Source organism: Lysinibacillus sp. FSL K6-0102 (genome assembly GCF_038003545.1).
Taxonomy (GTDB): Bacteria; Bacillota; Bacilli; order Bacillales_A; family Planococcaceae; genus Lysinibacillus; species Lysinibacillus capsici.
Window position 1 is genome coordinate 2,765,359 of sequence record NZ_JBBOPH010000001.1, and the last position, 115,343, is coordinate 2,880,701.

The window sequence follows — 115,343 nt, forward strand, 5'->3', positions numbered from 1 at the left end:
GTTGCAAACTACGTTTTAAAAAGACCATTAACGATATAACCAGTACTCATATTATTTTATAAGTGACCTGACTTTACTGAGAAAGTAAATTAATATCTTTATTCCGAATATGAACAACTCCTGTATTACTAACTTTTATATTCACTTCTGTAATGCCTCTTTTTAATATATGTTCTATTGCATATCTAATCTCCCATTCTTTAACCTGACCAAGATCATTTGAAATACTAGCATGGCTGGATTTCTTATTTTCACTATGAATAATGACTGTCCCTTCACATTCATATACCTTTACAACACCACCCATAAAACCAGAAGCAATAGTTACAACATCAACTCTTTCCTTTGTTATATCTCGAAATGCTTTAGTTGGAAAATTATATATTTTCGCCATTTTGACCTCTCCTTCTACGGAACGTTTGTTTGTATTTATATTAGAACAAACATTCGCTCTTTAGCAAGGAGAAATTTATGAAAATATAAAAAGTATGTTATATAGATTTTTTTGAGATTAACGCTTATTCTATGTACAAATTAATCTGCTAATTATTGATAGTTCTTTAACCACTCATAATGCATGTGTAACACCTACTTTTTAATCAATTTCAAAACCAATAGTCACCATTCGTTGCTATAAATACCAATATATGTTTAAATGTAAATTACTAGGGGATTATACTAGAATGGAGGAATAATAATGGTAAAAACAATTAAAGGTCGCATTTTTGGTTTTGCTCTACTTTCAGCTTTACTTGTTTCATTTTTCATCTATCCATCAGGTAATGTTTCAGCAGCCGAAATCAACGTTGTTCAAAACTCTACTAGTATAGACAATGTTAGTCCAGCTGCTGTGTATACTAAATATGTCACAGTTAATACAAGAACTTCAACGTTTCCACCTGGACAAATTTATCATGTTGAATGGGATGGAGATTTTAAATACGCAGGATACCTAACAAGATTTGATTATGCTTACGATCCTGATGCAGGTATTTACTTTGCAACATATAAAGGAAATATTACAATTCAATAAAATCGAATAAACACCTAATCCCCTAGAGTTTTAATAAAGCATAAATAAGCATTTCTGGTCACTTTTAATAGAAGTGACCTTTTTCTTTCGATTAATCCTCGGTTAACTTAATTAATTGTCTATCTTCTCCTCGCTAGTACGCTTTTAATGTCATGTAAAATTTGATTAATTTATCATCAATCTTGAATTGTTTGTCGTTTATCACTTTGTACAATGCATATTCAGCTGCTATTGACTCCCCACTTTCTTTCCAGTAGTCCAAAGAGCAATTTTCGCATTTTTTTAAGTAGTTTCTTTACAAATCATTAGTAAATTGCCATCTAAATCTTTGAACACAAAATAAAAATTATCCTGAATCTCTGTAACTAGTTCAACATTATTTTCTTTCATAAATTGATATGAAGCTTCAATATCATCGGTCAAAAGCTGAATTGATGGAACTTGGTAAGTGGTAATATCACCATCTTCTTTTCTCCACTTTGGCATGGAATCTAAAATTAATCCAGCGGTACCTTTCATGGGTACCACGAATAAATGTCCAAAATATTCTTCTCCCCCTTCCAAACCAAGTATTTTTCTGTACCATTCTTTTGCTTTCTCTAGGTTACGAACTGGAACAAATACACCGCCGATTCTGTTTTTTATTGGTGATTTATAGTCATGGCTAGTCACAAATACATCCTCCTTACTAATTTATTTCTACTTCTATTTCAACGTGATATTCTACTATTCCTTCTTGCACACCTTCTCGATAAGTTGAAGAAACAACACTTTTAGAAATAACTAAATAGAAGAGCTTAAAATATTGTTTCTCACCTACAGACGTTCGTTTCAAACGTTCAATTAGAACGTCAAACAGCTTTAATTATTGGTACATTCTTTTTCTTTATTTTCTAAACACATCGTTAAAACCAGCAATTTTCTTCTTTATTTTTCTCTAAAAGGTGCTTTATTTTATTATCTATATTTAATAAAACCTGTTTAATTTGTTTAAGCTGATGTTCTCTTTGTAACATCTGCTCATACTTTTCTTGGAATATAACTTTTATTTCAAGTAGATTTTGTATTTCTTCTTTTGTCAGTTTTTTATTTTGATCAATATTTCCCGACCAATCAAAAAGCATTTTGATTTCTTGGAGAGAAAATCCCGTTTGTTTAAGTTTAAGAATTGCTTCCACTGTATCAATGTCTTTCTTGTTATAATAGCGGTGCTTATTTTTAATTTCCGGTTGCAATAAATTCATTTTTTCATAATAACGAATAGTATCTTTACTAAGACCAGTACATATTGCAAATTCACCAATTTTCATTAAAATCTCCTTCTACAATATAAATTTATAAACCATTAGGGCAATTATACAATGGAAAATGAAACGAATGATATGATGGCTGAAAGTAATTCGTCCATTTGTTAACCTCCCTTCTATAACTGCTAGTATATGTAACAAGATAAATGCAATTATCAGTAATATAAATAACCAACCTTTGCTTGGTATCCATAATATTAAGAGAATACTAATTGATATGATAACAAATATGAATGTTCGTACTTCAAATCCAACTTCTTTCCATTTTTTTATCCCTGCCACTCCTATTAAAACGGCATATAACACAATTAGTATAGTTGTCAAAATTACCATCCCATCACTCCATTCTTTGATTTCATTCATCTTAAAAGATGGAGCCAACTCCATGTCAACAGATAAGAAATAGTTCCATTAAGCTCAAGTATCATAATCTTCCTCACGAAACGCCCTAGTCTAGCCCTTGACATTTCAAAGTAAAAGAAAAGCCTCCATTTAGGAACCTCTCTAAATGTTTTTTTAATCGCTTAATTAGTACAACCGTGCTAAAATAAATACATGAGTAAAAAAAATAAAACAACTAATCAAAAAGAAATGTCATTTATTGAAAAAGCTCGTAGAACTCAAATTGTGGAATGTGCTATTGAAACCATTGCAGAGGTGGGTTACGCTCAAGCTTCTTTAGGTCAAATTGCAAAACGTGCACAAATCAGTAAGGGGGTTATCTCCTATCACTTTGCAAGTAAGGGGGAATTGTTAGAGCAAGTAATTTATGATTACTATATGGCATGTCAAGCTTATACTGCTCCTCTAATCGAAAATCAAAAATCTCCTATAGATATGCTTAGCATTTATATTGAATCAAACCTTAGATTCATAGATGAAAATCGGCAACATGTATTTGCTGTCATTGAAATTGTTTCTAATGAAAGAACTGCTGATGGCAAACTTCGATTTGCGGCGGATCATGATGATACTATTTTTCTACCCATTGAAAACATACTTACACTAGGAATGCACGCGGGTGTCTTCCGAGAATTCACCAAATTGGCTTCAAGAGTAATGGCGTTAACGATACGAAATTCTATTGACGGATTCACTATTGAATTAATGAGAAATCCCCAGTTAAATGTTGAGGAATATACGAGAGAACTGATTACAATATTCGATAAATCAACTAAAAAGTAATATGTCAGAAAACTTGAGGAGGATAGCTATGCATTACTATGAGGTAATTTGTTCTAGTTGTAGAAATAAATTCAGAGTATACGAGGGGTCACTGAGATTTAGACAGTTAAAGGAAAGAACCGATAAGATTTTTCGTTGCGAAGAATGTTACAGCAAAATTCGTATGGATGCTATTAAAAATTTCTTTAGATAGCTCCTTCAGCCGATTTAGAGAATAATAAAAGGGATTACAAGTTAAATAAGTATAAAGCCCAGGCTCAAAATTAATGAGTATCTGGGCTTTGTGGAATCATTTAGTTCTATCTCTACTTACAACTATGCTATCGTCAGTCGTTTCTCAAAACAAATTCTATCATTTTCTTATGCCTATCCATGTTTGCATTAAGAATTTGCTGCTGACATTCTACTTTGAACACAAAACCTTTGCAAAAATAAAAAGCCATCAAGAATCAGGAACAACTACTACTGCCCAACTCGATTGCACTCAAAGCATTTAAAAAGAACACCTATGTTAGGTGCTCTTCCGATCATTTTTTCTTGTTTAAATCATCTGGATAAACTATCGTGTTAATTACATCTCCATTTGATTCATCTTTAAAAATTACTTTGACTTTATAATCCTTTTCATCCACACCATTAAATAATTGATAGTACATACCTGTTAAAGCTAGTCCGAATGAGGCCATTGTGTCAAGACTATTATCAAATTCTTCTTTGTTTACAGATAAAGTGAATTCTGAAAAAGACTTGTCATAGGTTACATCTTTAATAGATTTGAACTCTTCACTTGCTTTAAGCTCTTCTACACTTGCTAGTATGCCTTCTTTTAAACCTTTCATCATTTCTTTATGTTCTGTTTCAGACATTTTATAAGTTAAAGAACCATCATCATTCTTACTGACTTCCTTCATCCCACTGCTTTTTGCCTTTGAAATAACAGAATCAATGTCCTGACCCTCAAAAAATAGAGCTGGAATAGTTACTTCTACATCTCCACCATCTTTGCTACCTTTTTCCTGACCCTCACTACAACCAGAGATCAAAACACCTAGTAATATAAATAATGGTAGTATCCATTTTCTTGCCATGAAATCTCCTCCTCATACACCAATATACAGAATATGAAGAGATTACACTATACTTTATTAACATAAAGCTCTATTTCTTAATCGCTTCTATACATGAAAAATCATTTCTTTTTTGAGAAACTGATTTTTTATCATTATCTTAATGTGTTTGGTGACGTTCCACATCATAAATAAAATCTATTTCTTACTTAGTGTTCAGTGCTTAATTTTATAAAATTCAACACGTACTTTGATATAATCAATCATGCGTTGTTTTACATTTCTTTTTCTTTACATTTTCTTCAACAAAGGTTGTGATGAATTTTTATGTTTGCAGTACTTTTGGCTATAAGTATTGGAGCTATTCTTGCTGTGCAAACAGCCATTAATGCTCAATTAAGAAAGTTTGTGATTTCTCCTTTTTTAGCTTCAATGATTTCCTTCGCTGTTGGTGTCATCTTCTTAACTATTACATTAGTAAGTAGTGGTTCATCACTGGGGATTCCATTAGATTTATTGTTGAACCAACCTATCTATATATGGTTGGGGGGAATTGGTGGCGCTATTGCGATAACTACTAACATTCTCTTGTTTCCTAAATTGGGAAGTGTGCAAACAACTATCCTACCGATCTTTGGAATGACTCTCATGAGTATGTTCATCGATCATAATGGCTGGTTTAATGCAACACAATATTCCTTTGGATGGAATCGAATCTTTGGCATATTACTAGTCTTACTAGGCGTCCTTTTAGCTACAGCTATACGAAGCAAGAAAAATGAACAGTATTCTCCCCAAACAAATAAGGAGAGTGTGCGGAATCTATGGATTTGGCGCATAGTAGGGATTCTAGCAGGAATGTTACTAGCTATCCAAATCGCTGTTAATGGGCAATTAGGAAAAGTTCTTCACTCTTCTTCTCATGCTGCCCTTGTTTCATTCTTTGTTGGTACTATTACCTTGATTATAATTGTTGGGTTAAAAGATCGATCTTACACAAGTATTAAAGAGCCTTTTAAACAAGCTGCTCCTTGGTGGATATGGATTGGCGGGATCTTAGGAGGATCTTATGTTCTCATCAATGTATTTCTTGTCAATCAAATTGGAAATGGCCAAACTGTAGTTCTTGCTTTATTCGGTCAAATCACTGGTAGCTTGCTGGTACAGCAATTCGGATTGTTTAACTCGCTAAAGAATCGAATTCAACCATTACAAATAATTGGTTTAATGGTGATGATAGCCGGTGTATTTTTAATCAGGATATTTTAAATAATTTTCTTTGCTTTCTTGATCGATGAAACTCTTTTTCAAGAATGGATGCGACAATTCCCCCAAAACATAAAACCAGAGTTCATCTACAAAATGTAGCATAAACTCTGGTGACGATGGTGGCCTAACTTTATTTTATGAATTGCCTCATGATTATTTCTTCGCCGATACGTCCTATTAGCCTCTCATTCGTATCTTCAAAACCTACTTTTGCATATAGTTTCTGTGCTGGTATATTATCTTTGTCTACAACTAAAACAATTTCATCACAATTAGGAAATTCTGCTTTAACAAACTCAACTAGTAATGTCATTCCTTGTTTTGCATAGCCCTTCCCTTGTTCTGTATGATTAATTGATAATGCAGATAATAGCATCGCATTTCTATTCGTAGAATATTTCTTAACTCGTTCATTTGCATTTAGGAGAAAGAAACCAACAGGTGTATTTTCACTTAGAATTACAATGCGATGCTGTCCTTCATTAATTTCCTCAAAATTGCTCGGCAGTGCTGAAAATTGTTTTTGCTCTTCAGTAAGTACAAAAGCGTTCAGTCCTTGCATATATTCACTTGAAAAATGTTTTAATTCAACCTTCTTCAGTTTTTTCATTACATAATTCTCCATTCACTTTTTCTATACTTTACCACTTTATTAGGTTGTGGTCATTCATTTATTTGAAATTTCGAAAAACAACACGTTCGTTAGATAAATAAATCACGTAAAAAATGCCCAGGCTCAACATTAATTTGAGTACCTAGGCTTTGGTGTTACTTAGTATATTCATCCTAATACCGTTTGTGGATTTGCCGCTAACACTCTACTGGCTTCATGTTGTACTTTTGTTAGCAATGTATGTAATCTTTACTTGATTTCGTTCACTAACACTGCCGTATTTGGAGCAACAATCGCTTCAATGCCCGAAGCTTTGTAGCTAACTCGAATTGAGTCGTTGCTTTTATATAAATGGAAAGTATCCGAACTAAAAACAAATTCCCCGTTCTCATCTAAAACCGGTGAATAGGTGATATCATAATGGAACTTTATGTCCTTTGCATCGGCTGGCATATCTGGTTCAGGTTGATAATCCTCAGGAACTTCCGTTGTAACGTATCTAAAAAATAGTTGTATGTCGTTATCATCTATTTTTTCCCAAAGGTCATATGTATTTCCTTGTGTCTTCATACCATCAAAATAAGTTGTTTCCTTTTCTTTATCAGTAAGGGGCAGATAAGGAACGGCTGCTTTTGCTAATTCCGTTATTTTTATTCTTTTCGTTTCTTTCCCTACGGCATTATAAACCAATAGTGTTTTGTCTATACTTCCAAACAAATCATCTCTTTTTCCAACGAGAAGATGATTTTGAAAGGTTAAAAACACCTCATCAGTTTGCAAATTTACATTATATTGATTTACAACTTTATTCATCTCTTTATTCATTAAATGTTCTTCAAGGATATATTTTAAATTTCCAAATCCCAATAAAGGAATTATTGCTGCGATGATCATGCTTAAAAACAACAAACCAAATTTTTTGGATAAACTAATCTTATTTTTAATAAAGATGATTGGAATACCCACTGCAAAAGTAAAACCTAATAAGCCAACATATGCAAAAAATTGCATCAACCCTAATTCATCTATTTCGTACATATTAATATATACACACACACCAAGTAGAGCGATAGCGATTATTCGTATCAATTGATTTTTCATAAAATACTTCCCTTCCTTTTATAAACCCTCTAAAAGCTATGGTCGCACTAAGAAAAGTTCGGATAATTTCTCTACAATAGTTTCTCTATTCTCAATTATCAGCTCTGTTTTTCCTTTCTTTATTACGTAAGGACTGCCATTTCTGCTCCTATATTTTATTTTGACTACTTTTTTAATTGTCCCTAAGTTTAGACCTATGTACCATTTTTTAAAGTTTGTAATGACTAACTAGCTTTCTATTCCAATTCCATCGAATACTTTACCTATCAAATCTTAACAATGTCTCACCTAATTTTATATATGTAATATTTTCCTTTTTCGTAATGAAAGGAGCATTACTTTTAGAAATGTGCAACTAACTAATATCATTATTGTTGGAGGAGACTGGAATAGTTCATAAGACATTTTTCTTACTTTATCGTATATTGTTTATTTTGTAATCGTACTTTTCTTAACTTATTGTATCCAATGGGTGACTGTGCTTTTTATGGGAGGTATTCGATTTACAGCTGCAGAAAGTTAGGCAGGGGATTTGAGTAGTATTTCTTTAGTTATATGGAGCTTCTTATTTTCTTGCATTCATTTTGTTATTTTAACAATGTATTTATTTCTTCATCATTTAGTGTTGTCTCTCTTTAAAATTAGGTTTCAAAGCAAGATAGCATTTTTGTTTAATACTTTTGTGACTGTTTAATTTTCTATTACTTAAAATCATTTTTATAGTACGTATCAGCAAGATAACTCGTTACTTATGAATAATACTACTCTTTAGGATCAATATCACAAGTGTGTCTCTACAATCTCTAGACACCAAGTATTTAAATCTCAATGGATTACTTTCTCTTGGATATTGTTACAGGGAGAGTGGCAACCATTAATATTAACCCTAGATAGAGAGGATATTTTAAACATTCATTCGTTGAATACCCCAATAAATAAGGCATACCTATTAAGGCCATTACTACTCCAACTACAAACAAACCCATTTCAATTTTTCTAATCATATTTTTCTCCCATCCCTTAACATTTCTTATTCATTTCTTCCTACAACCAGAGAGGCTTAATCTAAGGAGCTTCTTTAAAATAAAAGACACCCCTCAGAAATAAGGAATGTCTAACTTTTTATCTATACACATCTAACAGATTTAACAAATATCTTTCTAATTCATTAATCGCAAACAAAACTTCCTTATGAAGTCTATCCTCGACGACGCTATCATCATTAAAGACCTCTAAGTATTTATTCACTTCTACAAAGAATTTTTCATACTCCTGTAAAAACTTATCAATCGTTTGATCACCAGGTGTTACAGATAGATAAATTGTTTTAAATAAATTAAAATCACTATACGCATTACTTAAAAAATAGATTGCCAGTATTCTATCGCTATTAATATACAATTTCACAAAAGATAGATTTTGTTTTAATTTTTTCAACGCATTGATAAGATTGTTCGTTTGCTTCAACATATTTGCCGTATTACTATACATCTGATAATCACCTCCATCTTTATAATAAGCAGAAAACCAACAAATTGGAATAATTTTCTGCAAATTACTAGCTGAAAACTTCCTTTACAATACAATTAAATCGAAATATTAATTAATAATGCTAAATGTATGACAGAAAGGACCCCCAATGGATAAATAATGGATCTTGAAAAGCTATTTTTAAATTCATTTCGAGGATGCCTTTCAAAAAATAAATGCAGGATTGCATGAATGATAAAGAATAGATCAAGGACCCAAAAAATGATGGTTTGATAGTGACTGAAAAGTAAGGAAAGGATTAATACGTATAGAAACAGGTGAATAAAAGTGAATACTTTATAAGCCTTTGAATCTTCCATATCTTTAAGTATTATAAACAATCGCCACTCAGAGCATCTTATTGCATCCATTTCGTGCAAAAGAAATAAAGAAAAGTTAAATAAAAAAAGAACGAGTAATAAATCAGGCATATAAAACCTCCTACAGACTATATACCAAATATTACTATAAAACAACTTTCGAAATACTAAGTAAACATGCCTAAATATGTCGATTTGTAGGCATATGGAGGCTTTCATTCTTTCCCTTATATTAAGCAACATAACCTTTTTACTTCATTCATTTTTGCATAAAGACATTTAAATCCATTTTACATTTAGTTCCAAATGATATTTTATCAAGTGGGCACCATTCTAAAATTGTCCACTTTCCTTGAGTAATCTTCTAGAAGTAAACAAAAGCACACAATCAGAAGGCTTTTCGTTGGTAAATAATATGTGTAATTCCCCAAGAAATAATATAGATTAGCATAATAAAAAGTGTTGCCCCTGTATATAAAACCGTAACGGATGTATTATCTACAAAATCAATAATTGTTGTTAAGTGTTCATTCATATACAATGCAATTGGTCGTGAAATCCAAGTTAAGAGGATAAAGCTAATAAGTATAACCGTTGTAATATACCCCTGTTTAAAAATCTGAAATAATGGGAAGGTAAGCGCACCAAATAGTAAGAATAAGCCACTACCAATGGCAATGTCAGATATCGTAAAATGTTTATTGAAAGCTAGAAGCGCTAGACTTGTAACACCTATGGATAAAATCATATAGACAATCGCTCCAAGATAGCGGGATGCGATAATTTCTGTACGTGTGTATGGCAAGGAGTTTAATAATATGTTCGTCTCAACTTTTTCATCGTATGCATACGTGTTAAAGGGAATAAAAATACTGGCGACCAGAAAAATTAAAACGGGTGGTGCCCCCAACAAAATAAAAACTAAGATAAAAGGAATAAAAAGCAATAGCTGCCTTTTCTGTAGTATGACATCGCGTTTAATTAAATTAAGCATGATGGATGCCTCCTTTAAAGTAATACATGATATCTTCCAGAGAGGCACGTTCAATAATAACTGTGTCTCCAAAAATATTTTTCGCTGCTTTAATATTATCCGTTAATGCTTCAAATCCTGTGGATGCACGATGAACATGGACAAATGCTTTTTCAGTGTCTCTATCAAGTAGATTCAACTCACCTTTAACGAGCGCATAGTTTTCAGCTACATCGTGTATAGATTGATTAAATACTAATTCCCCTTTCTGTATAAAAGCTATGTAATCTGCGATACGATCTAAATCAGTTGTAATGTGCGTAGAAAAGAAAATAGTGCGATTACCATCAACCATTAATTCCTGTAATAGATCTAACAGCTCCCGTCTAAAAATGGGATCTAATCCTGCTGTCGGCTCATCCATAATGATTAGCTCTGCATGATGTGAGAGGGCTATTGCTAATGAAGCCTTCATTTGCATTCCTTTAGAAAATGTTTTTATTGCTTTGTTAAGCGGTAATTCGAATTGTTCTACATATTGATAAAATATTGTATCGTCCCAGCGCTTGTAGGCAGGTGCAACTATACGTTTTATATCTTTTAAGTTCAACCCTTCAAAAAATATATTGCCATCGTATACAAACCCAATGCGCTGCTTAATCTCCTTCTCATGCGTCTTGTAGTCTAATCCGAAAAGCTTTACTTCTCCAGCATCTGGCCTTAATAGATTCATCATCGTTTTTATCGTTGTAGACTTACCAGCTCCATTTGCCCCAATGAAACCCGTTACAAAGCCTCGCTTTACCTGTAAATTTATATGATTTACGGAAAAGCCCTTGAACCTCTTTGTGACATTCTTTAATTCGACTACATTTTCCATCCCTTTCACTCCTCGTATAAAATCTTCAATAATTCCTTTAGTTCATCAAGAGACAGGCCTATTTCTCTGCTATTCGCAATGACCGCACTTAGCTGTTCCTCAATAACCTTCAGCTTCTTTTCTCGTATAACCTCCAAATTTTGCTCTGCTACAAAAGATCCTTTGCCAACAATGGAATAGATAAAGCCCGCCTTCTCCAATTCTTCATAAGCCCGTTTTGTCGTTATTACACTAATTTGTAAATCCTTTGCGAGGTTACGCATGGAGGGTATTGCTGTGCCCTCCTGTAGTTCACCTGCTAAAATAAGTGATTTAATTTGATTCGTAATTTGTTCATAAATTGGCTCCTTTGAACTGTTCGAAATAATTATTTGCATGCCAATCCCTCTTCTTTATTTTTTTGAGAATATCGTTGAAATAATATTCCCTAGTGCTGCAATCAGTATAGCAATAACATGGATTGTGATGAACATATTAAAAAAAGGAAAGGAATAAGGCGTTATCCATTCGGTGAAAAGCCTCGAATCCAAAATCCATCTTCCCATTCTAGCAACTAAATTATTACTATCGTTCATGTTCGGCTCAAGAGCAGTGCCATCGACCGCGCTAAAGATCAATTGAACAATTAAAAATATACCAATAGTGATGATCCATCGTTTTAACCGATTACTTTCATCCGCTTTTTCAGTGCCTATCACTTAAACAATTCCCCCCACAAATTCATTATATTGTATATATACTATATAAACATTATATACACAAATAAAAAATTTGTTCAACCACTTTTTTAAAAAGGAAATTTTATACCATGAAATGATCTATGACATTCAAATACAAAGAAGGAGCCTGTTTTGATAGCTATTATCAAAACAGGCTCCTATTAACAACTTGCCATTCATTGTGTCTTGTCATTCAAATATGTTCATTCTACAGTTGCAATCTGATAATTTATGATATAATGAATCATCTGACTAAATTGGCAAGACAATGGCTGTAGCGTGTGACGACGCTGCGGCTTTTTCTTTGTTTTTTCCTTACGTGGTTAATTTAAATATTTACCCTGCTTGGGTAGTGCGATTTGTTCAAAATCATCGACAAGTTTTTTTAGGTTGCTTGTCAGTTCTTCGCCCTTCATTGGTAATCCGTGCCCTGTGATGGCAACTGAAGGTTTTAGTATTGCTAATTTTTCAATAGATGCTCGAGCAGCCAGCCAATCTGTTGTAAAATATTGAGGGGGACCACTGATTTCTTTTGTCTGCGTAATCACCTTATAAAGAGATTCTTGCTTGACCGTAACAAATGCATCTCCAGCAATAAGCACCTTATCCTTCTCACGGAATAAAGATATATGCCCTGGTGAATGGCCTGGCGTATGAATCCATCGGAAACCTGCCATAAATGGAACACTACCATCAGAAGGTAAAACTTTGAGGTTACCACCTAAATTTATAGCTTCATTTGGAAAAATAGGTGACATTTTAGCAACCAAGCCGTTATTTACCGTTGGATCAGGCTCGGGATAATTTTGTTTTCCAGATAAAAAGGGTATTTCCAATGTATGCGCATAGACAGGAACATCCCACCGCTCTATTAATTCTATGATTCCTCCGACATGATCAAAATGACCGTGAGTCAGTATGATTGCCTTCGGTCGAGACTTAGAACCATAACGTTCTTCAACAACTGAAATGATCTCATCCGCACTTTTGGGCATCCCCGCATCTATTAGCACAAAATCTTTCATCTGCGGTTCACCATAAAGTACAATATTTACAATTTGAATCGTGTATAGATATAAATCAGGTAATATGTCTATACCTACACCGCTTCCAACAGAAGTTGCTGGGATAAATTTATAATCTTCCCCGTAATTCAAATTCTTGTCCATTTTAAATCATCTTCTTTCAATTAAGTCATTGGAGGTTCAAGCATAAATTATATGGAAATGCCACAACCATTGATGATGGCATACTTACCTTCTTACTTCTTTTCTTTTTTATTGAAGGGCTGTTCTTTCTGTTGCTCTTGTTCCTCTTTTACTGCTTCTAATTCTTCAGGATTAAATTCCATTGCTATTTCTTCTTGCTCTACTTCATTCTTTTGCTTTTCTTTTGTCAAAACACTCACCTCCAATATGCTTTAAAGTGGCCTTTCTTAAGAAAATCTATACTTTTCACTTTTTCAAGCTACATTAAACGTATAACTAAACAGAAAACACCCATTCTATAAGTGCGTAGTGTTTCACTACTTAAAGAGCTGCAGAGATTTCTTTCTCTGTGGCTTCTTTTAATTTTTACATTAATAATTTTATTAAAAGTGAATTTTACTTATTTTTTCAGCCATACTAACATGGCTTTAATGGCGAAAAATAAGAAAAGGATGTGTACAGATGGGTATTCTTGGTGGAAATCCAAAAGATGAACCGTTGCATTATGGTGAGGTATTTAGTGTTTGGTCGGGTTTAATTGCAGACTATGGCATGATTTCTGGCTATCAAACGTTTTATAATCATGCTGGTGATGAAGATCTTAAAAAAATTATTGAAGATATCATCGAAACATGCAGGGAAGAAGTAAAGCAATTAGAAAAAATTCTAAAAACAAACGGGATCGCACTACCTCCTGCATCACCTGAGAGACCTGTAGCAAGACTGGAAGATATTCCTCCAGGTGCAAAGTTTAATGATCCAGAAATAAGCGCTGCTCTAAGTGCTGACCTAGCAGCTGGATTAGTTGCATGTAGTCAGGCAATGGGTACTTCTACTCGTGAAGATATCGCATTAATGTTTGGGCAATTCCATATGGCTAAAGCTCAACTTGGTGCAAAGCTTTTACGTTTAAACAAAAATAAAGGCTGGCTTGTACCACCACCATTACATGTTAATTATCCTGAGAAATAAAGACTATTCCCCGAATTGAGGAAAGTAAATGTATTATTATAAAGAAGAATTGATAAACATTATTAAACCTGACAAACCAGATCCTCAAGCAGCACGAGTAATGCAAGAAATACTTGGTGGTCATTATGGTGAAATGAGAACCATGATGCAGTACTTTTTTCAAAGCTCTAATTTTAGAGGCAAAGAGACCCAATATCGTGATTTATTACGGGGCGTTTTCTTAGAAGAAATTGCACACGTTGAACTTGTACAAAATACAATCAACCAATTACTAAATGATTCTGGGGAATCCTCTGCTCCTGGAAATAACGGCATGTACCAAGCACCTTTAGATGAGGCAGTTAAACATGCCAATCCACACCATTATATTGTGGGTGCACAATCATCTTTGCCTGTAGATGCAGCAGGTAATCCCTGGAATGGTTCGTGGGTTTATGCACATGGAAACCTTATTGCAGATTTATTGGATAATTTAGTATTGGAGTCAACGGGTGTACTTCAAAAGACACGTATATATGAGATGAGCTCTAATCAGACATTTAGAGAAACACTTGCTTTTCTAATTGTTCGTGACAATGCTCATCAAAATGCATTTGCCAAAGCATTAGAAACTTTAGGGGTAGATTGGGGAAAATTATTCCCTGTACCGAACTACGATATCAACAAATACCCAGAGTGTAGAAAGTTTGTTGAAATGGGTTATCACAATGCTCAATTTAACTTTAGATTAGATCCAACTCGTATCGGGGAAATCTTCCAAGGACAAACTCCAAGTAGAAATGGTGGAGAATTAAAAGTGACCCCTCCACCAGAAGGATTCCCAGTACCTGTTATGCCAGAGATGCCAAATGAACACAGTCCTGGCCTGAAGGATATGAATAACTAAAATACTTTTAGCTCTAGCGTTTGTCGACGCTGCGGCTTTTTGAATGTAAAAATAGACTGTATTTACACAAACTATTAATAAGTGTATCGCATAGGCTGTGACGTTGGTTGACCGTCATAGTCTTATTTTTATTTTAAAGGCAATAAACTATGCACAATGAGTTAACTTTTCATATAAATAGTAGTGTTAAGCTAATCTAGTCTAACATGTACCTCCCGAATTGTTACTTAGGGTCACTTTCAGCCGAGTGACCCTTAAATATTTATTCATTTATATAAACCTCGTTTTAAAGGAGATTATTTTGCCTGAAGCTTTCTATACTTTACATATTCTAGATTTTCGAAAGGAGGGACTTTCATATGGGATATGAAGTTTACGGTTCAAACTATGGCAAGCATGATAATTTATCATTCGCTCTAATTGTTGTCCTCTTTATTCTTTTAATTATTGCTGGTGCTACTTTCTTATATCATTAATAATTACCTTCTATTATCCTCAAATATTCATGCTATGATCAAAGGGTCGTCTTACACCCTGGTGACCCTTTTTTACTACTTACTTTGTTGCATAGAAGAATGTATGTAGGAAGTTTGTTGCTTAGTGTACTAATCTAACAAACAGTTCATAGAATATATCAAGCATAATTTGGGCTAAAAATAACAAAGGAGAATGCCTATGAGCATTGATTTTATTACACTTGCCCCAACTGTCATGCAGGTGTTTAAAGCAGGAGATGCAAATCCAAAAAAAGTAAAGCGCATCGTTTATGGACAAGCTACCTCTGATGCAAATGGAATAGCCACATTATATTTTACAGACAATGCATTAGCGAATGGCAATGCTCTTTTAACTACTATTGACTATGCAGTTGCAAGTGTATACTCGACAAATCCAACGATAAACTTAAGACCGAGAGTTCAAATGAGAGAGAAGAATATTAGTGGGAAATATGTCTCTGCTAATATTACAAATATTAGTGGTGTGACAGTATTAGGAATTAATGTATTAGGATCGGAAAATCCAGTAAGTGGCGTGATTGTAGATTTTATGATTTTAGGTAGTTTTGATTTGTAAACAGATCATACTGAACAAACTCCCTCGTGTTGCTTTTACATTCTTCTTGGTAAAACCTCATATCCTCACTTCTTTCATCGAGAATAGGCAAGTAACAAATGTATTTCCCGATTTGAAATGTAATGAAAAAAAATAAAGACAAAGTCGAAAAAATCGACTTTGTCTACTGAAACCACTCTATTTAAGAATGTTTTTCTTCATTTAAAAATTAAAGTTTAACGATGTTAGCAGCTTGTGGTCCACGTTGACCTTCTTCAACTGTGAATTCAACTTTTTGACCTTCTTCAAGTGATTTGAAACCTTCACCTTGGATAGCTGAGAAGTGAGCGAATACGTCTTGTCCGCCTTCTACTTCGATGAAACCAAAACCTTTTTCTGCGTTAAACCATTTTACTGTACCTTGTGTCATTTAAATGACCTCCAATAATGTTATTAAATAAAATCATACTACTTCCAAAGAAAAAAATTCACATATTACAAAAAGTAACTAACAAAACACGATTACTCTTTGTAATATGTGAATTTATTATTTCTTTAAGAAAGATTCTATTACATACAGTATATGATAAAAAATCGTATTAGTCCAGTGAAAAGTGAATTTTTTTATCAATGAAGGCTAAAACCTGCACGTACCACCAATTTTAAAGGTTAAAATTAGCCATTTCACCGCCATTAAGTAGCTACAGATTATTTATTGTTTAGTTTGAAACTACATTACCTTGGCTTTCATTATTCCTGCTCACAGCTAACATCGTGCCGTCAGCCTTTAGCCCAACAGTATGACGATAACCCGCAGCTATAGCAGCTAGAGGCAATTGTTTTTGTATTTCAATAGCGACATTCCTTACCTCATTAATCCGTATATTTTTTGAAGCTGAATATTACATTTTAGGACTTATTTGCCCTTTGCATCCTTAGGCTCTACATGGACATGCACTTCATAAACCCCTTGCTCTTCCACCATATTCTTTTCAACAACCGAAGCAACATCATGCGCTTTCGTGATATCTAACTTTGCATCTACAAGTATAACGACATCAATTACCTCATTATTCCCATAATTTCTTCCTCTGATTTCTTTCAATCCTTTAACACCATCTATTTTTAAAATAATCTCTTTGTATGTTTGAAGAATTTTCTCATCAAATCCATCCGATAGTTCATGAGAGGCTTCCTTGAAAATCTCCCAAGCTGTTTTACAAATGATGAAACCTACGACAATGGCAGTACCCGTATCTAACCAAGGCATATGTAGTTGTGACCCTAAAATTCCTACAGCGGTTCCAATACTTACCCAAGCGTCTGACAAATTATCTTTAGCTGCAGCCATAACGGCTTTACTATTGATTTTTTTAGCCAATTGTTTGTTGTAACGATAGACTAAATACATCACCAATGCTGATCCTATCCCTACATAGGCTGCGACCATATCCGGCGATTCTTTTCCACCTTGAAAAATGGAAGAAAAACCACCGACCAATACTTGAATACCAACGGCCATCATAATAAATGAAGCGACCATTGATGCAATGGTTTCACTTTTCCAATGACCATAGCGATGATCATGATCTGCTGGTTTTTGTGAAAGCTTTAGCCCAATAAGTACTGCAATAGAGGCAATAATATCTGTCGTATTATTCAAACCATCAGCTTTTAAAGCTTCTGAACCACTCAAGTAACCAATGCCAACTTTTATGATGGATAAAATTATATATGCAATAATACTGATAATGGCACCACGTTCACCTAATTTAAGATTATTATATCTTTCTGCTTCCAATTCACTTACCTCCCACTTACGTACATCATCATCATAACAACCCAACATCGAGTGGGTCTACAGCAACCTTTTTGCCTTGCTATACATAAGTAGGAGGACTATAAAAGTGTTGATGTGGGGAAAAAATAAAGCCCTTAGGAAGATACGCTGTCACTGGTTTAAAGCCTAGAAATTATTATACTAACCGAATAAAATAGTAGTGTATCTGTTCTTTAAGATTTTTTCCTCCAACGAACACACCTAACAAACCTTGGTCATTTCCAATTTCGGGAGTGACCCTTTTTACGTACTTATAAGCACGTAGAAAAGCCTTGCCACAACTGAAGCAAGGCTTTTAATCAATTATCCTCTTAAAAATCCGCCCTCTGAGTGGATTATTTGACCAGTTATCCATGTAGCCTCCTCGCTAGCAAGAAAGCTAATCACCTTGGCCACATCCACTGGTGTCCCAATCCGCCCCATTGGAAATTTGGGTAACAGATAACTTCTAATCTCATCATTCATCCATGTAGAATCTGTTGGCCCTGGATTGACAGCATTGACGGTAATGCCCAGCGGTGCTAGCTCCTGTGCTAATGATCTAGTAAAGGCTGAAATTGCCCCTTTCGTTGCCACATAGGCTAGCTCTCCCATCATAGGACCTAAATCTTGACCAGAAGTCATATTAATAATTCTCCCTGAGTTTAAATTAGCTTTTTCAAAAAGACGTGCAAATTCCACACAAAGTAGTAGGGTTGACCTTATATTCACCGCGTAATGCTCGTCTAATGTTTGAGCATCTAATGCTAGATAACCATCTTGTGCTGAATGGGCAGCATTATTCACTAAAATGGAAGGTACACCCATTTTTTCGAAAACCGTTTGGAGTATCGTTTTTGGAGCTTGGGAATCTGATAAATCAATCGACAATTCTTCACATGAAACACCCTTACTCAAAATTTCCTGTTTGAATTCTCCTATCCACTTACGATTAGCATGCCAGTGTGTGAAAAAAACATTGACACCATCCGTAGCCAATCTTCTACAAATAGCTGTTCCAATATCTTGAGGGTGGCTTGCACCCGTAATGATTGCTATTTTATGTTGTGTTTTATTCATTTCTTTTTACCCCCATGGTTATTGAGATTATTAATAAAAAAAGAGCATCACCATAATGGTCCGCTCCGTTTTTAGAAATCAAAACCCTTACACTGCACTTCTTTGAAAATGACCATCATACCTTGACACACACCTATAAAAGAAAAAGATACAGAGTTTGTCACATGTAGAGTATGTATTCCCCTCTTCATCTAATCTGAATTATTTTTTAATCTAAAGTTTTCATCGTATTTTGAACATCAATAGAAAAGGTCTCTACATCAAATTGATGCTGCTTTATCGTATCTTCCGCTAACTGTTGAGCCTTCTTTTTAGCCTTGTGATTTTTCTCTTGTGTTAAATTAATTCTTACTTGAATTTCCTCAGACGTCATACTATGGTCAATGCTGAAAGTGCCAAAATTTTCTGCAAACATCGCCTCAAATAGATTGGCTATGACATCATTATAACTTAGCCGAGTTGAGATCGCTTCTACTGGCTCATAGAGTTGCTTTAACGTTATTTGAAAAGAGATGGGGTTTAATTCATTAGCTTTGATAACGTCCAGCATTGTTTCTTCTATATGTTGCTTTGTCTTGTGATCGACCTTGTCGGGTAATGACACAAGGAGCTCTATTTTTCCATTAGGTAAAATTCCATAATCTAATAGAAAGCTATAGGATTCTTTGCGCAATGTATAGGAAATCTCACTAATTAAAAATTGATATTGCTGAATATAACGCAATAATTCATCATTACTAGGCTGTGACATAGAAACATTGGTTTTTTCAGCATATTGAATAGGTGCATTTGCCAAAAAGAAAAATGCACCACAAACAATGCTTAAAAGTAGAAACCATAACGTAAATAACCTTTTAATAAACATGTATAGCCCCCTTATTCGGGACTATATGCCAACTATCGAAAGTAAATTACGGTAGAATTTTATAAAACAACACACGATCTTGATTTTCACCACCATAATTACTATGAATGGACATATTATCTAACACTTTGTCACCTTTTTCCATTCTAAAACCCAGATTCGTATGGAAGGCGATGGATACTTCATTAATAGGCGACGTGACACATTTCACAATATTTCGATGGTATTGCTTCACCACATGAAAGAATACATCATATAATCTTTTTGCAATATTCTGTTTTCTGTAATCAGGATGGACCCCAACAAAATGGATGAACGCTTCATTTGTTTTGGACTGCGATAAAAAGCCAATGAGGAAGCCAATAATTTCGCCATCCTTCTCCATAATAAGGCTTGTATTTGTAAAGTGATCAAAAAATAATTTAGGCAGCTTGTCTGACATATTCCTACCACCCCACCACTCATTAATCAATGGAGATAAAGTATAGTAATCTGAACTCTGTACACTACGAATGTTCATGGAATCCGTCCTCCTTTTCAAGTCATACAACTGATTTATGGCCTGAATGTATCTACAGCTAATATATAAATGGTGACAATCACCATAGCATACCCCACTACAAATGCATATTTAAGTTATTGTGCTGAGGCTCATACAAACTCAAAAACAATCACCACAACCAGATATGGATAAAACAATGTAGATGAATACTATCTCTATACCCTCCATCTAGGAAGGTTAATCCTACTCTTATTTTACCCTACCATTTATTTCAATATCAATGGTTCTATTATACCTTTGCCATCACTAATGCCTTTAACGTGTTACTTAAAGCCTGAATATGATTTGTCGTATCTGTCATGCTTACTAGAAGCTGATTTTCGTCCTCCACTGAATGTAGAATAGCACCAGTAGAAGCCGCATTTTGCTCGGTCATGTGATTCAGTTTTTCAATTTGCTTTTGAATTACCTCGAATTGTGAGATGGCACTGCTTAATTCATGCATCCCTCTTGTTAAATCTGTATTCGTTTCCGTAAAAGAATCCTTTAAACTATTAAAGAAATGACTGACATCCTGTAAAAGCTGTTCTCCATGCTGGAGTGCCTTTTCACCGTCATCAGAGCGTTGATGAGCCTCTGTTGATTTTTCAAACAAGGTTTTTGTCACATTGGTAATGCTGACAGTAATTGCAGCGCTTTCCTCTGCTAGCTTACGCACTTCATCTGCTACAATAGCAAATCCTTTTCCATGTTCTCCCGCTCTAGCTGCTTCTATCGCCGCATTTAAGGCCAATAAATTAGTCTGTTCTGCAATATGGGTAATCCCCTTTAATAGACTATCCACTGTTTGCAGGCTGTGTTGCAGCTCGTTGACAGTTTCTGCAGTTGAGCCCATGGCATGACTCATGACGCTCATTTGAGTCATTGCATCCTGCATTTTATCCCACCCTGCTAATACTTCTTGTTGTAGATCAGTAGATTTAGCGACCGTATCCTTCGAAATCGTCAATGTTTTATTGACAAAATGAACCGAGTCACCCATTGTGCCATGAATCATTTGCAAACTAGATGCCTCCTGCTGAATACTTGCAGAAATATCCTCTGTCGCTACTAAAATTTGCTTACTAGAGCCAGAAATCCTTTGCATTGTTTGTTGGAATTGCGTGACATGTTTGTCCAATGCCTGACTACTCTTTTCGATTTCCTGAAATGTATTTTGTAGTTGATTGAAGGATGCTTGCACTTCATTTTGCTGGATTTCTGCATGTTGAATCAATTCATTTCCCCATTTTGCCAGCAAATAAAAAGCAATAATGACCCCATTCATAATTGCCAGAAGTGTCACAAAGACAATGGTGTCATCAAATGGTCCTAACAATGATGACGAGTTGACCATATATAAAATGAAAAAACTAAAATTGGTTAGAATCCCAAAGAAAACAATCAATTCTTTTTTAAAATATAGGGCAATGATGGCCACTGTGCACAGTAAAATATAATGTTTATTTAATGAGAAGCTATCAAGCAAAAATAAGGTAAACACAACACTTGATGGAATGAGACCAAAAATAAAGCCTTTGACATACGTTTTTATAGGTAAAAAATAATTACATACCGCCAAAGCAATGACAGCTAACCCAATAAATAAAAAATGGATGCCCTTTGATAGAATCATAGGTCCACATATTAGAATGGCCAAAATTGAGATAATAGCCAAATTTACACGATGAACTTTTCGTGTATCATAACGAATTTTATGCTCCATTACTATCCCCCTAAAAAAATGAATAGACATTCAGTTTAATTTTCTATTATTATATAGTATAACAACTACTTTTTGTAGATAAATATTGCATTTATAAGCAGAATTAGCTTATTTTTGAAAAAAGGGGGAAATTGAATTGACTAGTGTCCAACAAATCGCACCAAATTTCTACTGTATCGATACACATGATTTAGGTCGAGAGCAGCGAACAAGCTCCTATCTATTAATCGATGAAAAGATAGCTCTCATCGAAACTTCAGCCAGTCCATCCGTACCTTATATTATGGAAGGGTTACAAAAATTAAATATTTCCGTAGAGGATATAGACTATGTCATCGTGACACATATTCATTTAGACCATGCAGGCGGAGCAGGGTTATTTTTGCAAAGCTGTCCCAATGCTAAATTAGTGGTTCATCCACGAGGCGCAGCCCACATGATTGATCCCAGTCGTCTTATCCGCAGTGCTAAAGGGGTTTATGGCGCTGAATTTGACCGCCTTTTTGATCCAATTGTGCCCATTGACGCTACAAGAATTATTGAAGTCCATCACGAACAGCGATTACAATTAGGTCAGCATCATTTAACGTTTTATCATACTGAGGGGCATGCTAAGCATCATGTTTCAATGCTTTATTCCGCAACAAATGGCTTGTTTGTAGGAGATACAACAGGTGTTCGCTATCCCGAAATGGATGAGGAAGCAATTGATTTAATCATTCCGTCCACCTCTCCAAATCAATACAACCCTGAAACAATGGAACAATCCTTAAAATTGTACGAAAAGCTACAAGCAAGTGAATTGTACTTCGGTCACTATGGGGCTTATAAAAATCCAGCTGAAGCCTATCGTCAGGTGCGCTATTGGACACCACTCTTTTTAGAAGAAGGTAGAAAAGCGCAAGCAGCATCCAGCCAGTTCCAAGAACAAGTTCACTACTTAGATGCTCGCTTAAAGGAACTTTTATTTAACTATCTACAGGAAAACGGCATTCCGTCCGATCATCCTGTCTATCAAACCATCCCATTCGATACCATTGTGTCCGCAATGGGCATACTGGATTATCTCGAAAAAGCAAATGCGCAGATTCCACTTTAACGGCAATAAGAGGTGTTCCCAATGACATTAGGGACACCTCTTTTTTAGAAGCGCTTATAGTACTGGTCAAAGCAAGCTTTTTGTAAAACCTGCCCTTTTACATCGGAGGGCGCTCTTTTTTCAGGTGAACCGCTCGCTTTACATCGCACTGCGCTTATGCCCTGTCCAAGCTTTTCCTATCTCCATAAGTGTCCTCATTCCTTTAATTGATCTAGAACTGCTTGAAAATTTTGTTGCTCCCCTACTTCACGAAATAATTGAAAGGGATTGCTCATTTTTTTCATGCGCTCCATGACAAAGGGAATCGTAAAAAGTGTTGGCGTTAGGTTTTCATTGACCTCCTCCCATAGAAGCGGTGTTGCTACTAAACCCATTTCATTGCCACGAGTGGAATACGGGGCAATGATAGTCTTGCCCTCTGCATGTTGTACATAATCTAAATATAATTTTTCATGACGATTCTTTTTTAAACGCTCAATTGTATATAAATTTGGCTTTTGCTCACATAAAAAGCGACAAACAAACTCTGTAAATATACGTACCTCTTCATAAGTAAATGTATTTGCGGGTAAAGGAATATACAGCTGTAAACCTTTTCCACCTGATGTTTTGACAAAGGATTGGAGCTGAAAATAATCAATAATGTTCTTTAAATCAAGTGCTCCTGAAACGGCTAATGAAAAATCTTGTACTGAAGGAGGATCTAAGTCGAAAACGATTTCTGTCGGGTACGAAGAATGATGTGTTTGAAATGGAATGTGGAACTCTAATGCCAGCTGATTTCCAAGCCACAATAACGTTTCCAAGTTATTACACACGATATAATCAATATCATCCATCACAGCTGTTGCCACAAAATTAGGCATTTTTTCTGGTTTACTTTTTTGATAAAAACTTTCGCCTGGAACACCATGTGGATAGCGTATTAGCGTTAGAGGGCGATCCTTTAGAAAAGGCATTAAATAGGGCGAAATATTTTGCAAATAGAACAAGTATTGATCCTTTGTAATACCCATATTCGGCCATACAGGCTTGTCTGGATGTGTGATAGCAACTGAATCAGGGATAGGATACAGTTGACGTTGCATGTGCAGCCAATGACATTCCTCAGGTGATATCTCTAATCGAAAGGCATGAAATCTAGGTTCCCGAAGCTTACTACCATCAAAATCAATACAGGCAATATCAACACAAATCGAAGGCTCAAGTGCCCATAGCTCCTTTTTACGCAGTCCATTAGTCTGAAAGAATTTGACAAGTGTTTGATGCTCTTCTTCTGTCATACCATGCTTAAACGTAACGACTTCTCGTAATTCATTGTCCTCAAAAACTGCACCATGAAAATAACTATTGCTATGGTCATATTGTGTGACAATGACTGTGACATAACGCCAATTTTTTATCTTTAACCAATGATTTGATCGTATGTTTTCAAGCCATTTACTTGTTTTCTTCTTAGCTACAATGCCTTCCCCATTGTAAAGCTTGATGGACTGCCATAAGCTCTCATGCTCCTCACTACCATGTATGACTTGGATAGGCGTTGGATTCTCATAGTTTACGCTTGGCCATTTGAACTTCGTAGCAAGCTTGACCAATTGCTCCTTACGCGTTTTTAAATAGTGGTTTTGGAGAGATTCTCCTTTAAGGGTTAAAACATCAAATGCTAGATAGTGAAAAGGACATGAATGAGCATGTTCCTGAATCACGTCTTGATTTTGCATTCTCCCCCTCTTCTGAACAACGGCAAAATCACTTTTATAATGATTGCGTAAATAAACTAACTCCCCATCCAAGGTTAGGGGTAAAAAGGTTTGGATGGATGTATATATTTGCTGACAAAAAGCTAAAATTTCGGGAAACAAGTGATTTAACTGTCGTCCATTTCTGCTAATGAGCTTCGGCTCCTCATCCCAAACTAATAAGCAGCGAAAACCATCATATTTTGTTTCAAATAGCCATTCATCTCCACTAGGAATATCGTTTGTTTCGGATAAAAGCATTGGTTTCATTCCGCTATACCTACTTTGCTTTTTATATTCAGTGTTTGAAGATTTCATTTTAAGATACATAAAAAACCTCAAAATACATCATAGTAAGAAAAACGAGGTGACAACAATGCATACAGTGTGGAAAGGCAGTATTTCCTTTGGACTTGTTAATATTCCTGTGAAACTACATGCTGCTACTGAAAATAAAGATGTCAAATTGCGTCAGCTTCACAAAGAATGCCATACGCCGATTAGCTATAAAAAGGTTTGTGAGGGCTGTAACCAAGAGGTAACAGATGAGGATATCGTGAAGGCTTATGAATATGCCAAAAATAAATTTGTTGTGTTGGATCAAGAGGATTTAGAAAACTTGCGTAAGGAAAATGAAGATAAGGCTGTGGAAATTATTGATTTTGTGCAATTAACTGAAATCGATCCAATCTATTTTGAACGCACCTATTTTTTATCACCCGATTCGACGGGAGCCAAAGCCTATTCATTGTTACGAAAAACATTAGAACAATCAGGGAAAATTGGCATTGCCAAAATCGTTATCCGCTCTAAAGAGCAACTTGCCATTGTGCGTGTTTATCAAAATGCCCTTGTGATGGAAACAATTCACTATCCAGATGAGGTAAGAAGCATTGGCGATGTCCCTAATATTCCAAGTGAACAGGATGTAGTACAAAAGGAGCTCGATACAGCCCTCATGTTAGTGGAACAACTAACAACTACATTCAACCCTGAAAAATATACAGATGATTACCGCAATGCTTTATTAGAACTAATTGAAGAAAAGAAAGCTACAAATACGATATCTACAAGCGATAAACAACGTCCAATTCCTGAAAATGTCACGGATTTAATGACAGCTCTACAGGCCTCTTTAGAAAAAACAAAAAAGCCCGCTACAAGAAAACGGACTACACGTACAAAGAAAAATGCCTAAGAACAAGCGTATCCTGACATCGGGATACGCTTTAGAATTGTCGAAAATAGGAATCTAAATCCTTTTTGCGCTGAATCATTAAAAGTTTAGCCAATACAGCATGTTGCTGTTTAAAGAATTTAGGCTTTCCTACCCTTTCAAAGCGTTTATTCCAACGAAACATTTTAAAAAAGATCGAAAAAGTAGGTTGATAGTGAGCTTTTTCGAAGCCCATTTTTTGTTTTATAAATCTTTTTATTATACGAAAGACTCGAATTTTATAAGGCGTATCGAGAAAGATAATGCAATCAGCTTGCTGGAAGCTATCAACAACCCACTTCTCCTGATGGATCCCCTCTATAATCCAACTGTTCGTTTGGAGAATGGTTTGTAAGTGCTCCTTTTTTTCTTCATCTGTTCTTAGAATATCCCCTGATTCCTTTCGCATCCATGCCACATTATCAAGCTCATAATAAGGAATCTGCAAGGTTTTAGATAACTTCCTCGCCAATGTTGTTTTCCCACTGCCAACGGACCCAATGATATGTATTTTTTGTGGAAACGCTTTTGTCACAAAACCCCTCCATTGTATGTACCTTTGTAGAAATAATTCCTTTATTATACAATAGATTTCAGCTGACATAACGATAGTTTTCCAAGAACATTCGTTCCTAATTATGGTATAATAAAGGAAAAACTAGGAGATCTTTATTCATGACAATACATGAGCAAATGTCGCAACAACAAATAGCTGGCCTCAGCATTGCCTATATAAAGGATGGTGAGCTTCAGAAGGCAGAGTGCTTTGGTCTATTAGAGGTCGGGAAAACTAACAGAATCAATACCGAAACCATCTTCAATGCCTGTTCAATTAGTAAACTAGTTACAAGCATTTTAGTGATGAAGCTGGTCGAGCAAGGTATAGTAGATTTAGATGAGGATATTAATCAAAAGCTCACATCTTGGAAGATGCCAGATCATAGCTACACTCAGGGAAAAAAAGTAACATTACGACATTTGTTAAGTCATCAGGCCGGAATTATTGACCCTAAAGGCAGCTTCTCTCCCTTACATTCACTATGGCAGAGGCCTTCGATGGTCGACTTATTAAAAGGTACAACTCCTTATTGTTCCATACCAATCGATAGTACTTTTGAGGCTGAGCAAGAATTTCACTATTCAGATGCTGGCTTTTGCATTGTTCAATTGCTGATTGAGGATACAACAGGCTCAAGTTTTTCAACACTCATGACAGACGTGATTTTCCGACCACTAGCCATGACAAATAGCTTTTTTTCTTCCGCAGTCCCAACTGCCAATACAGCAAGTGGTCATCAGAAAGATGGCACTGTAACAGCACAAAGATACCCTATTTACCCGTATGATGCAGCTTGTGGATTATGGACAACACCGTCAGATCTAGCAAAATTATTACAAGAGGTAATGCAGGCCTTAAAGGGAAAGGGTACACTTGGTTTAGCTTCAATCCATGAGCTAATTCGTCCTCAGGGCTGTAAAGAATGGATGGGCCTTGGTGTATTTCTTGATGATGCTGGTGAGCAGCTTGAAATATCCTCACTTGGCTGGGGCGTTGGCTATCAATGTATGCTAGTGGCCTACCCCCACCTAGGCAAAGGCTTTGTTGCCATGATTAACACCGATACAGGCGTCCATCAAATGCAAGGTCTCTTAGGAGAAATCTATCGTTCCTTTATCCAATAAAGAAGAGGCTTGATTTAAGCCTCTTTCCTTACCTCATAATGCAGTTGTACCATTTGGCCATATCGTTTTGTTTCCAATAGCCTTAAGTTTTCGAACGGACGGGGAGATTTAAACAAGGGTATCCCTGAGCCTAGTAAATGGGGTGTAATCGTAATAATCCATTCGTCAATTAGCCGCTCCTGTAAAAAAGCATCTAGAAGGTTACCTCCCCCTACCATCCAAATCTTTGTGCCTTCTTGCTCTTTTAAACGTTGAGTAAATGTGATGACATCCTCCTGGATAAACGTCACATGCTCATTTTCCCCAGTTTGAGTTGTTGAGAACACATAGCATTTTTTATCAGGATAAGGGAACGGTTTAATATGTTCTAGGATATAATCATATGTCCGTTTTCCCATAATGACGGTATCAATGGTTTGATACATATCACCGTAGCCATTATCACCCTCTCCTTCTGTTTCCTCTAGCCACTGTAGATCATCATTTTCCTTGGCAATAAATCCATCTAAACTCCCTGCAATAAATACCAGTATTTCTCGTGACATTACGTCAGCTCCTCTTCTTTTGAAAATCTCTTGTACAATCTCTATACTAAATATAAAACATGACAACTATTGGCATGATTAAATAAAAAGGTGAAAAAATATGACCAAAGCTAAACGATTAATTGATATTTTGCTATTCGTCAGTGTGAAAAAGAAATTTACAGCGCAGGAAATTGCCGACACCTTCCATATTTCCGTGCGAACGGTGCATCGTTACCTTTTGGATTTAAGTGATATGGGGCTACCCATTTACGCGGAACAGGGAAGACATGGGGGCTATACGGTGCTATCCAATGCCATTCTCCCCCCGATATTATTTACTGAGGAAGAGGCGGTCGCCATTTTCTTTGCATTCCAGTCTTTGCACTATTATCGTGATTTACCCTTTAATACTGAAATGAAGTCTGTCTCTCAAAAACTGTATGAATCCTTACAGAAGGAAGCCAAGAAAAAGGTGGATACGCTGCAATCCTATATTGCCTTTTGGAACCCTAAAAGAGCCATTACAACACCACTCTTAACGGACGTTTTAGAGGCTATCATCAACCAATCACAATTGCATATCCAGTATGAATCGAAGTCTGGTATCACCTCTAAGCATATCCAGCCTATTGGCGTGTACGCTCATGATGGCTTATGGTATATGCCTGCGCTACTGCTATCAAATGAAAGAATATTACTCTTCCGTGTAGATCGAATTAAAGGGATAAAAATTAGTGAAGCAAACCATAAAACGACGATGAATTTGCAGCAATGGCTTGAAACTGACTATGAGCCTCAGCAGCCTATTCGGTTATATGTAGAATTATCAAGCGAGGGCGTTCGTCAATGTTTAAGTGAGCCCCATCTTGAAAAAGCGGTTGTTCGACATAGTGATGGAACAGGCTATATCGATACGATTATCGATCAACATGAGCTCCACTTTAATAGCTCCCTATTCTTTCGCCTTGGTCAACATGCGATTGTCAAAGAACCATACGCACTAATTCAGCTTATACGTCAGCATGCATATGAGCTATTAGCGATTTACCCTGAGCCAATAGAGCCTCTATAAGATGACAATTTTGTTAGATTCACGTAACATTCATCGTTACTACTTTTAAAAGATCTTCCTTATAATTGGTCTTGAAGGAGGAGATATACGTTGCAACCGACCAACAGTAATAAACGAATTGATACATTAGATTATTTAAGAGGGTTCGCCTTACTGGGCATTATTTTAGTCAATATCCCCTCATTAATGTGGATTGAACCACCTGAATTGGCAAACGATATTGCCTATAGCCGCTTTCTAACACTTTTTGTAGAGGGTAAATTTTTTATCATTTTTTCATTTTTATTTGGAATAGGATTCTATCTCTTTATTTCACGCGCACAGGCAAGGGGCGAAAAAGCCTATGCCTTATTTAGTCGTAGGCTTTTGATTTTACTGTTTATGGGGCTAGTGCATTTTTATTTCCAACCAGGTGAAGCCTTAACTGTCTATGCTATCTTTGGCTTTGTAGCCTTACCTTTTTATAAAATGCGCAAAGACATCAATCTCATCCTTGGATTCATCCTATTAGCCATCACTGCCTATTTTGGTCTAAAAATTTTAATGCCATTTCCACTGATTTTGCTTGGTCTAGCTGCTGGTCAATATCATTTATTTGAAAATATCTCGTTACATCGAAATAAAATCATGTTCGTGACGATTGTAATGGGCTTTATAAGCATGGCTAGCTGGTTTTATCAATGGCAGTATGTCCCTGAGCCTCTTGTTAATATCCAGCATTTGCCCAAGGATCAGCTAGCGGCTCATATTACAAATATTGAGCAATTTTCATTAATCGGACTACAGTTTAGCCCATTCGCTTCTGCCTTTTACATGGGAACAATCATCCTATTATTACAAAGCACTTTGTTCCAGCGACTATTGGCACCGTTAAAAGCATATGGGCGCATGGCCTTGACTAATTACCTGGGGCAAACAGCGCTTATTCTCTTAATTGGCCATGCTTTCGGTTTAATTGGACAACTTCGCTATCTTGAATCTTTGTGGATTTGTCTAGGCATTTATGGTTGCCAATTGCTCTTTAGTAAGCTATGGCTATACTTTTTCCGCTTTGGCCCTATGGAATGGCTATGGCGAATCGGGACATATTGGACAATTCCTCCCCTACGACAAAGTACGAAAGATTATTTATCGTAAAGGATAAACACCTATCAGCTTGGTGGTAAACATCATATATTGGTAATGTACCCTACTCGCTTTCCATCTTTGCTCATATCTTCAGCAAGAAACACATCCCCATTTTATTTAGTCACCAAAGTGACTAATTTAAAAACAGCGTTAAGCCATTATTAACGCTGTTTTTTTACTTTTATTACATCTAATAAGTGAATCATTGGGGTTACTTTGTGGGGAATAGGTATTAAAAGCTAATAAAGTTACTGGGACATAAACATACAAGTCACTGGATTTTAAAATCCAGTGACTTGTATTCATTACCATTATTTTTCTCTTGCAAGCAAGTATAGCTCTTCATCTTGATAATTGGTTCACTGTACTAAATACGGGTTAATGCGCCATCAGGTTTGGGAATTTCTTGAACTGTTAGCTGATTCATTTTACAAAAATGTTTAAAGAATTGTTGTGCCAACTCCAGTTCTTTTGGGTCACTTTTCAACGAAATGATATCAAGTAAAATTTGAGCCATCCATAAATTTTCGAAATAACGATATTTCCCTGTTTTCCATGTCATTTTTTCGGGGAATTTTTCATTGATATAATATTGCCAGAAAAGTAACTGATCCGATTCCTGTTCTGTCAGTTGAATTCTGTATTTTGAATGAGCAGGAATATGTCCATCTTCACACAGCTTGCCGACGAATTTTTCATTCACCATATAGACACCTAAGATGCGTCTATCACTTTCAGGCTGGCTGGAATCTCTTGCTGTTAAAAGGACAGCGCTATTTTGGTGCAAGCGGCTCGGCTTGTTTGGCTTCCCTTTATTATTACCACTCTTTAATATACCTGAAAAAACATTCCACTCTGAAACAGAACTATTCTGTTCCTCTGAATCACACCAAAAAACCATCTGTGATGCGGGATGAAGTTTATGATTACTCATAAGTTTTTCGTGTTCCAAGCGAAGCAAGAGTTCTTTCCGTTGAAGTTCTTTGGCCTCTTCCATCCGCGATTCTTCTTCTTTTCGTTCAATTTCTTTTTTTTGTATAATTTCCTCAAGTAACTTAGCATCACTTTTATCATGTATTGTTAGGTGCTTTCCAAATACATCTGGAAAAACAAACCTTTTATTTTCTGATGCAAAATGTATTTCAATACTTGAATCATTTTGATTAACTATACTACCTATGCCAAAACGCTTGTGTGTAACTTTCTTATTAATTAGATTCATTCATCTAGTCCTCCTTATGGAATAAAAATTAAGTTACTATTAGATAGTAAAATTTCAAATAACTTCTTTAAAACAATTTCGAATTTTTCTTCTGTTTAAAAATAAAAAAACGTATCCAAATTCTTTCTGCAAAATAGGACATCGGAATTCGAAATACGTTTATAAAAAAATGATCGTAAGACTATTATAACATTTTTTAATAAAATTACAAATTTATTATTGACAACACATTTTTACATGAGTTAAAATATTTATTTATTCTCTGAATGTCATTAGAATCCTGTTAGAAAAGACCATAAACTTCTAAAAAACGCCTTATAAAATCCAACTTTTCCTTGTTACCTATTTGATGCCCATAAATTCTTCACCTGTTTCTTATTCTTAGCATACAATGCAAATAATACCCTTTTTTGTAGGGAGGATTATATGAAGCAAAATAAAGGTAATCGGAATAATGAGGGATTGGAATCCGTGAGTCAAGCAGCTAAGTTGGCTGTCATTGCGGGGGCGATTACAACACTTGGAGACGCTCTAGCGACCATTGCGGCTGGTCTTGCTCTAGAGGATGAGTTGAAGGAAATTGAAAGTAATAGCAATGATATTGACAAACTACAAAAGCAAATTGACGAATTAAATTATGAAATGAAACAATTAAAAAGGATGTTACGTTAATACCGTCTGTACACAAAAACGACAATACCACATGGATATTGTCGTTTTTTAGGCTATTTAGCAGCCCAAAGTTCAATCTCTATTTTGATATCTGGTAGCCCCAATGCAGATACATAAGCAATAGTCATAGAGGGATAGGAATGACCAAACATTACTTCCCATTGCTGATAGAAATGATGCCAATCAATCTCCTCTGTCGCCCATATATTCACCTTTACCACATGAGATGTATCCAATCCCTCAGTTGCTAAAAGCGCTTCAATATTTCTAAATGTATTGGTGGTTTGTTCAATTAAATCTGCAGGCAGTTGATCATCTTGATCAACCCCAATTTGTCCAGAGAATGCATACATTGTTGCATCTTTCGGGATGATTGTGATGTGGCTATATTTCCCAACAGGGCTAGGTACCTGCATTGGATTTTTACGTACTATGTTAGTTTTCATATTCTTTTCTCCTTTAGGATTGTATTTTTTTCTAAAAAAGGGCAGACTTATCCCATGTTCGTTGATTTTAGAAAAAAACAGCTGTGGAGAACCCTATACCCATGCTTAAAAAACGAATAGCTCTTTTTTTCATGTGAATTCTCCTCCTTGGCCCTAAAGTTATGTTCACTTTACCATTTCTATCCTAGACAATCAATGAAATACCCAAACTCTTTTGCATTTCATCGATTATTTCTCAGGCAATTAACTATTCAACCATAGCAATCACAACATATATATAGTAGTGTAAAGCTAAATTAGCCTTACACCTCCGAAATTGTTACTAGGGTCACTCCATCCCAAGTGTCCCTTTGCATAAAAGAACTAGGTACCCCTCTTTGGCGGTACCTGGTTTTTTTGTTATTTGGGGTCGAGTCGCACTTATGTTGGCTAAGTTTTGTCCACCTGCATTACAGCTAGTTTTAATTCATCTGCAAGTAATGCTGAGGTGTAGAATTCTTATACGGAAATATACCATAGCCAATACAAGAACTATAAACTTAAATATAATTACACAGCACACTTCCCTAATGAGATCCTTTTGCTTTAAGCTCAAATACTAGAGATTCTTTGTCTAAGCATTGTTTATACAACAAATATAGAAAATGAATGCAGTATGCAACAAAAATGTTAAGCTTAGTAATTATGAGCCGAGTCATGTTTACATAATTAAGAGATAAAAATATGAATCCCTCCTGTAATAACACTTAATGCCGCTATTGAGATATGGATTGTTCGCAAGCTTCGATTTTTTCTATAGTTGAATAAATTCATTCCTATAATAGCAGTAATTGATAAAAGAATAATTGCAATTAAGCCAATAATTCCTTCATTCTCCAATTCACCCTCATTAAAGTACATGATTATCCCATGACCAATACCTAACAACAATGCCATTATGCCAAAAAGAATATGATATCTACCTATTAACTTTGCTACGTATAAATATAGCCCTTTAGATTGTGGGAAAGTACGAGTTACAGACTTCAAGAAAGTTCTAATAGGAAAAATCATACCCGCTGCACCAATTCCTATGAATGTACACCAACCAATTAATTCACCAAGGTCCTCATAACGCCCTTCTTCGTGTTGTTGTCTACCGTTACCCTCATCATACTCATCTTTTCCTTCAAAAATATCATCTGCATAAATGGGATTTACATCATACAAAAAAAACATAACTACCAATACTATCCCAAACATTTTTAAATATCGCATAGGAGATCTCCTTCCATATTGAGGTTCAACATTAGTCTAAGCAACCAATATGAAAAAAATCTGAAAAACGGTACTAGAAAAAATTACGATATTTAATTTAAATTTCTTTTTTGGCTTAGAATAAGTAGAAGATTGGTCGCACAAAAAATTCAGGTGGATTTCATAATGTTGTTATAAATTAGTTATATTGAATATAAAAAAGGTAGGAGGAGCTTCGTTGAAAATACTGATAGCAGAAGATGATAATCGATTAAGAAAAAACATTGTTCACATCATTCAAAAAGAATTTCATCAGGTGGATGCTGTAGATAATGGTCAGCATGCATTAGAATACATACTGTTTCATACATACGATCTAGTCATTTTAGATTGGATGATGCCAGAAATAAGCGGTATTGATGTGTGCAAAGAAGCTAGAAGAAATGGTTATGAAGGTGGCATTTTAATACTAACAGCAAAGGATGATTGCAATGACATCATCTGCGGATTAGATGCAGGTGCTGACGATTATGTTGTTAAACCATTTAAAATGGAAGAACTCTTAGCTAGAATACGTGCCATTTTAAGAAGAAAAAATAAATCCATTCATCAAATCATTCAAATTGATGATTTAAAGTTATATTTGGATTCCAGAACACTTTTTAAAGATAATCAAGAAATACTATTAACTAAAAACGAATTTTTATTGTTAGAGTACCTTTTTATCAACAAAGGCATCATTCTTACTAGAGAACAAATTTACACACAAGTATGGGGCTTTGATCATGAAATGACTAACAACAACCTTGATGCGTTAGTAAAATTAGTTCGTAAAAAAATCGATCATAATCGTCCAAAATCCATTATTGAAAACATTAGAGGAATAGGATACAGAGTGAGGTAGCATGTTTAAGAAAACTCGTAAAAAACTAACTTTATTTAACTCCATTTATTTTATAGGCTTTTTCTTTGCTTTTCTTATTATTCTATATTTTTCATTAGTTCAACTAATGGATTATCAACAAATAGAAGAACTAGAAACTTATTATAAAGAACAATATCATGACTTTTTTGAGCACAAAAATGATAATGAAGGGAAATTAGAATTTAACCCAAATGGTATGTATTTTTACTATATTTATACAAAAGACCAGATACTAGTCCACGGTGACGAAAACTATCAAGGTTTATTTAAAGATCTAGAAAAAATCATTCAAACGGAAGATCCTTCTAAACGTTTTGTAAAAAATATAAAGTGGCGCGATAAACATCTTTTAATTTTATCGAAACCCATTCAGCCGAACGATGAATTTCTTGGATATATTGTTATAGGCAAATCGACCACATCACAATATCATTTTTTTCAAAAAATGATCTTACTGTTTATTGTTTTAATTATAATTTTTACGATAATAATTGGATTCTTAAGTTACTACATGGCAGGAAAAGCCATGATTCCCATTCAACATGCACTTGAAAAACAGAAAAGCTTTGTTTCAGATGCTTCTCATGAGTTAAGAACACCGCTAAGTGTATTTTATAGTTCACTCGATATTTTAGAAACTGATGAAGCTAATAATATGAGTGATTTCGGTAAAGAATTGATTGAAGATTTAAAGCATGAAGCAGAGTTAATGAAAGAGCTATTAGATAAACTATTATTTTTAGCCCGACATGACAAAAATCGTATTCATTCAACTAAAGAAAAAATCTCCTTAACAGAGTTGCTACTAACGATTAGTAGGAAGTTTAAAAGAGCGTTACCGAAATCAATCGTTTTCGAAACAGAAATCCAACCTAATGTTGAATTTATTGGAAATTCAAATAATATAACTGAATTAATTTATATATTATTAGATAATGCCGCTCAGTACACACAAAGAGGATCAATCTATCTAAAGCTTTTACAAACTGATAAAATGATATATATCTACATTGAAGATACAGGCATTGGGATTTCTAAGGAAGACCTACCTTTTATTTTTGATAGATTTTTCCGAAGTGATGCTGTGAGAAACAGAAACGGAACAGGACTAGGACTTGCTATAGCTGATTCTATTGTTCAAGATCACGGAGGAACATTCACAGTTCAAAGCGAATTGGAAAAAGGTACAACATTTTGTATTCAATTTCCTCTTTATACTAAAAAATAGGCTCTTCATCGTTACATGATGGATAAACCATAGAATGGCATTACATGTATCAGTAGTGCCATTCAACTAGTTTATTTTTTTGAGCTACTTTGGCAGTCTAGCTAACATGGAGAAACTGCCTTTCATCCATTCATGCACCGCTTACTTGCTAACCCCTTGCTTTTGATCTTTCTTCTTAAATCCATCACTCATCAACCTTACAAGTAGTGCGGTAATTATAACCATTACCGTACTGCTATAAAATAAAATTACCAACATTTGATTAGAGTCAGTACCAATGAATAGCCCATGAATAAGTGATAATATCCAAGCAGGTAAAACAAGAAAATGCATCTTCTTCCAAAGTGAAAAGTTCATTTTATTTATCCATATATCTGATGTTAAAAGAACTATTAAAAATAAATAAAAAGCTATGGTTCCTAGCCCAGACAACAATGCCTGATAGTTAGCGCTAAAAGGTAATACGATTTCAGAAATAGTATAGGGTTCGTATTGATCAATCATTAGTAAAAGTAAATGTACAATAACAGTTATAAATCCCATCCATCCACTCATTTGATGTAATTGAAAGTATAAGTTTTTATTGGACTTGAGAGTAGAAGATTTCCTTAGTAAACCAAAAAAAATTGACATACTGAAGTAAAAATAACTTAAAAGCCCTAATAATCGAATCCATTCCCAAGTACTAAATAACATCTAATTTTTCTCCTCCTTTCAGCCAATATATACTTCCATCATCTTTTGCTATTAAGCAAGCACAAGGCATCTGTAGTTTGTCAAACCATACTTGTAATTCTTGTTCATTTAATAAAAAAGCCAGTTTTGTTGCCACTTCTGCTTGACATAATGAGTTTGTTATTATTGTTGTTTGAAGGATAGGGCTAATGATTACCTCTCCGGTTCTTCCATCTAATAAGTGATGCTTTTCTTTTCCCTGCTGTTTCCAACTTCTGAATATACGATTCGATGTGGCAATTGCTCCGTTTTGAATTCTAATTGAACTGATCTCTTCGTGTATATGAAATGGATGAGCAATCCCAATGGTCCATGTCTTTTTGCCTGACGACCACATTTTCATATCTCCACCACCATCTACAATTCCAAACTCTGGAGAAACCTGTCTAAGCCAATCAGCTATTTTTTCAACTACGTATCCTTTGGCAAATCCACCTAAATCAATTAATTGATTATCCGTTTTTAAAACTTCATTGTGATCCAAAAAAAGAAATGGCTTATTTGTTTTTTTTTCTATTTGTATTGGCTTATACGTTGATTCTTGAAAAGGAAAGGATCGATCATACCCATGTTGTTCTAAATGTAATTTTAAATACGGAGAAAATATATTATTAGTTAATGTATAATAGTTGTCTGCTGCTTTTAAACAATCATATAATGCAGGAGAAATTCTACCTATTTCTCCTACCTTTAGTTGATTAATTTGATTTAACTCATTATTTGGCTCAAATCTCGACCACTCTCTTGCAACGTATTGCAACCATTTCACCACTTTGTCTTTCCAATCCATTTTTTGCGTTCCAGCAATTTCAATATAAAAGTTTGTATTCATCGTGTTTAATGAAAGGGTATCCAAGCAACTTCAACTCCACTTCAAACTAAGTTTAGGATCGTTTGGTAGTTCGATTGGTACGAATTTTATTTTGTTGTAGTTGATTCACTCCAACAATTTCAAAATTTGTCCAATCTAATTGAACAAGTTCCTTTTCTCGGTCTGACATTTTTTTTGATTGTTCATTTGTCAAATTTAGATCAGCTATGTTTATATCTGATGGAACATTATTAAATTGCGTTAATAGTAAAGAAGATAATATTACTCCAGAAGTGCCTAATATCCATTTAGCTTTCTTTTGATCTTTCATTCAATCATCTCCCTTTTTTATTTTAATAACTTCAATACAACAGCGTTATTCATTTCTTGCCATTCAGCCACATAGCCCAAACCATTTGAAATTACACTAATTGGAACGTATATATTATCATTCAAGTAAAATGTAACAGCTGGTATCGGTGTTTTTATCTCGTTATAGTACACTACATTTGTCCCCGCACGAAAAATTAGTTCTGTACCAGCTTTATTAATTTCCAATATTTTACTATTATCATAATTAACTACTTTTGCACCTAAAAGTTCAGCAACAATTTTACCTGGCACATATATTTCACCATCTAAAGGAATCAAGTAAAGTGACACTGTATTATTATTATTTTCTAGTTTTAATTGAATTTCTTTCGCTTCTTTTAGGGGTAACTCTCCTTTATTTACATAAGTCGATCTTGTCCAAATATTCCATGTATTACTATTTGTTTCAGGGTATCTTTGGTCATAATATTCATATTCATCCTCTTCTTTATAATAATCATAATCATAATCATCATCTTCCTCGTCATCATCATAATCATCATTGTGCTTTTTATGAACATCACCCTCGTATTTTTTATAATCTTCTTCATCATCCGCATTTGCTATGTTGGCATCAACAAATGGCCAAATTAAACTAATAATTAGCAGTATTTTGATAATCCTCATTTTTTCAGCTCCTTTATGATATTTCCATCTTAATTAAGCTAAATGAAAAAATACTGAAAAAACAAAATCATTCATTACAAATTTAACAAATGTATAGACTGCCATTTTTGTTTCGATAGAGGTAGTTAATTTTCTATGAGAACTTAAATAGCATTCTTGATTGAAATCAAAAAAAATTGCCTTCTGCAAATATAGAAGGCAACTTCAGTATTTTACTAGGCTTTTAGGATTCTTCCCCATAATACCTAATACATTTAATTAAAATAAATAGATCGAATTGCAATTTGTACCCATGAAATGTTGTCACTAAAGAAATTACTAATATTATCTAAAGATTTTATGCTCATAAAGATAGTCATAGGAAAGGTCAACAAACAAATATTCATGCTCGTTGATGGCAATGGAGAATGTTCTTGTAATTTCTCCTGTTTCAATATCCCGATACAATTCAGAGATTTCCCCACTTTGATCGTTGCGCATTTTGATAATCGTTTGAAGGAAATAAGGGCGCCAGCTCCAATTTTTATTGATGGCACGTGGCTGTAGCTCCCAGTTCCCATCAATTCGCATAACGTTAGGCGTTAACTGGAACCCATCCTCATTACAAATATAGAGACGGAAGGAGTAGTTATCCAATAATTCAGCTAAATACTCTAAATGGGAGACATTGTCGCTTGTTGGTTTCACACGGTGAACAATCGCCTCTAATTCCTCCCTTAATTTTTTCAACTGCAAATATTGCGCCTCCAGCATTTTCTTTTCGGAAGTAATAAATTGCTGACATTCTTTTTTAAAACGTTCCTTTAATATATCCTTATCGACAAAAGTCATAGCTGGATTTGCTAGGTATGGCCCTTGATAAAATCTACCGCCATTTTTCCAAGCAAATTGTAGCTGATAAACCGTTTCAATATCTTCAAATAATAGATTCGCTCCAATTTTATAAGCTAGGCTACCAATGGCAGAAATCATGTCCGATTGAGCGGACCAAGAATCGTAATTTAAATCACGTGTATTGACCTTTAAGATATGTGGTGCCAATAGCGCAATATGCTCTAAATGACTTTCGGCTCCTACTTCCTGAACGGCAATTTTTACCCCAAACGTCGTAAAATAGCGTAGGGCGTGATGTAATTTGTTAATATCCCCTATAAAACGATGCTCTGATACCACAAGTACGATACGCTGTAAATCTTTTTCCTCTATATATTGTTGGATAATATTAAAATGACTTTCACCAAAATCTTGCATCAATAAATTTGGATTGCTTGGGATATAAATATCAATTTCTGGTGCAATTTCATCAATTTTGGCTAATGCCGCATGTAAAATTTTATGTTCCATATCAATTCGATATTCTTCTGGAATATCTTCATTGTTGACAAAATCCTTTAAATTAATTTGCTGACCTTGAATTTGTAGATATCCGGAAATTTCGTAGGCAATCACCGTATGCGCATCTGCGCTAAATATCGGTTGATAATACCCATGTATTTGATCTAAATTTGTTAACACTTCAATTGCGTCCATCATCGAAACCTCCAATATGAATAACGTTTTCATTGTTATTCAAAAATAACATTACATTTATCATGACTAGCTTAAAAAATGCTCTCTGACTGTATAATAAGTTGTTTAAAGTAAAATCGCAACTTCACTTCTCATCATTAAAGGAAATCCGTCCTAATTTTTAACCACCATAATTGCATTATTTCTAACGACTTTCCTACATAGTAGGTTGCTTGTTACACCATCTTGCAACGTTATGCTTTTGTCCAACCAAGGCTGTTCTGATATTTTACTCTCCCTTTAATCTATGCAACTTGACGCAATGACAGCCGTGATAATGGATGATGATTATCCTATACCAGTCAATTAATTCAGTCATTTACCCAGTATTTAAGGACAATTTTATGAAAAAAACAGTATCCCAAAAGGACAATAAGAGGCTCCTACTGGCATACTGTTTATTATTATTCAGACATAAAGAAATACCAAATCAGAGCGATTACTGCTAATGATAAAATAACTGCAATTGTCACCCGAAGCGGTGAAATAGGGGCATTACCACCAACTCGACCCGTTTGTCCATTCACCATAAAGCGGTAAATCTTCTCCTTATAGCGGAAAGAAGATAACCAAATCGGTAACATTAAATATTTGTATGTAATATCATCATGGTTTGTGGAAAAGCGTAGATTGGATACTACATCCGCCCTATTTTCCCAACGGATTTTGGATGTAATCTGCGCATGGAGGTGATCATGGATTTCACTTTTTGCTTGGCTCCAGCCATCCTGCAAACCAACACTGTAACGCTCTGATAAAAATCCAGCTACATATTGAGGTTTATAGGCCTTATTATTAAGAAGATTAAATGGTTCAATTTTTCGCATCATATCTCGATCATAGCGTGTTGTGGCACTCACTAAATGATCGTCTATAAATTCCTGATAAAACCCACTTGTTGAATACCAATCCGTTTCAGTATGCGTTTTACCATCTTTATCCGTAACCGTTCGATGTCGTCCATATCTTGCGGAGTATCTGGAGCTTGTTTTTGAATCAAACGTCCAATACGGGAGGTATACCCCTTTAAAGGCATCAGGCTTTGCACTTATTTTGGCAGCCTTTGGTGTAAACCATCGACCTTTGATCCATTTCTGAAAATGTTCTCCTGCCTGCTTATCCGTTACTTCAAAAGCACATACGCCATTGGGAGCAAGCGTATTTTCAGCGCTCGCTTCCATGACCTGATTTGAGCCGCAGTAAGGACAACTGTCAGCGACCTGCAGAGCATCATAAATTGTCTCGGCCGCGCAAGCTTTACAAATAACTGTTTTCTTCTCCACGCCCCAATTGAAATTCCCACGTTCCTCTGCTTTTAAGAAGTCCATTTCCTGTGCAACCTTTTCCTCTTCTTGCTCAGGGGTTGCAATTTCAGATTCAAATCCACAATACGGACAGGTCAGCTTACCTGTAGCAGGATTAAACTCAATTGATGCACTACAGGATGGACATTCCGCATCAAAGTCAAGCTTTACTTGTTTGACATGTTCAACTTCTTGCGTTGACATAGGTCATCATCTCCTTACTTGACATCCTTTTCATCAAAAACATCGCCGCATTCTGGACAGAATTTAGGCGGATTGGCAGGGTCCTCTGGTGCCCACCCACATTTATCGCATGCATAGAGTAAAGCACCAGCTGGTTTTTTAGAGCCACACTCGCTACAAAACTTTCCTTTATTCACCGCTCCACATGTACATGTCCAGCCCTCTTCCGCTGGTTTTGCTGCACCGCAATTTGAACAAAATTTCCCTGTGTTGTCATGACCACATGCACATGTCCATGTACCAGGTGCTTTGGCTGATTGATTTTGCATCGCAGCCTGAGCCATTTGCGCTTGCTTATTTTGCTCATTCATTTGATAAAGCTGACCAGCATTGACTCCACCTGCTTGTGCAGCCATATTCATCCCCATAAAGCCTGCCATAGCGCCACCATCATTGTTAGCAGCTGCAATCATCGCTTCTGCCTGAGCGCCTGTTAAATGGGCAGCAGCCATACCTGGATCACGCATAACCGCATTGCGTTGTAGTTGTTTTATCATGGCTTCGTCTTCCTCAGAAGCCTTTAGGGTACTAATCCCAAATGACACAACAGCTAAACCACGTGTAGCAAGCCACTTTTCTGATAATACCTTATTGAGTGCGTCTGCTAACGCAACCGTATGCGCAGGTATTTCACTATAACGAACGCCATTTGCTGAAATTTGTGCAAAGGCTGGCTGTAACGCTGTCATTAATTCTGATTTTAACTGGCTATCAATGGCCTCTCGCGTATATTCACGCTCTACATTTCCACATACATTTGTATAGAATAATAATGGATCAATGATTCTATAAGAATACTCACCATGACAACGAATGGCAATGTCGATATCTAATCCGATATTACGATCAATAACACGGAATGGAATTGGTGCGGGAGTACCATATTTATTGCCAACAATCTCCCTTTTATTAAAATAATAAACTCGCTGATCTTTAGCAGGTTCTCCACCAAATGTAAAACGCTTGCCTATCTGTTTAAATGTTTCCATAATGCCATGAGATAAATCTGAGCCATACATAATCGAAGGCTCTGTAGATGTATCATAGACATATTCCCCAGCTTCTGAAGAAAACTCTACAACCTTCCCCTGTTCAACAATCATCATGCATTGCCCTTCATTGATGGCAATAATCGAGCCATTACTAATAATGTTGTCATTTCCTTTATTTGAACCTCGTTTAGAAGTGCGTTTAATACCCTTAGTTACTAGAACATCTGAGGATAATGCCTTACAATAAAAATATTCACGCCATTGATCCTCTAAAACACCTGTTAATGCCCCAACGCCTGCTTTCAATAAACCCATAAATATTCCCACCTTCACATTGATGTTTAGCTTATTTTAACATCTCTTCATACTATGTAATACGCAAAATCAGACAAATTGTTTCATTTTCTTCTTATCAACAAAAAAACGAGAAGCGCCAATGATATAAATCATCAGAACGTTCTCGTTACTTTTTCTGTATTAGGATAAGGCAGCAATTATAACAAGCACCCACGCAACAATAAATAACATGCCACCAATTGGCGTAATCGCACCTAGCTTTTTCACACCTGTCACGGCTAGCACATATAGACTACCAGAGAAGAATACAATCCCTGTAAACATCAAGTAGCCTGCCCAAGAAAGCAAACTAGAGCTTCCTAAAAATGCATCATTGGATAGAATGCCAAGGGCTAGAATCCCTAAAGCATGATACATCTGATATTGCACAGCCGTTTCCCAAATGGCTGCATAATGCGGTGAGGCAAACTTATCCTTGAGTGCATGTGCACCAAAAGCACCTAAAACAACACCAAGAGCTGCCAAAATAGCGCCTAAAGCTATAAACATTTCCATCTATTGTTCTCCTATTTTGCCTCGACGGCAATTTCTTTATATTTGGCATCCCAAGCTGGGTCAATCTTACTTAATGATACCGGTCGCAATGTATCCTTATGCGCAAGAATATGTACGGATTGAGCTGTGGCTGCTACCGTGCCATCCTCATGTAAAATTTCATAGCCATACGTCGTTCGTAAACGATCATGCTTTTCTACCCAAGTGCGCACCGTCGCCACTTGTCCATAATGCATGGCTGCTTTATACGAAATCGATAAATCCATCACTGGCGATACATAGCCATCTTTTTCTAAGGCAGCATACTCAAAGCCTGCATCACTTACAAGCTGGGTACGCCCAATTTCCATCCAAATAATATAGTTCGCATGGTACACCACGCCCATTTGGTCTGTCTCTGCGTACCGTATTTCAATCTGTTTCTCACTCACAAACATTTTCTTCACCTCGTCCTACATTATAGCGTAAAAGTGTTGATTTGGTGGGGTTTTTGCTCTACTGATTAGAAAAAGTTAATAAATTGTAATTTAAAAAAATTTGAAATTAGATTCAGAAAAGTATTTAGTAAAAAATGTTGGTTTCCGTTTTTACCCGTTGTGCCCCATTTATTTGGGGTACACTGGGATACAAAAATTTAAAAATAAAAGATACTGGGCAGGTGCTGGAAATCAAAAATGTAATTTTTTTTAACAATGGAATTCGAAGCAAAAAAAGTTTTAGTTTATAAGTTTTCGATAAATATGATTGAGAAAAACCACTCATCACTTTATTAGAACTGCCCCGTAAAAGTTAAACATCAATCTAACTTTACGGGGCAGTTCACACACAGAGTTGTCTTTTATTCATTTATTATTTTATTGACTATCCAAAAATTATAAAAAAGGCAATAAAAAACATCATTGCGAATGAACCTATAGCAATTAATACATTTACATATGACAGCAATTCACTCGCTCTTTTCCATCCTTCTAAATAGACCCATGACAAAAGTAAACATACCTATATTAGCAAACACACTTGTTAACAGCTTTCCTACCCAATCTTCCTTCTTTGCAAAGGTTGAATGTGCAATGCGAGATGATATAATTACAATAGCTATTAGACTAACATAGGAAAAAATCCATAAATATCCAATATATCATTTGGGTGCAAAATCCATTAGATACATCCTTCACTTTGCATGAAATCTTCAATCTTTTTCCGTACTACTGCTGGGGAAATTAGTTGAATATGTTCCCCTTTATCGTCACATGTAAAAATTCCTTTGAAAACTTCAGGCATAGCGTCGTACTGTTTTTTTAACTGTTCATTAAATTTTTTGAAACAGTCGTATTGATATTTTTCCAATAAATAAGGTATCAGAAAAGATGAACGCAAGATTTTGTATTCCTGATAATTATATGGTGTACTTTCTGGTCGCCTTTTTAAGATTTCCAACATCTTTTTCATTAAAATCGCAACTTCTTCTTCGCTTGCATAGGCAGCATATCCTCTAATCGCAGTTAGCCGCATATCCAAATATCTCTCTTTTTTATATACTTTGAGAAAAAAGTCCTTTCCGTTCTCAGGCAAGTCAAATACTATTTGTTTTAATAATACATTACGTTTAGCAATATCCTTTGTATTAAAATATATTTCCATTATTGAATTTCTTTTGTCCATATTTCACACATCCATTCCTAAGCTACGAAGTTACATTTTGTTTTTTAACAATACGGTACGAAATAGTTACTATATTTCTGTTATGTCAAGCGTACCATTTCCAACATGTCTTTACGATTTTAAGTGTTAATTTTCAATATCGTTTTTAACATAAATATCTAAAAACTTATTCCTAGGAATGACTACTTCCTATCCTAAATTGTTGACTCCATTCCTCGTAACTTACGAATGGTACTACAACACTTGGAGGCTTCACCTCTTTGTACGCCTTATTAAAGGCTTGTTTGTAATTTAACCCTAAATCAGACATATAAACATCAATACGAACAGCCGATTGCTTTTGGTAGGTATCGTCCATGTAGTCTCTGCCTCATCGATACTCTGGTAACTTGCCATTCCATATATATTTTGTGCCAGCGACACTGACTATCCATCGATGCAATGCCCCATACCATAATGTTAGTAGCCTTCATTATCAGCTTTCTGACCATCTAGCTTTCTATGTGACTTACTAACCCTTGTATCAAGTGATGACATCCAGACTTTAGTGAGCCGTTTTAATTGTACTAATACTACTATTTATTGTATTTTTCGGCGAAGAAATATTAGAATTTTTCAAAGATGCCCTTCCTGAAGACGATTTCTCATATTGTGCAGTAGTTTTTTGATTAGCAGTTTAAGCTCGCTATGCTAATCTAAATTAATAATCGAAACCGTAATAATATGTTAAGATTAACTTATATAAAATTAAAGGAATGATCTTATGAAAAAAGCAGTCAAATTAGCTTCCTAAAATTATCTAGATTTTAAATTTTAGGAGGCTTTATAAGATGAAATTCAATAAAATTGATATTAATAATTGGGAACGAAAAGAAATTTTCAATCATTTCTTAAATCAACAAACGAGCTTTAGCATCACCAGAAATATTGATATTACTGAACTTTATAAAATTACAAAAGATAAGGGATATAAATTCTATCCTGTATTCATCTTTTTAATTACTCACGTGGCAAATTCAAATAAACATTTTAGAATGAACTTTAATTCTGCTGGAGAGTTTGGCTACTGGGATAAGGTAGTCCCAATGTATACTATCTTTGATAAGACATCAGAGTTATTTTCAGCCATTTATACAAATACAGATGAAGGTTTTAAAAAGTTTTATGAGAACTATATTTCCGATACAGAGAAGTACAATGGTACAGGAAAACTGTTTCCTAAAACACCGATACCTGAAAATGTCGTCAATATTTCTATGATTCCATGGACTTCTTTTACTGGTTTTAACTTAAACGTGAATAATAGCCCAAATTATTGTTTGCCGATAATCACTGCAGGTAGGTTTATCAATAAAACTAGTAATATTTATTTACCTTTATCCTTGCAGGTTCATCATTCTGTCTGCGATGGTTACCATGCAGCTCTATTTATGGATAGATTTCAGACTCTTGTAGAAAATAAACTAGAGTTTCTTATATAAAGAAAACACGAAACACTGACTAATCTCTTTTAGTTGGTGTTTTTTACTAACCTGTAGGAAAACAGGGTAGTATTATGTGCCTTATTTTGTGTTCCTTGTATCTGATTATTGTCTTTCTGCTTTCCTTCTATATCCACTCAAGTTACTGAACAATATCTTTCTAGTAATCGATTAACCAATTGAGTTCAATGCTCCTTGCATCTGCGTTTTCGCATAGCCAATCATTGTTTTAAGGTTTTCCAATTCCCTTTCAACTTTTAGGCGGTTACCCTTTTCATTTTCAAACATTTCAAGTATTTATTCTTTTGTATTTTCGTGCTTGCCAATTTAGTGATCTGTAAGAATCCCTAAACTGTTCAAACGTGTATTTCCTATCGTTCTTTATAGCATCTGCCAGTAAAAAAACAGAATAAAAAGCCACTCAAAATGAATGGCTCAATCACAAACTTAGTATTAAATTCTCGGACTAAAAATTATTACTTATCTTGCCAACAATTTTGTTAGTGGCACTACATTTATTGTAATCGCTCTAAATCCTGATATTCTTTCATATAAGGACCATCTTCTGCAACAAATGAATGATACAATGCCTTTACTGCGAAATTTTTCTCTAAACCCATTTCAGATTTTAGCTTTTTTAATTCATCATGCAATGTTCGATGTTCATTTATAAGCTTTAGCATAACTGTCTTATTATATTTCATTACATCCGTCCTTTTTATTTACAACATGAAAGCTATAATACACTATTTTCACTTATAATCGCAAGAACAGCCTTGAACACCCCCACCTCCATCGTCATTTGTTTGTTTTGGAATGTTTACATCAAGTTTCTTTATATAATAAAAACACCTCATATGAGATGTTTAGTTGCTTCAATCTAGTAAATTGTATAAATTCTTCATAAATCTATATTACTGTCCTAAAATCTCCTGGATAGATTGTTCTAAAATATCCATAGCCAGTTCTAATTCATGTTCATTAATGATAAGTGGTGGAGTGAGAGTAAGCACATTTCCTTGGGATACTTTAAAGCTTAATCCCTTTTCCATACATTTATACATTACTTGCTCTGCTTCAGATATAGCTTTTTCTTTCGAATTTCGGTTTAATACTAATTCTACTCCGTATAAAAGACCGATTCCTCGAACATCCCCTATAATTTCATACTGTTCTTGCATCTTTTCAAGACGTATCCTCATATAATTTCCTAATTGATTAGCCTTATCAATTAATTTAAACTCCTCGATATAATTAAGAGTAGCCAATGCTGCTGCACAACCTAATGAACTTTTTTCATGAGTGTAATGACCAAGTGCAATATCTTGGGCAACATCAAGTTCTCCTTTTACCAGCATCGCTGCCATTGGAAAAACGCCTCCACCCAATCCTTTTCCCAATAATACAATATCTGGAATAACTCCAAAGTTTTCAAAAGTGAACATTTTACCTGTTCGCCCTAAAGCTGTTGGAATTTCATCAAAAATCAATAATATATTGTTTCTATCACAAATATTACGTAAACGTTGATAGTACTCTTTTGGTGGGATATGCACGTCTGTACAACGAACAGGCTCTAAAATAATTGCACCGATTTCATTTTCTCTTTCAAGTACATATTCTAAATAGTCAAGGGATTTAAATCTACCATTGTCATCATCAAACAAACCACGATATGAATTGTAAGGAGCAATATGCAGACTCCCTGGCATTAAAGGACCCATACCGTTACGGAAAAGTGCTTCTCCTCCAACTGAAATAGCGTCTAAAGAAGCACCGTGAAATGAATCCCACATAGATATAGTTTTAAATTTGCCTGTTACCTTTCTAACAAGTTTTAAAGCCATTCCAACAGCTGAAGTTCCCCCAGGAGACAACAGTACTTTATTTAAACTTTCTGGTGCAATATCAACTAATTTTTTTGCCAGCTGGATCGCAACTTTATTTGTATAACGTCTTGGTGAGAATGGAAGGATATCTAACTGCTCTTTTACTGCTTGAATAACATATTCATTACCATAACCTATTTGATGAACATTATTTCCATGAAAATCCATATACTTTCTTCCATCTATATCCTCTATGTAAATTCCATAGCTTTTTTCAATAATATTTAAACAAGGGGTAGAAAGAGATTGATGTAAATAATACTTGGAATCATCGTTTAAAAGCTCAAATGATTCTTTGCTCAAGTGTTTTCCTTGCCATAAAGTACGAGTTTTTGTTAAATTAATGTCCCCTTCTGTTCTTAAAACTTCAATGTTTTTTTCCATTATTTCTTCTCCTCTCATTATAGGTAATTAATTTTTTTACTTAAACAAAATAACATTTGTTTTTTAATTAGATATTAATATCTTGTAAATCTTTTCACCCAATAACATTTAGACGTAGTTGTTGTGAATCAATAATAATAATCTATGCTCATAGAACACCGTCGAATCAAAGGGGGGGGGGGAAATTTGGTCGAATTTCCAAATAAGAAAGTAAAGTTCCCTGAGCACTAGCTTCAACTTTAAGCATTGGTAATTATTTGCTCTCAAAACCACACCAAACACTGACCTCTCGACTCGAAGTGTTTTGGCTGTATGACGCAGTTTTCAAAGCAAAAGAAAAAGCCTCCATCATAAGATGAAAGCTTAAATATTATAGTAATCCTCTTGGCAAGAGCTCACTTGTAACTCGTGATAGAGCGACACCACGTTATATGCCATGCTCCAAACAGAATTATGGAGTGCAGGTCGATCGTTGGTCTGTCTTTCCCTAATATTGAGGTTATTGAAAATACCACATGACCTACCTCCGAGTTTACATCCTATTTTTCTTATTACAAAACATACTGCAAGTTTCACATTTGTTCAAAACATTTTATTAAAGCATTCATTTATAACAATTGCGCCTATCTTTTTGAATCCCACATTTAATCCTCTAAATAATCAAACTTTCTCGCGTGTTCTACTTCCTGGATGGAAACTTGGCGTGTTAATTCATCTGTTTCAGAGATATGGTATGAATCCCATTCGTCATTAACGGCAATTTCTTCTGGGTCTTCATATAATTCATCATAATCTTCAAAATCCCCTTCAAAATCGGAAGGTGTTTCAGAAGTTCCATATTTTGCTACAACTTGAAACATATCTTCATAATCATGAATATCATCCTTGTCATCTCGGCCAGCAAAAGAATTGTCTACTGGAGGAAGCATCACTTGCTCTTCAACCGGTCGATCTGTTGGAACGTCTTTTGCAGTATGTTCAATACAAAAAGAGGTATAAGGCAGTGCCACCAATCGATCATATGGGATATCTTGTTGACAAACTTCACATACGCCATAGGTACCATCCTCAATCTTTTGTAAGGCCGTATTTACTTTTGCTAACTCATCATTGTCATGGACTTTTAACGCCATATCTTTTTCACGCTCGTATAATTCTGTACCCAGATCTGCTGGATGATTATCGATTGTGGACAACTCATCAACAGAATCCCGTAAACTACCTCGTTCTAAATATTCATCATCTGTATCCATTCTTCGTTGGAGCGAGTGTTTTTGCTCAATTAACATATTTTTTAGCTTTGATATCTTCTTCTCATTTAGCATTGTCATCACGTCCTTTTCATTATTATGAACGAATTTGATTGAATTATTTGTTTGTAAGGATAAGTTTAAAGACAAAAATACTCTTTAATAAATATGCCAAATATAATTAGTTTAGCGTGCGAATATGGATATATTATATCCGCATGTTTTCTATGCCCTTTTACATTGTCCTAAAAGTTATTGCCTTCGAGTAAAATGCCATTACATTTGATAATTGGAGGCTATTTATTAGTTATTATTATCATTATATTTAAAATAATGTTCAGCAAGATTTCTCGTCCTTGCTGAACATTTTGAGGATTATCAAGACTAAAATTGAAAAAAATTAAATAAATTAATGGACCAAACATATTTTATATGACTAATATGTTTGGTCTTTATCTATTTAAAATATCGAATCTTAATGTACTTTAATAAAGTCTTTTCAAAAATAATAAAGACCTTTATAAATGTTAGTCATTTTATTCAACAAACGGGCCAGATTGTGGAGTAAATATAGCTAATAGATGCATTGGGAAATTTTCTTTAAACAGTAATCATTGCTGCTTTGACAATATTTCTTATTTTTTGCGGATAAACATAAAACTAATTTTCAATGAAAGACGTTTCTAAAACAATTGCATATGATAATACAATGAATCTGTGAAGGGAATGAATTAAATGTACTATCACTCTAACGGGTATCCATATCAAACCCCTTATTATGGAAATGCATCAATGCATAATTATATGGAATACCCGAATTACTGGACATACCCTTATGGGGCAATTCCTGCAAATCAATTAAATCCTTATCATGCTTCCAATGGTAATAATGAAATAATGTTAAAAGATTATGGAGCTAACCCATTTGTCATTAATATTAACGAGGCGTCAAAGCAAAACAATACGTATCGTACAGCTTTATGGACAGGAAAGCATTTACAGCTAACATTAATGAGTCTAAATCCCGGAGAAGATATTGGACTAGAAATGCATCCTAATGTCGATCAATTTTTACGTATAGAGCAGGGTCAAGGGGTAACTCAAATGGGCAAGAGTAAAGATAATTTAACCTTTATAAGAAATGTCAATGATGATTATGCCATTTTTATCCCTGCCGGAACATGGCATAACTTAACAAATACAGGAAGTATTCCACTAAAACTTTATTCTATCTATGCCCCGCCTAACCATCCGTTTGGAACCGTTCACCCTACTAAAGCTGCAGCAATGGCTGGAGAAAAGGGTGAAAATAACAATAATAGAAATTCTGTTATTTCTGGCAAGACTCCAGATGAATGGGTGCGGTACACGGAATTCTTGGTAAATGAAGGATTAAAGGATGTTCAAAGAGGGATAAATCCAACACACATTCTTCAGGAATTTATTCTTATGGGGGTTCTAGTAGGAAAAGGATATTCTCCAGAAAAGGCATATGAGACAGTGGAAGAATGGGAACGGACAGGGGAATCTAAACTTCTACAACAAAGCAAAAATATGTAGAAATACTGTAAAAATAATGGATACAGATAAAAGACTTTTAGAATTTCAATATTTATCTATTTAAGAAAAAATTTTTTGAGATTGTGAAGGAATGTAATTAAACAAACGAAGGCTAATAGTGGAAGAGCTTTATGGTTATATTGAAATCCAGTCTTCTGTTAAAGGGCGCTATTTTTGAATAAAACTTAGATTTTTAAACAATTAACGTGAAGTTTCTTAAATAAAAAAATATACAACTATATTTTTAACCCCGTCCTATATTGAACGGGGTTATGCTTATTTGAACTTTTAAAGTTAATTAACTTTATTTTCATTTCACATCTCCATCATAACTCTTTATACACCTCTGCGTAAGCGAATTTCAATTGTTCCTTTAGTTCTTTATTTTCACTCTCCAATTTCTTAACCTTTCTTTTTAGAGATTCAATAAGGGCGTCTTTATTATTTTCATTCATTTCTCGCTTCACTTGTTTTGGTGAAGGTACTTGTGCTTGTTGCTGTCTTAATGTTTCGATTCGTTCACGAATATCCTTATTGTTGTAAAGTGTTGCTTTCGATACACCAGCTTCACTAGAAACACTATTAAAATTAATATTCTCGTTAGTGCGTATGAGCCTTTTAATGGCTTCATCTACTTTTTGATAGGTGTTTGCCTTACGTTGGGCATGAACTGCTTTTAAATGAGCAGAACGGTCATATTCAGTCATTCTTAACACCTAACTTTCTTTTCATCCGTTCATGTCTACCGAATATAACGTTTCCTTCTTGAAGGGTAGTTAAAATATTTTGGTATCGTCGTAAGTTCTTTTGGTTCTTCTCGGCTATATCTTCTCTTCCTCTTTGTTTTGCTATTTCAATTGCTTTTGTCGTTGTATTAATGTGCAGCTCATATTTTTGCATATCGTATTCTGAAAAACCTACTGCTAAGTCTTTACATGGCGTTTTGTTGTCACCACAAGTTAGACAAGGAGGTTCTTCCATATAAGGACAATTACCGTTTAAACGAGCGTGGCACGTTCCATAGGGGTTATCCATCGCATTTAGTTTATGATCTTGCCATAAAGCATCCAAAATATCTATTGGTATATCTTCTCCTTCCTTAATTTCTTGAATTTCACCATTTAAATCGAAGCTGAATACTCCTTGCTTCACAGCGGATTTAAAGGCTTCTCTTTTGGTTTCATCTAATAGTTTAGCGTATCGCATTGTCATTTCTGGAGAAGCATGAGCTAAAAGCTCTTGAACAGTTAAAATATCTGCACCACTATTTATCATTTTCACTCCATAAGTATGTCGAAACTGATGCATCGCGAAATGAAAGAGATTGCCGTTTTCGTCAGTGATATTCACTTTTTTTGCCAATATATTTAGTGCGGTATTAACCCAATTTTGCCCATATGGTTGTCCTTTTCGTTTGCCACGATACCGCACAAAAATATAATCCTTTGGATTATTATCTTGATTACTAAATTTTTTTGATTTATCGATTAGAACGGCAAGGATTCCCGCTAACTCTTCATCAATTGGAATACGATGTTCTTTCACATAGGTTTTTCTTATATCTGTTACTATAGAGTATTGCCCGTTTAGTTGAACTAAGCAGTCAAAGGTTAGTTCTAATGCATCGGATATTCTAAGCCCGGTTTTAAATGCGACCCAAACAATCGGAACAATATCTTTATGTAATTCATCTAGATGAGAAAAAAGCTGCTCTAAGACAAAATCCGGAATGTAACCGATTTGGTCAGCGGATTTTTCTCGTAGTTTAGGCTTATCTTCAGGAAAAATCAGTAATCTTACATGTTTTTCAGGAGCTATATCATACTCATATCGTTGAATATCTTCAAGAAATTTTTGTATAGTGCCTAATGCTATTGATATATATGCTTCAGGATGTGCATTCTTTTGTTTCAGTTGAATTTGAGTATATTCATGTAGATATTCGATGTATTTTTCTATGTGATTTCGCTTTAAAGCTTTTAAATCTTTCCATTTTGGTTCTAGTGTAAATACAAATGTAAAAAAAGATGGTAAAAACAGTATATAATTTAATGCTGTACCCCATGCGAATTTATTTTTACTAAGTAATCGTTGCTTAAAATACTTTTTGACTTGCTCACGAATGGTAGTAGGAATCTTTGAGAAATCAATATAATATTGGTATTTGCTTTTATTATAATTAATACCGTATCTATCATGTAAATGACGAACATCCCATCTATCCTTTTCCCACTCTTCTCGTTTATCTGTGTATTGCGAAAGGGCTGTATAAATAGTTCTCAGAAAACGTGCAACGGGAGGTTTACCTATATCGTCTTTCTGGAGCTTTCTTCTTCTTATTTGTTGAGTTTGGATTCCTTTTTCATTCAACCAAAATATATACTCTCGTTCTGCTTTTTCAATATCCAATTCCAACATTGATGATAGTTTGGGGTACTTTTCGTTTATGAACTCCGTCACTCGTCTTAATGGCGGTTGATTTACAAAGGCATACGTGATTGACCAATAATCGTTAAATAAATGTTGGTAATAGACATATTTCACTTCTAAGTTAACCAAAGGATTATTGAATCGAAAATGAACATTTTGGTTTGAATGCTTATAGGTCTCTACCTCTTCTTTAAATTGTTTAATTTTACCTATATCGTTGATTTTCCATATGTCATTGACGAGGAAATAGGGATTACTTATTTGTTCAACCAAAACCGAGCCATCCTCGTGTATTACTTTATCAAAATAAGTTGAAAGTTCACTTTCTAAGCCTTCATGAAATCCTATTTCTTCTGATCCAATAATCTTCATTTGTTTCATCTAAGTAACTCCTTTTAGTCATTTTTCTTTAGGTTAAATGCAGATTGTGCCTTATTCCAATCTTCTCGAATATCTTCGTCAGAAGGATGTAAATATAAGTTCATTGTTGTTTGGATATGAGCGTGTCCTAATCGTTCTTGCACTTGTTTGATATCCTTTGTTTGCTGATAGTAAATTGTAGCGTGTGTATGCCGAAATAGGTGAGGGTGTAGCTTTTTTATTCCTGTTTTCTTTTTTAAACGCTTAAATAGAGATTCTACATCCAAATAATCCATTGGTTTCCCGACATTTCCACCTCGTATTTTCACAAAAACAAAGTTTGAATCTAAATCTAATTCATCCAACACTTCGTACAAATAATCATCGTATAAATCCATTAAGGATTGTGACACGTATATCTCTCTTTCTCCGGTTTTTAACTTAGCGCCATTCTCCAATTCCCCTCGCTCAACAAGGCGAATTCGATGTCCTTTTTGAAAGTCAAATTTAAAATCCTCCATAAAGAGACCTATAGCTTCACCAATACGAAATCCCGTTTCATATAACAATTGAATCAGGAACTTATCTCGGATATTCGTAGTTGCTTGCAATACTTGTTGTACTTGTTCCTTCGTTAGTGTATTTACTTTTTTACGTGGTTCATTTAATTTAAGTACGTTTCTTGCGGAGGGCTTATCTTTAGTAATATGGTGTAAGAAGCTTTTGTAACGTGTGTTACCTCCAGTGAACACTTGTTTCATTAACTTTTCCATCATGTCATTTTGTACTTCTTCATTTCGAAATAAATAGTCATAAAAGTTTGCTATAACTGTGATGGTATGGTTAACAGTTGTTTCTGCTCGTATTGCTATTTCTTGTTTAATCGGAGCGACTTTGGAATTTCCGTAAGGACTTCTTAACCACCCCACAAAGTCCACCAAATCCTCTAATCGAATATGTTTATAATCTTTGTTCACTTCTTTCAAATAGGTAAAAAAATGCTTTAAGGAATAACAATACGATTTCTGCGTATTAGAGCTTTTCCCCGTCTTATCTAAATACTTTATGTATTTCATGGCTACTAGTACGGGAATTCCTTCTTGGTCGAGTAATATATATCGCTTAATGTTATTTTCTAAAATAACCTCCTGAACTCTCATAGCACTTCCCCCTAAAAAGTAATAGTAACGCTCATTTTCTAACAGATTATATTTCGATATGGAATATAATAACCACAAAAACAAATGTATGTTCACTTATATTATATACATATTAGACTAATATTTTTAAATCGAGTTAATAAATCTAATATGTATTGAAAAAGAGGATATATGCTCATATATTGAACATATTATCCTCTTATTAGTTTAGTCTATTTAATATTCAGAGTGTTCAGTAACATTCGTTTGTTTTTATGACACTCACCAATGAAAACAGAATAGGTTAACTAAAAACACAATTTGTGTTAACCTATATACATACCATTATTTGGAGGTGTGTGTGTTGACTGACAAAAATAAAATATTACTTAGTTCGGTTGGCAGTTTGGCTTTATTTACTTTAGGAGGATATAGGATATTCACTAGCAACTTAGAAGCTATGTCCATACTAGTAGCCTATATTTTCTTTATTTATGGATTTATAGGCTTTGTTTTTAATGTAGTAAAGTTGTCAAAAATCCCACGTACTTAGCATTGCTTCGTTGCAATGCTTTTTTCGTTTGCCATAGTCCCTGCTTTCATCTGCACAAAAGTATGATTTAGTCGGGTTTTTGCTCTAAGGAAATTGGAACGGTGAAAAATAGAGGGATGCTTTTCTTGATAGTTAAAATAAATAGCGATTTTTCTAACATGATATTCACTACCATCTAAACTTCTATAAATCCTTATACATTAAGCATGAGTAGTTACTCTTATACATACAATGCGTCCCTCATTTACCTCCAACTGAAATAATTGTATTGAAAGAAAGGTTGGATGCTAATCTTTGATAAAAAGAAACTGCTTTGGGAGTGGAGTAAAAATAGTGCTTATTTAAATAAGGGGATGATCGATTGAAATATATTTCTGGTTTGATTGGATTTATTTTTATTGCCTTTGGCAGTTTACTAATGAATATCACTGAAAATGGAGAGACATTTACAAATGTAACATTCAAGATTTCAGGGTTCTTTGCTTTAATTATCGGTTTAAAATTTATTTTTCCTAATATGGGCTTTATAAAAAGTAAAAAATAACCAAGTAATCATATGGACACTTGGTTATTTTTTATTATTCAACAACTTTTCAGTGTTATAGGTTAATTAGCAAACAACCCAGCACCATATCATATATAGATTAGTGCTGGGTAGTTTTTTAGATTCTACTTAAACTCAATTTCCTCTGCCGAAGCCCCTTTAGTATACGTAATGGTCGCTCCATCAGGTAAATTTCGTATTTCTTTTATATTTTTTCCTTCGATAATAATTTCACCAATTTTCGTACCTTTAAAGTCAATAATCGCATTTCCTTTTTTGGGACTAATCGTTACTGTTTTATCTGCAAATCCTTCCCCATGGAATTCAGCATATTGACTAAATACTGCAATTCCATTTTTAATTTTCGTATTTTTCCCTAACGATAGCGAAATGCTTGGGCGATTCATTATTAATTTACCTGTTTTGTAGTTATCATAGTTGTATACATTTTCAGGTGTTATTGGTGTGGGTATTTCCTCATTGTCTGCCTTCAAATCAATTTGAACTAATACTGGGTCATGATCTGATGCACGGCCTTGTGCTTCTGTAAAGTTCGCATTTATATGAATCAAGTCAATTTCTGTAACATCAGCAAGATTATTTGAAACTAAAATATGATCCAACACTTGATTGTTTCCTTGGAAGAAGTACGTAAAACGATCTTGCTCTGGGGCTTTATCTATCATATTCGTTAAAACATCACCTTTTAACGTTTGAAGAGCTGGTGTGAATTCAAAGTCATTCATGTCCCCTGCTACAATGATATTTAAATCTGGATTAATGGCAAGTCCTTCATCGATAAAATCATTGATGGCTTGAGCAAGCTGAATACGTTTCTTTACTGATTCTAGCACTGGTGGCTGAGTTGGTCCCCAAAGTGAACCATCTCCACCTTTAGAGTTTAGGTGAGCTCCGATAATCACTACACGTTCTTTCTGGAATTCAAATTCGGCTGCAATTGGTTTTCGTGTATCTACAAATTTTGATGGATCAACAAAGCCAGGATTTAAAGCGAGACTTCCATCTGCTGTCCACGTATTGGTTTGGTCACCCATCCCTTTTATACCTGACACTAATGAAACACGTTCTGGATTATATAGGTAACCTACACGAATATTACCGCCAGGTGCACCACCTACTGTATTGTTAATTGGCATGACATCAATCCAATCATACGCAGGACCACCCGCAGCTTTAATTGCATGAATTAATCGCATGTAGCTTTCCGATGCATCTGCATTTCCTGAATCGGTTTGTCCATCATTATCTTGAACTTCGACTAATGTAATAATATCTGGTGATTTCATATTATTCACAAATGTCGCTGCTATTCTGGCTACTTTTTCGTTTGATGTATTGGCAGGATTATTTGAAAAGTTTTCGATATTATAGGAAGCGACATTTAACTTGTCCGCTACTGGTTCAAGATGAGTCACTTCTTGCTGAAGATTCGCTTTTGTCACTTCTGGGAAGACTTTATTTGTGTTCAGTCGATAGCCATCTGTAAAATTCTCTACAAATCCGATAAGGGCATCATTAAAACGATCACCTGAATCATAGTTTTTCCCTGCTACCCCTTCAAGCATAATTTTTTCTGGGTTATAATCATCGGCCGCTATATTTAAACCACCATTCACATTGAATGTATTATTAGTTGTGCTCGGTACAACAATTGGAGAATCGTTATTATAAATCGGTCCTATTACTCTCGCATCCGGGAATGATACCAGCATATACTCGATAGATTCCCAAAAATCGATGCCATCTTCTTGTGGGTCAAAAATTGCAAAACTATCATTATCGATAATTTTATTTGGTGGCAACAGATCCTCCCCTATCACAAGGGCTTCTGGAATTCCTGCTGTACCTGTTTTTGTAATATTTGTTGCTGCAATTTGTGTATCTGTCAATCGAGAGTTGCCACCTGCCTCTACTACATTTCCTGAAACGTTAATAACGTCCCCTACTGCTACATTATGTCCTGTCTTATTTACTTTGATAGCAGTTGATTTTACGCCATCAAATGACGACTCGTTTTCTTGCATAATAAAGCTAGTTGAATTTAAAACGAATGTTACAATTCCTGCCACATCATTTACTGTTAAATCGACATATGGTGATTTATGGCTTGCCCCTTGAATATCGCTAATCTTGGCATTTTTAGTATCAATAATTTCATAAACAAATGTAGCAATTGCACTGTTCGTTAAACCTTCTTTCACTGCAATCGCTTTAAGCGTCATTGGTTTATTAACAAGGATTTCCTCTGTATACTTTGCACTAGCTGTTGTTGGCGTTGAGCCATCCACTGTGTAATAAATCGTTGCTCCTTCAGTCATTGTAGAAAGGGAGACTTTCGTGCCAGCTGTTACGCCCCCGACGTGAGAAGCTTTGATATCCTGCACCTTTGTTACATCTTCAATAACGCGAAGAGGGAGCAATTGATGGTTTGTATATTGACCAACAATCCCTGTAATTTCCCCATAAGTTTTTCCACTCACTAAACCAGAATCTCTTGTTTTATCGTAAATAGCAAATGGGCCTATTTCGTCAGTACCTGTAAAGTTTTGACCCGAACCAGTAACGGTAACATTTTTAATTGTAACTAGTTTCGATTCATTGTCTTCCGCTACCTCATTACTTTTAATAAGATGTGGCTCTGGTATTGTCGAAGGAACAGGCATACCAACAAGTGAAATATTCGTTAATTGCTTTAGACCGCTATATTCATCTACTCGTCCTTGCACCGTCACTCGATCACCGACATTTGCGGCAAGACTATCCACAGGATAGATGGCTATCGCCGCCCCATCTTCATCTTGAATGTGTGCTGTAGCCGTTTCTAATTTTGCTGTCACGATCCCTGATACGATAACAGTTTGCCCGATTTCTTTATTACGAGCTTCCGTAATGGATATAACAGTTGGCTCTTCTTTAACTGTATAATTAAAGGAAGCAATGTCACTATCGTCTAGGCCTGTTGCAGTAGCAAATGCTTTTATAGTCATGGCTTCATTTACAACAATCCCCGCTGCTGCATCATAAACCTCACTAGCTACTGACGGTTCAGAACCATCGATTGTGTAATAGATGGTTGCATTTGGGGTATTTGTAGACAATGTTACTTTCGTTCCTGCATAAACTTCGCCTGTTGCTGGTAAAGCCTTAATATTCTCTACTTGTGTTGGCTCATAGTTTGATACTAATTGGAAGCTTTCCGCGCTTAACGTTTTTAATTGATAGGTCCCGTTAAAAATTGACGCAATCCCTGTCACTGTGATGACATCATTGTTATTGAAGCCACCTGCTTCAAACTGAGAGAACTGATAGCCTGTACGGTTATCATGGCGAATTAACAGCTCGTTATTTGCTGCATCGACTGCTTTAAATTCAAATGTACCATACGTACCAGATGGCGCTAAATCTTTAATCTTCACATTTTCAAGTGTGATTAATCTTCCTTGTGTGCTATCATCCGCAATCGGTAAATTTACTGTCTGCGGTGTAGGTGCCGTCCCTGTAGAAATCCGTTCAATTGTCGGTGTATTAAATTGAACTTCTCCACTATATAAACTAGTTTTCCCTGTGATGCTGACAATATCTCCAACAGCTAAGCTCCCTGCTTCTGCAGAACTAGAGAAGACATATACCCCTGCTGTCTCATCCTGAACATAGAAGGCCTTGCCTCCCCAGCTACCAGGTGTTGTCGTAACCGTCCCTTGAATTTGAACTGTGCGGTCTGTTCCAACAGCTACACGAGCTTCGGCAATTGTTGCTGTCTCGGGAGGATTTGGTTCAGTAGTATCGTCCCCAACAAACTCCATTGAAGTTGGTGATTTTAGCCCTGCATGGTTGCCAAAATATTTTTCCAGTGAACCTGTTATTCTAACTTTTTTCCCAAGATTACTTGGGTTAGTAAATAATCCGAAATTGGCTCTATAGGAGCTTGGTAATTGAATATACAGCATTTTCGTGACATCTGTTTCATCTGGTGTATCAGCGATCGCAATATTTGTGTCACTTTCTGCTATCACAGAATAAGAAGTTTCACTTTTGGCGAACCCTACTATATATCCCTCTACAGTAACATTACTCTTTACTGCGGTTGGATCAAATTGATTGACCGCTTCCCCCACTCCAATAGCTTCTGTCGTTTCGGCCTTTACAACTGTGAAGTAAGGTGAAATCATAGAGATTACAAGTAAAAATGATAACGCTATTTTGGTAACGACATTACATTCATATTTCTTCATTCGCTTAGCTCCTTATGATTTTAGTCTAAAATAATCTTTTCCTTAGGTTTTACATGGAAGTTATTATTCAATTACTGTGTTCCCTACAACGGTTAACCCATCTAAAGAGAGGGTTACATTCGGTGCATAAATGATTAAATCTCCCGAAATAGTACCTGTACTACCAGATGGCATTAAAGAAATTCGTATTAAAGCTTCTCCAAAATACAGATGATTAGTTTTTTTCGGGTTTAAATATACCCATCATGGCACGATCATTAAATTATTAATCTTTTTATAAAATTGTGGCGAGCGCTGTACATCCTTGTAATCGGTGTTACTACAACCGCTGAAGCTGTTAATGCGTTCAAATACTTGGATTTCCCCACCTACTCATACTTTGCGTAATCCCTCCCTATTCCTGTTTAGTAAAGATAAGTTTTAAATCCTCTTAACAAAATTATCGGTAATTATCAAACAATACCAAAATATTGTTTAACATAATAATTTTAACAGAAAAATAATAAATACTTTGTTATTTAATATGAATATTCTAAATTCTATGTAAAATAGTACATATTTATCTTTTACAATAGTCATTCGAATAGTTGTTTTATATTATGTAATTACATTTTCGTATGAGCTAATGTACCAGCTCAGTTCCGGCGGCATAAAAAAACTTCACTACTTTTGTAGAGAAGGACTGACATGACACTATAATAGCAGCTCGTTGAAAGATTGTTGCTTGACTGATTCCCTTCCACCTCCTTCATAGGAAGCATCGAGATACAGTAAAACGTACCATAACCCATCGCACTTGTTGTCATAGTGGATAATAAAAAGCCCTCCATTTGTGGAAGGCTAAAGTCAATTCGTTTGGTTTGTTATAGTAAGGAACATCTAATCTTTTAAAGGTTCATCTTCTTCCATTTTCGAATTTTGGTTCTGAAATTTGTAAATGGAGCAACTGAGTTAATATGAACCCATTTCCAAACAGGCCAATTAGCTTGTGTTTTTGCCCATCGTCTTTGATCAACTTCAAATAATTCCTTTTCTGAAAGGGTATTTAACCACTCACATAAATGATTGACAGCTTCATTAAGCATTAATTGTTGTTCCTTCAAAGAGTACTCTCCGTATTGTTTATAAAAAGAGTTATACAATCCACTTAGATTATTCCATTTATAGCCTTCTGCAGGTGTATGTACTTCTTCGCCCTTTTGTTCTTTTTGCTCCCAGTGAAGCAAAAGATTTATCCAACCAAGTTGATAAGAAAGATTTTCAGACGGCGTTTTATCAACTTCTTTAATCCGTTTGTTTTTCAAGATTTCTGGTATATCATGAAATTCGACAATATATTTTTTATACTTTTCGTTAATCGTACTAATCAATTCTTCTTTGTTGGCATACTGTCTCACTCTATTTCCGTCCCTTCCACCTATTTCTTAAGTTCAGTCTAACATAACGCGAATACGCTAATTTTGAAATTTTTTTTAAAAAAGTTGTTATATGGTAAGTGTTACCTTGTATTTTTTCGGTGGATGTATAAGTAACCAAAATTTACACACACTAACCTTGAGTGTATTACCCATAACGAGTGAAACAGAGGGTTTTATTACGTTCTTCTTTTCTTATGTGTGATGATTAATAATAGAGGTGCTTGAAGTGACTACATTCGGAAAATGCTTATATATCGCATTCTTCATCATTATTTTTTTATTTACAACCATTTGGAATTATATTAAAAATGGTCATTGGGCTTTGCTAGAAAATTTATTCTTTGCCTTTTGGGTGGCCAGTTTCTTATTCATGGCATTACTACTCAGAAGTAAAAAAGAAGAATCGGAAAAAGCTGAAAATAGAAGCTGATTTGCCTGATTTAACTAGTGTTAAAATCCGCATCTATATTTGCTGTAGCTCTAATAAGCTGCAGCTTTTTTATTGTTGCATTCATAAAAGCTAGTCAGAACTACTATTTTATCGGTATATTAAAACTTAAAATGTTATACTATTCAATAAATTACTTTGAAGAAAGGAACGTGAATGATGGAGGCGAAGACCATTTTGTTAGATCAACTTTTAGCTAATGCAAATGACCCAAGTTGGTATATCTCATTTTCTGAAGTCGTAGAAGGGTTATCTGAAGCAGAAGCCTTTTGGAAACCCGATTCTTCTAGCCATAGTATGGCTGAAATTGTCCAGCATCTAATCTACTGGAATGAAATTTGGCAAATACGGTATCGAGAAAATCAAGTGAAGGCTCCTTCGCAAACAAATAATGCGAATACGTTTCTAGTTAAAGAGGAGGTAACTTTCTATGAATTAAAAGAAAAGTTATTACATATCCTACTTACGTGGCAAGAATTAATTGAGGAAGAACAACTTTTATCTATCGTAAATGGATTCCCTGTGAAGGCGCAATGGTGGGCCATCATATCTAATGCTGCTACTCATAATGCCTATCATATTGGACAACTCGCCTATTTACGTAAAATGGAAAAATAGACATTTATATGCTATACTCTTAAAATAGGACTACTGTTAATAGTCCTATTTTTATTTGTTGCCGCTTATTTAACTCAAATAACACCAAAGGGAGATGCATGTGAGCCTAGAAGAAATTACACAGATCTATTCATTTTTCTTAACAACGCCACTTATAGTAAGGCTAGTTGTATTTAATTTTATTTTTAAAGCCCATAAACATACTATGGTTATTTTATTGGATGCTATTGTTTTAGTATCAACCACTATTTGGTTAATATTGATTAGAGAGGTCATTTTCCCTTTGCCTTCGTTAACTTTAAATGTATTTAGTGTACTCTACATCCTATTAATTATTGACATTTCTCTCAATTATTATCGCTTAAAAAGGAAGAGCTCCTTGCAGTGAAAAGCCCAATTTATACATATAAACAAGCTCCAAATAAAAGAAAAAAGCATCTTTTTTCAAGATGCTTTGCTCTTACTATTGGGGCAATTCTTCTGGTGCTTTCTCAAATTCAAGTATATGTCCATCAATTTTTGCTCTTTCTAGTTCCTCAATAAATTCTTCCTTACGTTCATCAAGTCTGGAGTCAAGTGTGTTTTGATAACCCGGAAATAGATTGTAATCTACTGGTTTCCCCATAAGTTCACCTCTTATTCTCAGCTTTTTTATTTATTATAGGGTATATTGATATTTTCTGACAATTGTTTATGTCAATTTTGATTACAAGGACTGACAAGACAATACAACGGAAGTCTTATAAAAAACGCCTACCTATACTTTATTGCCCATAAAATTATGCTGATAAATCGAAACAGCAAGGTTTATCTTTGCCTCTAAACGTGCAATTTTCACAAACTTTGTTGATAATCCCTAGACTGTTCCTCCCCTTTTTCACGGAAAATAAAAGCATTTTCCCTCAATTAGGTATACTACAAAATCTTAAGAAATCTTCATAATTTTTCTCAATAATTATTAATAATTACCATTTACAATAAGAAAAGTCGACAAAAGATTAACATAGTTAGGAGCATCTTGTTTTGGGCGTTACAGATATTATGAATAACATTCGAATTTTAATGTTGCCAGTCATCCTTATAGTTGGTGCTGAGTTCTTACTTATTGGACTTTATTATTTCCTCTATCATAAAAAACATCAGTCAAATCGAAAAAAAATAAACTTTAAGCAACTGATACTTGTAGCACTCTTTATCGGCTATATTGTATTTGTGTGTGAACTAACGATTTTTGGGCGTGGTTCTTCCCATTTCATGCAAATGAATCTCCAACCATTTAGTGGCTATATAGATGCATGGAAGAAATACTCGTTACGTGATCTTCAAAATTGTATTTTTAACATTTTAATGTTTGTGCCACTAGGCATTTTCTTACCTTTACTTTTCTCTAAATTTAAATTGTTTAAATGGCTTCTTCCTGTAGTGGTGATGGCAACCTTATCCATTGAAACGTATCAAACACTTACAGGAGCAGGGATTTTCGAGCTTGATGACTTAATCAACAACTCGCTTGGTGGGATTATTGGATACCAGTTATATAGACTAGGATCTTCCATTGTTCAGCATAAAAAAATAAAAATGAAAAGTTTGATCTGTAACCTAGCCATTCCTCTCATGATGGGTTTGATTTTTATTGGCATGATGATTGTCTACGCTCAACAGGAATTTGGTCATTTAGCAATTAATGCCTACACAAAATCAAATATGTCGGATGTTGATGTAACAACCTCATTAGATTTACATACAGCATCTACCGTTGCCCCCGTGTATAAAAAAATAATTCATACAGATGAAGTTGAGACTTTGTTGCAAAAGAAATTGGATTTATCAGAGTTAAGTCGGCAGGATATTAGTGGTGATCGTGAGCTCTTATTGAAAGATAAAGAAGAGAACTCGTATACGCTATTTATTAATTCAGAGGGAAATTGGTCGCTAACAGACGATCTTTATACGCCAGTGCAACCTTCCTTAGCTGTGCAAGAGACACTTGTGAAGAAGGCAAAGAGTATGATGGTTGAGCTTTCTCTCCTTCCTAAAGATGGGGAGTTTACAGCTTTGGATAATGGCGTATTTGAATGGACGCTTCCTGACCAAGCTGAATTGAACCAAGATTATTGGCTTGGTGAGGTAGAGCTCGGTTTGAAGCCAGATGGTAGTTTGTATTCATTATCGTATAATATTCATGAGCATCAATTGATCCGTGAAGTAAATATTTTGTCACCTGCAGAGGTGTATGAACGAATTAAAAATGGCAAATTTCCACAGATAAAATATAATGCACTTGTAACAGAAGAAGAACTGTTGATAAAAAAAGGCGATCAGCTTACTGTCGATTTAATAGAGCTCTCGTATATGTATGATACAAAAGATTTCTATCAACCCATATACAGAGTTTCTGGTACATTAAATGGAAAAAGTTGGTTCACCTTGATTCAGGCGAGAAAGTAGCTTTTTTGATACCGCTAACTAAGGAAAGCCCAGACTTGATACTGGGCTTTCTTTTTATATGAGTTGAAATAACATCTCAAACTTTGGAATACTTCTAACAAAATGGACACCATCAACAAATAACTACTTAACAGAAAAATACTAGTGTTTTTAGATTTTATCTAATCTGTAGCCTAGGTGTCCGTTCAATTAAAGATAAGAGAGTTGAATATAATATTTATATTGAGAGCATAAAGGAGGGTTAGAGAATGTTCGGTAAACATACATGTCAGAACTGTTGTCCAAATGAAATGAAATATTTTCCAAAAATTGTTGCACTTCCTGGTCCTGTTGTTCCTGTCCCTTCACCAGATCGAAGTGTTTTAGCGTACGGATCCCTTAGAGGAGATACATTGGGCCCTTTATCACCTGATCCAACACCCGTCACTTTCCAAGTGGTTGGTGCGCTATCAAATGTTACGGTTAGCCCATCTGGGAATGAATTGGTCGTTCAAAATGACGGTGTCTATCAAATCACCATTTCGATTAATGCGCAAGCAACAGCAGCCCCTGATCCTGATCAACCATTTTTCACAGTTAGCATTACCGTCAATGGTCAACCGATTTTTCTAAACGGCATTGCAGTCTTTAATGTTGTCAATAGAAGTAGCTCGGCCTATGTGGTCCAAGCTACATTAGCCGCAGGGGATTTGGTGGGAGCCAGTGCAGCTTCAGATTCCTTCGTCGCTAGTTATGCTAACCGCTCCTTAACGATTGTTCAATTGAGTGGTTAGATTAAAAGTATATAAAGGACATTAGCTCTCATCTCTAAATTTTAGAGATGGGATCTTTTTGATTTGACGAGGAGTGTATTCAGCTTCCTCTAATACTTATTATTTATTTCTTACTCATAATCAAGTGACGCCAAGTCTGTTCTTCTCCTATTTTTTAGGTACGCCTGAATGATCATGTGTTATAGTAAAAAAAATAGTTACATGAGGTGGAACAATGGTTAGAAGAAGATAGCTAGCCTCCTAGGTTGTCAGTAGATTTAGGGGGCGAACTTAATTGATAGGAGTGTTCTATACATGAAACAAAATAAATATGATGAAATCAATTTCTTTTCCGAATATGAAAAAATGCCACGTTCTGTTCAAGGACTAGACGCGGCAGGTGAATGGCACGTATTAAAAGCACTTCTTCCAGATTTCCAGGATAAGACCGTACTTGATCTAGGCTGTGGCTTCGGCTGGCATTGTCGCTATGCCCGTGAACAACAGGCAAAATCAGTAATTGGTGTGGATTTATCAGAAAAAATGCTGCAAAAAGCGCAGGAAAAAACGAATGATCCTTTTATTACCTATTTAAAGATGCCGATCGAAGATATCCATTTCTCCGCTTCTCAATTTGATGTAGTAATTAGTTCATTAGCGATTCACTATGTACAATCCTTCGAAGCACTTTGTAAGAAGGTTTATGCTTATCTAAAACCTAATGGTTCATTTGTCTTTTCTGTAGAGCATCCTATATACACATCACGCAATGAACAAGATTGGGTCTACGATGAGAATGGCAACCGCCTGCATTGGGCAGTTGATCATTATCAGACAGAAGGCATTCGAGAAACGACCTTCCTTACCGAAAATGTTATTAAATACCATCGCACACTGTCTACTTATATGAATGTCTTAATACAAGCTGGATTTACGATAAGTGCGGTGAAGGAACCTATGCCTTCAGAGGAAATGCTAAAAAATATTCCGGACATGCAGGATGAACTACGGAGACCTATGTTTTTAATCATTGCAGCTGAGAAAAAATAATCACTGTGTGCTTAGGCAATATGGATCGGGTATCGCTAAGTATACAGCTATATCGTATATAAACAAAAAACCAGATGCTCTCTTATGGGGAGCACCTGGTTTTATTGTGAAAGTGAATCTTACTAACTTACTTAGTTTTGATTCGTTATAATACTACGACAACTTGAGGCGCTGAACAAGTTAAAATATTTTCCAATAGGATTTTAGGGGGAATTAATGCTTTTTCGAGAAAATAAATCATTCTATCAAATTTTAAGTCTTTCTTAGTTTCATTAAAATAAGAAAGAATGAAAATGACTGAACGTAGCTCATGACACAGGGTCATTTACCAATGACAGCCCCACTGTATAGGTGGTTGACTGTTTGCTATTTTCACATAATTTAAAGTATGTTTCTACAAACTGAAATTGATAACAATGCTCCCCCAGCTCTAACTGAAAAATTTCTGCTAAAAGCATGAAATCCACTTCATCATTCTCGCATAGTGATTGAAAAGCAGTACAAGCAAGACATGCGCTGTTACAACCTTACAGGTCTCTATGGTTTTAACTATGATAGGTGAAGTTACTAACTTTTTCGTGCTATTCATAAAATATGCTGAAGAATCTAAGTCTGCTAAAGGAACATTAAACAAATCAGAACCACCAGTCTAACTGGTGGTTTGCTCTATGCGTGAAACGCTGGGGTACTGGCCCATGTCTAAAGACACACTGAAAGGTCCGCCAACCGCACTCCGTTTTCACGCTACCACTAAAGTGGTTTTATTATTTTCGCTTTTTTGCTTGTATTTCTTCTCCTGTAAATGGATCAATGAATTCTTTCATGGTCATTTGATCCTCAAGAATATCCTCTTGCAATTGATTTTTTATATATTCCTGTATGATTTTTCTGTTTCGTCCTACTGTATCTACATAATATCCGCGACACCAAAACTTCCTATTTCCATACTTGTATTTCAGGTTCGCATGCCGATCGAATATCATTAAACTACTCTTCCCTTTCAAATAACCTACAAACGATGAAACACTTATTTTGGGCGGAATACTCACCAACATATGAATATGATCAGGACAGGCTGTAGCTTCAATTATTTCTACTCCCTTTCTTTCACATAACTGGCGAAGAATTCTACCTATATCTGCTTTGATTTGTCCATAAATAATCTGCCTTCTATATTTTGGCGCAAAGACGATGTGATACTTACAATTCCATGTCGTGTGTGCTAAACTTTTATTATCCATTTGGAGCCCCTTTCGTACGAAGTCGGTTGACCAGACCTGATTTCATTGTACGGCTGGGGTTTTTTTCTTGTCCATAGCTAGAAGCTCTTTGGAACCCCTCGCATAGCAAGGGGTTTTCAAAAGATACAAAAAAAGACCAGTCACTCTTTTAAAGAGAACTGGCCATTTTGCGTTTAGGTTGAAGACTATGAAATATCTTCATTCATAGATTAACATATTATTCTGAACAATATCTGAACAACCATACAAAAAAGACTAGACTCTCACATGATGATGTAAGCTCTAGTCTTTTAAGTGAAAGTGAATCTTACTAAATCTTGTCTAGCTTTAGATTCAAATTACAATACGAATGAACAGGCTAAAGGTTTCATAAATTCTTTATTTTTTCGTTAAATTATAGGACCACCACCACAAAAAGACCAGGAAACACGAAAAAATGTGAATCCTGGCCCTTTTGTGAAAAGTGAATGTTACTAGTTTGCTTTAGTTCTTTGTATTCTACTGATGAGTTAGACGGCTGATGTTTTAAAAAGTTACACATTCTTAAAAATTTTTTACTCTACTAAATAAATGGCAAAATCAAACACGCCGTCAGCTCCATCTATAGCACACGCTCCTCTGACTTATATAGGTCTTTTTCCAGTAAAGATATTTGTCCTTTAGCAGCTACTCTACCTTTAGCCCATATTTTCCCTTCCGAAACCGTGACACTCCAGTTAAATTGTTGTGTGCCTTTATTTTTACCTCATATCAGATACCGAGTTCTTCATCAGAATGGTCACTATAAAAGGAGGTGTGAAATTCACCATTCCCAGTTGGTTCGTCTACATAATTCACAGGGAAGATCTATGCTGTATCCCTACTTATTTAGCTTGTGTTGGAAGCTAACTAATTCTGTGAATCTTCCGTTGCTTTTTCTAAAAGACTAAAAAAAGCGAGATCTTTTATAAAGTTCAAAGCTTTCATTTGTGTTAAGGAGAACCAATATTTTATTTTTAGAATCAATGAACATCGGGTAGCTTGTATTGAGTGAAATTGTCATCCGGTAATCGTAATCAATAGTTTTTATGGCTGTTTTTTTGAATGTTGCCTGTTGAAAAGACTGTATCAATTCTTGCTGTGTTTCTTTTGATATTTTCATTTCAGAAAAGATATCTTCTGTATCTGTATCTATATGATGTAGCGTAACAGTGGAATTTTCCACATGAAAATTAGCATTTTCTAACAGATCAATAGCATAATAGCTTTGATCTTTCCATGTAATGAGCATACCACTAACAATTACTGCTAAGAGTAAAGATAAGCCTATTTTAAATTTTTTCATATTACTCCTCTTTCTCAGTACCTAAAACTTGACAAAAAAATGTTTTTATGCTAAAATTTACATTTAAATAAATATTATATATAATAGGATTCTCCTGGCCAGGGGAATCCTATTTTTTGTTAAGGAGTGTTGGTATGAATCAACTGGAATCTAGTATCACTTCATTAGTTGCTGCCTTTAGTAGAGCCTACCATAGCCAATTTGATACGCCGAAAATTTTTGATGATTATATAGCCAAAGAATTGATTTCACAAGAAGAATATCAAAATATCCAAGCTAATTTGATACAAGGCATTGCATTTTTTAATAAAGATATCGCTACAAAGTTTAAAGACGATTCAAAGGAATTAATAAAATGGATAACACAAGTTCAACTCTCACCGACTCCTTTGGCACGTGCTGCTTATTGTGAAAGGGTCTTGCATAGCGAAATACAGCTTGGTGTCGAGCAATATGTCATCTTAGGTGCTGGCTTTGATACTTTTCCGTATCGTCAGCAGCAAGGGCAAACCATGCTAGAAATTTTTGAGGTGGATTATCCCACAACACAGGCATCCAAAATGAAAAGATTACAGGAAGCTTCTCTCCCCCTCTTGAATCATCTGCATTTTGTACCGATGGATTTTACAAAGCAATTTCAATCTCAATTATTTTCAGAGCAAGGCTTTCAATCTAAAAAAACATTTTTTAGTCTGTTAGGTGTGTCCTATTATTTAACAAAAGATGAATTAGCAAGTTTACTCAATCATCTATTTGCCTTAGTTCCATCAGGTAGTTCCATTGTTTTGGATTATGCTGATGAAACACTCTTCACGGAAAAAGGACTCTCCAATAGAGTAGAAAACATGGTCAAAATGGCCGCAGTTGGTGGTGAACCAATGAAATCATGCTATGCTTATGAGGACATGGAGAGGATGCTAGATCGATTAGGTTTGCTTATATATGAACATCTATCTCCTACAGCGATTCAAGAGCTGTATTTTCAAAATCGAACAGATTATTTATGTGCTTTTGAAACTATACATTATATGCATATTGTTAAAAAATAGGTCCATCCCATTTAATTTTATAAAATTCTAAATTTTCTTTTTATTACCCAGGCAATTAACTATTTCAATATAGAGAATTAGTATACTATAGTAGTGTAAAGCTAATTAGCCTTACACCTCCTAGATTTGTTACTAGGGTCACTGTTAACGCAGTGACCCGCTTATAATGATTGACAAACACCTAAAGGATTCCCATCAGGGTCATAGAAGGTAAAAAATTTGGTGTCCCCTTCTCCTTCTAAAGCCTCGACTTGAACATGATGATCTACTAGAAATAAATAGGTCTCTTCAATATTTTGAGAGAGGAAGTTTACATATTTCCCCACACCAAAGTGATTGTCTGGAAAATGACATGGCTGATGCTCCTTAGCTTTTACTAAGCAAATGACCGCGGAGGATTGTTCAGTGATTTTCATAACTGCTGCGCCCTCTTCTATATATTGAAGCTTAAATCCGAGTATTTCCTCATACCATTTAGACGATAATTTAGGATCTTTTATTGGAATAAAAATGGCCTCTACACCTTTAAATAAGGATTGTTTCATTTTTCTTACCTCCATTTCACAGTTTGTTTTCTTCATTTTATTCTCCTTCAAAAAAATTCATTGAGATTTTCATTATTGATTATTTTACCTGTCTTTTGCTTATCCTTAATAGTATCGGAAATGTCTTCTTTTCCTAGAGGAGGTGTCCACCATTAAACACAAGGTATCATTCATCCTATTGCTGTCAGTACTTCTTTTACTAGGTGGATGCTGGAATAAGCGGGAGTTAAACGAACTAGCTATTGTTACGGCTGTTGGTGTGGATAAATCGGACGAGCAATTCGAAATTTCTGTTCAGATTGTTAATCCAAGTCAAGTGGCTTCGAACAAAGCATCTGGCATTCAGGTCCCTGTTTTTACCTACCATGCAAAAGGTAAATCATTATTTGATGCCATTCGAAAATTAACAGCGCTAACACCTAGAAAGCCTTATTATGCGCATGCCCAAATTATTATTATTGGTGAAGAAATGGCTGAGGAAGGTATGAATAGCATTTTAGATTTATTTCAAAGAGACCCAGAAGGACGAAGTGATTTTAACTTTATTGTTTCTCATGATTCGACTGCACAAGAAATATTAAGTGTTTTAACCCCTTTAGAGGATGTGCCTGCTAGCAAAATGTTTAAATCATTAAAGGTTTCTGAAGCAGTATGGGGGACAACAGAATCTGTTATTCTTGATGATTTAATCCAATCTTTAGGCAGTATTGATCATAGTGCCGTCTTACCCTCTATTCATATACACGGTGATGCGGATGCTGGAGATTTTAGCTCAAATATAGAAAAAATTGATAGCCCTGCACAATTAAAATATGGTGGACTGGCTATTTTTAAAAATTATAAGCTCATCGGCTATTTAACAGAACAAGAAAGCAGAGACTATAATTTTTTAAATAATAATATAAAAAGTACATTTGAAATTATTGCTTGTCCTGAAGAAGGGAAAATCTCAACAGAAATTATTAATTCTTCTACTAAAGTGACAGGTCATTTTCAAAATGATATACCTTCGATTTCCATCAAACTTGATATTGAGCAAAACGTTGCAGAGGTAAGTTGTTCTTTAGATTTAACAAAATCAAAAACCATCGATGCTTTAAATAAAGAAACGAGCAGACAAATCAAGGAACGATTAGAACGTACACTTCAAACAATTCAACAAACCTATCAAGCCGATTTATTAAAATTTAGTAATGTACTACATCGAGAGGACTATCGAGCATGGAATCGAATTAAAAAGAACTGGCAAACCCTCTACCCTAATCTTGAAGTTCAAATTGAAGTCGATGTGCATACAAAAGGAGTAGGAACTGCAACAAAATTAAAGCTTGACTAATTCGTAAAATTGACCAGTACTCTTTTAAGGAGTACTGGTCATTTTAATTAACGTACCGCTTCAAACGTTATGAGTGACGTTTCTTCAGTTGGTTGTTGAAGGAACTTATAATTCGCAGAACAAGTTATTGTAGAAAAGCCAACACTTTGTAATAGAAGCTTAAATTCTTCAATCCCATACCAGCGTAATAAAAACTTTTGTAGTTCTGTATCACTTAATGTGCCTTGTTGCCACTTCTCATATTTTAAAACCATCAGCGTATATTGCTCCACCCAATTCATGGCAATCGATTTTCTTTCAAGGGCAATTCCTTCATCTTGTGAAATTTGATGGTAAGATGTCGTAATTTCTCCTGTTTTCCAGTCTGTAGGAAGTAATAAATCTACTAGGAGTCTCCCACCAGGGATAAGGTGCTGATACATAGAGGTTAATGCTGATAGTGCTTCTTGATGATTTTCAATTAAACAAAATGAGCCTGTAGGCATAACAATGGCTTCATATTGTTGACCTAAGGTGAATTGGCAAACATTCCCTTCATACAGCACTGGCGTCAATCCACGTTCTTGGCATCTTTTTCGACAGGATGCTAGCATTTCTGGGGAATGATCAATTCCCTCTATATCAAAGCCTTTTTCCATAAAAGGAATATAGAAACGTCCAGAACCAACCCCTGCTTCTAGAATTTTCCCTTTTACACCTTGCAGTCGTTCTAGATAATATTCAATATCTCCATCAAGCGAGTATCCAACTGGTTTCGTAAAATCATAAAGTGCTGTGCTTAACGGTCCGTAATTTTTGTACATATATTCTCCTCCGATTGTTTGCGGAAGAAATCAACTAATCTATTTATTCTCCCGCACCTTTATTATATTCAATGGGAAAACAGAGCTGACTATCATCATCTATCACTCACTTTCTTGTAAATTTAGATAAATTATACATTTATTTATTGTTTTAATCAATGTTTCTATTGATTTCCTATACATTACAATTTAATGTACAAATTAGCACAAACTATCAAAAAAAACCTTCCCATTAAACGGTACCATGAGTTAAGAAAGGATGATGGTATGGATTATTTTGAAAGAATTCAAAACGCCATAGAGTTTATTGAGAAAAACCTACGTGAAAAGTTAACGATTACAGATATTTCTTCGCAGTCTTACTTTTCAGCATTTCATTTCCAACGACTTTTCCAAGCCATTACAGGTTTTTCTGTGCAGCAGTATATTCGCAACAGGAGGCTTTCTGAAGCAGCTTCCTTATTAGCAACAACAACGCAGAATATACTTGAGATTGCAATCAACTTTCAATATGGTTCTCAGGAGGCATTTACACGGGCATTTGTTCAGTATTTTGGTGTCACACCTGCTAAATACCGAAAAGGAGCCAACTCCATACCATTTCAAACCAAAATAAACTTTTTGGATTATAAACTGGAAGGAGAACTCCCTATGCAGCGACCGGAAATACTTCACTTATCTAAAAAACGTATTACAGGCTATGAATACAAAACGTCCTTACAAGACGAACAATACTATGCAGAAATCCCTAGCTTTTATTTGGATTTTGGTCAGCAGCAATATTATGAACGAATCTCCCATAAGGTAGCCCCTAATATGGCGTATGGCATTTCTACAAACTTTCAGGAGGATGGCCGGTTTTCTTTTATTGTAGGAGAGGAAGTCGAAATCTTTGAGGAGCAATTAGAGAAAGGCTTCACCCACCTTGAAATTCCTGCTGGTAAATATGCAGAATTTACATTGAATGGTACTGCGGAAGGAATTCAAAATACAAGACGTTTCATTTACGGAGTATGGTTGCCGAATTCTAATTATGAGCGCGATACAGGTCCTGATTTTGAAATAACGGATGTCATGCAATCGATCTATCCACAGGAGATGAAAATGAAAATCTACATTCCCATTAAAGAATAATAAAGGAGCAAGGTCGATGATTATTGAGAAAGTATTTAAGCAGTTCCCTACCCTACATTCAGCTAATTTACAATTTAAAAAAATTGAAGACTCACATATACAAGAGCTATTTGCTATTTATGATAATGACAAGGTATTTGAGTATTGTGGCATCATCCCAAAACATAACCTTCAAACTGTTCAAAAAATGATTGGCCATTTTGAACGTGATTATACGAAGAAAAGCAGGATTAAATGGGGGATCTTCGAAATATCACAGCGTGAAAAACTAGTAGGGATTATCGAAGCGATGGACTTTAATCAAAAAGTAGATATGGTAACAATCGGTTACTATTTAGCTGAAGCATCCTGGGGAAAAGGCATTGCATCAGAGGCAGTTGCAACAATCGTAAAATTTTTATTGGAAGAGGTAAATGTTAATCGAATACAGGCAGAAGTCATGCCTTTAAATGAACCCTCGAAAAAGGTTCTGTTAAAAAATGGATTTTTAAAAGAAGGTCTTCTGAGACAAGCTTCATTATGGTCTGGTAAGGGTGTTGTTGATTTAGAGATATATGGCTTATTGAAAGGCGATTACAACTTGAAAGACTAAACTCTACTAATGAGTTTAGTCTTTTCTTATATTGTACAGATAAATGGACATTTTACCATCTCCTAAAGGGCTCTTTAACATAGACTAGAAATAGATGACTCATGCTAGCATGACATTGTAATCATAAAGGAGCGTTTTAGAAATGGATGGAAACAGATATTTAACACGAATGAATTGGGAATTTAACAATTATCATAAATTTTCTAAATGCTATTGTGACTCAAAGAATGTTTACTTTGGTCACTCTCCCAGCGTAGATCATCCTATTATTGAGGAAGATTCTTATAAAATAAAATATTATAATAGTCCCCAATTTGAAAAAAAATATCAGAAACAAAATCAAATTGAAAAGCATTGTCAAAGCTGTATTTGTAGTCACTTAGAATGTTTTGAACCAGGGACTTTAGTAGATGTATACCTCTCAGATGGCAGCCAATTTCTAGGAATATACTTTATTTATCTTATTCCGCAAAGCTGCTGCGGGTACTTCCTTCAAATCGATGATATGGCACGGCCTGTCATTATGGACTGTCAAAACATTGATGCAATACGTAAAACTTGTTGAGGTAGTTGATACTTTGGCTTTTCTCTTTTTATTATTAAAATAGGCTGGTTAATTGCTATACAAGCATAACCAGCCATTCGACTACCTCTCGTTTATCCATTGAATTAGTTGTTCATTAAAAAATACAGGCTCTTCAAACATAGGATTATGACCACTTTTTTCAAAAATGACTTTCTTTACATAGGGAATATGATCTACTGCATCCCATAATGAAATAGGGGCTACTAAATAATCATACCTGCCTAGACCTAGAAAAATTGGCTTGTTAACTTGTAGCATTTGTTGTAAAAGGTTCTGCTCCGCAAAAGCTACTCCCCATAGATAATCAATAATTTCCATATTCGGATGAACGTTATCCCACATAGAGGTAGCATTGAACATAAAATCATAAAAACTATGCGCCCCCATACGAATACACATATGAACAAAGCGTCGTTCAGGCTCCTTCTTTAGATCCTGTTCCAATAAGGCTATTTCGTGCGCAAATTGATGTTTACGCTCCATACTTGCATGTGCCTCAAAATAAGACAAGCTTTGTTGCTGTCTTTCTTGACTATTCGATGTTGCTGTATTTAAGAGTACGAGTTTTTGAACATGCTGGGGATAGGCTTTGGCATACGCCATTGCCATAAATGCATGTCCTGAATGTCCTAAAACTATTAAATTATCTAGCTGTAGGATTTGTCTCGCACACTCCATATCCTTCACTATTTTGTTTAATGTGTAATCTTCTTGCGTAAATGCTTGAGCTGGCTTACCAAAACCTCGATGATCTAAAAAAATCACCTGGAAATGTTGATAAAAGTCTTCTGAGAACAGACGTGGATAATAAACACTACTCCCCACCACTAAAATTGGTTGGCCTTGCCCCTTTATACAATAGTTTAATTCAAATCCATCACACATAAGTTTTTGATATGTCATTATCTTCATCCTCTTTTCTATTTTTGTATCATCACTCCCTTCCCTCTTGGTTTTCCCGTGTTTTTTCCATTGAACGCTCTAGCATTCTATCACCCCAGTAGATGTTATTATTTACATTAACAATATCATTCCCACAGATTCCTAGCAATGAAGGATCGTGTATACTGAATAAAAGGAGAATGTCTATGAAGGAAGATCTAATAAAGCGTTTGCGGTTATTTTTATTTAATGAGAAGCATCAAACGTTAGTGGGTAAACCTGCAAGTCAAAGGGAAATCATAGAGGCACAGCAACAACTTCATGTACAATTTCACAGCGACTACGTAGCGTTCATTGAAACGTTTGGTGGGGCATATGCAGGTATAGCAATCCATGCTTTTTCTAACGGCTCAAGTCTTGGAAACGAAACCGTTGTCGATTTAACACTGGATTTTCGTCAACAATATAAAGAGTTCCTATCTCCAAATGTTTTAGAAACGAGCTATGTTATTTCAATGGATGGTGGAGGTAATCCCATTTTCATCGATCCATCAGGCCATGTTTTTATTTGCGATCATGATTGTGGAGAAATTAAGCGAATAGCTGATTCATTTGAGTTGCTGATAGAAGATTGTTTTTATGAATGGTAAGTTACTTAAGTAAAGAAGAGGTTAAATATAATGGACAAACAATTAGAACACATACTTACATTAAGAAAAAACGGACAGCTTGAGGAAGCAAATCAATGTATGGTGGCACTGGTCAAGGAACATCCTCAAAATGCTTATTATCAATTTCAATGTGCTTGGACATTTGATTCTTTAGGGCAGGAAAAAGAGGCTGTTCCGCACTACGAAGAAGCGATAAAGTTGGGGCTAGAACCAGAAGTTTTAGTGGATGCCTATCTCGGTTTAGGGAGCACCTATCGGACTATAGGGCAATACGAGCAAGCAAAACGGATCTTTGAACAAGCCATTCAAGAGTTCCCCAAGGCTGAGCATATCAAGGTCTTCTATGCCATGACACTCTATAATCTTGGCGAACATGCAAAATCAATGGAAACATTATTGAACACGATATTACGCACAGCCAATCATCAAGGCATTCAAGATTATAAAAAAGCTATTCACTACTACAGTGATAAGCTAGATCAAACATGGTTATAAAAAACAGGCCCTATTTAGAGCCTGTTTTTAGCATTATTATATGGAAGTTTGCTTTTTGAATGTAGAAGATAACGCCATAATCAAGAATGTAAGTATACCACTAAAGAAAAATAAATAGCTCAATGGAATTAAAAAGAAGTTTTTCTCCACTATCGTACCATCTGCTAGTATCTCATCTCCTATAAGGCCTTTTATAAATAAACATACGATCCCCATGATCATCGGAATTGTGGCAAGTAAATATTTCCCCATTATTTCTTCCTCCATTTGTTAAATCCTTGTTGTAATTGATGATAGCGTTATTTTTATTGCAAGTCAATTATTTTTTATCGAAAAACAATAAATAGTTATTGATTAACACTCCTGCCCAAAAGAACAAACGTTCCCTCCTCTTTTAATTTCTTGTACGTGATTTATTATGTTTTTTGAGTAAATTTTGTGCGAGTTAGTATAAATAATTATATAAATTAATGTCGGATAATCTGTTATAATAGGCTTTAAAAAACAGCTACTTTATTAAAAGTAACCGTTTTTCCATAAAATCATATTGATTGAGAAGCTTGTTGTATGAGGGCAGCGACCATTTTATCCATCTGAGCAAAGCGATCATCCTGCGTTTGTCCTTGAACATAGCGATAATAGATTTGCTGACAAATAACGGCTAATTTAAAATAAGCAAATGTACAGTAATAATGAATAGCTGACACATCTCGCCCACTTTTCTCTGCATAACGATCAATAAATTGCTGTCGGGTATAAAAGCCTGGTAATACAGTTACTGGTGGTTCACCAAGTGCATATAATAGCATTTTCGGGTCATCCGCTTGCATCCAATAACTCATTGCTACACCAACATCAGCAAGTGGGTCCCCTACTGTTGCCATCTCCCAATCAAAAAGGCCAATCATTTCGGTATAGTCCTCAGAGAACATTGCATTATTCAATTTATAATCGTAATGAATAATGGTTGCCTCATGATTGGACGGAAGATTGTTTTTTAACCAATCTGTTAACATCGCTACTTCTGCATGTTCTGCTGTTTTCGCATTTTCATAACGCTCAATCCAGCCATACACTTGTCTTTCAAGAAATCCGTCAGGCTTCACGATATCCTTTAACGGAGTGTCCTGATAAGGAATAGCATGTAATGCAACTAAAGAATCAACCATCAGTTCGGACAATTGACGTGCTAGCTCCTCTGTTGGTTCTGTGCCTTTTGGAAAATGTGTATCAAGGACGATTCCTTTTTTGCGCTCCATTAAAAAGAAATCACTACCGATAATGTCTCGATCCTCTACATAGACATATGGTTTTGGAACCGATGGTAAAAATGGATGCAGTGCCGATAAAATCGTAAATTCCCGCTTCATATCATGCGCTTTTTTGGCAACTGGTCCAAGCGGAGGACGACGTAGAACAGCTTCAAAATCAGCTATTTTTAAACAATACGTCAAATTGGAATGCCCTGCACTAAATTGTGCTATTTCAAGCTTCCCCTGTGGAAGCTCAGTGAAATAACTCTCTAAAAAGGCATGTAGTTTATCAACATCCAAACGTTCACTTGACCTTACTTGCATCGTATCCATTCTATTTCCCTCCTTAAATAATGGAGCTCATGCCCCCATCTACTACAATGACATCCCCTGTTACATAGTCCGAAGCTGGTGCTGCTAAAAATAAAGCTACGCCCTTCAAATCATTTTCGGAGCCTAAGCGTTTCAACGGTGTAACACCCATCAAATAGTCTTGTCCACGTTCGATTAAGACATTGGACATTTTCGTAGGGAAAAAACCAGGTGCAATAGCGTTGACATTGACTCCATGTGGCCCCCATTTGACGGCTAAATCCTTCGTTAAAGTAATGACAGCCCCTTTACTCGCGTTATAGGCAATCGTATCCATAAAGGCTGGTAGCGTCCCACCTAGTCCAGCAATAGAAGCAATATTAATGATTTTGCCGCTTTTCTGCTCTAGCATAATTTTGCCAACGGCTTGGCTGAATAAAAATGTCCCGTTGACATTGACATCAAATACTTTTTGCCAGGCTTCGTAGGGCATATCTATGGCAGGTGTTCCCCATGATGCGCCACTGTTATTGACTAAAATATCAATTCTACCAAATGTTGTAATCGTTTGGGCTACCACATTGGCAATATCCTCAGGCTTTGTGACATCACAGGCTAGAGCTAATGATTGAACACCAAGCTTTTCGAGTCCTGCTGCAACCTCCTCACATGCCTCCACCTTTCGTGAGCATAAGACCACATTGGCTCCAGCCTCTGCAAATCCTTGAGCAATTTGCGCACCGAGTCCACGTCCTCCACCTGTCACAATCGCTGTTTTACCTTTTAAGCTAAATAACTCTAGGACTGTCATTTCACCAGCTCCTCTTGTTTGTTGGCATGCTTTTTTAATTCTAGTTTAGCAATGGTATTACGATGCACCTCATCTGGTCCATCCGCTAAACGTAATGTACGAGAATTAGCCCATTGTGCAGCAAGCGTTGTATCGGGACCTACCCCAGCAGCACCAAATGCTTGGATAGCTCGATCAATGACTCTGAGTGCCATATTTGGAGCAACTACCTTAATCATAGCAATTTCAGCTTTTGCCTCTTTGTTGCCTACTGTGTCCATCATATAAGCAGCCTTCAATGTTAAAAGTCTTGCTTGCTCAATATCCATCCGAGATTCCGCAATGCGCTCCCGCATTACCCCTTGATCTGCTAGTGGTCGATGAAATGCCTGCCGCGCTTGTACACGCACACACATTTCCTCTAATGCACGCTCTGCGGCACCAATAAGACGCATACAATGATGAATTCTACCTGGCCCTAGTCTGCCTTGCGCAATGGCAAAGCCTTTACCTTCACCCCATAAAATATTTTCTACCGGTACACGCACATTGGTAAATGTAACCTCACCATGTCCTTCTGGCGCATGGTCGTAGCCAAAAGCCGTTAGCATACGCTCCACTTTTACTCCTGGTGTATCCATCGGTACAAGAATCATAGACTGCTGCTCGTGGATAGGAGCCGTTGTATCTTTATGCTTGCCCATAAAAATAGCCACCCTACAGCGAGGATCCCCAGCACCAGTTGTCCACCATTTATGGCCATTTAAAATGTATTCATCTCCATCGCGTTCAATGCTTGCCTCAATATTTGTAGCATCACTGGATGCAACGGCTGGCTCCGTCATCGCAAAGCAGGACCGTATTTCACCTCGTAATAATGGTTCCAGCCACTGTTTTTTTTGCAGTGCCGATCCATAGCGTACAAGTACTTCCATATTGCCTGTGTCAGGTGCATTACAGTTAAACACTTCGGGGGCAAGAAGTGAGCGGCCCATGATTTCACATAAAGGTGCGTATTCTAAGTTGGTTAAACCTGCCCCATATTCACTATCTGGTAAAAATAAATTCCACAAACCTGCCTGCTGCGCCTTCTGCTTCAGCTCCTCCATAATCGGTGGAATCGCTCCCCAGCGATCCTCCATTGCCTCAACCTGTGCAGCATAAACGGCCTCATTTGGATAAATGTATTGCGCCATAAAATTCTTCAGCTTGTCCTGTAACTTCTCAACTTTTTCACTATAGGAAAAATTCATTAGAAGATACCCCCTTTGTTTGAACTTCGCAAAATGAATGAATGTTCATTTTCATTCTTACAATAAATGTTACCGCTATTTTTCTAGTAAAGCAATGTTCTATTTTTGAATTTTCTAATAAAAGAGAAAATTCATTACTATGGACTTACATCATTTATTTTCAAAACACTGTACTATATCCTTCAGTAATTGTCGGATGGCTAATGGTAAATGACGGTTTTTTAAGTACACTAGATAAACATTGCGACTTAAATTCAGACCCTCTATTTCTTTTTTTACAATCGTTTTGGCAGTCGGTCCTTGCAAGTAATTTTCAGGTAATATGGTCACTCCTAAATGTTCTCGTACAAGCGATACAGCGGTTTCAAAACGCTCAATTTCAAATTGAATATTGATGTTTTTACCAGCCTGTTCAAATGACGTTAAGATATCTCGTCTTGTTTGAAAGCCCTCGGTACTAATAATAAATGGTTCTTCACAAATATCTGAGATGGTTAAAGTATCCTTTTGGGCTAACGGATGATGTAAAGGTAATACTGCGACCAACCGTTCTTCATATAAAGTTTGAACTTCCAACTCTGGATCATCCATTAGCTGATTGGTGATGATTAAATGAGTTTTATAGCTTTTCAAGGATTTTTTCACCCGTTTACTACCTAAAATATCGACTAAGTGAATTTTCATGTGAGGATAGTCTTTTTTATAGTTGGCGATTACCTTTGGCAGCCAATGCTTAATAGATTCCATGACACCAATGGTGATGTCTCTCGTGCCATGAACAATCACTTCATCCATTTCGATTTTTAGCACTTCCATATTTTTTACAATAACTTTTGCTCGTTCAAAAAGTAACTCTCCAGCTTCTGTTAATTGCAGATTTCTAGTATTTCTCTCTAATAAAGGGGAGCCAATCTCTTGTTCTAATTTTTTGATCGCATTACTTAAGGAAGGCTGCGAAATATGCAGTCTTTCTGCGGCTTTTGAGAAATTCATCTGTTCTGAAACAGCGATAAAATAGTGTAATTGTTTTATGTCCACCTATAGATACCTCCCAGATTTATAGTTAAAAGCTATAGATTAATATTAATTATATATTAGTAATTATAATTATGTGAATATATAATGAATTACAACAATACTTTTTCTACAATAATATTCACAATGGGGTTGATAAGTTTATGTACACAATGACAGATCAAAAACAATGGAAAGGCCGAATAGATTCAACGACAAATACAAGCAGCTTTCGTTTACATCAACAAGTAAAAAGAGTTGCGATTAATGATGTAAGCGCTTCAGATAAGAAAAGTGCTGCTCTCGTTGGCTTTATCTGCGATGAAGGGGTACGTCGAAATCAAGGCCGTGTAGGGGCAGCAAATGGTCCAAACGCCCTACGAGAAGGCTTAGCCAGTTTACCGTGGACATTTGAGGACGATCAGCAAATTATTGATGTTGGCAATATCGTTTGTCTAAACCATGCTTTAGAGGAGGCGCAACGTGAGCTTGGTGAAGTCGTAGCAACAGTACTACAAAAAAACATATCATGTGTGGTGCTAGGTGGCGGGCATGAAACGCTGTATGGCCATTATTTAGGCGTTCGTTCTGCTCTACCAAAGGAAGCTAAGATCGGCATCATCAATATAGATGCTCACTTTGATTTACGACCATATGATGAACAACCTTCGTCAGGTACGATGTTCCGTCAAATTTTAGAGCAGGATCCACACGCTGACTATTTTGTTGTTGGTATTCAACGCTACGGCAATACAAGAGAACTTTTCGAAAAAGCTGATGAATTAAACGTGAAGTATGTTTATGAGGATCAAATGACGGTAGCCTACCAACAACAATTAACGGATGCATTACAACATTTTATGGATAAGCATGATTATATTCTTTTAACATTATGTATGGATGTATTGAATGCAGCATTTGCTCCAGGTGTAAGTGCTCCATCACCGTTTGGGCTTGACCCATCGACTGTGCGCTCCATTTTGCAACAAGTCACTTCACACCCTCACACCCATTCATTTGATATTTGTGAGGTCAATCCGTTATTAGATGAAAACGGACGTACAGTGAAATTAGGTGCCTATTTTGTATATGAGGCACTGAACAACTTACTTAGGGGGCAAGGTTCATGATCGAAATTAATCAAATTACAACGGTATTCCTAGCTGTTGCACTCTTTGCATTAGGAAGCTTTCTTATCAATAAAATAGGCTTTTTAAAGCGTTTCTGTATCCCAGCACCAGTGGTTGGTGGTTTATTGTTCGCTGCTCTTACCACTATCTTAAAAACAACGGGTATTTTAGAAATATCACTTGATACTTCTTTACAAAGCTTATTTATGATTACTTTCTTTACGACAATTGGCTTAGGTGCAAGCTTTAAACTTGTAAAGCTCGGTGGTAAATTACTGATTATCTACTGGCTAGCATGTGGCTTCCTAGCGTTAATGCAAAATGTCATTGGGGTATCTCTGGCCTCACTTATGGGGATCCATCCTTTAATCGGTATGATGGCGGGTGCCGTTTCTATGGAGGGTGGTCATGGCGCTGCAGCTGCATTTGGCCAAACCTTAGAAGATTTAGGGATTTCTTCAGCTATGACAATTGGTGCTGCTGCCGCAACATGTGGTCTAGTTGCTGGTGGCTTAATTGGTGGTCCAATTGTCAAATATTTAGTAGGTAAATATAATTTAACACCAGATGAACAAGAATCGGAAGAAGTCCAATATGAAAATAAACATGAGCAAATTACATCGGATTCGTTCTTTACACAAGTCTTATTAATTACTTTCTGTATGGCTGTTGGTACGTACGTCGGCACACTATTCTCAGAAGCAACAGGTTTCGTTCTACCTGGCTATGTAGGAGCAATGTTTGTGGCTGTATTAGTGCGCAATATTATGGATAAATTCAAGCCTGAAGCCATTAATATGAAAAGCATCTCATTAATTGGAGATGTCACATTAGGTGTATTCCTTTCCATGGCTCTCATGAGTATTAAATTATGGGAAATTGCTGATTTGGCACTACCATTATTCATCATTGTTTTTGCGCAAGTATTCTTTATTGTTGTATTTAGTATTTTTGTGTTATTTAAATTACTTGGCAAAAACTACGATGCTGCTGTTATGGTAGCAGGTTTTGCAGGACATGGTCTAGGCGCAACACCAAATGCCATGGCCAATATGTCAGCCGTTGTGCAACGCTTCGGTCCTTCTAAAAAAGCCTTTCTTGTCGTACCGATTGTCGGCGCATTTTTAATTGACGTATTTGGGATTCCTATTATTATTACGACTATCAATTTATTTAAATAAAAAAGAGCTTTGCATTCGTTCTGAGTAGACGATTGCAAAGCTTTTCTATTATTGTAATATCTCACTTACTGTAACAAATTCATAGCCTTGTTTTTGTAAATAAAGAATAACATTTTCTAAACCATTGGCTGTCGTTTGATGGATATCGTGCATTAGAATAATACTCCCATCTTTTACAGAAGCTTTGACATACGCTAAAATTTTATCTGGATTGTGATGTTTCCAATCCAGTGTATCAATCGACCACAAAATCGAGGGGATTGTCATGACAGAACGTACTTGGTCATTGGTCGCCCCATAGGGTGGTCGGAAAACAGTTGGATACTGCCCGATGGCTGCATAAATAGCATTACTTGTGCCATTGACTTCTTGTTTAACGCCTGCTATTGATAAGGTCGTTAATTTTTTATGGCTCAAGGTATGGTTTCCGATTTCATGCCCTGCTTCATAGACTTGTTTAACGATTGCAGCATTTCTTGACACATTTTTACCTACCATAAAGAATGTAGCCTTGGCATCGTATTTCTTTAACGTTGCCAAAATTTGTGGTGTCACCTTAGCATCTGGCCCATCATCAAATGTTAAGGCTACCCGTTTTTTTGCGCCTTTCGCTACTGGCACACCTTTATTATAAAGTTTATTATCTATTAACTGAATATCGGCTAGCTCAGAAGCTTTGACATACCCTTTTTGGTCGCCTGCTTCTACATAAGCCCAACCAGCAAGTGTTATGTAATACTGGACATTTGTTTTATTGGGAAGTGTACCAAGAACTTCTCCGTCTGGACTAGCTGTTAAACGTAATTCAGCACCAGCAACAGCATTAATTTTTTTCTTCGTTGGAGCTGGTTTTTTTAATGCGTTTGTCGCTACATATCCTATCTCCTCGCCATATTGAACGAAAGACCAACCACCAGGTGCTGTGCCATATACATAAATTATTCGTCCTTCATAGAGCTGTCCTACATGCTGGGCATGTTGACTTGGGGCTGTAAATAATGTTGTACCGCCCTTTTGAATCACTAGGTATCCCTCAGACTTCAACTTGACTAAAGCATCAGATGTGACATAGCCCTCCTGCTCTGGCGTTTGAATATGTGTCCAACCTTTACTTACTTTTGTTACTGAAACAAAGCTACCTTTCGAAAGTTCCCCGATCTCCGCACTATTCGTAGAAGCTTCTTCAAAAATAACCGTATCTTTGACTACCTTGTGAATCACCACTGACCCTTCAGCATTTACTGAAAGTTGCCCTGCCAAGATGCACATCATAAACGTCAAAACGATGGCAAAGGGTAAAAATTTTTTCATTGTTCTACACCGCCCTTAGATGTCTTCCATGTCTGTTTGCTAAAAAATTGCTAAGATTTAACTTTTATTATAGAGTAAACAACCCTGCCATAAAATAGTAATAATCAACTAGATTCCCTTTTACGATGCTGCTAAAATTCATATTTTAGTAAATACTTATACATTCCTCCTTCCCTTTTTACTGAGAAACTATGCATAGGTTATGATAATTAAATGATGGTGGCTTATTTTGTAGATTTTTTGTTAGCTCCTTTTTCTCATGCTGCTAAACGGCCTACGGACTTAGGTGAGTGACCTTCTCCTTACTGGGAGATGGCTCCCCTCTCTTTTTGAACTGCTCCCTCACTTTTAGCAGCAGCTCTCCCCGTATTTGATGGTTCCTATAAAAAGCTGGTTATCCACCACCAAACCTCAGCTATATAATTCCCCTTTCTATTAAGACGTTAAAAACCATGAAAAAGTTGAGGTTTTTTCATTATTTTTCCTGCTATAAAGCTTCGAAGGCCGTTAGGGCATCTTCAATATGTGGGGGTGGGTTCCATATATAGCTAGGAGCATTGGTTGTAATGAATAAAAAAGATTTCCCTTCTTTCTCGATTATGGTCGCAAGACACAGTCCTGCTTCTGGGGTATAGCCTGTTTTTCCACCTATTATCGGACTGTCTAGACCCGGTAATTTTGTAAATAATGAGTTTGTGATGATTAATTGATTGGGAACATAGGTTGTGTAGTTTTTTGAGGTAAATATTTGATAAAAGGTAGGATTTTCCAATGCATATCGCAGAAGCTTGCTGATATCCCGCACGGTGGATACATGTGCCTCATCATGTAGGCCACTGGTATTAACAAAATGTGTCTCATGCATGCCTAATTCTTGCGCCTTGTTATTCATCAACGTGACAAATTTGTCCTCACTGCCAGCGACAGCATCTGCAAGTGTTCCTGTTGCATCGGCACCTGAGGCAAGGAGTGTACCATACAATAAATCCTCCATCGTGACAAAATCTCCTGCTTGAAAGCCTGCCATCGAAGCATTTTGTGCCGTATAGTTCGCAATCGTTTGAGGCTCTACAATGGTTTGTGTTTGTAAATTATCTGTCATCTCTATGGCAACAATGGCTGTCATGATCTTTGTTAAAGATGCAGGATAAATAATAGCATCCGCATTTTTTTCGTATAATACATCGCCCTGTTCATTGAGTAACAAAGCATTTTGACTATGTAATGATGGCAGTTCTAGATGCGTGAATTCATATGTTTTGCTTGTATAATAAAATAAGAAAACCATGATACAAATACAGCCTACTAACATCCATTTTTTCATAAAAAACGCCTCCTACACATTATAAGAGGCGGCATTTCTGAATATTCCTTGAGAAAAATGGGATGCGCTCAAATATTTTCACAGGTAAAAATCATCATCGAAATTTGAACTAATTCTTGTAATCTCTTTATTTGTTAATTTGAACATTACATCTTGAGAAACCTCTAACTTGAGCGTCTCTTCTTTGCTTAGACTTGCATAGACGCCGCGTAAAATACGACCAGTTAAGCCATGCGAGACAATAATCACTTTTGAAAGTGGTTGAATCGTTTCAAGCAAAGCAGTTAATCTGCTTACAACAGCTTCATAGGTTTCCCCATCTGGTGCACGAAAATACCAATTGAAGGCATCTGTGTTCGTTAACAAGGCAGGCCATTGTTGCTGTATTTCCGCCATGGTTAATCCAGCCCATTGTCCCACAGCAACCTCTGTTAAACGTGGATCCTGCCTCACCTTGTTGCTGTCATAGCCCAGTGTTTCACAAAGTATGGCTGTGCTTTGCATGGCTCTTCCCATTGGACTTGATAGGATGGTCCATTCATCTGCATCGCCAATGAGTGATTTCAGCATGCGCGCATTTTGCTGAACCTGCTCCCGACCACGCTCAGTGAGTGGTGAATCAAGCTGTCCTTGATATCTCCCTTGTGTATTATAATTCGTCTCACCATGGCGAAGTAAGTAGATCATTTGCTCCATTTTATATCCCCCATTCTGCTCCCCCTGTTAAAGTATTATTGCTGTTAAACTAACACCAGCACATAAACAAAGCTAAGAAACAAGCATAAAGGACTATACCATTTTGAATCATTTTGAGCAAATGTGGAATGCTTAATCGTTTTAAAAATACCAACATACTTAAAATCACCAATTGCTCGTAGCAAAAATACTAGCGCACAAACGATACTTCCTACTTTTGAAAAAATAGAGGCTTGAAAAAATGGCATGAAGCCTCCTTGAACAAGGATGATACCACTTGCTAGCATCAACAGCATTGCAACAAAGAGCGTTCCCCATTTTCTCGGCGTAAAAACAGCTTGTTGGCTGCCTTCTTTCATAGGAATAACAGCTTCTGTACCCCATCGACCACCAAAGGCCCAATAAATATGTAGGATACTAATGAGCCCTAATAGTCCCACTGCGACAATTGATAAAATAAACATGTTCTACCTCCTCTTCATTTACATACGCTACCGTATGTTCTGGCGTTAAATATAGTCCCTCAAAGCCCATGTTAGCTCCGAGAGACCTTCTTACTGTATTAACAGCTTAATCATTTTTTCGAGATCGAAATGAGGATTGGCTTCAAATCGTGTCATCCAGCCTATATAGGTTAAATAAGCTAATCTTGCACGATCAGTGGATTCGTCTATGCTGATACCACTTTTTTGATAGAGTGTCGCCACACAGGCTATTCGCTGCTCCTCTATTTGAACGATACGCTTTGCGACATCTGAATCATATTTGGCCCAAGCATAAATGCCTATCTCCATCTTTTTATTTTTGTGAAAACTTATCCGTAAAAGCTGCTCTAGATTAGCATCAACTTGCTCCATATTTTGAATAATGGCCTTTGTTGCGTGGTTTTCCCAATAGTCTAGCATGGCATCTAATAGTTGTTGACGATCAGGAAAATAATGATAAAAGCTACCTTTACTAATGTTTAATGATCGAGCAAGTGCTTCAATACGAACTTTATGAATCCCCGCTTCTGCTAATTGCTCTAGACCCGCTCTAATCCAATCCTCTTTCGTTACTTGCATAATTGCCCTCCAAAAAATACGTTAGCGTATGTTTTGTCTTATATTACCACTTTATACATCACTCATCAACTTTTATCGTTTTTATGGCGTACATTAATATGATTATTCACTGTAACATGAACTGTTACTAGTCGTGGTAAAATACATGCACACACTAAAATAAACACTAATAGCTTTTTCATGAATTTACTCCTTGTCTTAAAAAGTATTGTCAAACAACTTTTCTGCAATGCCCTGTAAAATATCCTGCTCCTCAAATGTCATGAGTTCTTCTCTCGAGATTGTTGCCTGTTGAATCAATCGGTTTGATTGGATTGTCACTAGTTTCTCAAACAAGTTTCGAATATAACGACCATTCGAGAAATTAGGGATGGTTTCAATCGGCATATGACGTAGCTGTGTTTTCATATGTTGGGCAAATGCTTCGCCAAATTGATAATCGTTCGTTTGACAAAGCATCGCAAAAATATCATAGAGTTCATCCGTGCTAAAATTATCAAATTGTACAAAATGATTAAAGCGAGATTTAAAGCCTGGATTAGATTGTAAAAAATCTTCTATTAGCTCTGTGTAGCCCGCAACAATAATTACCAAGTCATCACGTAGATCCTCCATTGCCTTTAATAAACTATCAATAGCTTCCTTCCCAAATGCATCCTGTTTATCATTTATTAATGAATAGGCTTCATCAATAAAAAGTACCCCGCCCTTTGCTTTGTTAACGACTTCCTGAACCTTTAACGCTGTTTGTCCAACATAGCCAGCGACTAAACCTGCACGATCTGTTTCCACAAAATGCCCACTTGAAAGGACGCCAAGATGCTTGTAGATTTGGCCAATAATGCGTGCCACTGTTGTTTTACCTGTGCCTGGATTGCCCGAGAAGACAAGATGATACGTAATAGGAAAGCTTGTTAAACCATGATCCACACGCAGACTTTGAATTTTAATAAAGTTTATTAAATTATGTAATTCCTTCTTTGCATTCGGAAGACCTACAAGACTATCTAATTGTTTTTGTAGCTTGGCAATCTCTTGCTCGACTTCAGGTGTAATGCGTAACCGCTCATCGTTAATAAATTCACCACTATAGATAATTTTGCCTTCTTCATTATAATAATCGCCTCGTCCATGTTTTTTGCCTTGAACGAGGTCACCAATATAGGAAGCTTGCCCATTGGCATAATAGAGCGTTCCTTGCCCTGTCATCATATCCTCTTTAAATTGCCCTTCCGCTTCTAAAATTCCATCCCTAGAATATACTTTGCCTTTACCATGCTTTAGGTCCTCAAAGAAATGACCTTCATAGTGGAGATTAGTTACACCACGTGCAAGCTCCTCAGCTGTTGGTGATTCCGTAGGGTAATATAGCTTCCCTGCCCCTTGCATATGATGCCAAATAAAATCACCCTCATATTGTAAAAATCCATTTGGATAGTATTGCTTGCCTTTTCCCTTTTTCATGCCATGGACAAAGTCACCCTCATACTGCGGTTGATTTTAATGTGGATACTGTGCTCGTAGTGTTTGATAAGGGCTAATTACTTCTTCTTCATAATATAAAACACCATAGCCATCCATTAAATCATTGCGAAAATGACCTTCATAATGGATATGACCATCCTTATATAAAATGCCATGACCCTGTTTTTTATTTTGTATGAATTCACCCTGATAAATGAGTTGTCCTTTCAAATACATAATGCCATTGCCTTGCTTCATATGATTGACGAATTCACCCTCGAATAATAATTCTCCCTCTTGATCAAATAGCGAGCCTTTGCCGTCATATATATCGTGACCGAAATCATTCTTCTTGACGCCACCTCGATACATGATGATTCCACTTGGGTAAAATAGTTCTTTTTCTTCATGATTATGTGTCATTTAATTGCCTTCCTTCATCATTTCAGTATATGCTCAATTATAGCGTGGAAAAGAATACATATGTGTGAATTTTTAGAATTTAAGGAGACAAGCATGAAAAAAAGATACAAACTACTTCTAGGCATTTTACTACCACTACTTATTCTGTATATCTCGACAATGCTGTTAACACGAGACACTGATTTTACAACAGAGGTAACAGAACGTCTCGAAATGGAGGAAATTCATGAGATTGAAATTATTCGTTCCTCAGATGAAAAAACAGTAACGATTACTGACGCAGCAGAAATCAATCAAATTATGCAGCCATTCAAGGACCTACCTTTAAAAAAGGTGTGGTTTTCGAATTCTGATTCTCATGAAGCATACTGGCTAACACTCTCAATTAATGACAACAGAGAAATTGGCTTGCGTTTAGATGATGACCAGCATTTATTCGTGTATTTATATGAGGAAAATTACATGAAAGATTATAAGCTCACTAAGGATATCGATACGACATTTATCAAACAATTGTTTCAGTAAACGTAAAAACCCGTGCATGTACGCACGGGTTTTTATATGTAACGATAATTTTGCTGCATAGCTTGTAAGGTCTCAATGATCTCTTCTCTCAGTTCAATTGGCTCTAATACCTCCATATCGGCTCCTTGACTTAACAACCACTCTTTCACGCCATATTCTAACACTTCTGCCTCAAAAACATATTCATGATTGTTTTGTGAAACTAGGTGGGCTGTTGGGAAACGACTGTAGACTATTTGAGGAGAACGGCCTTTATAGAGAAGACGGATATGAGTAAGGTCATTAGTGTCCTCTACTTGTAATGGATGTACAGATGGAAATTCAAAATGGATAGTCATTTCACGAAAATGCTGAATACGATCCATTCTGTAAACAGTTGGGGTTTCTTGATTATCTCCTATTAAATAAAAATAATGTGTTGAAAAGATAACAGCGAGCGGCTTTAAAATTTTTGTAGTTGGAATCGCTTCACCCTCCTGTAAATAATCAATTGTAATGACCTTTCTCTTTTGAATAGCTGTTGAAATTCCCCATATCAAGGACAATAATGACTTGTTTTGATGGATATCTTCATATACAATTTTTTCATTTAATAACAGTTGATCGTCTGCTACACGTGAGAGAAGTTGATTAACGATCTCACCGATATCCGATTTTACGAGAGCTTTTGAGGCAATCAGTATTTTAACGATGACTAGTACCTGTTCTTTAGATAAACGATTGTTTTTTTTATGCATTAATTTATACACTTTTTCTGTACGTACATATTGTAAATGGTAATCTAGCTTAGCCTTTTCCAGATACGTACGAATTTCATCGATATCCCGTTGTATGGTTTTTTCACCAACCTGATGTGTCAATGCTTCTTGCTTCTTGTTGATTCCTTGGCCATCCATCAATCGATCAAACATCGATAGTACGCGATAGCCTTTGCCTTGTTGTGAATCTACCATATATCCCACTCTTTCTTCTATCATGCCCAGCTTGCAGTATATTGGCCATAAATAGCCCTTCTACTGATTGCGTCCAGATTTTTTGCGAGTTGCTCAAAAAGCTCCTCTTCAAAATCTGTGACCTCCGCTTGGGCTTTTATCTTGATTCAGTTGGTGTTTTGACACCTACTCCATTTGTGCATACATCTCATTATCTATAAACTGAATCAAGATAAAACTTCTACTTTATTGGTATAATTTGTACTATACGCATCCTATAATAAATCACCATTCAAGCAGCACAATAGACTGTATTTTTGACATAATTAACTAAAATTTTACAGCATTTTAGATGAATGTGTCACTTTTTAACCATTGAAAAAGGACTTCCATTGAATGAAAGTCCTTGTACTCTTTTATTTGAATTTTACAGCTGTTCCATATACCAATACTTCGGATGTACCATCCATGACAGATGAAGTAGCATAACGAACGCCTACAACTGCATCTGCACCTAATTGTTTGGCTTCCTCTACCATTGCCTCTGTGGCAATTTCACGAGAGCGCACAAGCATCTCCGCATACTCCTTCATTTCTCCACCGACAATATTGCGAAGACCTGCTATCATGTCACGACCAATATTTCTAGATTGAACAGAATTCCCTTTCACTAGCCCTAATGTTTCCATGATATCTTTTCCTGCCACCATGTCTGATGTAGCTAATAGCATCATGATGCCTCCCCGTTCTGTAGTTTTTGTATGGCTTTCACAGCCTCTTCAATAGAAGATGTAATCACGCCATTGCGTTTAATTAACCCCACAACAAATAAATTACGATAAACAAACTGATTCTCTAGCCCATCTCGGATCAGTGCCTCTATTTTTTGCATATTGTCCCGCCCTTGCTGACGAACATCTGTTAGCACACCAATAATGGGACGATTCAGCATCGAAAACGCACCTATCTCTGCGGCAACGCCTGAATCAATTTCCACCCCATCTAATACAGCTATCAGAACATCGCTATCCTGTAGCATCTCTAAATCTGCTTGGGCAATCGCTAAGCTATCTGCATAGGCAGATTTATCATTGATGGCCTCATTCTCCTGAGGTACATATAATGCGATGCCTGGTGCTGCCTCGCGAATAGCTGCTGCCAATTGTTCATTTACAAAACGATCGCCTAACGAAAATAACCCATTTGCTAAATATGCTTTCATGTATAAAACTCCTTAATCAATTGTTTTTTCAAATATAATTTTATGTCTGCCTTTTTCATCAATAAATGTTGATAATATATCGAAACCATGCTTGAGGTTGGTAATGAGCATGGCTTTGAATGTATTTCTTCCGTATGTACGAACTTTGTGAAAGCCTAAAGTCTTGATATGCTCATGCTGTTGTTTCATTAATTGACTTGCAATTCCCTGACCTCGATGTGCTACATGAACGCCACCCAACCAACTATAAAAAATATCATCTGGTTGTGGGTAGCCTAGTTTAAAGCCGATCAATGTGTCACCTTCCACTGCCAATATGCAAAGAAGGCCTTCTTTCTTTTCTAGCTTTTCGAGTGGCAAATTTGCTCCATCAAAAACGTGAGCGTGGATTTCTTGTAATTGTTCAAGCCAAGCATAGGGTATGCCTTCAATCGTCACAATATGCATATTCATCACCTCTGTCTGTCATTATAGCAGTTCTATAGCCTGAAGAAAAAGGTAGGCATCTGCTCCAAAAGCAATTATTATCACTGCATAAAAGTAACTATTTTCCATCTAAGCTATTTTCGACACCCACCAAATTCAGTATACTTGACCAAAATACAAAACAATAGCTAGGAGGAAATTCGATTGACACCATTTACTAGTTGGTTAACGAATTCATTGCGCCCCTATTTCGGCCTACATACTTTAGAAGCACATTGGGAAACGATTCCGATTCGAGAGGATTATTTTATTTGCCTTGAAGGCGATCTCATTAAAAAAAGAATTTTCGTGAATGAGCATAGCTACCAAGAAGCGGATGTCGACATTTTAACACGTAATCGTGAAGTCATTGTCCCTCAAACTGCGCGTGGAAAAGAAAAGAAATTGAATTATACCAATATCTCCGCTGTGAAAGCTGCAGGCGTTGTTTTTTCTGTTGGTCTAGGTAATGAAAACCATCCATCTAGCTATATCACAGCTCGTAACACTAAAACATATTACCAGCTACCATTAACAGGCTTTGAGCATTTAACGACTAAGTCGGCTCTCTTGAATTGGTTAGAGCAATTTCCCTCCCAGCTTCCTGCTGATTACTCAGACAAGCTAGAAAAGCTAACCAAGATGAAAAGTCTACGCTATAAGACTGTGCCAGGTGATATTTTTCGTGTAGAAATCGATTTATTTGTAGATGGCTATGTGCTTGTCATTGGCGATTTACGACAAATGCAAAAGGATCATCTATTTGGAGAAGATAGTATTTGGCATAATGTAATGACAATGCCATTGTTTGTACGGCCCTATTTGTTGACAACGACAGAGCGCCTGCCTTCTCTTGAGGAAATCATATCTGCTCCATTGGCCCCTCAAACCCATATTGTGATGGATGACCATTTTATGCGAGGATGCTATGAAAAGATAGGCCATAAAATGTTAACAGAATCCGATATTGTATTTCCAATGGGCTATGGCGTGACACTAAACTATGGGAAAGAGCCTCGATATCGTCTATCCTGGGGGACAGGAACAATTAGTAAACCTGCACCTTCCACCTCCTATCAAACAGCTAGCCGTTTTACCAATCATGGTGTCTATGCAGGCGTTGCCAGTGATTGGTTGAAGCAAGAGGAAGGAATTGTAACAGAGTCGCTAGATCATCCACACTTCCGCGAAGATCGTCAGCGGGCACTCGCTGAATTTAGTTTTCCAGATGATATCTCCTACGATGACTTTAATCGCCAAACGGGTGGATTGACCCGCACCCAATATATTCATTACCTCAATAAAACCTATCATCGTACACACAAAAAATAGAGGGAGCTTCTAGATGCTCCCCCTCCACTTTTTCATCGATGGTTGATTTCATCCAATAATTACTTATAATATAGAGATATCATTAACCAACTTCCATCACTAGAGGTGCATTTTGTATGTATTTTGGCATTATTCCACTGATTCTTTTCGTCGTTTTTCTTATTTCTTACTTCAAAGACCCAAGAAAAATGATCAACGGGCTATTATTTAATCTATTTGTCTGTTCATTTCTGCTATTCTGCGTCATTCTATCTTTAGCATCTGACCATTACTTTTTAAGGCTTATTGTCATTATTCCACTGATTGCTCTTTTCATTTTAATTCCTTTTGGTATTGTTGCTTTAATGTTTGGTTTATTTTTAAATGCGAGAGTATTAATGAAGCGAGAAGGTAGACGTTTAGCCAATTCCTTAACATTACTTGTGGCGATTGGCATTTTACTTTTTATCCTATTACCGATTATCAATCCAGCGAGTTTGTTTTCAGTCCACCTCCAGCCCATTTTTGGTGGAATTTCACTCATTACGTTTTATTTTTTTATCCATTTATCCAATTTTTTATCTGCTTATTTTCTCTACCAATTCAATCGCCCTCGATTGAATCAAGACTTTATTATTGTTCTAGGCAGTGGATTAATTAATGATAAGGTGCCTCCACTTTTAGCTAGTAGAATTCAAAAGGCAATTGACTTCTATCATAAGCAAGCAGCAGTGACTACTCCACCTACCATTATTTTCTCTGGTGGACAAGGTCCTGATGAAAATCTACCCGAAGCTGAAGCGATGCAACGATATGCAATAGAAAAAGGCATTCCCATTGAGCATACACTCCAGGAGAACCGCTCTGTGAATACCTATCAAAATATGTTATTTTCTAAGCAGCTCATGGATGATCGGAAACAGGGTAAGGCCTATAACAGTATTTTCACCACGAATAATTTCCATCTTTTTCGTGCGGGTATTTATGCAAGACTTGCGGGCTTAGATAGTCAGGGCATTGGCTCTAAGACAGCCTTTTATTATTGGCCAAATGCGATGATTCGTGAATATGTAGCGATTGTTGTAATGGCACGAAAACGACATATGAAAATGATTGGACCTATTGTAATCATTTCGATTGCGCTATCTCTATTCAGCTTTTTCTTTGTATAGGTTCTAGGAAATGGATTCGTACACTTTTTATAGAAAGTGTTACGAATCCTTTTTGATGCTATCATACCCAAAATTTCTTCAGCTGTTGTTCATATAATGTCTCATAGTAAAGTTTTCGTGGATAGCGTTGTTCTTGTAATACCTGATAGAGAATGGATTGACCTTCCTCATAGCGAATCCCCTCGTCACAATTATCAAATAGTTTTCGTGTCAGCTGTCTTACTAGGTGAACATCTTTTGTGTTCACTCTCCAGCCAAATTGAATTAAATCCAGCTGATCGAGCGGATCTCGATAAGTATCAAGTACCACACAGACATGTGGTTGCTGCTTATTCGCAAATACTAAAACATGTCCTGTATGAATGGATTGACCAAAATAACGTTCGTAAATCTCTACTATCGGTACTTGGATTTCAAGCACATCCATGATCGTCTGTAAAGTTGGATGTGCTATATAGTCATCACTTGTCTCATCTGGATATTCAACCAACTCCATGATGGAAGCCATCATCCAAAAATCATAGGTCATTTCCAATCACTCCATTTATTTTTATTGTGGCAAACGGTTAATCGCTTGTTCCACCGTCTGAATAAGATAGGCTAAGTTGGACTGCCATTCTGGCCAACTCTTGGACTCTTGCCATAATTCTACAATCTCTCTACTACCATGTTGATCAGGTACTTCATCTCTAATGTCCTGTAAATACCGCAATATAAATGTCAAAGAGCTTTCATCTACTACCCATTGTATTTGTCTATCCTTACTTTCTTGACCATAAATGGTTCCCGTATTCAGATATTGACTATAAAGCTCTGCCAAAGCCAGGGCACTCATATCGTAGAAAAAATCTATATCCTCCAATGTTTTACCAAAAAAGCCTTGCTGTTTCATAGCCTGTACAATTTCCGATAATGTTAGCTGATTGGATTCCTTATGCTGTTCCATAAACTCCCGCAAAAACGCCACTACATCTAACCCTTCATCACTTTCCAATGCTTTGTATCCCCAAGCCCCCATCTCACTGCACCTCTCTTTTTTATTTTAGTAAAGCTCTGGTAAAGGTAAAATCTGCACGCATGACCATGACAGCTGTTCATTATAGTAGCCGCTCTTAAAATTCCTTCGCTATATCAATAATCCTCAGCATCCTTTGGTCAGTTTTGTGATCGAATACTGCTCCTTTTTATAGGTAGGAGCCAAAGTAAAACTTCATCTTTTCCTGTGAATAGCCATCCTGTCCTCTCCAAGTCGCCATCGACATAAAATCAGTTCCACGTCCACGCTCCTTGCGATAATCATCCTTTGATACGAGTAGTCCCGCATAACCCCAGATTTCCATGACCACATCTCGTTCATGTTGATTGGACTTGAAAACATCTTTCCAGCGCTTTTCAAGCTGTCTAGCTGCATCTGTGTCGTTACAGGATTCTATTGCTACTACCATCTGTTGTAAGATGGCTACGTCATCCTCACTTACATTCAATGCTTCTTGTTCTTTTACCAGGCATTCTAAGTCTAGTAAACAATAGATGAGCCAATTGAGGCGAACCCCTCCCCACTTGATGCGTTCAAAATTAAGCACATTTAAATCTTCATTGGCATACGTAGCATTGGACATGATTTTCCGCTCATTACAGTAGCCACAGCCACTATAGGAGACCAATGCCACAGGTTGTTCATCATACGTATGCATTGGTAAATCATGCGTAAGAGCCCAGCTCGATAAGGCACTGCGTAAATGTACTTTACGCGTCGATAAGCTATGCAAAAATGCCTTTACCACAAGCTCCTTTGTTAAGAATTTCTCATGAAGCTGTCGCAATCTTTGTACACATTCATCATGGGAAATCGTTAATTGATCAAACATCAAGCCCTTACTTTTAGCATATTGAAAATCTTCTTCTGTATAGGTATAACCACCTGAACGCCATCCACCAGATTGCCAATAGGTTTGCATTAATATTTTCCTTGCTTTTTGGTCCATTATTCTCTCCTCGCTAGCTAGCACTTTAATTTTTCTTGTAAGGTTAGTGCCATCTCTTTCCATGGTCGCTTCCAATCGGAACTCGCTATCTCTTCCTCTGTTAGTGCTAACCAATATTCTCCTTCCATTAGCTCAAACATGTCTATCATGGTAATAGGGGCACAAACTGGATTAGCTAATGCTGCGAGCATAGGCTCGGGGCCATCATCCCAGTTATAGCTATTGACAATGGCATGTAAAATAACAGCTGATGATACCTTGCTTATGCGCTGGCACATTGTATTGAGAGAATCCTCGTATAAAATGGCATCAGCTTGCTGTTGTTCTTCTGCATTCAAAGTTAGACGGATTGCACCTGGTGTATCTACCAATAAATCAGCTATTCTTGCATGCTCCCTTGCCGCAAACCAAGCTGTAGCGGTAATCCCCTCTGGCTCAGATAAATTTACACCCTTTGCAAGTAGTAAAGAAATCACTTCTTTCTGCTTAAACTTTACCGCTTTTTTAAGTGCTGTATCACCAAGCTTATCTCGTGCCTCCAAGTCTATATGCTGTGCCAAAAGAAGCTTGATTCCTTCATGTGGCATTCGATTTGTTATAAAAAGCATTAATGGTGTTCTCCCACGTGCTTCTCGCTCATTTACATCTAATTTACTAATGGCCTCACGAACGACCTCTAAATCCTTGGATTTACTCACTTCCGTCCATTCCATTCGTCTACCCCCTTCAGGAATCCATCCATTGCAGTAATTTCTCAAGTTCATCCCTTATTGGTGCTGATTCTTGCTTTAGTCGCTGAGCAAGCTTCTTGGAACTACCGAATATTCGATATAAAACAAATGGACGCTGATAATCTGCTTTCTTTTCAAGTTCTTGTCCGAGTGCCACGAGCAAATCTAAATCCATGATGTCAATGTTCTTTATTGGCTTAGCTGATTCACTTGCACCAAGTAAAATAGCTACAAACACAGGCATCATCTCTACTGATAAGCCATGCGCTTCAAGAAAGGCTTCCGCATAAGCATCTTGCACGGATTGATGCTCTGTATCAACGAGTAACATATATCGTTGAACAAGTGGAAAATAATCCTTGCTATAAAGTCCTAATCCAAAAACCGCATAGGTGCTGGGCATAGCTGATTTTTCACTCGGCTCAACATCCTGATACCAAGCATATTCCTCCATAGCGAGCTGGGCATAGTCCGCTAATAAAGGGAAAAGATTTGGATATTGTAGGCAATTGGCGAAAAATTGATGAAGCTTTGATTTAGCTAACTTTTTAATAGGAAGATAATTTTTCGCTTTACTCTTTAAAGTCAGCTTATAGCCCTTTGGAAAACCTTCTTGTAGCAGATGAATGATATAGTAAAGGGCTTCACGATAAGCGTTTTCCTCTTCTACCATCACTCGTATATCAATCGTTTGTAAAATATCATTTGCCTGTCCTTCGAATACATCCCGCTTTCTTATACTTTCAAAACGACCGCTTCCTTTTTCCAAATAATTAGCTGCCTGCAGCGAGCCAAGCTGCTTCGCAAGTTCCAAGTATTCTAATCGAGTGGCTGGCTCTTTTTGACCAATCTTCAACGCGACATAAAGAAAGAAATCTAGTTTTTCCTGCTCTAGTTGTTGTACCGAGTCCTCTGTTTTCAATACCCACTCTTTCCTATAATCGCCTGCTTGTTCAAAATAGTGCGTTAAAAAATGCTCCTCTGCCCACTGCTTAAAGGCCATTGTATAATAATAAATCCATTTGTCTAAACGTTCTTTATTCGCCCGATGCTTTTCTTGAAGCCGATGAATAAATGGTTCGACTTCCTCAGCTGTTTGATGGAAAAAATGTGGATTGACCAAATGCTTCGCAAGGAAAAATTCATCATTGTCACTTGGTCTTACTGGTAGCTCTGCCATCACCTTTGTTTCTATAAAGCTTGCCAGCACTTGTTTCGTTGACGCTAGTTTACGATTATTCAACAGCTCCTTTTGATAATGAAGCACCGTTTTATCATGTTCAAATTCCAGCACAACCTCAAAGCGGTAATCAAAAAATTGGGGACCGTATTGCTCAGATTGAAATACTTCCTCTGTTTTAGTACATAAAGCACTAAAAAGCTCTTCAATATGCTGGACATCTGTAAATTCTTGTATGTATGAACCCGCTTCCACCTTATAGGAGCTATCACTCCAACTAAATGGCTCATAAACATCTATAAAGATTGTGCCATTAGGACTTTTTCCTTTTTTCCAGGCAACTTTCAAATATTGAAGGATGCCTGCTTGTAACCTACTTTGCTCTTTCAGCCCTGTTATTCGTTTACTCTCTTCTTGATAAACAGCCGTGATTTGCTCCCACACAGCCGCTAGAAAATGCTCTACACACTGCTTCACTGTACATCCTCCCTTTCTATTGTTAGAGAAAAATCTCCCGCTAAAGCCTTAGCGAGAGATCCATCTTATCCGATTGTTTTCACAACCGCTCCTTCTTGATTTTTAATATGTGTCTTCAAAATTTGAAAACTTACACCAGCTAAAGAAGAAATAGTGAATTGACTTTCTTGCGGTATCAGCCTCTGACTTAATTCTCCTACCGCTGCCTTGTTCAATGTGATCGTAATCTCTTGACCATTCTCTGAATAGCCTACCTGAGGGCCTGCTTTAAATATTATCGTTATTTGTTGACCGACTAAGGTAAGATCTTTATCTTTCAGAATACGTCCACGTAATAATTTACTAATGACAGCTGCTTGCTTTGCTCCAAGTTGAACAACATTAGACGGTTTGTTAAACCAGCTCTTTTTTTCTACTTCCCAAGCAAGTTGATCTACGAAAAGAAACCCCGTATTAGAGCCATCTTCCTCCATTCCTCGCACAACTGCCTCGGCAACTTCAGGATTTTGCAGGAGAGAAGTTCTTGTTAAATCCGTAGTATAGCTTGGTATTTGCTTCATGCCAGCCTGTAGTACACCAAGTGTATTCCATGTCTGCATCGCTTCTAACTCATCCTCTGAAATACCGACCATTTGGATAAACTCCATCTTGCCATTTGGTGTATCGATTTCAGCAAGCTCTGGATCATTTGTAAAGGCTAGTGCCGTTAATTGTGTGTCGGCATCGAGGCAAATCGGACCATTTGCATCCAAATAATCTCCCGCTCTAAATACATTACCACTATTAAACACATATCTGCCCATATTCTGTAGTAAATTCAATGCCCAAGCAGGTGGCTCTTCCTCATCATGTTGACGTACTAGTCGAAATGTTAATTCAAATCCATATCCACTATAGTCCTTGTTTTCAAATTCCTTTTCATATAGTTCCGAGAAGCCATATGTAACAAAATGCCAATGCGGAATGGATGTTTCGCTTTTATAAACACTAATTCCATCTAAAGGATCTTGTCCTCCTAGTGAATAGGGAATCAAAGTTCCATAATGCTTTGGCTCCTGCTCACCATATACCTGTGCTAATGCCTGATCAATCGCATCCCAGCCAACTGCTGCTATTTCATCACTCATTTCCATATCCTCCTTGCTGATATCACTCGTAGAACGTACGTATCTATTATTTATGATAGCAATTTTATGGTGACTCTTTTAACAGGAATAGGACTCATTTTCCAGTTTCCAGCAACTAGGTTTATTGACATTCTATATGGGGTAAATATGACTAATATTGATGACGCCTTAGCGTAATTGCGTTCATTTTTTTCGAGCTTGCTCGAAAAGTATCGGGACACCATTGAATCAAAAAATACAATTTGTACATTTATCGCACCACTGATAAAGAAGGGTGTTTTTCGCTGAAAGATAAAAAGACAATCCTCTTACAAAATAGAAGATTGTCGCATGAGTGTCTATTTTACTATTTAAACGTCAGGTAGTGCATCTTAACCATATAGCATAGCTGGCTCACGAACCGTTTGTAAATAATCTGCCAATTTCCCTGCAAATACTTTCTCTAAATACGGTAATTGCGCTAGGCAATGAGGCGTCATTAATGCTGGGTTTTGATATATTTTTAGCCCTCCCACCTTTAGTAGCGTCGCTACAAACTGGGAACAAAAATAAGCACGCTCACGTCTCACTTCCTTTTGCATCACCACACCAAAAAGTCCGATAAAATTATATTTATAGCGATCTCGATTCCAGTACATATAACGGACAATTTTCATCATGTCTAAATATTGATAATGTGATATACGACAGCGATAAATAACACAATCCGCACACTCAAATAGCCCTCTTTCTGCATCCTCTCGTAAAAAGCCCCCACTTAACGGATTGTTCAATTGCCTTCGACCAAAGCTATACATTTCAAATAGCCCCTCATCAAAGGCTATGGATGCATGATTCATCTCCTTGCCCGTATACATGCCGATCGCTTTTGATAATAACGTCCCTGTTTTGGTTAATACTATGTAAATCGTATGTGCCATATCTTCACCTACTTAATATTCTCTCTCCTACTACCAATACGTTTTAAATCTTCAAATGGTTTCGTGAATTTCCTTTTTTTATAATTATACACAGCGAATCTTAAATATTTCCTAGTAGAACCTGAAGATTTTCTTAAGATTTAATAGGCTGGAAGTATTTTTAGAATTGGTTATGACGATGAAAGGATGTTGATTTTTTTACTACCTTTATTTATATGAGCTTAATTGTAGTGTTATGTGTGAAGGGGTCGTGAAAATTTTTTCTAAGGCACGGAATCTATTTGTCCTTTTTATTAAAAGACGCTACTCAATATTGAGTAGCGTTCACTGAGTAATCATGCATTTAAATCCGTTATGGCTGGGACATTAATTTCTTTTACACAGGAGACTGCTGATAGATTAATTACACATTGCACAAGAGAGACAATATCTTGTACGGGGATTCGTGTACCTTCATATAAATGAATGGCTTTTTCCGCTCCTTCTTCATAGGGTACTTCTGCTGCCAGTTCACCAGGATTAATGCATGTGACAGAAATTTTATCTTTCCTTAAATGTTCACGCAGTGCATTTGTAATGCCCCTTACGCCGAATTTAGATGTGACAAATGAAACTTGTGCATTGTTTGTGTGATCTAAGCCTGCTGTAGATCCAATTAAAATAACCTTTCCCTGCTTCGCTTGTCTTAAGTTGGGTAAAAGTGCCTGAATATATGTAATAGTAGAAGTTAGATTGATATTGATTAATTTCGAAATATCCTCTACTTCATCCTTATCAAATGTATAATCATCTTCAAAACCACGCTTTTCCCATACACCCACATTATAAATTAATACATCGAGCGGAATGCCTTGTAACACTTCTTTTAAAGTGGAAATTTGTTGTTGACTAGACAGATCAATGGATAACCAGTGACGATTTACTCCATCATTTAGCTCTAAACTATTGGGTCTCGTTCGTGCTACCATCCATACTGTATCTCCTTTGACAGGTAACCCCTTAACAAATGCATCTCCCAATCCTTGGCTAGCTCCAAAGATAATAAAATTCCTACTCATATTACCATCCTTTCTCATGACAAAATGTAATGAAAACCTGTAGCTTGTTGCCGATCAATATATTCTTAAGTGAAAGGAATTTCTGCCTTTCAAAATTATCGCTACTAACTGAAAAGAATGAATAACTTTCACCTTATTTGATCTTAACGTATTTAATGCTATTAATCTCTTTTTATCACTTGAACTTGCCACTGTCTCTTTTACGATTGTCGTATGAAAATTATTGTGAAGAGAACCTAAAGTAGTTGCAGTTACACAGCATATTTTTAGAAAAATTAACCTTATTTTACTTTTCATCAATCTCTACTTTACATTTGTTAGTCATTACCAATAAAATTTATTGGATTAAACATGCTCTCATTTTGTGGGTAGTGGTTAAAGCAGGTGAATGCTGAAAAGAAAGCTTTTATACAATTACGTTCGTTTCATTTTTTAGTGAATCACCTACCTGTCTTTGCGAATAGTTTTGAGAATAAAAAAACTCCCGAATTAACTGCAACAAGAAGCCATCGGATGTTGAAAAAATAACAACACCAGATGGCTTCTTCGTTTACAGTTTATTCATTGTCCCAAATCGGATAATATGACTCGTAGATTGGGTAGCTATAATAAGGTGGTCTTACGCCAATGGTTGGTGTTAACCAGGTGTCATTCAAATAATGGATCTCAAGTGTAGACGCTTCATTTTCTAATAATCGCGTAACTTCTGGGAAAAATTCAACCTCCATTTTCAGTCCTCCTGTTTCCTTCACGGCTTGTTTGGATGTTTAACACAAAAAGCTAAGCTTTCATAGTATATGTTGAAAAGGAGGGATTGGTTATTACTAATCCGAATGACAAGGACTATCGTGAATTATTAGCACAAATCCACTTTTATCAAAAGTGGTTTGAGGACAATAAAAAGGAAGATCCATACCCGCAATATCCTGTCTATGGAAAGATTACGCAATATAAAGAAGTGCCACTGACTCAACCTGAACAAAGACAATTACGCCAACCGGGATTGGAAAGCTTAATGGTTCCTAAGCCCATCATAGAAAATCCTCATTATAAAGGGAGTGGTAAATTAAAGGGAAAAGTTGCGCTTATTACTGGGGGTGATAGCGGGATGGGTGCAGCTGCTGCCATTGCCTTTGCGAAAGAAGAGGCCGATGTGGCCATTGCTTATTTAGATGAGCATGAAGATGCGCTAAGAACGAAAAAAAGAGTTGAAGAATTAGGACAAAAATGTCTGCTGCTTCCTGGAGATCTTCGCTTTAAAAAACAATGTGTAGACATTGTTTTCGAAACGATGAACACTTTTGGTCAGTTGGATATTTTATGTAACCATGTTGGGATTCAATTTCAGCAAAATGAGCTGACAGACATCACGGATGAACAGTTTGATGAAACCTTTAAATTAAATGTATATGCTCACTTCTATACGACAAAAGCCGCTCTCCCTTATTTACGAGCAGGAAGCTCCATTATTGGCACTGCCTCCGTTGTGGCTTATGCAGGAGAACCTTTACTCATCGATTATTCTGCTACAAAGGCGGCTATCGTAGGCTGGACTCGTTCCCTAGCTAAAAGCGTTGCCAAAAAACAGATTCGTGTCAACGCGATAGCCCCTGGCCGTATTTGGACACCACTTATTCCTTCTAGCTTTTCCTCTGATGAAAACGCCTTACATGGAACTAATTTATTTAACCGAATGGCTCAGCCCTTTGAAGTCGCCCCTACTTTTGTCTATTTAGCATCAGATGATTCGAGGCATGTTACAGGGCAAGTCTTGCATGTAGATGGTGGCGAATCAACCAATTCATAATCGACATTATATTTAAAATATGTACTAAAAATTTTCTATTAAATGAAAATATAAATTCATCCATAGCAGACAAGGAAAAACCACCTTTTTTATCCATGATGCCTAGGATTATACCTATAATAAAAGCTTTACACCCTTATTTCAATTACTTTTCAATTTACTTACAGTGGTAATGTTTATAAGTTCTTTCACATACATTAATGTCGGGATAGCACCTTTAACATCGCCCCCAAGATGTTTTTGTACAATGCTATCCCTTTTTACATACTCTGTTTAGTTGGAGATTTCCCCAAGTTTTAATTCATTAAAAGCCGTTGCATTGTTCTTGGGAAGGTCCTCCTCATTCCAATCATCCTAATAGGACTGTGCGGCATTACATAAGCCACTGCGATTTAAAACCGTAGTGACTTATTGTTTGTTTTTTCGATTGAGAAAGTCCTATCATTATGCTGCATGTTTTACTAGTTCATGTTGTAATCAGGTAAAAGTGCTCTTTAATTTTGAACTTTCACAAATAAGTGTCACCAAAATAGTTATTGATAGTGTTCCAAGTATTTTCCTTCTTCGAAAATTTCTTGTGCACTTAAGGCTGTCCAATCCTCTGGTGTTTGTTCAGGATGCAAGTCAAGATAGTTTTTAACCATCTTATAGCCTTCACTGTAACCATAATTTTTCGGTAACCCTTTTCCACCATATAAGATGTCTGAGGTACGATTACTGTCGTACTTATGTAAATCAGGTTCTACTTTAGACCATAATTCCTTGTTGTAAGTTACATTCTTTGCTGTATAGCCGTAGTCAGGATAAACGTTTTTTTCAAACATGACCGCTTTTCCTTCAAAGACGATACTATCCAATACCGAAGCTCCGACATCTTTATTGAAATATTTTTCCGCCCAAACGCTGTGATGGTATTCGTGAGCAACAGTTGACTTTATACCATCATCCAAAACATTTAGATAAAGCGGGAGGATGATTTTGCCCGCTCCTACTGCGAAGGGTATTCTATTATTGGTTGCTGAAGGGAATACACAAACAGCTACATCGCTTTGAGAGGGTAAGAGGTCTGCGGATTTCAATAGCGATTCTTGAATGAGTTGATTGATTTCTGCTTTATGCGTCTCCATTTTTTCACTCACCATTTGTATTTCTGTTAGCCTGCTAGGAACCGTATTAAGCAGAGTTTCTGCCATATGATAATATTCCCCATTTTCAAAACAATCCTGGTAGATCGGTTGAATAACTTCCTTTTTATACAAATCCAGAGTTTCCGAGCTTGAAAGATTCGGATTCTCTTTGACCTTTTCCATATACGGATAAAACAGTTGATTGGCATGAATGATTTTGTATTTTTGTTTGGTTTGAGGGTGCTCAAATGAGAACACCATCTCTTCATCATCTGTTATTTGCTTTTTCTCATGAAGTTGGCTCTCACTTTTTTCTGTTGGTGTACAGGCAGCAAGCATAAGTAGTAAGAGACCTAGAATAAAGGTGATTCCCTTTTTAAATTTCATCCATTCTCCTCCCAATCGTTAATAACTAAAAATTCTTTATAACCCCATATATAACTTATATTACCATAAAAATAGTAATGAAAGAATGATTGATTTGTCAGTATTTAGTTAGCATCTCCACAAACAGCGTGTATGATTTTGTGAAGGTAAGAACCTCTAGCCACGCCTTTCATATATTATAGTGAAAGGAGTGGCTATTGTGCCTTGGCAACATAAAATTCCGTATTTAATCGGTCAGCCTGTTGGTGTTTCTTTTACAAATGGTCAAGGAACTTCTGGTGTCCTCTGTGGCGTATCAGGAGGAAAACTGCTTGTTCTTGAATATTTGTATCAAAGTCAATTTGCCTTAAAGCAATACGACCTTCATATGATTCATGATGTGAACGGCTTCCCCCCTTGTCATACGCAGCAGCCGTTATACTAAAAAAACATCCTAGAACGGATGTTTTTTTACATCGTGTTGAATACCAAAACAATTAGTAGTATTTGTTTCATTATTCTTGATGCTATACAGGCTAACAACTAACTCAAGCTACTATTCCATCATAATAATAAAGTAAAGCTTGCACCGCTTTATTCCCGAATGAAGGGACAACTCATTTTTTCTCTACTCGCTAATACCCCCCTTTTGTCCAATACATACTTTAAAAGAAAGAAAGAAAGGAGGTGTGTTTCATGAGTTACTGTAATTTCAATAATTACTGTGGCGGGGACAATGGAAGCGGCAATAGCTCTACATTCGTGCTTATTGTTGTACTATTCATCCTTCTTATTATCGTTGGTGCTAGCTTCATGTGTTAATTGATCGTCTCAGGCTTTAGCCTCTGTTCCATTACAGAAGCTAAAGCCTTTTTACCATGAATCGCTACCACAGCTATTCAAATCTCCTCCCCTTTTCGTTTTTTTCTAGCTCATTTATTTTTACTCACAATTAAAAGTTAGTAATTTAGATAGATAACTATCTTAAACCGCTAGCTTCACATAATAATAGTAGTGTAAAGTTCTTGTAACTTTACTTTACACTCCTTTTGGTACTTGGGGTCACTTTCGTCCGAGTGACCCTGTTCTAGCAGCACACATTTAGTTTCTCCTTTTCCCTATCAAGCGGAATCATCGGAACATTCCTACAACAAATTCGTTTTTATAGGAAGGAGGAAAACAATGGGAATTAATTTAAATCTCTGGTCATTTATCTTATCTTTGGGCTGTATTCTATTATTTTTTCTATCAGGTTCAATGAAAGACTTCTTTGACACCTATCTTCATTTCCATCCATTACTGTTGACACTACTCTTGTCTATTGCCTGTTTCTACCTAAGCCTGGTCGGTATGAAAAATGTTAAAAATTTAACGACCTTGCTTCGAGGAATTTTAACAATGGTCATTACACTTATTGTGATGATTAGTATTTCTTTTATTTTACTTTTTGGTACCCTTTTAAGTTAAAATGACCTACCCCCACATTATTTTAATACAAGCCTCCTTGACGAACGTTTGTTCTATGGTTAAACTATTAGAAAAGGAGGCTTTTTTATGCAAGAAACAACGAATATTGAGTTAGTACATTTCTCTGAAAGCTATGTAGAGCAGTTAAATCGTTTTGAATTACCTGAAGAACAACACCAATTTACGGCACTTCCTCAAGAGATTTCAATCGAGAAGGTCGGACAGTATCCAATTGTGATTTTAAGTGGTGGCGTACCTGTCGGCTTTTTTGTGCTTCATGCAACGGACAGAGTCCAACAATATTCTAGTAATCCTCAGGCAATGTTACTAACTGCCCTGTCCATCGACCATCAGCAGCAAGGTAGGGGCTATGCTAAAAAGGCTATGTCTGCACTTGCTGATTTTGTGAAGCAGGAGTTTAAAGAATGTAATGAAGTAGTGTTAGTCGTCAATCATAAAAATATAGCTGCACAGAATTTATATGTCAAAGTAGGCTTTATGGATCATGGAGAAAGAAGAATGGGACCTATTGGTGAACAAATCGTTATGAATTTGCCATTGTAAAGAAATCGTCACTCATTTGCTTTTCAAAATGCGAGGCGTACCTTACAAACAATGGAATTCTATTTTCCCCTACCATCTCTAAGAATTTCATTGTTACACCTCCACTCCCTGGCATATAAGCTTTTCCTTCACGAATTCAACTGCTATGGGGCATGTTTATACAGTATAATAAAGTCAATTAGCTATAGAAAAGGTGGAACTAGACATTGAAAAAAGAGATGTGGCTATGGTTATTAGGAATTTCTCTACTAGCTGGATGTAGTGTTACTGTTCCAAATGAGACAGTAAACACCCCTGCTGAACAGGTCTCATCACAGCTGGAGATACAGCATGAGGCTCCATTGATCGCCGTTTCCGATGATGAGAAGGTGAGATTATTTGCACCAAATGAAGCACAAAATGAAATTACGGAGGTAACTTTAGATATTGATGGTAAGCGGAAAAATTTTGACTGGACAATCCCTGATACAGGAACTAAACCTCAGTTATTCTATACAGATCTGACAAATGATCATAAGGAAGAGGCTGCTATTATTATCCAAACTGGACGAGGGACAGGCCTCAATCACTATGAGATTCATGTGGTAAATGGAGAGGATTTATCGGAGATGAATGTCCAACATTATGAAGACATCGTTGCACATACTATTGAATCAACGATTACGAAAAAAGATGATGGCACATTAGCGATTACGATGAAAGCACAGGGAAAAGAATCTACATTTGATTATGACTTTGATCCAGCACCAGATATCAATCAAGCGCAACTTGCTTTCGGTGGTGTGGTCATTTATACAGTAGAAAATCAAAAAATAATGTTAAATATCCCTGGATCGATTGGCATCTCACCTATTTATGTAGCCGATGTTCGTATTACCTATCAATTTAATCGTATTAACAATGAGTTTCTTGTTGAGCAAATTGATGTGAAACCTATCGAGAAATAAAGCCGCCAAAAGCTGACCACTCCTGCCATCAGCTTTTGGCTTTTTCGTCGTAGACGTAAGCCTAGGCATTGTATAAATGTTTATTCATTAGCTCTTCGACTTGTGTTTTTAACGCTTGATTGGCATAGCGTAGTACCTCATCATTGCCTGCGGTAGCCACCTGCACATCACTAAAATAATCATCAATTCGATGCCAGCCAACTAATCGTATTTTTTGTTGGGCGAGCTGACGTTTTAATTGAAAATAATCTTTGTGTAGCTGCTTTAATAAAGCATCCATAGCAGGTAAAAATACACGCTTCATCTTAAAATGCTCCGCCACTGTTAGATCGTGCTGTAAGGATTTCACAGCTAAATCAAGCAGCAAATATTGATGTAATAATCGTCGTTGCTCTCCATTAATCACATCCATCATCTTCTATACGAGCAGCATAAATGTATCTTAACGGGATGTGCTTCGTTGTGGTAATGGTTTCTAGTAGCAGCTGGTCCTCGTGCATCGCTTGAATGGTACCTCCCCATTGCACATAGTTACCATGTTCCCATATAGTTAACATAATATAGTTATGCTGTGTGAATGCTTGTGTGATTATTTGCTGTAATTCTTCAAGCTCCCATTCAGCATGTTCCCGAGGCAACTCTGTCAACACCTCTTGTTTCCATGCCTTCAAAAGCATTAAATGCTCTGGTAGCATCATCGCTGTCCATTTCATCGTTCCTCTATCTCTTATCATTTTTTCCACTCCTTATGCTAAATGCCCGCCCACTAAGCGATTCCGTGAAATAGCTGTACCAGCGCTGGTATAGGAGGCTGCGCGTAATAAGGCCACCACCCCATATTTTCTACGAATCGCATCCATGACATGACCAATAACCTGTCGCTGGTCCTTACGCTCATCAAATAAATCAAGCTGAATGCTACGCTCTGGCTCTAAGTTTGTCAGTCTAACAGATAATTGACGCGCTGGCTCACCCGCAAAATGCTCATCTAGTAAGTCCAGACAAGTCTGATACATAACAAGGGTCTCATTGGTTGGACTTTCGATGGTTCTTGAGCGATGGAACCCCTTCGTCATCGCATTGCGACTGTAAGAGAGCCCCAAGCTAACAGTCCGCCCGACATAGCCTGCTTCCCGTGTACGTCGCATCACATCCTCACACATTTCTAGGAGTACAACTGCAATATCCTTTCGTGTGTGATAATCCTTCATGAGCATTTGGCCCTTCCCAAAGCTTAATGCCGCATTGTTCACCAATGGCTCACCTAATGTGGAGAGATCAATGCCCCATGCATGGTAATAGTATTGATTACCCATAATACCAAAGCGCTTTTCTAATTCGGCTAAATCGGCATGGGCTAATCCACCGACTGTTTGAATGCCCATCGCATTTAAATTGGCTGCCATCTGTTTCCCAATCCCCCACATATCAGATAAAGGACGCACTGGCCAAAGCTTTGTTGGGACATCGGCATAGGTCCATTTGGCAAAGCCTGTTTTTTTTGCCTCTAAATCTAATGCTAATTTAGCCATCAACATGTTTGGTCCCATGCCAATGGCGGACGGAATGCGAAACTTTTCATAGATGTCTTCCTGAATCAATTTGGCTACCTGCTCAGGCGAACCCCAAAGTTGCTCCGTACCTGTTAGATCTATAAAGCTTTCATCCACACTATAAACATGGATCGCCTCTGGAGGGACATATTGTGCAATCAGACGCGTAATGGCCATGGACATCTCTAGAAAAAAGGACATTTTTGGTTCAAACAACTTAATATCTGGATGTTTGGGAATTTCATAACGCCGATTCCCTGTTTTAATGTTAAATTTTTCTTTCATCACTGGTGATGCAGCCAGCACAATACTGCCAGGTTGTTCAAAATTACCGATGATAGCAATTGGATCTGTCAGCACATCTAGCCCTTCTAGCATGGCAATACAGCTTGCATAAAAGCACTTCATATCAATACAAAAAATATCTTTCTGTGGGAAGTCGTTGTAATTCATATCACCTCAGACTCCCGTTGGGGAATGGGCAGAAGTGCTAGAACATTGTTAATATGAAACGTACGCTTCGCTAGCCTTGTAAAACAAAAGGCGGTAAAGGAATCACCTTTAATGTGGATGATTTTCACGCGCCTTTTCGTAATGGCACCTGATTTCGCTATATACATCATGTGAACGATTTGGTGACGATGCATGGCTTTTATCAACTGTTCTTTCATGTTGAATGCTCCTTTACTGACTCTGTTTGCGTTCATGTTGAACAGAGTTTTTGATAACTAAGAACAAACGTTTGTGTTTTTATTATACGCACGTATGTTCTGAAATAGAAGTGGTAATTTTAGCTAATTTTTTCCAGACAGAGGCTGACTGTAGCTAGGCATTTGTGTAAGTCTAGAAGTACCTAAAACATAATCTATGATGATGAATAGCTCAATTTATATGAGAAAGGATGTAAGTATCAGCTCAAATATCGATTATAACTCCCCTTCTGCAGCGTTCACTTTTGATGTCAATAAAAGTACGCTTTTTAAAAAAGACTCCCGAAATTACATTAATATTCTCGGTGTGGAACAATTAAATACATTAGAAAATACATCTTTGCTTGATATTTTTTTAAGTAAAGACAATGTCATCGAGCCACATTACCATCAAAATGCTGCAGAGCTTGTCTATTGTATTGCAGGAGCAGCAACGGTTTCTATATTGAATCCCTTTACCAAGAAAATTCAAAACTATCCTATCAAGCCTGGGCAGGTTGCGAATGTACCACAGGGCTGGTGGCATTATGAAGTAGCCACAGAAGATGACACGCATCTACTTGCTATTTTTGATGCGCCAACGCCAGAGGTCATTTTAGGCTCTGATATCTTAAAATTCACACCAGCCAATATTATGGCCCATACGTATTGTTTAGATGAAGAACAATGGAAGAAAACGATTGCACCGATTGTTCCTACGACTTATATCGGACCAGCAAAAGGCTGCAATCGTGTCCAATCAGCAACCGATCAAGCCCCTTATAAACCAACCATGCCACAGCAATATATGAAACCATGTCCATACCCTTATCCCTATCGTTACCCTCCTATGTACCCTTATGGCACCTACTATTAGCGACCTCTTATACATTTTTTATTGTAAAAGATGAATAGAATGTCATTTACTGCTACATCCTAATCTTAAATCAACCTAAGAGTTAGGAAGTGTCAGGATGACAATGATAAATGAAAATCTAGCATCGCTACGATTTAAGGAGGTTTTCAAGCTTTGGTCACAGCTTGGGATCAATCAAGGCTATATTGCTTCCAGTCATGCTTTTTTTAAGCATACGCGTGATAAAAACTTAAAAATCCTTACATTGGAATTTATTCAATGTTTAAAAGAGGAAAATAAACAGCTAACACTGCTATTAAAGGAAAACGGTGTGCTGGCACCAACAGCATCGATAGAATACAGTAAAATGAAAATAACGGATATTCGTGGGAAATCTTTCATTAATGATGGCGAAATAAGTGCTATTTTATCGATGAATATTGCCTCTTCTTTGATTGCCGTAAGCCAAGCTTTAGAGCTGGCAGTAAAGAAAACACATCTAACCAAATATAGTGAACTCCATATGCGTTATGCGCTACTTGGAGCGAGATTGATTGACCTAAGTAAGAGTAAAGGCTGGTTATTAGCCTCTACACACTAAAAAGAAGCCTCCGTTTTAATAACTAACGGAAGCTTCTTTTTTTTAATCTTTATCGATTTCTCACGAACAGTAGCTTATACCATTGATTGACTAGGAATGGTAACACCGATAGGCTATAAATAAAGCCTAGCTGTGCTGGTGTTAATGGAGCTACCTCAAAGACCGTTGTAAGCATCGGCATAAATAAGACCATGTGTAAACTTAGCACACCAATGATAAAGGCGAACCACGTATATTTATTCGAAAATACACCAATCGCAAAGATGGATTGTTTGGATCGAGAATTAAAGCCATGCACTAA

General features: G+C 36.3%; 129 protein-coding genes and 1 pseudogene (1 of these 130 running past the window's edge). 43 read left to right on the forward strand and 87 right to left on the reverse strand.

Annotation, left to right across the window (positions count from 1 at the left end):
- Positions 1-73 precede the first annotated feature (73 nt).
- Positions 74-394 (reverse strand): DUF1827 family protein, encoded by a 321-nt coding sequence (locus NYE73_RS14075; RefSeq protein WP_259950376.1) that lies wholly within the window; start codon positions 392-394, stop codon positions 74-76.
- 303 nt (positions 395-697) lie between these two features.
- Between NYE73_RS14075 and NYE73_RS14080 the strand changes: the two genes are divergently transcribed.
- Positions 698-1,033, forward strand: coding sequence for a hypothetical protein (locus NYE73_RS14080; RefSeq protein ID WP_054550262.1), 336 nt, complete (start codon positions 698-700; stop codon positions 1,031-1,033).
- Positions 1,034-1,315: 282 nt separating this feature from the next.
- On the opposite strand, the gene NYE73_RS14085 is transcribed toward NYE73_RS14080, so the two are convergent.
- The 4 genes from NYE73_RS14085 to NYE73_RS14100 all read right to left on the reverse strand — a co-directional run bounded on the left by NYE73_RS14085 (position 1,316) and on the right by NYE73_RS14100 (position 2,703).
- Entirely contained in the window at positions 1,316-1,705 is a 390-nt protein-coding gene (locus NYE73_RS14085; protein WP_066037316.1) for a VOC family protein, read from the reverse strand.
- A gap of 16 nt (positions 1,706-1,721) precedes the next feature.
- Positions 1,722-1,868, reverse strand: a complete 147-nt coding sequence (locus NYE73_RS14090) for a hypothetical protein (RefSeq protein ID WP_340815563.1) — start codon at positions 1,866-1,868, stop codon at positions 1,722-1,724.
- A gap of 70 nt (positions 1,869-1,938) precedes the next feature.
- Positions 1,939-2,343 carry a helix-turn-helix domain-containing protein gene (locus tag NYE73_RS14095; protein WP_053075698.1) on the reverse strand — a complete coding sequence of 135 codons (405 nt, stop codon included), beginning with the start codon at positions 2,341-2,343 and terminating at the stop codon, positions 1,939-1,941.
- Positions 2,344-2,355: 12 nt separating this feature from the next.
- Entirely contained in the window at positions 2,356-2,703 is a 348-nt protein-coding gene (locus NYE73_RS14100; protein WP_054550265.1) for a hypothetical protein, read from the reverse strand.
- A gap of 192 nt (positions 2,704-2,895) precedes the next feature.
- On the opposite strand from NYE73_RS14100, the gene NYE73_RS14105 reads away from it, so the two are divergent.
- Positions 2,896-3,525, forward strand: coding sequence for a TetR/AcrR family transcriptional regulator (locus tag NYE73_RS14105; RefSeq protein WP_066037315.1), 630 nt, complete (start codon positions 2,896-2,898; stop codon positions 3,523-3,525).
- 28 nt (positions 3,526-3,553) lie between these two features.
- Positions 3,554-3,718 carry a DUF2197 domain-containing protein gene (locus tag NYE73_RS14110; protein WP_066037314.1) on the forward strand — a complete coding sequence of 55 codons (165 nt, stop codon included), beginning with the start codon at positions 3,554-3,556 and terminating at the stop codon, positions 3,716-3,718.
- A gap of 334 nt (positions 3,719-4,052) precedes the next feature.
- Here NYE73_RS14110 and NYE73_RS14115 read toward each other — a convergent pair whose 3' ends face one another.
- Entirely contained in the window at positions 4,053-4,613 is a 561-nt protein-coding gene (locus NYE73_RS14115) for a hypothetical protein (RefSeq protein WP_259950379.1), read from the reverse strand.
- A gap of 306 nt (positions 4,614-4,919) precedes the next feature.
- Between NYE73_RS14115 and NYE73_RS14120 the strand changes: the two genes are divergently transcribed.
- Positions 4,920-5,861, forward strand: coding sequence for a DMT family transporter (locus NYE73_RS14120; protein WP_259950380.1), 942 nt, complete (start codon positions 4,920-4,922; stop codon positions 5,859-5,861).
- A 130-nt stretch (positions 5,862-5,991) separates the two neighbouring features.
- Here NYE73_RS14120 and NYE73_RS14125 read toward each other — a convergent pair whose 3' ends face one another.
- The 11 genes from NYE73_RS14125 to NYE73_RS14175 form a co-directional block, all read right to left on the reverse strand.
- A complete protein-coding gene (locus tag NYE73_RS14125; protein ID WP_259950381.1) occupies positions 5,992-6,471 on the reverse strand; it encodes a GNAT family N-acetyltransferase in 480 nt (159 codons plus the stop codon).
- 252 nt (positions 6,472-6,723) lie between these two features.
- On the reverse strand, positions 6,724-7,575 hold the full coding sequence (locus NYE73_RS14130; protein WP_259950382.1) for a hypothetical protein: 852 nt from the start codon (positions 7,573-7,575) through the stop codon (positions 6,724-6,726).
- Between the two features lie 833 nt (positions 7,576-8,408).
- Positions 8,409-8,579 (reverse strand): hypothetical protein, encoded by a 171-nt coding sequence (locus tag NYE73_RS14135; RefSeq protein ID WP_181574716.1) that lies wholly within the window; start codon positions 8,577-8,579, stop codon positions 8,409-8,411.
- A 118-nt stretch (positions 8,580-8,697) separates the two neighbouring features.
- Positions 8,698-9,129 carry a hypothetical protein gene (locus NYE73_RS14140; RefSeq protein WP_233731984.1) on the reverse strand — a complete coding sequence of 144 codons (432 nt, stop codon included), beginning with the start codon at positions 9,127-9,129 and terminating at the stop codon, positions 8,698-8,700.
- 32 nt (positions 9,130-9,161) lie between these two features.
- Positions 9,162-9,668: a DUF6713 family protein gene (locus tag NYE73_RS14145; protein WP_311199625.1), complete on the reverse strand. Its 507-nt coding sequence runs from the start codon at positions 9,666-9,668 to the stop codon at positions 9,162-9,164.
- A gap of 145 nt (positions 9,669-9,813) precedes the next feature.
- Positions 9,814-10,419 carry an ABC-2 transporter permease gene (locus tag NYE73_RS14150; RefSeq protein ID WP_259950383.1) on the reverse strand — a complete coding sequence of 202 codons (606 nt, stop codon included), beginning with the start codon at positions 10,417-10,419 and terminating at the stop codon, positions 9,814-9,816.
- On the reverse strand, positions 10,412-11,278 hold the full coding sequence (locus NYE73_RS14155) for an ABC transporter ATP-binding protein (RefSeq protein WP_048392631.1): 867 nt from the start codon (positions 11,276-11,278) through the stop codon (positions 10,412-10,414). The genes NYE73_RS14150 and NYE73_RS14155 overlap by 8 nt, the downstream gene beginning before the upstream one ends.
- Before the next feature lie 5 nt (positions 11,279-11,283).
- On the reverse strand, positions 11,284-11,655 hold the full coding sequence (locus NYE73_RS14160) for a GntR family transcriptional regulator (RefSeq protein ID WP_004225203.1): 372 nt from the start codon (positions 11,653-11,655) through the stop codon (positions 11,284-11,286).
- Between the two features lie 15 nt (positions 11,656-11,670).
- The gene (locus NYE73_RS14165; RefSeq protein ID WP_259950384.1) at positions 11,671-11,976 is read right to left on the reverse strand and encodes a YfzA family protein; all 306 of its coding nucleotides are present in this window, start codon (positions 11,974-11,976) and stop codon (positions 11,671-11,673) included.
- 344 nt (positions 11,977-12,320) lie between these two features.
- Positions 12,321-13,166, reverse strand: coding sequence for an MBL fold metallo-hydrolase (locus tag NYE73_RS14170; RefSeq protein ID WP_259950385.1), 846 nt, complete (start codon positions 13,164-13,166; stop codon positions 12,321-12,323).
- A 92-nt stretch (positions 13,167-13,258) separates the two neighbouring features.
- Positions 13,259-13,396 carry a hypothetical protein gene (locus tag NYE73_RS14175; RefSeq protein ID WP_155483390.1) on the reverse strand — a complete coding sequence of 46 codons (138 nt, stop codon included), beginning with the start codon at positions 13,394-13,396 and terminating at the stop codon, positions 13,259-13,261.
- Between the two features lie 271 nt (positions 13,397-13,667).
- Between NYE73_RS14175 and NYE73_RS14180 the strand changes: the two genes are divergently transcribed.
- From NYE73_RS14180 to NYE73_RS14195, 4 genes are all read left to right on the forward strand, one after another.
- Positions 13,668-14,177, forward strand: coding sequence for a DUF3231 family protein (locus tag NYE73_RS14180; protein WP_048392625.1), 510 nt, complete (start codon positions 13,668-13,670; stop codon positions 14,175-14,177).
- Between the two features lie 28 nt (positions 14,178-14,205).
- On the forward strand, positions 14,206-15,063 hold the full coding sequence (locus NYE73_RS14185; RefSeq protein ID WP_259950389.1) for a manganese catalase family protein: 858 nt from the start codon (positions 14,206-14,208) through the stop codon (positions 15,061-15,063).
- Positions 15,064-15,422: 359 nt separating this feature from the next.
- A complete protein-coding gene (locus NYE73_RS14190) occupies positions 15,423-15,539 on the forward strand; it encodes a YjcZ family sporulation protein (protein WP_004225198.1) in 117 nt (38 codons plus the stop codon).
- A 199-nt stretch (positions 15,540-15,738) separates the two neighbouring features.
- Entirely contained in the window at positions 15,739-16,137 is a 399-nt protein-coding gene (locus tag NYE73_RS14195) for a hypothetical protein (protein WP_103118245.1), read from the forward strand.
- A gap of 208 nt (positions 16,138-16,345) precedes the next feature.
- On the opposite strand, the gene NYE73_RS14200 is transcribed toward NYE73_RS14195, so the two are convergent.
- From NYE73_RS14200 to NYE73_RS14230, 7 genes are all read right to left on the reverse strand, one after another.
- Entirely contained in the window at positions 16,346-16,546 is a 201-nt protein-coding gene (locus NYE73_RS14200) for a cold-shock protein (RefSeq protein ID WP_004225195.1), read from the reverse strand.
- A 289-nt stretch (positions 16,547-16,835) separates the two neighbouring features.
- Positions 16,836-16,952, reverse strand: coding sequence for an RCC1-like domain-containing protein (locus NYE73_RS14205; RefSeq protein ID WP_259950391.1), 117 nt, complete (start codon positions 16,950-16,952; stop codon positions 16,836-16,838).
- An 80-nt stretch (positions 16,953-17,032) separates the two neighbouring features.
- Complete coding sequence (locus NYE73_RS14210; RefSeq protein ID WP_103118246.1) at positions 17,033-17,917, reverse strand: cation diffusion facilitator family transporter; 885 nt, start codon at positions 17,915-17,917, stop codon at positions 17,033-17,035.
- A gap of 342 nt (positions 17,918-18,259) precedes the next feature.
- Positions 18,260-19,015 carry an SDR family oxidoreductase gene (locus tag NYE73_RS14215; RefSeq protein ID WP_103118247.1) on the reverse strand — a complete coding sequence of 252 codons (756 nt, stop codon included), beginning with the start codon at positions 19,013-19,015 and terminating at the stop codon, positions 18,260-18,262.
- 208 nt (positions 19,016-19,223) lie between these two features.
- A complete protein-coding gene (locus tag NYE73_RS14220; RefSeq protein ID WP_259950395.1) occupies positions 19,224-19,880 on the reverse strand; it encodes a hypothetical protein in 657 nt (218 codons plus the stop codon).
- Between the two features lie 46 nt (positions 19,881-19,926).
- Entirely contained in the window at positions 19,927-20,400 is a 474-nt protein-coding gene (locus NYE73_RS14225) for a GNAT family N-acetyltransferase (RefSeq protein ID WP_103118249.1), read from the reverse strand.
- A 271-nt stretch (positions 20,401-20,671) separates the two neighbouring features.
- Entirely contained in the window at positions 20,672-22,147 is a 1,476-nt protein-coding gene (locus NYE73_RS14230; RefSeq protein WP_066037302.1) for a methyl-accepting chemotaxis protein, read from the reverse strand.
- A gap of 136 nt (positions 22,148-22,283) precedes the next feature.
- On the opposite strand from NYE73_RS14230, the gene NYE73_RS14235 reads away from it, so the two are divergent.
- Positions 22,284-23,246, forward strand: coding sequence for an MBL fold metallo-hydrolase (locus tag NYE73_RS14235; protein ID WP_259950399.1), 963 nt, complete (start codon positions 22,284-22,286; stop codon positions 23,244-23,246).
- Between the two features lie 194 nt (positions 23,247-23,440).
- Here NYE73_RS14235 and NYE73_RS14240 read toward each other — a convergent pair whose 3' ends face one another.
- Entirely contained in the window at positions 23,441-25,258 is a 1,818-nt protein-coding gene (locus NYE73_RS14240) for a DNA ligase D (protein WP_259950401.1), read from the reverse strand.
- A 106-nt stretch (positions 25,259-25,364) separates the two neighbouring features.
- On the opposite strand from NYE73_RS14240, the gene ku reads away from it, so the two are divergent.
- Positions 25,365-26,186, forward strand: a complete 822-nt coding sequence (ku, locus tag NYE73_RS14245) for a non-homologous end joining protein Ku (RefSeq protein ID WP_259950403.1) — start codon at positions 25,365-25,367, stop codon at positions 26,184-26,186.
- Between the two features lie 31 nt (positions 26,187-26,217).
- Here ku and NYE73_RS14250 read toward each other — a convergent pair whose 3' ends face one another.
- Positions 26,218-26,739 carry an AAA family ATPase gene (locus NYE73_RS14250; protein ID WP_048392603.1) on the reverse strand — a complete coding sequence of 174 codons (522 nt, stop codon included), beginning with the start codon at positions 26,737-26,739 and terminating at the stop codon, positions 26,218-26,220.
- 140 nt (positions 26,740-26,879) lie between these two features.
- Between NYE73_RS14250 and NYE73_RS14255 the strand changes: the two genes are divergently transcribed.
- The gene (locus NYE73_RS14255; RefSeq protein WP_259950405.1) at positions 26,880-27,887 is read left to right on the forward strand and encodes a serine hydrolase domain-containing protein; all 1,008 of its coding nucleotides are present in this window, start codon (positions 26,880-26,882) and stop codon (positions 27,885-27,887) included.
- 14 nt (positions 27,888-27,901) lie between these two features.
- Here NYE73_RS14255 and NYE73_RS14260 read toward each other — a convergent pair whose 3' ends face one another.
- Entirely contained in the window at positions 27,902-28,432 is a 531-nt protein-coding gene (locus NYE73_RS14260; protein ID WP_054550283.1) for a dihydrofolate reductase family protein, read from the reverse strand.
- Between the two features lie 100 nt (positions 28,433-28,532).
- Here NYE73_RS14260 and NYE73_RS14265 point away from each other — a divergent pair, with 100 nt between their 5' ends.
- Both NYE73_RS14265 and NYE73_RS14270 read left to right on the forward strand, forming a co-directional pair.
- Positions 28,533-29,486: a helix-turn-helix transcriptional regulator gene (locus NYE73_RS14265; RefSeq protein WP_054550284.1), complete on the forward strand. Its 954-nt coding sequence runs from the start codon at positions 28,533-28,535 to the stop codon at positions 29,484-29,486.
- Between the two features lie 90 nt (positions 29,487-29,576).
- Positions 29,577-30,623 carry a DUF418 domain-containing protein gene (locus NYE73_RS14270; RefSeq protein ID WP_259950408.1) on the forward strand — a complete coding sequence of 349 codons (1,047 nt, stop codon included), beginning with the start codon at positions 29,577-29,579 and terminating at the stop codon, positions 30,621-30,623.
- A 358-nt stretch (positions 30,624-30,981) separates the two neighbouring features.
- Here the strand turns inward: NYE73_RS14270 and NYE73_RS14275 are convergent, their stop codons facing one another.
- Positions 30,982-31,836, reverse strand: a complete 855-nt coding sequence (locus tag NYE73_RS14275; protein ID WP_054550286.1) for a hypothetical protein — start codon at positions 31,834-31,836, stop codon at positions 30,982-30,984.
- A gap of 426 nt (positions 31,837-32,262) precedes the next feature.
- Here NYE73_RS14275 and NYE73_RS14280 point away from each other — a divergent pair, with 426 nt between their 5' ends.
- A complete protein-coding gene (locus tag NYE73_RS14280) occupies positions 32,263-32,508 on the forward strand; it encodes a hypothetical protein (RefSeq protein WP_048392591.1) in 246 nt (81 codons plus the stop codon).
- Between the two features lie 53 nt (positions 32,509-32,561).
- On the opposite strand, the gene NYE73_RS14285 is transcribed toward NYE73_RS14280, so the two are convergent.
- A complete protein-coding gene (locus tag NYE73_RS14285) occupies positions 32,562-32,954 on the reverse strand; it encodes a RidA family protein (protein ID WP_054550287.1) in 393 nt (130 codons plus the stop codon).
- 708 nt (positions 32,955-33,662) lie between these two features.
- The gene (locus NYE73_RS14290) at positions 33,663-34,211 is read right to left on the reverse strand and encodes a hypothetical protein (protein ID WP_115673266.1); all 549 of its coding nucleotides are present in this window, start codon (positions 34,209-34,211) and stop codon (positions 33,663-33,665) included.
- Positions 34,212-34,428: 217 nt separating this feature from the next.
- Between NYE73_RS14290 and NYE73_RS14295 the strand changes: the two genes are divergently transcribed.
- Together NYE73_RS14295 and NYE73_RS14300 are read left to right on the forward strand one after the other, a co-directional pair.
- Positions 34,429-35,094: a response regulator transcription factor gene (locus tag NYE73_RS14295; protein WP_036076407.1), complete on the forward strand. Its 666-nt coding sequence runs from the start codon at positions 34,429-34,431 to the stop codon at positions 35,092-35,094.
- 1 nt (position 35,095) lies between these two features.
- On the forward strand, positions 35,096-36,343 hold the full coding sequence (locus NYE73_RS14300) for a sensor histidine kinase (RefSeq protein ID WP_115673267.1): 1,248 nt from the start codon (positions 35,096-35,098) through the stop codon (positions 36,341-36,343).
- A gap of 141 nt (positions 36,344-36,484) precedes the next feature.
- On the opposite strand, the gene NYE73_RS14305 is transcribed toward NYE73_RS14300, so the two are convergent.
- The 11 genes from NYE73_RS14305 to NYE73_RS14355 all read right to left on the reverse strand — a co-directional run bounded on the left by NYE73_RS14305 (position 36,485) and on the right by NYE73_RS14355 (position 45,868).
- Positions 36,485-37,039, reverse strand: a complete 555-nt coding sequence (locus NYE73_RS14305) for a ferric reductase-like transmembrane domain-containing protein (protein WP_036076409.1) — start codon at positions 37,037-37,039, stop codon at positions 36,485-36,487.
- The gene (locus NYE73_RS14310) at positions 37,029-37,910 is read right to left on the reverse strand and encodes an FAD:protein FMN transferase (protein ID WP_259955494.1); all 882 of its coding nucleotides are present in this window, start codon (positions 37,908-37,910) and stop codon (positions 37,029-37,031) included. Before NYE73_RS14310 ends, NYE73_RS14305 begins: the two co-directional genes overlap by 11 nt.
- 52 nt (positions 37,911-37,962) lie before the next feature.
- Positions 37,963-38,220 (reverse strand): hypothetical protein, encoded by a 258-nt coding sequence (locus NYE73_RS14315; protein WP_115673268.1) that lies wholly within the window; start codon positions 38,218-38,220, stop codon positions 37,963-37,965.
- 17 nt (positions 38,221-38,237) lie between these two features.
- Positions 38,238-38,888 carry a copper amine oxidase N-terminal domain-containing protein gene (locus tag NYE73_RS14320; RefSeq protein WP_115673269.1) on the reverse strand — a complete coding sequence of 217 codons (651 nt, stop codon included), beginning with the start codon at positions 38,886-38,888 and terminating at the stop codon, positions 38,238-38,240.
- A gap of 324 nt (positions 38,889-39,212) precedes the next feature.
- Positions 39,213-40,418 carry an EAL-associated domain-containing protein gene (locus NYE73_RS14325; RefSeq protein WP_036076413.1) on the reverse strand — a complete coding sequence of 402 codons (1,206 nt, stop codon included), beginning with the start codon at positions 40,416-40,418 and terminating at the stop codon, positions 39,213-39,215.
- A 443-nt stretch (positions 40,419-40,861) separates the two neighbouring features.
- A complete protein-coding gene (locus NYE73_RS14330) occupies positions 40,862-41,965 on the reverse strand; it encodes a hypothetical protein (protein WP_048392586.1) in 1,104 nt (367 codons plus the stop codon).
- A 14-nt stretch (positions 41,966-41,979) separates the two neighbouring features.
- Complete coding sequence (locus NYE73_RS14335; RefSeq protein WP_259950414.1) at positions 41,980-43,311, reverse strand: SPFH domain-containing protein; 1,332 nt, start codon at positions 43,309-43,311, stop codon at positions 41,980-41,982.
- A 162-nt stretch (positions 43,312-43,473) separates the two neighbouring features.
- Positions 43,474-43,848 (reverse strand): DUF423 domain-containing protein, encoded by a 375-nt coding sequence (locus NYE73_RS14340; protein ID WP_103118262.1) that lies wholly within the window; start codon positions 43,846-43,848, stop codon positions 43,474-43,476.
- A gap of 11 nt (positions 43,849-43,859) precedes the next feature.
- Positions 43,860-44,285 (reverse strand): acyl-CoA thioesterase, encoded by a 426-nt coding sequence (locus NYE73_RS14345; RefSeq protein ID WP_004225136.1) that lies wholly within the window; start codon positions 44,283-44,285, stop codon positions 43,860-43,862.
- 721 nt (positions 44,286-45,006) lie between these two features.
- The gene (locus NYE73_RS14350) at positions 45,007-45,510 is read right to left on the reverse strand and encodes a hypothetical protein (protein ID WP_259950416.1); all 504 of its coding nucleotides are present in this window, start codon (positions 45,508-45,510) and stop codon (positions 45,007-45,009) included.
- Between the two features lie 172 nt (positions 45,511-45,682).
- Positions 45,683-45,868 (reverse strand): hypothetical protein, encoded by a 186-nt coding sequence (locus tag NYE73_RS14355; RefSeq protein WP_259950417.1) that lies wholly within the window; start codon positions 45,866-45,868, stop codon positions 45,683-45,685.
- 472 nt (positions 45,869-46,340) lie between these two features.
- On the opposite strand from NYE73_RS14355, the gene catA reads away from it, so the two are divergent.
- Entirely contained in the window at positions 46,341-46,991 is a 651-nt protein-coding gene (gene catA, locus NYE73_RS14360; RefSeq protein ID WP_054550359.1) for a type A chloramphenicol O-acetyltransferase, read from the forward strand.
- 515 nt (positions 46,992-47,506) lie between these two features.
- On the opposite strand, the gene NYE73_RS14365 is transcribed toward catA, so the two are convergent.
- From NYE73_RS14365 to NYE73_RS14375, 3 genes are all read right to left on the reverse strand, one after another.
- Positions 47,507-47,695, reverse strand: a complete 189-nt coding sequence (locus NYE73_RS14365; protein WP_054550360.1) for a hypothetical protein — start codon at positions 47,693-47,695, stop codon at positions 47,507-47,509.
- A gap of 210 nt (positions 47,696-47,905) precedes the next feature.
- Entirely contained in the window at positions 47,906-49,264 is a 1,359-nt protein-coding gene (pbfA, locus tag NYE73_RS14370) for a (R)-1-hydroxy-2-aminoethylphosphonate ammonia-lyase (protein WP_259950418.1), read from the reverse strand.
- 644 nt (positions 49,265-49,908) lie between these two features.
- Positions 49,909-50,589, reverse strand: a complete 681-nt coding sequence (locus NYE73_RS14375) for a TraR/DksA C4-type zinc finger protein (RefSeq protein WP_103119087.1) — start codon at positions 50,587-50,589, stop codon at positions 49,909-49,911.
- A 660-nt stretch (positions 50,590-51,249) separates the two neighbouring features.
- On the opposite strand from NYE73_RS14375, the gene NYE73_RS14380 reads away from it, so the two are divergent.
- A complete protein-coding gene (locus NYE73_RS14380) occupies positions 51,250-52,074 on the forward strand; it encodes a cupin domain-containing protein (protein WP_259950419.1) in 825 nt (274 codons plus the stop codon).
- A gap of 326 nt (positions 52,075-52,400) precedes the next feature.
- Here NYE73_RS14380 and NYE73_RS14385 read toward each other — a convergent pair whose 3' ends face one another.
- The 3 genes from NYE73_RS14385 to NYE73_RS14395 are packed head-to-tail and all read right to left on the reverse strand — an operon-like array spanning position 52,401 to position 56,024.
- Positions 52,401-52,781, reverse strand: coding sequence for a DUF6262 family protein (locus NYE73_RS14385; RefSeq protein ID WP_112118497.1), 381 nt, complete (start codon positions 52,779-52,781; stop codon positions 52,401-52,403).
- Positions 52,774-54,885: a tyrosine-type recombinase/integrase gene (locus NYE73_RS14390; protein ID WP_259950420.1), complete on the reverse strand. Its 2,112-nt coding sequence runs from the start codon at positions 54,883-54,885 to the stop codon at positions 52,774-52,776. Before NYE73_RS14390 ends, NYE73_RS14385 begins: the two co-directional genes overlap by 8 nt.
- 14 nt (positions 54,886-54,899) lie before the next feature.
- The gene (locus NYE73_RS14395) at positions 54,900-56,024 is read right to left on the reverse strand and encodes a site-specific integrase (RefSeq protein ID WP_259950421.1); all 1,125 of its coding nucleotides are present in this window, start codon (positions 56,022-56,024) and stop codon (positions 54,900-54,902) included.
- Positions 56,025-56,917: 893 nt separating this feature from the next.
- On the opposite strand from NYE73_RS14395, the gene NYE73_RS14400 reads away from it, so the two are divergent.
- A complete protein-coding gene (locus tag NYE73_RS14400; protein WP_259950422.1) occupies positions 56,918-57,100 on the forward strand; it encodes a hypothetical protein in 183 nt (60 codons plus the stop codon).
- A 125-nt stretch (positions 57,101-57,225) separates the two neighbouring features.
- Here NYE73_RS14400 and NYE73_RS14405 read toward each other — a convergent pair whose 3' ends face one another.
- A complete protein-coding gene (locus tag NYE73_RS14405) occupies positions 57,226-61,353 on the reverse strand; it encodes a chitobiase/beta-hexosaminidase C-terminal domain-containing protein (RefSeq protein WP_259950424.1) in 4,128 nt (1,375 codons plus the stop codon).
- Between the two features lie 887 nt (positions 61,354-62,240).
- On the reverse strand, positions 62,241-62,750 hold the full coding sequence (locus NYE73_RS14410) for a ClbS/DfsB family four-helix bundle protein (protein WP_259950425.1): 510 nt from the start codon (positions 62,748-62,750) through the stop codon (positions 62,241-62,243).
- A gap of 625 nt (positions 62,751-63,375) precedes the next feature.
- Between NYE73_RS14410 and NYE73_RS14415 the strand changes: the two genes are divergently transcribed.
- Positions 63,376-63,837 (forward strand): DinB family protein, encoded by a 462-nt coding sequence (locus tag NYE73_RS14415; RefSeq protein ID WP_048392558.1) that lies wholly within the window; start codon positions 63,376-63,378, stop codon positions 63,835-63,837.
- 463 nt (positions 63,838-64,300) lie between these two features.
- On the opposite strand, the gene NYE73_RS14420 is transcribed toward NYE73_RS14415, so the two are convergent.
- On the reverse strand, positions 64,301-64,462 hold the full coding sequence (locus NYE73_RS14420; protein WP_199768259.1) for a hypothetical protein: 162 nt from the start codon (positions 64,460-64,462) through the stop codon (positions 64,301-64,303).
- A gap of 416 nt (positions 64,463-64,878) precedes the next feature.
- Here NYE73_RS14420 and NYE73_RS14425 point away from each other — a divergent pair, with 416 nt between their 5' ends.
- The 3 genes from NYE73_RS14425 (at position 64,879) to NYE73_RS14435 (ending at position 68,087) form a co-directional block, all read left to right on the forward strand.
- Positions 64,879-66,285: a VanZ family protein gene (locus tag NYE73_RS14425; protein WP_340815572.1), complete on the forward strand. Its 1,407-nt coding sequence runs from the start codon at positions 64,879-64,881 to the stop codon at positions 66,283-66,285.
- A 248-nt stretch (positions 66,286-66,533) separates the two neighbouring features.
- Positions 66,534-67,058 carry a hypothetical protein gene (locus NYE73_RS14430; RefSeq protein ID WP_103118271.1) on the forward strand — a complete coding sequence of 175 codons (525 nt, stop codon included), beginning with the start codon at positions 66,534-66,536 and terminating at the stop codon, positions 67,056-67,058.
- 294 nt (positions 67,059-67,352) lie between these two features.
- A complete protein-coding gene (locus NYE73_RS14435; protein WP_048392554.1) occupies positions 67,353-68,087 on the forward strand; it encodes a class I SAM-dependent methyltransferase in 735 nt (244 codons plus the stop codon).
- A gap of 764 nt (positions 68,088-68,851) precedes the next feature.
- Here NYE73_RS14435 and tnpA read toward each other — a convergent pair.
- Together tnpA and NYE73_RS14445 are read right to left on the reverse strand one after the other, a co-directional pair.
- Complete coding sequence (gene tnpA / locus NYE73_RS14440; RefSeq protein WP_115673398.1) at positions 68,852-69,328, reverse strand: IS200/IS605 family transposase; 477 nt, start codon at positions 69,326-69,328, stop codon at positions 68,852-68,854.
- Positions 69,329-70,253: 925 nt separating this feature from the next.
- A complete protein-coding gene (locus NYE73_RS14445) occupies positions 70,254-70,652 on the reverse strand; it encodes a hypothetical protein (RefSeq protein ID WP_259951123.1) in 399 nt (132 codons plus the stop codon).
- Between the two features lie 134 nt (positions 70,653-70,786).
- On the opposite strand from NYE73_RS14445, the gene NYE73_RS14450 reads away from it, so the two are divergent.
- Positions 70,787-71,701: a class I SAM-dependent methyltransferase gene (locus tag NYE73_RS14450; protein WP_054550371.1), complete on the forward strand. Its 915-nt coding sequence runs from the start codon at positions 70,787-70,789 to the stop codon at positions 71,699-71,701.
- Between the two features lie 161 nt (positions 71,702-71,862).
- Here NYE73_RS14450 and NYE73_RS14455 read toward each other — a convergent pair whose 3' ends face one another.
- Entirely contained in the window at positions 71,863-72,246 is a 384-nt protein-coding gene (locus NYE73_RS14455; protein ID WP_259951125.1) for a VOC family protein, read from the reverse strand.
- A gap of 142 nt (positions 72,247-72,388) precedes the next feature.
- Here NYE73_RS14455 and NYE73_RS14460 point away from each other — a divergent pair, with 142 nt between their 5' ends.
- The gene (locus tag NYE73_RS14460; protein WP_054550372.1) at positions 72,389-73,582 is read left to right on the forward strand and encodes a Ger(x)C family spore germination protein; all 1,194 of its coding nucleotides are present in this window, start codon (positions 72,389-72,391) and stop codon (positions 73,580-73,582) included.
- 47 nt (positions 73,583-73,629) lie between these two features.
- On the opposite strand, the gene NYE73_RS14465 is transcribed toward NYE73_RS14460, so the two are convergent.
- Complete coding sequence (locus tag NYE73_RS14465; RefSeq protein WP_259951127.1) at positions 73,630-74,385, reverse strand: class I SAM-dependent methyltransferase; 756 nt, start codon at positions 74,383-74,385, stop codon at positions 73,630-73,632.
- A gap of 267 nt (positions 74,386-74,652) precedes the next feature.
- Between NYE73_RS14465 and NYE73_RS14470 the strand changes: the two genes are divergently transcribed.
- The 3 genes from NYE73_RS14470 (at position 74,653) to NYE73_RS14480 (ending at position 76,676) form a co-directional block, all read left to right on the forward strand.
- Complete coding sequence (locus NYE73_RS14470) at positions 74,653-75,519, forward strand: AraC family transcriptional regulator (RefSeq protein ID WP_199768260.1); 867 nt, start codon at positions 74,653-74,655, stop codon at positions 75,517-75,519.
- Between the two features lie 16 nt (positions 75,520-75,535).
- Complete coding sequence (locus NYE73_RS14475; RefSeq protein ID WP_048392543.1) at positions 75,536-76,111, forward strand: GNAT family N-acetyltransferase; 576 nt, start codon at positions 75,536-75,538, stop codon at positions 76,109-76,111.
- A gap of 142 nt (positions 76,112-76,253) precedes the next feature.
- Positions 76,254-76,676: a hypothetical protein gene (locus NYE73_RS14480; protein ID WP_066037268.1), complete on the forward strand. Its 423-nt coding sequence runs from the start codon at positions 76,254-76,256 to the stop codon at positions 76,674-76,676.
- Between the two features lie 81 nt (positions 76,677-76,757).
- Here the strand turns inward: NYE73_RS14480 and NYE73_RS14485 are convergent, their stop codons facing one another.
- Positions 76,758-77,600, reverse strand: coding sequence for an alpha/beta fold hydrolase (locus NYE73_RS14485; RefSeq protein WP_066037267.1), 843 nt, complete (start codon positions 77,598-77,600; stop codon positions 76,758-76,760).
- A 185-nt stretch (positions 77,601-77,785) separates the two neighbouring features.
- Here NYE73_RS14485 and NYE73_RS14490 point away from each other — a divergent pair, with 185 nt between their 5' ends.
- Positions 77,786-78,229 (forward strand): SMI1/KNR4 family protein, encoded by a 444-nt coding sequence (locus NYE73_RS14490; protein WP_054550378.1) that lies wholly within the window; start codon positions 77,786-77,788, stop codon positions 78,227-78,229.
- A gap of 30 nt (positions 78,230-78,259) precedes the next feature.
- Positions 78,260-78,745, forward strand: coding sequence for a tetratricopeptide repeat protein (locus NYE73_RS14495; protein WP_112118482.1), 486 nt, complete (start codon positions 78,260-78,262; stop codon positions 78,743-78,745).
- Positions 78,746-78,781: 36 nt separating this feature from the next.
- Here the strand turns inward: NYE73_RS14495 and NYE73_RS14500 are convergent, their stop codons facing one another.
- From NYE73_RS14500 to NYE73_RS14520, 5 genes are all read right to left on the reverse strand, one after another.
- The gene (locus tag NYE73_RS14500) at positions 78,782-78,997 is read right to left on the reverse strand and encodes a DUF3955 domain-containing protein (protein WP_048392534.1); all 216 of its coding nucleotides are present in this window, start codon (positions 78,995-78,997) and stop codon (positions 78,782-78,784) included.
- Positions 78,998-79,287: 290 nt separating this feature from the next.
- On the reverse strand, positions 79,288-80,331 hold the full coding sequence (locus NYE73_RS14505; protein WP_115673281.1) for a phosphotransferase family protein: 1,044 nt from the start codon (positions 80,329-80,331) through the stop codon (positions 79,288-79,290).
- 13 nt (positions 80,332-80,344) lie between these two features.
- On the reverse strand, positions 80,345-81,121 hold the full coding sequence (locus NYE73_RS14510; RefSeq protein ID WP_259951128.1) for an SDR family oxidoreductase: 777 nt from the start codon (positions 81,119-81,121) through the stop codon (positions 80,345-80,347).
- On the reverse strand, positions 81,118-82,353 hold the full coding sequence (locus tag NYE73_RS14515) for an acyl-CoA dehydrogenase family protein (RefSeq protein WP_257960822.1): 1,236 nt from the start codon (positions 82,351-82,353) through the stop codon (positions 81,118-81,120). Before NYE73_RS14515 ends, NYE73_RS14510 begins: the two co-directional genes overlap by 4 nt.
- A 150-nt stretch (positions 82,354-82,503) precedes the next feature.
- A complete protein-coding gene (locus NYE73_RS14520; RefSeq protein WP_259951129.1) occupies positions 82,504-83,391 on the reverse strand; it encodes a LysR family transcriptional regulator in 888 nt (295 codons plus the stop codon).
- Between the two features lie 140 nt (positions 83,392-83,531).
- On the opposite strand from NYE73_RS14520, the gene hutG reads away from it, so the two are divergent.
- Both hutG and gltS read left to right on the forward strand, forming a co-directional pair.
- Positions 83,532-84,497: a formimidoylglutamase gene (gene hutG / locus NYE73_RS14525; RefSeq protein ID WP_054550383.1), complete on the forward strand. Its 966-nt coding sequence runs from the start codon at positions 83,532-83,534 to the stop codon at positions 84,495-84,497.
- Entirely contained in the window at positions 84,494-85,678 is a 1,185-nt protein-coding gene (gene gltS, locus NYE73_RS14530) for a sodium/glutamate symporter (RefSeq protein ID WP_054550384.1), read from the forward strand. Before hutG ends, gltS begins: the two co-directional genes overlap by 4 nt.
- Positions 85,679-85,726: 48 nt before the next feature.
- On the opposite strand, the gene NYE73_RS14535 is transcribed toward gltS, so the two are convergent.
- From NYE73_RS14535 to NYE73_RS14565, 8 genes and pseudogenes are all read right to left on the reverse strand, one after another.
- Positions 85,727-86,989, reverse strand: a complete 1,263-nt coding sequence (locus NYE73_RS14535; protein WP_115673282.1) for a polysaccharide deacetylase family protein — start codon at positions 86,987-86,989, stop codon at positions 85,727-85,729.
- A gap of 487 nt (positions 86,990-87,476) precedes the next feature.
- A complete protein-coding gene (locus NYE73_RS14540; RefSeq protein ID WP_259951130.1) occupies positions 87,477-88,313 on the reverse strand; it encodes a D-alanyl-D-alanine carboxypeptidase family protein in 837 nt (278 codons plus the stop codon).
- A 78-nt stretch (positions 88,314-88,391) separates the two neighbouring features.
- Positions 88,392-89,009 carry a histidine phosphatase family protein gene (locus NYE73_RS14545; RefSeq protein ID WP_131520044.1) on the reverse strand — a complete coding sequence of 206 codons (618 nt, stop codon included), beginning with the start codon at positions 89,007-89,009 and terminating at the stop codon, positions 88,392-88,394.
- Positions 89,010-89,053: 44 nt separating this feature from the next.
- Positions 89,054-89,473 carry a DUF3995 domain-containing protein gene (locus NYE73_RS14550; protein ID WP_054550386.1) on the reverse strand — a complete coding sequence of 140 codons (420 nt, stop codon included), beginning with the start codon at positions 89,471-89,473 and terminating at the stop codon, positions 89,054-89,056.
- A 90-nt stretch (positions 89,474-89,563) separates the two neighbouring features.
- On the reverse strand, positions 89,564-90,073 hold the full coding sequence (locus NYE73_RS14555; protein ID WP_115673284.1) for a TetR/AcrR family transcriptional regulator: 510 nt from the start codon (positions 90,071-90,073) through the stop codon (positions 89,564-89,566).
- 198 nt (positions 90,074-90,271) lie between these two features.
- On the reverse strand, positions 90,272-91,462 hold the full coding sequence (locus tag NYE73_RS14560; RefSeq protein WP_445668869.1) for an AAA family ATPase: 1,191 nt from the start codon (positions 91,460-91,462) through the stop codon (positions 90,272-90,274).
- Positions 91,463-91,501: 39 nt separating this feature from the next.
- Positions 91,502-91,558, reverse strand: a pseudogene (locus NYE73_RS24725) (hypothetical protein); the annotation flags it as partial.
- 15 nt (positions 91,559-91,573) lie between these two features.
- A complete protein-coding gene (locus NYE73_RS14565; RefSeq protein ID WP_340815575.1) occupies positions 91,574-91,960 on the reverse strand; it encodes a hypothetical protein in 387 nt (128 codons plus the stop codon).
- A 93-nt stretch (positions 91,961-92,053) separates the two neighbouring features.
- On the opposite strand from NYE73_RS14565, the gene NYE73_RS14570 reads away from it, so the two are divergent.
- Positions 92,054-92,485, forward strand: a complete 432-nt coding sequence (locus NYE73_RS14570) for a hypothetical protein (RefSeq protein WP_048392515.1) — start codon at positions 92,054-92,056, stop codon at positions 92,483-92,485.
- A 32-nt stretch (positions 92,486-92,517) separates the two neighbouring features.
- Here the strand turns inward: NYE73_RS14570 and NYE73_RS14575 are convergent, their stop codons facing one another.
- From NYE73_RS14575 to NYE73_RS14590, 4 genes are all read right to left on the reverse strand, one after another.
- On the reverse strand, positions 92,518-93,462 hold the full coding sequence (locus tag NYE73_RS14575; protein WP_254660021.1) for a helix-turn-helix transcriptional regulator: 945 nt from the start codon (positions 93,460-93,462) through the stop codon (positions 92,518-92,520).
- A gap of 371 nt (positions 93,463-93,833) precedes the next feature.
- A complete protein-coding gene (locus tag NYE73_RS14580) occupies positions 93,834-94,148 on the reverse strand; it encodes a YbjQ family protein (RefSeq protein WP_004225046.1) in 315 nt (104 codons plus the stop codon).
- The gene (locus NYE73_RS14585; protein WP_115673287.1) at positions 94,148-94,639 is read right to left on the reverse strand and encodes a nucleoside 2-deoxyribosyltransferase; all 492 of its coding nucleotides are present in this window, start codon (positions 94,637-94,639) and stop codon (positions 94,148-94,150) included. The genes NYE73_RS14580 and NYE73_RS14585 overlap by 1 nt, the downstream gene beginning before the upstream one ends.
- A 12-nt stretch (positions 94,640-94,651) precedes the next feature.
- Complete coding sequence (locus NYE73_RS14590) at positions 94,652-95,092, reverse strand: GNAT family N-acetyltransferase (protein ID WP_233732011.1); 441 nt, start codon at positions 95,090-95,092, stop codon at positions 94,652-94,654.
- Between the two features lie 177 nt (positions 95,093-95,269).
- Here NYE73_RS14590 and NYE73_RS14595 point away from each other — a divergent pair, with 177 nt between their 5' ends.
- The gene (locus NYE73_RS14595) at positions 95,270-96,436 is read left to right on the forward strand and encodes an immunity 26/phosphotriesterase HocA family protein (RefSeq protein ID WP_054550393.1); all 1,167 of its coding nucleotides are present in this window, start codon (positions 95,270-95,272) and stop codon (positions 96,434-96,436) included.
- Between the two features lie 116 nt (positions 96,437-96,552).
- Complete coding sequence (locus NYE73_RS14600) at positions 96,553-97,587, forward strand: YdcF family protein (RefSeq protein WP_066037255.1); 1,035 nt, start codon at positions 96,553-96,555, stop codon at positions 97,585-97,587.
- Between the two features lie 61 nt (positions 97,588-97,648).
- Here the strand turns inward: NYE73_RS14600 and NYE73_RS14605 are convergent, their stop codons facing one another.
- The 9 genes from NYE73_RS14605 to NYE73_RS14645 all read right to left on the reverse strand — a co-directional run bounded on the left by NYE73_RS14605 (position 97,649) and on the right by NYE73_RS14645 (position 105,793).
- A complete protein-coding gene (locus tag NYE73_RS14605) occupies positions 97,649-98,116 on the reverse strand; it encodes a hypothetical protein (protein ID WP_066037254.1) in 468 nt (155 codons plus the stop codon).
- 21 nt (positions 98,117-98,137) lie between these two features.
- Entirely contained in the window at positions 98,138-98,605 is a 468-nt protein-coding gene (locus NYE73_RS14610; protein WP_066037253.1) for a DUF4259 domain-containing protein, read from the reverse strand.
- Between the two features lie 166 nt (positions 98,606-98,771).
- Positions 98,772-99,572: a hypothetical protein gene (locus NYE73_RS14615; RefSeq protein ID WP_066037252.1), complete on the reverse strand. Its 801-nt coding sequence runs from the start codon at positions 99,570-99,572 to the stop codon at positions 98,772-98,774.
- A 17-nt stretch (positions 99,573-99,589) separates the two neighbouring features.
- Positions 99,590-100,285: a DUF4274 domain-containing protein gene (locus tag NYE73_RS14620; RefSeq protein WP_259951133.1), complete on the reverse strand. Its 696-nt coding sequence runs from the start codon at positions 100,283-100,285 to the stop codon at positions 99,590-99,592.
- A gap of 13 nt (positions 100,286-100,298) precedes the next feature.
- Positions 100,299-101,960 carry a DUF6138 family protein gene (locus tag NYE73_RS14625; protein WP_259951134.1) on the reverse strand — a complete coding sequence of 554 codons (1,662 nt, stop codon included), beginning with the start codon at positions 101,958-101,960 and terminating at the stop codon, positions 100,299-100,301.
- Positions 101,961-102,025: 65 nt separating this feature from the next.
- Positions 102,026-103,087, reverse strand: coding sequence for a suppressor of fused domain protein (locus NYE73_RS14630; RefSeq protein ID WP_259951135.1), 1,062 nt, complete (start codon positions 103,085-103,087; stop codon positions 102,026-102,028).
- Positions 103,088-103,458: 371 nt separating this feature from the next.
- Positions 103,459-104,007: a hypothetical protein gene (locus NYE73_RS14635; protein ID WP_036076496.1), complete on the reverse strand. Its 549-nt coding sequence runs from the start codon at positions 104,005-104,007 to the stop codon at positions 103,459-103,461.
- 335 nt (positions 104,008-104,342) lie between these two features.
- Positions 104,343-105,065, reverse strand: a complete 723-nt coding sequence (locus NYE73_RS14640) for an SDR family NAD(P)-dependent oxidoreductase (protein ID WP_066037249.1) — start codon at positions 105,063-105,065, stop codon at positions 104,343-104,345.
- A 557-nt stretch (positions 105,066-105,622) separates the two neighbouring features.
- The gene (locus NYE73_RS14645; RefSeq protein ID WP_167444824.1) at positions 105,623-105,793 is read right to left on the reverse strand and encodes a hypothetical protein; all 171 of its coding nucleotides are present in this window, start codon (positions 105,791-105,793) and stop codon (positions 105,623-105,625) included.
- A 92-nt stretch (positions 105,794-105,885) separates the two neighbouring features.
- Here NYE73_RS14645 and NYE73_RS14650 point away from each other — a divergent pair, with 92 nt between their 5' ends.
- Positions 105,886-106,872 carry an SDR family oxidoreductase gene (locus NYE73_RS14650; RefSeq protein ID WP_374805973.1) on the forward strand — a complete coding sequence of 329 codons (987 nt, stop codon included), beginning with the start codon at positions 105,886-105,888 and terminating at the stop codon, positions 106,870-106,872.
- A gap of 533 nt (positions 106,873-107,405) precedes the next feature.
- Here NYE73_RS14650 and NYE73_RS14655 read toward each other — a convergent pair.
- Positions 107,406-108,386 (reverse strand): DUF2268 domain-containing protein, encoded by a 981-nt coding sequence (locus tag NYE73_RS14655; protein ID WP_259951136.1) that lies wholly within the window; start codon positions 108,384-108,386, stop codon positions 107,406-107,408.
- 199 nt (positions 108,387-108,585) lie between these two features.
- Here NYE73_RS14655 and NYE73_RS14660 point away from each other — a divergent pair, with 199 nt between their 5' ends.
- The 5 genes from NYE73_RS14660 to NYE73_RS14680 all read left to right on the forward strand — a co-directional run bounded on the left by NYE73_RS14660 (position 108,586) and on the right by NYE73_RS14680 (position 111,343).
- Complete coding sequence (locus NYE73_RS14660) at positions 108,586-108,810, forward strand: hypothetical protein (RefSeq protein ID WP_004224247.1); 225 nt, start codon at positions 108,586-108,588, stop codon at positions 108,808-108,810.
- Between the two features lie 251 nt (positions 108,811-109,061).
- Complete coding sequence (locus NYE73_RS14665; protein WP_103118307.1) at positions 109,062-109,187, forward strand: YjcZ family sporulation protein; 126 nt, start codon at positions 109,062-109,064, stop codon at positions 109,185-109,187.
- 360 nt (positions 109,188-109,547) lie between these two features.
- The gene (locus NYE73_RS14670) at positions 109,548-109,832 is read left to right on the forward strand and encodes a hypothetical protein (protein ID WP_036076476.1); all 285 of its coding nucleotides are present in this window, start codon (positions 109,548-109,550) and stop codon (positions 109,830-109,832) included.
- An 87-nt stretch (positions 109,833-109,919) separates the two neighbouring features.
- Complete coding sequence (locus NYE73_RS14675) at positions 109,920-110,396, forward strand: GNAT family N-acetyltransferase (RefSeq protein ID WP_048392488.1); 477 nt, start codon at positions 109,920-109,922, stop codon at positions 110,394-110,396.
- Between the two features lie 206 nt (positions 110,397-110,602).
- Positions 110,603-111,343, forward strand: coding sequence for a hypothetical protein (locus NYE73_RS14680; protein ID WP_259951137.1), 741 nt, complete (start codon positions 110,603-110,605; stop codon positions 111,341-111,343).
- A gap of 61 nt (positions 111,344-111,404) precedes the next feature.
- Here NYE73_RS14680 and NYE73_RS14685 read toward each other — a convergent pair whose 3' ends face one another.
- The 4 genes from NYE73_RS14685 to NYE73_RS14700 are packed head-to-tail and all read right to left on the reverse strand — an operon-like array spanning position 111,405 to position 113,567.
- Entirely contained in the window at positions 111,405-111,758 is a 354-nt protein-coding gene (locus NYE73_RS14685; RefSeq protein ID WP_259951138.1) for an aconitate hydratase, read from the reverse strand.
- A complete protein-coding gene (locus NYE73_RS14690) occupies positions 111,742-112,077 on the reverse strand; it encodes a YolD-like family protein (RefSeq protein WP_259951139.1) in 336 nt (111 codons plus the stop codon). The genes NYE73_RS14685 and NYE73_RS14690 overlap by 17 nt, the downstream gene beginning before the upstream one ends.
- A gap of 12 nt (positions 112,078-112,089) precedes the next feature.
- Positions 112,090-113,349, reverse strand: coding sequence for a Y-family DNA polymerase (locus NYE73_RS14695; protein ID WP_112118455.1), 1,260 nt, complete (start codon positions 113,347-113,349; stop codon positions 112,090-112,092).
- Positions 113,346-113,567 carry a WYL domain-containing protein gene (locus NYE73_RS14700; RefSeq protein WP_259951140.1) on the reverse strand — a complete coding sequence of 74 codons (222 nt, stop codon included), beginning with the start codon at positions 113,565-113,567 and terminating at the stop codon, positions 113,346-113,348. Before NYE73_RS14700 ends, NYE73_RS14695 begins: the two co-directional genes overlap by 4 nt.
- 238 nt (positions 113,568-113,805) lie before the next feature.
- Between NYE73_RS14700 and NYE73_RS14705 the strand changes: the two genes are divergently transcribed.
- Together NYE73_RS14705 and NYE73_RS14710 are read left to right on the forward strand one after the other, a co-directional pair.
- Complete coding sequence (locus tag NYE73_RS14705) at positions 113,806-114,462, forward strand: cupin domain-containing protein (RefSeq protein ID WP_349679724.1); 657 nt, start codon at positions 113,806-113,808, stop codon at positions 114,460-114,462.
- A 97-nt stretch (positions 114,463-114,559) separates the two neighbouring features.
- A complete protein-coding gene (locus tag NYE73_RS14710) occupies positions 114,560-115,042 on the forward strand; it encodes a DUF3231 family protein (RefSeq protein ID WP_048392480.1) in 483 nt (160 codons plus the stop codon).
- 49 nt (positions 115,043-115,091) lie between these two features.
- On the opposite strand, the gene NYE73_RS14715 is transcribed toward NYE73_RS14710, so the two are convergent.
- Positions 115,092-115,343, reverse strand: partial view of a cation-translocating P-type ATPase gene (locus NYE73_RS14715; RefSeq protein WP_048392479.1) — the 3' end only. The gene runs 2,355 nt beyond the window's last position; the window shows 252 of its 2,607 coding nt (coding positions 2,356-2,607); its start codon lies off the right edge, out of view; its stop codon occupies positions 115,092-115,094.

Excerpts from the sequence above, each read along its gene's own strand:
- NYE73_RS14075 (WP_259950376.1), bottom strand. The coding sequence starts at position 394 with ATGGCGAAAATATATAATTTTCCAACTAAAGCATTTCGAGATATAACA.
- NYE73_RS14080 (WP_054550262.1), top strand. The coding sequence starts at position 698 with ATGGTAAAAACAATTAAAGGTCGCATTTTTGGTTTTGCTCTACTTTCA.
- NYE73_RS14095 (WP_053075698.1), bottom strand. The coding sequence starts at position 2,343 with ATGAAAATTGGTGAATTTGCAATATGTACTGGTCTTAGTAAAGATACT.
- NYE73_RS14100 (WP_054550265.1), bottom strand. The coding sequence starts at position 2,703 with ATGAATGAAATCAAAGAATGGAGTGATGGGATGGTAATTTTGACAACT.
- NYE73_RS14105 (WP_066037315.1), top strand. The coding sequence starts at position 2,896 with ATGAGTAAAAAAAATAAAACAACTAATCAAAAAGAAATGTCATTTATT.
- NYE73_RS14110 (WP_066037314.1), top strand. The coding sequence starts at position 3,554 with ATGCATTACTATGAGGTAATTTGTTCTAGTTGTAGAAATAAATTCAGA.
- NYE73_RS14115 (WP_259950379.1), bottom strand. The coding sequence starts at position 4,613 with ATGGCAAGAAAATGGATACTACCATTATTTATATTACTAGGTGTTTTG.
- NYE73_RS14120 (WP_259950380.1), top strand. The coding sequence starts at position 4,920 with ATGTTTGCAGTACTTTTGGCTATAAGTATTGGAGCTATTCTTGCTGTG.
- NYE73_RS14125 (WP_259950381.1), bottom strand. The coding sequence starts at position 6,471 with ATGAAAAAACTGAAGAAGGTTGAATTAAAACATTTTTCAAGTGAATAT.
- NYE73_RS14130 (WP_259950382.1), bottom strand. The coding sequence starts at position 7,575 with ATGAAAAATCAATTGATACGAATAATCGCTATCGCTCTACTTGGTGTG.
- NYE73_RS14135 (WP_181574716.1), bottom strand. The coding sequence starts at position 8,579 with ATGATTAGAAAAATTGAAATGGGTTTGTTTGTAGTTGGAGTAGTAATG.
- NYE73_RS14145 (WP_311199625.1), bottom strand. The coding sequence starts at position 9,668 with ATGTTGCTTAATATAAGGGAAAGAATGAAAGCCTCCATATGCCTACAA.
- NYE73_RS14150 (WP_259950383.1), bottom strand. The coding sequence starts at position 10,419 with ATGCTTAATTTAATTAAACGCGATGTCATACTACAGAAAAGGCAGCTA.
- NYE73_RS14155 (WP_048392631.1), bottom strand. The coding sequence starts at position 11,278 with ATGGAAAATGTAGTCGAATTAAAGAATGTCACAAAGAGGTTCAAGGGC.
- NYE73_RS14160 (WP_004225203.1), bottom strand. The coding sequence starts at position 11,655 with ATGCAAATAATTATTTCGAACAGTTCAAAGGAGCCAATTTATGAACAA.
- NYE73_RS14170 (WP_259950385.1), bottom strand. The coding sequence starts at position 13,166 with ATGGACAAGAATTTGAATTACGGGGAAGATTATAAATTTATCCCAGCA.
- NYE73_RS14180 (WP_048392625.1), top strand. The coding sequence starts at position 13,668 with ATGGGTATTCTTGGTGGAAATCCAAAAGATGAACCGTTGCATTATGGT.
- NYE73_RS14185 (WP_259950389.1), top strand. The coding sequence starts at position 14,206 with ATGTATTATTATAAAGAAGAATTGATAAACATTATTAAACCTGACAAA.
- NYE73_RS14190 (WP_004225198.1), top strand. The coding sequence starts at position 15,423 with ATGGGATATGAAGTTTACGGTTCAAACTATGGCAAGCATGATAATTTA.
- NYE73_RS14195 (WP_103118245.1), top strand. The coding sequence starts at position 15,739 with ATGAGCATTGATTTTATTACACTTGCCCCAACTGTCATGCAGGTGTTT.
- NYE73_RS14200 (WP_004225195.1), bottom strand. The coding sequence starts at position 16,546 with ATGACACAAGGTACAGTAAAATGGTTTAACGCAGAAAAAGGTTTTGGT.
- NYE73_RS14215 (WP_103118247.1), bottom strand. The coding sequence starts at position 19,015 with ATGAATAAAACACAACATAAAATAGCAATCATTACGGGTGCAAGCCAC.
- NYE73_RS14220 (WP_259950395.1), bottom strand. The coding sequence starts at position 19,880 with ATGTTTATTAAAAGGTTATTTACGTTATGGTTTCTACTTTTAAGCATT.
- NYE73_RS14225 (WP_103118249.1), bottom strand. The coding sequence starts at position 20,400 with ATGAACATTCGTAGTGTACAGAGTTCAGATTACTATACTTTATCTCCA.
- NYE73_RS14230 (WP_066037302.1), bottom strand. The coding sequence starts at position 22,147 with ATGGAGCATAAAATTCGTTATGATACACGAAAAGTTCATCGTGTAAAT.
- NYE73_RS14240 (WP_259950401.1), bottom strand. The coding sequence starts at position 25,258 with ATGAAACCAATGCTTTTATCCGAAACAAACGATATTCCTAGTGGAGAT.
- ku (WP_259950403.1), top strand. The coding sequence starts at position 25,365 with ATGCATACAGTGTGGAAAGGCAGTATTTCCTTTGGACTTGTTAATATT.
- NYE73_RS14255 (WP_259950405.1), top strand. The coding sequence starts at position 26,880 with ATGACAATACATGAGCAAATGTCGCAACAACAAATAGCTGGCCTCAGC.
- NYE73_RS14260 (WP_054550283.1), bottom strand. The coding sequence starts at position 28,432 with ATGTCACGAGAAATACTGGTATTTATTGCAGGGAGTTTAGATGGATTT.
- NYE73_RS14265 (WP_054550284.1), top strand. The coding sequence starts at position 28,533 with ATGACCAAAGCTAAACGATTAATTGATATTTTGCTATTCGTCAGTGTG.
- NYE73_RS14275 (WP_054550286.1), bottom strand. The coding sequence starts at position 31,836 with ATGAATCTAATTAATAAGAAAGTTACACACAAGCGTTTTGGCATAGGT.
- NYE73_RS14280 (WP_048392591.1), top strand. The coding sequence starts at position 32,263 with ATGAAGCAAAATAAAGGTAATCGGAATAATGAGGGATTGGAATCCGTG.
- NYE73_RS14285 (WP_054550287.1), bottom strand. The coding sequence starts at position 32,954 with ATGAAAACTAACATAGTACGTAAAAATCCAATGCAGGTACCTAGCCCT.
- NYE73_RS14290 (WP_115673266.1), bottom strand. The coding sequence starts at position 34,211 with ATGCGATATTTAAAAATGTTTGGGATAGTATTGGTAGTTATGTTTTTT.
- NYE73_RS14300 (WP_115673267.1), top strand. The coding sequence starts at position 35,096 with ATGTTTAAGAAAACTCGTAAAAAACTAACTTTATTTAACTCCATTTAT.
- NYE73_RS14305 (WP_036076409.1), bottom strand. The coding sequence starts at position 37,039 with ATGTTATTTAGTACTTGGGAATGGATTCGATTATTAGGGCTTTTAAGT.
- NYE73_RS14310 (WP_259955494.1), bottom strand. The coding sequence starts at position 37,910 with ATGAATACAAACTTTTATATTGAAATTGCTGGAACGCAAAAAATGGAT.
- NYE73_RS14315 (WP_115673268.1), bottom strand. The coding sequence starts at position 38,220 with ATGAAAGATCAAAAGAAAGCTAAATGGATATTAGGCACTTCTGGAGTA.
- NYE73_RS14320 (WP_115673269.1), bottom strand. The coding sequence starts at position 38,888 with ATGAGGATTATCAAAATACTGCTAATTATTAGTTTAATTTGGCCATTT.
- NYE73_RS14325 (WP_036076413.1), bottom strand. The coding sequence starts at position 40,418 with ATGGACGCAATTGAAGTGTTAACAAATTTAGATCAAATACATGGGTAT.
- NYE73_RS14330 (WP_048392586.1), bottom strand. The coding sequence starts at position 41,965 with ATGTCAACGCAAGAAGTTGAACATGTCAAACAAGTAAAGCTTGACTTT.
- NYE73_RS14335 (WP_259950414.1), bottom strand. The coding sequence starts at position 43,311 with ATGGGTTTATTGAAAGCAGGCGTTGGGGCATTAACAGGTGTTTTAGAG.
- NYE73_RS14340 (WP_103118262.1), bottom strand. The coding sequence starts at position 43,848 with ATGGAAATGTTTATAGCTTTAGGCGCTATTTTGGCAGCTCTTGGTGTT.
- NYE73_RS14345 (WP_004225136.1), bottom strand. The coding sequence starts at position 44,285 with ATGTTTGTGAGTGAGAAACAGATTGAAATACGGTACGCAGAGACAGAC.
- NYE73_RS14350 (WP_259950416.1), bottom strand. The coding sequence starts at position 45,510 with ATGGACAAAAGAAATTCAATAATGGAAATATATTTTAATACAAAGGAT.
- NYE73_RS14355 (WP_259950417.1), bottom strand. The coding sequence starts at position 45,868 with ATGGACGATACCTACCAAAAGCAATCGGCTGTTCGTATTGATGTTTAT.
- catA (WP_054550359.1), top strand. The coding sequence starts at position 46,341 with ATGAAATTCAATAAAATTGATATTAATAATTGGGAACGAAAAGAAATT.
- NYE73_RS14365 (WP_054550360.1), bottom strand. The coding sequence starts at position 47,695 with ATGAAATATAATAAGACAGTTATGCTAAAGCTTATAAATGAACATCGA.
- pbfA (WP_259950418.1), bottom strand. The coding sequence starts at position 49,264 with ATGGAAAAAAACATTGAAGTTTTAAGAACAGAAGGGGACATTAATTTA.
- NYE73_RS14375 (WP_103119087.1), bottom strand. The coding sequence starts at position 50,589 with ATGCTAAATGAGAAGAAGATATCAAAGCTAAAAAATATGTTAATTGAG.
- NYE73_RS14380 (WP_259950419.1), top strand. The coding sequence starts at position 51,250 with ATGTACTATCACTCTAACGGGTATCCATATCAAACCCCTTATTATGGA.
- NYE73_RS14385 (WP_112118497.1), bottom strand. The coding sequence starts at position 52,781 with ATGACTGAATATGACCGTTCTGCTCATTTAAAAGCAGTTCATGCCCAA.
- NYE73_RS14390 (WP_259950420.1), bottom strand. The coding sequence starts at position 54,885 with ATGAAACAAATGAAGATTATTGGATCAGAAGAAATAGGATTTCATGAA.
- NYE73_RS14395 (WP_259950421.1), bottom strand. The coding sequence starts at position 56,024 with ATGAGAGTTCAGGAGGTTATTTTAGAAAATAACATTAAGCGATATATA.
- NYE73_RS14405 (WP_259950424.1), bottom strand. The coding sequence starts at position 61,353 with ATGAAGAAATATGAATGTAATGTCGTTACCAAAATAGCGTTATCATTT.
- NYE73_RS14415 (WP_048392558.1), top strand. The coding sequence starts at position 63,376 with ATGATGGAGGCGAAGACCATTTTGTTAGATCAACTTTTAGCTAATGCA.
- NYE73_RS14420 (WP_199768259.1), bottom strand. The coding sequence starts at position 64,462 with ATGGGGAAACCAGTAGATTACAATCTATTTCCGGGTTATCAAAACACA.
- NYE73_RS14425 (WP_340815572.1), top strand. The coding sequence starts at position 64,879 with ATGAATAACATTCGAATTTTAATGTTGCCAGTCATCCTTATAGTTGGT.
- NYE73_RS14430 (WP_103118271.1), top strand. The coding sequence starts at position 66,534 with ATGTTCGGTAAACATACATGTCAGAACTGTTGTCCAAATGAAATGAAA.
- NYE73_RS14435 (WP_048392554.1), top strand. The coding sequence starts at position 67,353 with ATGAAACAAAATAAATATGATGAAATCAATTTCTTTTCCGAATATGAA.
- tnpA (WP_115673398.1), bottom strand. The coding sequence starts at position 69,328 with ATGGATAATAAAAGTTTAGCACACACGACATGGAATTGTAAGTATCAC.
- NYE73_RS14445 (WP_259951123.1), bottom strand. The coding sequence starts at position 70,652 with ATGAAAAAATTTAAAATAGGCTTATCTTTACTCTTAGCAGTAATTGTT.
- NYE73_RS14450 (WP_054550371.1), top strand. The coding sequence starts at position 70,787 with ATGAATCAACTGGAATCTAGTATCACTTCATTAGTTGCTGCCTTTAGT.
- NYE73_RS14455 (WP_259951125.1), bottom strand. The coding sequence starts at position 72,246 with ATGAAACAATCCTTATTTAAAGGTGTAGAGGCCATTTTTATTCCAATA.
- NYE73_RS14465 (WP_259951127.1), bottom strand. The coding sequence starts at position 74,385 with ATGTACAAAAATTACGGACCGTTAAGCACAGCACTTTATGATTTTACG.
- NYE73_RS14470 (WP_199768260.1), top strand. The coding sequence starts at position 74,653 with ATGGATTATTTTGAAAGAATTCAAAACGCCATAGAGTTTATTGAGAAA.
- NYE73_RS14475 (WP_048392543.1), top strand. The coding sequence starts at position 75,536 with ATGATTATTGAGAAAGTATTTAAGCAGTTCCCTACCCTACATTCAGCT.
- NYE73_RS14480 (WP_066037268.1), top strand. The coding sequence starts at position 76,254 with ATGGATGGAAACAGATATTTAACACGAATGAATTGGGAATTTAACAAT.
- NYE73_RS14485 (WP_066037267.1), bottom strand. The coding sequence starts at position 77,600 with ATGACATATCAAAAACTTATGTGTGATGGATTTGAATTAAACTATTGT.
- NYE73_RS14490 (WP_054550378.1), top strand. The coding sequence starts at position 77,786 with ATGAAGGAAGATCTAATAAAGCGTTTGCGGTTATTTTTATTTAATGAG.
- NYE73_RS14495 (WP_112118482.1), top strand. The coding sequence starts at position 78,260 with ATGGACAAACAATTAGAACACATACTTACATTAAGAAAAAACGGACAG.
- NYE73_RS14500 (WP_048392534.1), bottom strand. The coding sequence starts at position 78,997 with ATGGGGAAATATTTACTTGCCACAATTCCGATGATCATGGGGATCGTA.
- NYE73_RS14505 (WP_115673281.1), bottom strand. The coding sequence starts at position 80,331 with ATGGATACGATGCAAGTAAGGTCAAGTGAACGTTTGGATGTTGATAAA.
- NYE73_RS14510 (WP_259951128.1), bottom strand. The coding sequence starts at position 81,121 with ATGACAGTCCTAGAGTTATTTAGCTTAAAAGGTAAAACAGCGATTGTG.
- NYE73_RS14515 (WP_257960822.1), bottom strand. The coding sequence starts at position 82,353 with ATGAATTTTTCCTATAGTGAAAAAGTTGAGAAGTTACAGGACAAGCTG.
- hutG (WP_054550383.1), top strand. The coding sequence starts at position 83,532 with ATGTACACAATGACAGATCAAAAACAATGGAAAGGCCGAATAGATTCA.
- gltS (WP_054550384.1), top strand. The coding sequence starts at position 84,494 with ATGATCGAAATTAATCAAATTACAACGGTATTCCTAGCTGTTGCACTC.
- NYE73_RS14535 (WP_115673282.1), bottom strand. The coding sequence starts at position 86,989 with ATGAAAAAATTTTTACCCTTTGCCATCGTTTTGACGTTTATGATGTGC.
- NYE73_RS14540 (WP_259951130.1), bottom strand. The coding sequence starts at position 88,313 with ATGAAAAAATGGATGTTAGTAGGCTGTATTTGTATCATGGTTTTCTTA.
- NYE73_RS14545 (WP_131520044.1), bottom strand. The coding sequence starts at position 89,009 with ATGGAGCAAATGATCTACTTACTTCGCCATGGTGAGACGAATTATAAT.
- NYE73_RS14550 (WP_054550386.1), bottom strand. The coding sequence starts at position 89,473 with ATGTTTATTTTATCAATTGTCGCAGTGGGACTATTAGGGCTCATTAGT.
- NYE73_RS14555 (WP_115673284.1), bottom strand. The coding sequence starts at position 90,073 with ATGCAAGTAACGAAAGAGGATTGGATTAGAGCGGGTCTAGAGCAATTA.
- NYE73_RS14560 (WP_445668869.1), bottom strand. The coding sequence starts at position 91,462 with ATGCAAGGGGCAGGGAAGCTATATTACCCTACGGAATCACCAACAGCT.
- NYE73_RS14565 (WP_340815575.1), bottom strand. The coding sequence starts at position 91,960 with ATGACACATAATCATGAAGAAAAAGAACTATTTTACCCAAGTGGAATC.
- NYE73_RS14570 (WP_048392515.1), top strand. The coding sequence starts at position 92,054 with ATGAAAAAAAGATACAAACTACTTCTAGGCATTTTACTACCACTACTT.
- NYE73_RS14575 (WP_254660021.1), bottom strand. The coding sequence starts at position 93,462 with ATGATAGAAGAAAGAGTGGGATATATGGTAGATTCACAACAAGGCAAA.
- NYE73_RS14580 (WP_004225046.1), bottom strand. The coding sequence starts at position 94,148 with ATGCTATTAGCTACATCAGACATGGTGGCAGGAAAAGATATCATGGAA.
- NYE73_RS14585 (WP_115673287.1), bottom strand. The coding sequence starts at position 94,639 with ATGAAAGCATATTTAGCAAATGGGTTATTTTCGTTAGGCGATCGTTTT.
- NYE73_RS14590 (WP_233732011.1), bottom strand. The coding sequence starts at position 95,092 with ATGAATATGCATATTGTGACGATTGAAGGCATACCCTATGCTTGGCTT.
- NYE73_RS14600 (WP_066037255.1), top strand. The coding sequence starts at position 96,553 with ATGTATTTTGGCATTATTCCACTGATTCTTTTCGTCGTTTTTCTTATT.
- NYE73_RS14605 (WP_066037254.1), bottom strand. The coding sequence starts at position 98,116 with ATGACCTATGATTTTTGGATGATGGCTTCCATCATGGAGTTGGTTGAA.
- NYE73_RS14610 (WP_066037253.1), bottom strand. The coding sequence starts at position 98,605 with ATGGGGGCTTGGGGATACAAAGCATTGGAAAGTGATGAAGGGTTAGAT.
- NYE73_RS14615 (WP_066037252.1), bottom strand. The coding sequence starts at position 99,572 with ATGGACCAAAAAGCAAGGAAAATATTAATGCAAACCTATTGGCAATCT.
- NYE73_RS14620 (WP_259951133.1), bottom strand. The coding sequence starts at position 100,285 with ATGGAATGGACGGAAGTGAGTAAATCCAAGGATTTAGAGGTCGTTCGT.
- NYE73_RS14630 (WP_259951135.1), bottom strand. The coding sequence starts at position 103,087 with ATGAGTGATGAAATAGCAGCAGTTGGCTGGGATGCGATTGATCAGGCA.
- NYE73_RS14635 (WP_036076496.1), bottom strand. The coding sequence starts at position 104,007 with ATGGCACATACGATTTACATAGTATTAACCAAAACAGGGACGTTATTA.
- NYE73_RS14640 (WP_066037249.1), bottom strand. The coding sequence starts at position 105,065 with ATGAGTAGGAATTTTATTATCTTTGGAGCTAGCCAAGGATTGGGAGAT.
- NYE73_RS14645 (WP_167444824.1), bottom strand. The coding sequence starts at position 105,793 with ATGGAGGTTGAATTTTTCCCAGAAGTTACGCGATTATTAGAAAATGAA.
- NYE73_RS14655 (WP_259951136.1), bottom strand. The coding sequence starts at position 108,386 with ATGAAATTTAAAAAGGGAATCACCTTTATTCTAGGTCTCTTACTACTT.
- NYE73_RS14665 (WP_103118307.1), top strand. The coding sequence starts at position 109,062 with ATGAGTTACTGTAATTTCAATAATTACTGTGGCGGGGACAATGGAAGC.
- NYE73_RS14670 (WP_036076476.1), top strand. The coding sequence starts at position 109,548 with ATGGGAATTAATTTAAATCTCTGGTCATTTATCTTATCTTTGGGCTGT.
- NYE73_RS14675 (WP_048392488.1), top strand. The coding sequence starts at position 109,920 with ATGCAAGAAACAACGAATATTGAGTTAGTACATTTCTCTGAAAGCTAT.
- NYE73_RS14685 (WP_259951138.1), bottom strand. The coding sequence starts at position 111,758 with ATGATGGATGTGATTAATGGAGAGCAACGACGATTATTACATCAATAT.
- NYE73_RS14690 (WP_259951139.1), bottom strand. The coding sequence starts at position 112,077 with ATGATAAGAGATAGAGGAACGATGAAATGGACAGCGATGATGCTACCA.
- NYE73_RS14695 (WP_112118455.1), bottom strand. The coding sequence starts at position 113,349 with ATGAATTACAACGACTTCCCACAGAAAGATATTTTTTGTATTGATATG.
- NYE73_RS14700 (WP_259951140.1), bottom strand. The coding sequence starts at position 113,567 with ATGAAAGAACAGTTGATAAAAGCCATGCATCGTCACCAAATCGTTCAC.
- NYE73_RS14710 (WP_048392480.1), top strand. The coding sequence starts at position 114,560 with ATGACAATGATAAATGAAAATCTAGCATCGCTACGATTTAAGGAGGTT.